The 88,159-nt window shown below is 61.3% G+C and carries 71 protein-coding genes, 3 tRNA genes, 1 rRNA gene, 1 pseudogene and 1 riboswitch (1 of these 77 running past the window's edge); of the genes and pseudogenes, 70 read left to right on the top strand and 6 right to left on the bottom strand.

Going from position 1 to position 88,159, the window contains the following annotated elements:
• The first annotated feature begins 63 nt into the window (after positions 1-63).
• From rrf to MITSMUL_RS03995, 8 genes are all read left to right on the top strand, one after another.
• A 5S ribosomal RNA gene (rrf, locus tag MITSMUL_RS04030) occupies positions 64-180 on the top strand.
• A 118-nt stretch (positions 181-298) separates the two neighbouring features.
• Positions 299-1,840: a hypothetical protein gene (locus MITSMUL_RS04025; protein ID WP_005840211.1), complete on the top strand. Its 1,542-nt coding sequence runs from the start codon at positions 299-301 to the stop codon at positions 1,838-1,840.
• 182 nt (positions 1,841-2,022) lie between these two features.
• Positions 2,023-2,382 (top strand): hypothetical protein, encoded by a 360-nt coding sequence (locus MITSMUL_RS04020; RefSeq protein WP_005840207.1) that lies wholly within the window; start codon positions 2,023-2,025, stop codon positions 2,380-2,382.
• 218 nt (positions 2,383-2,600) lie between these two features.
• Positions 2,601-3,500, top strand: coding sequence for a L(+)-tartrate dehydratase subunit alpha (gene ttdA / locus MITSMUL_RS04015; protein WP_005840203.1), 900 nt, complete (start codon positions 2,601-2,603; stop codon positions 3,498-3,500).
• Positions 3,500-4,111, top strand: a complete 612-nt coding sequence (gene ttdB / locus MITSMUL_RS04010; protein WP_005840201.1) for a L(+)-tartrate dehydratase subunit beta — start codon at positions 3,500-3,502, stop codon at positions 4,109-4,111. The genes ttdA and ttdB overlap by 1 nt, the downstream gene beginning before the upstream one ends.
• 122 nt (positions 4,112-4,233) lie before the next feature.
• On the top strand, positions 4,234-5,556 hold the full coding sequence (locus MITSMUL_RS04005) for a M18 family aminopeptidase (RefSeq protein ID WP_005840199.1): 1,323 nt from the start codon (positions 4,234-4,236) through the stop codon (positions 5,554-5,556).
• Between the two features lie 128 nt (positions 5,557-5,684).
• Positions 5,685-6,434, top strand: a complete 750-nt coding sequence (locus MITSMUL_RS04000; protein ID WP_005840197.1) for an esterase family protein — start codon at positions 5,685-5,687, stop codon at positions 6,432-6,434.
• 58 nt (positions 6,435-6,492) lie between these two features.
• On the top strand, positions 6,493-7,683 hold the full coding sequence (locus MITSMUL_RS03995) for an ATP-grasp domain-containing protein (RefSeq protein ID WP_005840195.1): 1,191 nt from the start codon (positions 6,493-6,495) through the stop codon (positions 7,681-7,683).
• Positions 7,684-7,751: 68 nt separating this feature from the next.
• Here MITSMUL_RS03995 and MITSMUL_RS03990 read toward each other — a convergent pair whose 3' ends face one another.
• The 3 genes from MITSMUL_RS03990 to MITSMUL_RS03980 all read right to left on the bottom strand — a co-directional run bounded on the left by MITSMUL_RS03990 (position 7,752) and on the right by MITSMUL_RS03980 (position 11,719).
• On the bottom strand, positions 7,752-8,909 hold the full coding sequence (locus MITSMUL_RS03990; protein ID WP_040635435.1) for a glycerate kinase family protein: 1,158 nt from the start codon (positions 8,907-8,909) through the stop codon (positions 7,752-7,754).
• A 55-nt stretch (positions 8,910-8,964) separates the two neighbouring features.
• Positions 8,965-10,350 (bottom strand): GntP family permease, encoded by a 1,386-nt coding sequence (locus tag MITSMUL_RS03985; protein WP_005840191.1) that lies wholly within the window; start codon positions 10,348-10,350, stop codon positions 8,965-8,967.
• A 229-nt stretch (positions 10,351-10,579) separates the two neighbouring features.
• Positions 10,580-11,719 carry a CdaR family transcriptional regulator gene (locus MITSMUL_RS03980; RefSeq protein WP_005840187.1) on the bottom strand — a complete coding sequence of 380 codons (1,140 nt, stop codon included), beginning with the start codon at positions 11,717-11,719 and terminating at the stop codon, positions 10,580-10,582.
• A 268-nt stretch (positions 11,720-11,987) separates the two neighbouring features.
• Between MITSMUL_RS03980 and pstB the strand changes: the two genes are divergently transcribed.
• The 6 genes from pstB (at position 11,988) to MITSMUL_RS12075 (ending at position 20,008) form a co-directional block, all read left to right on the top strand.
• Entirely contained in the window at positions 11,988-12,737 is a 750-nt protein-coding gene (pstB, locus tag MITSMUL_RS03975; RefSeq protein ID WP_040635433.1) for a phosphate ABC transporter ATP-binding protein PstB, read from the top strand.
• A 1-nt stretch (position 12,738) separates the two neighbouring features.
• On the top strand, positions 12,739-13,416 hold the full coding sequence (gene phoU, locus MITSMUL_RS03970; RefSeq protein WP_005840184.1) for a phosphate signaling complex protein PhoU: 678 nt from the start codon (positions 12,739-12,741) through the stop codon (positions 13,414-13,416).
• 157 nt (positions 13,417-13,573) lie between these two features.
• Positions 13,574-14,167, top strand: a complete 594-nt coding sequence (locus tag MITSMUL_RS03965; protein WP_040635431.1) for a nitroreductase — start codon at positions 13,574-13,576, stop codon at positions 14,165-14,167.
• 19 nt (positions 14,168-14,186) lie between these two features.
• Positions 14,187-14,789 carry a histidine phosphatase family protein gene (locus MITSMUL_RS03960; protein ID WP_005840180.1) on the top strand — a complete coding sequence of 201 codons (603 nt, stop codon included), beginning with the start codon at positions 14,187-14,189 and terminating at the stop codon, positions 14,787-14,789.
• Positions 14,790-15,002: 213 nt separating this feature from the next.
• Positions 15,003-15,242: a DUF1653 domain-containing protein gene (locus tag MITSMUL_RS03955; protein ID WP_005840178.1), complete on the top strand. Its 240-nt coding sequence runs from the start codon at positions 15,003-15,005 to the stop codon at positions 15,240-15,242.
• An 83-nt stretch (positions 15,243-15,325) separates the two neighbouring features.
• Positions 15,326-20,008 (top strand): EAL domain-containing protein, encoded by a 4,683-nt coding sequence (locus tag MITSMUL_RS12075; RefSeq protein WP_050751633.1) that lies wholly within the window; start codon positions 15,326-15,328, stop codon positions 20,006-20,008.
• 90 nt (positions 20,009-20,098) lie between these two features.
• Here the strand turns inward: MITSMUL_RS12075 and MITSMUL_RS03945 are convergent, their stop codons facing one another.
• Complete coding sequence (locus MITSMUL_RS03945) at positions 20,099-21,280, bottom strand: MFS transporter (RefSeq protein ID WP_005840174.1); 1,182 nt, start codon at positions 21,278-21,280, stop codon at positions 20,099-20,101.
• Between the two features lie 327 nt (positions 21,281-21,607).
• Between MITSMUL_RS03945 and MITSMUL_RS03940 the strand changes: the two genes are divergently transcribed.
• The 50 genes from MITSMUL_RS03940 to MITSMUL_RS03700 all read left to right on the top strand — a co-directional run bounded on the left by MITSMUL_RS03940 (position 21,608) and on the right by MITSMUL_RS03700 (position 74,476).
• Complete coding sequence (locus tag MITSMUL_RS03940) at positions 21,608-22,303, top strand: DUF554 domain-containing protein (RefSeq protein WP_272869387.1); 696 nt, start codon at positions 21,608-21,610, stop codon at positions 22,301-22,303.
• A 179-nt stretch (positions 22,304-22,482) separates the two neighbouring features.
• Positions 22,483-23,355: a phosphate ABC transporter substrate-binding protein gene (locus tag MITSMUL_RS03935; protein ID WP_040635429.1), complete on the top strand. Its 873-nt coding sequence runs from the start codon at positions 22,483-22,485 to the stop codon at positions 23,353-23,355.
• 84 nt (positions 23,356-23,439) lie between these two features.
• A complete protein-coding gene (gene pstC / locus MITSMUL_RS03930; RefSeq protein ID WP_040635428.1) occupies positions 23,440-24,357 on the top strand; it encodes a phosphate ABC transporter permease subunit PstC in 918 nt (305 codons plus the stop codon).
• 1 nt (position 24,358) lies between these two features.
• On the top strand, positions 24,359-25,210 hold the full coding sequence (gene pstA, locus MITSMUL_RS03925) for a phosphate ABC transporter permease PstA (protein WP_005840165.1): 852 nt from the start codon (positions 24,359-24,361) through the stop codon (positions 25,208-25,210).
• A 225-nt stretch (positions 25,211-25,435) separates the two neighbouring features.
• A complete protein-coding gene (nhaA, locus tag MITSMUL_RS03920; protein ID WP_005840163.1) occupies positions 25,436-26,635 on the top strand; it encodes a Na+/H+ antiporter NhaA in 1,200 nt (399 codons plus the stop codon).
• A 95-nt stretch (positions 26,636-26,730) separates the two neighbouring features.
• Positions 26,731-26,806 (top strand) — tRNA-Lys (locus tag MITSMUL_RS03915).
• 1 nt (position 26,807) lies between these two features.
• Positions 26,808-26,883: transfer RNA gene (locus MITSMUL_RS03910), tRNA-Lys, on the top strand.
• A 91-nt stretch (positions 26,884-26,974) separates the two neighbouring features.
• Positions 26,975-27,754, top strand: a complete 780-nt coding sequence (surE, locus tag MITSMUL_RS03905) for a 5'/3'-nucleotidase SurE (RefSeq protein ID WP_005840162.1) — start codon at positions 26,975-26,977, stop codon at positions 27,752-27,754.
• Positions 27,755-27,825: 71 nt separating this feature from the next.
• Entirely contained in the window at positions 27,826-29,067 is a 1,242-nt protein-coding gene (locus MITSMUL_RS03900) for an adenosylhomocysteinase (protein ID WP_005840161.1), read from the top strand.
• An 11-nt stretch (positions 29,068-29,078) separates the two neighbouring features.
• Positions 29,079-30,359 carry an amidohydrolase gene (locus MITSMUL_RS03895; protein WP_005840160.1) on the top strand — a complete coding sequence of 427 codons (1,281 nt, stop codon included), beginning with the start codon at positions 29,079-29,081 and terminating at the stop codon, positions 30,357-30,359.
• Between the two features lie 122 nt (positions 30,360-30,481).
• Positions 30,482-33,256: an FtsK/SpoIIIE family DNA translocase gene (locus tag MITSMUL_RS03890; RefSeq protein WP_005840159.1), complete on the top strand. Its 2,775-nt coding sequence runs from the start codon at positions 30,482-30,484 to the stop codon at positions 33,254-33,256.
• Positions 33,257-33,447: 191 nt separating this feature from the next.
• Positions 33,448-36,063 carry an alanine--tRNA ligase gene (gene alaS / locus MITSMUL_RS03885; protein WP_005840158.1) on the top strand — a complete coding sequence of 872 codons (2,616 nt, stop codon included), beginning with the start codon at positions 33,448-33,450 and terminating at the stop codon, positions 36,061-36,063.
• 99 nt (positions 36,064-36,162) lie between these two features.
• Positions 36,163-37,449 (top strand): HlyD family secretion protein, encoded by a 1,287-nt coding sequence (locus MITSMUL_RS03880; protein ID WP_005840157.1) that lies wholly within the window; start codon positions 36,163-36,165, stop codon positions 37,447-37,449.
• A 239-nt stretch (positions 37,450-37,688) separates the two neighbouring features.
• Positions 37,689-38,078 (top strand): His-Xaa-Ser system protein HxsD, encoded by a 390-nt coding sequence (gene hxsD / locus MITSMUL_RS03875; RefSeq protein WP_040635424.1) that lies wholly within the window; start codon positions 37,689-37,691, stop codon positions 38,076-38,078.
• Complete coding sequence (locus MITSMUL_RS03870) at positions 38,068-38,301, top strand: HxsD-like protein (RefSeq protein ID WP_005840155.1); 234 nt, start codon at positions 38,068-38,070, stop codon at positions 38,299-38,301. The genes hxsD and MITSMUL_RS03870 overlap by 11 nt, the downstream gene beginning before the upstream one ends.
• Positions 38,298-39,371, top strand: a complete 1,074-nt coding sequence (locus tag MITSMUL_RS03865; RefSeq protein ID WP_005840154.1) for a hypothetical protein — start codon at positions 38,298-38,300, stop codon at positions 39,369-39,371. The genes MITSMUL_RS03870 and MITSMUL_RS03865 overlap by 4 nt, the downstream gene beginning before the upstream one ends.
• On the top strand, positions 39,368-40,561 hold the full coding sequence (gene hxsC / locus MITSMUL_RS03860) for a His-Xaa-Ser system radical SAM maturase HxsC (protein ID WP_005840153.1): 1,194 nt from the start codon (positions 39,368-39,370) through the stop codon (positions 40,559-40,561). The genes MITSMUL_RS03865 and hxsC overlap by 4 nt, the downstream gene beginning before the upstream one ends.
• Before the next feature lie 2 nt (positions 40,562-40,563).
• On the top strand, positions 40,564-41,979 hold the full coding sequence (hxsB, locus tag MITSMUL_RS03855; RefSeq protein ID WP_040635423.1) for a His-Xaa-Ser system radical SAM maturase HxsB: 1,416 nt from the start codon (positions 40,564-40,566) through the stop codon (positions 41,977-41,979).
• A complete protein-coding gene (locus MITSMUL_RS03850; protein ID WP_169627133.1) occupies positions 41,963-42,850 on the top strand; it encodes an MORN repeat-containing protein in 888 nt (295 codons plus the stop codon). The genes hxsB and MITSMUL_RS03850 overlap by 17 nt, the downstream gene beginning before the upstream one ends.
• A gap of 14 nt (positions 42,851-42,864) precedes the next feature.
• Positions 42,865-43,344 carry a His-Xaa-Ser repeat protein HxsA3 gene (hxsA3, locus tag MITSMUL_RS03845; RefSeq protein ID WP_005840150.1) on the top strand — a complete coding sequence of 160 codons (480 nt, stop codon included), beginning with the start codon at positions 42,865-42,867 and terminating at the stop codon, positions 43,342-43,344.
• An 18-nt stretch (positions 43,345-43,362) separates the two neighbouring features.
• Positions 43,363-44,130 carry a hypothetical protein gene (locus tag MITSMUL_RS03840; protein ID WP_005840148.1) on the top strand — a complete coding sequence of 256 codons (768 nt, stop codon included), beginning with the start codon at positions 43,363-43,365 and terminating at the stop codon, positions 44,128-44,130.
• Positions 44,131-44,136: 6 nt separating this feature from the next.
• On the top strand, positions 44,137-45,246 hold the full coding sequence (locus MITSMUL_RS03835; protein ID WP_005840147.1) for a hypothetical protein: 1,110 nt from the start codon (positions 44,137-44,139) through the stop codon (positions 45,244-45,246).
• Positions 45,247-47,052, top strand: coding sequence for a protein kinase domain-containing protein (locus tag MITSMUL_RS03830; RefSeq protein WP_005840145.1), 1,806 nt, complete (start codon positions 45,247-45,249; stop codon positions 47,050-47,052).
• Positions 47,049-48,377, top strand: coding sequence for a hypothetical protein (locus MITSMUL_RS12070; protein ID WP_005840144.1), 1,329 nt, complete (start codon positions 47,049-47,051; stop codon positions 48,375-48,377). Before MITSMUL_RS03830 ends, MITSMUL_RS12070 begins: the two co-directional genes overlap by 4 nt.
• Positions 48,374-49,003, top strand: a complete 630-nt coding sequence (locus MITSMUL_RS03820) for an FHA domain-containing protein (protein ID WP_005840142.1) — start codon at positions 48,374-48,376, stop codon at positions 49,001-49,003. Before MITSMUL_RS12070 ends, MITSMUL_RS03820 begins: the two co-directional genes overlap by 4 nt.
• Entirely contained in the window at positions 49,000-49,641 is a 642-nt protein-coding gene (locus MITSMUL_RS03815; RefSeq protein WP_005840140.1) for a 4Fe-4S single cluster domain-containing protein, read from the top strand. Before MITSMUL_RS03820 ends, MITSMUL_RS03815 begins: the two co-directional genes overlap by 4 nt.
• Positions 49,628-51,550, top strand: a complete 1,923-nt coding sequence (locus MITSMUL_RS13105; RefSeq protein WP_005840139.1) for an AAA family ATPase — start codon at positions 49,628-49,630, stop codon at positions 51,548-51,550. The genes MITSMUL_RS03815 and MITSMUL_RS13105 overlap by 14 nt, the downstream gene beginning before the upstream one ends.
• Before the next feature lie 3 nt (positions 51,551-51,553).
• Positions 51,554-52,285: a PP2C family protein-serine/threonine phosphatase gene (locus MITSMUL_RS03805; RefSeq protein ID WP_005840137.1), complete on the top strand. Its 732-nt coding sequence runs from the start codon at positions 51,554-51,556 to the stop codon at positions 52,283-52,285.
• 63 nt (positions 52,286-52,348) lie between these two features.
• Positions 52,349-53,191 carry a DUF4236 domain-containing protein gene (locus MITSMUL_RS12065; protein WP_005840135.1) on the top strand — a complete coding sequence of 281 codons (843 nt, stop codon included), beginning with the start codon at positions 52,349-52,351 and terminating at the stop codon, positions 53,189-53,191.
• 192 nt (positions 53,192-53,383) lie between these two features.
• On the top strand, positions 53,384-53,701 hold the full coding sequence (locus MITSMUL_RS03795) for a YerC/YecD family TrpR-related protein (protein ID WP_040635419.1): 318 nt from the start codon (positions 53,384-53,386) through the stop codon (positions 53,699-53,701).
• Between the two features lie 65 nt (positions 53,702-53,766).
• Entirely contained in the window at positions 53,767-54,951 is a 1,185-nt protein-coding gene (hisZ, locus tag MITSMUL_RS03790; protein ID WP_005840131.1) for an ATP phosphoribosyltransferase regulatory subunit, read from the top strand.
• Positions 54,948-55,469, top strand: a complete 522-nt coding sequence (locus MITSMUL_RS03785) for an HDIG domain-containing metalloprotein (RefSeq protein WP_005840129.1) — start codon at positions 54,948-54,950, stop codon at positions 55,467-55,469. Before hisZ ends, MITSMUL_RS03785 begins: the two co-directional genes overlap by 4 nt.
• 165 nt (positions 55,470-55,634) lie before the next feature.
• Entirely contained in the window at positions 55,635-56,309 is a 675-nt protein-coding gene (hisG, locus tag MITSMUL_RS03780; protein ID WP_005840127.1) for an ATP phosphoribosyltransferase, read from the top strand.
• 47 nt (positions 56,310-56,356) lie between these two features.
• Positions 56,357-57,700: a histidinol dehydrogenase gene (hisD, locus tag MITSMUL_RS03775; protein ID WP_005840125.1), complete on the top strand. Its 1,344-nt coding sequence runs from the start codon at positions 56,357-56,359 to the stop codon at positions 57,698-57,700.
• Positions 57,701-57,748: 48 nt separating this feature from the next.
• Positions 57,749-58,816: a histidinol-phosphate transaminase gene (gene hisC / locus MITSMUL_RS03770; protein WP_005840123.1), complete on the top strand. Its 1,068-nt coding sequence runs from the start codon at positions 57,749-57,751 to the stop codon at positions 58,814-58,816.
• A complete protein-coding gene (gene hisB / locus MITSMUL_RS03765; protein ID WP_005840121.1) occupies positions 58,813-59,403 on the top strand; it encodes an imidazoleglycerol-phosphate dehydratase HisB in 591 nt (196 codons plus the stop codon). Before hisC ends, hisB begins: the two co-directional genes overlap by 4 nt.
• A 31-nt stretch (positions 59,404-59,434) precedes the next feature.
• Entirely contained in the window at positions 59,435-60,046 is a 612-nt protein-coding gene (gene hisH, locus MITSMUL_RS03760; RefSeq protein WP_005840120.1) for an imidazole glycerol phosphate synthase subunit HisH, read from the top strand.
• A gap of 15 nt (positions 60,047-60,061) precedes the next feature.
• Positions 60,062-60,793 (top strand): 1-(5-phosphoribosyl)-5-[(5-phosphoribosylamino)methylideneamino]imidazole-4-carboxamide isomerase, encoded by a 732-nt coding sequence (gene hisA / locus MITSMUL_RS03755; protein ID WP_005840118.1) that lies wholly within the window; start codon positions 60,062-60,064, stop codon positions 60,791-60,793.
• A gap of 5 nt (positions 60,794-60,798) precedes the next feature.
• Positions 60,799-61,557: an imidazole glycerol phosphate synthase subunit HisF gene (gene hisF, locus MITSMUL_RS03750; RefSeq protein ID WP_005840116.1), complete on the top strand. Its 759-nt coding sequence runs from the start codon at positions 60,799-60,801 to the stop codon at positions 61,555-61,557.
• Positions 61,557-62,282 carry a bifunctional phosphoribosyl-AMP cyclohydrolase/phosphoribosyl-ATP diphosphatase HisIE gene (gene hisIE, locus MITSMUL_RS03745; RefSeq protein ID WP_005840115.1) on the top strand — a complete coding sequence of 242 codons (726 nt, stop codon included), beginning with the start codon at positions 61,557-61,559 and terminating at the stop codon, positions 62,280-62,282. Before hisF ends, hisIE begins: the two co-directional genes overlap by 1 nt.
• 118 nt (positions 62,283-62,400) lie before the next feature.
• The gene (locus tag MITSMUL_RS03740) at positions 62,401-62,829 is read left to right on the top strand and encodes a hypothetical protein (RefSeq protein ID WP_005840113.1); all 429 of its coding nucleotides are present in this window, start codon (positions 62,401-62,403) and stop codon (positions 62,827-62,829) included.
• Between the two features lie 76 nt (positions 62,830-62,905).
• Positions 62,906-62,988: riboswitch (ZMP/ZTP riboswitch) on the top strand.
• A gap of 63 nt (positions 62,989-63,051) precedes the next feature.
• Positions 63,052-63,894: an MFS transporter gene (locus MITSMUL_RS03735; protein WP_244944623.1), complete on the top strand. Its 843-nt coding sequence runs from the start codon at positions 63,052-63,054 to the stop codon at positions 63,892-63,894.
• Positions 63,776-64,189 (top strand): MFS transporter, encoded by a 414-nt coding sequence (locus MITSMUL_RS13045; RefSeq protein ID WP_244944631.1) that lies wholly within the window; start codon positions 63,776-63,778, stop codon positions 64,187-64,189. Before MITSMUL_RS03735 ends, MITSMUL_RS13045 begins: the two co-directional genes overlap by 119 nt.
• A gap of 191 nt (positions 64,190-64,380) precedes the next feature.
• Positions 64,381-64,779: a methylglyoxal synthase gene (locus MITSMUL_RS03730; protein WP_005840107.1), complete on the top strand. Its 399-nt coding sequence runs from the start codon at positions 64,381-64,383 to the stop codon at positions 64,777-64,779.
• Positions 64,780-64,974: 195 nt separating this feature from the next.
• Positions 64,975-66,429, top strand: a complete 1,455-nt coding sequence (locus MITSMUL_RS03725) for an alanine/glycine:cation symporter family protein (RefSeq protein ID WP_040635417.1) — start codon at positions 64,975-64,977, stop codon at positions 66,427-66,429.
• A gap of 134 nt (positions 66,430-66,563) precedes the next feature.
• Complete coding sequence (locus MITSMUL_RS03720; RefSeq protein ID WP_005840103.1) at positions 66,564-67,634, top strand: ABC transporter ATP-binding protein; 1,071 nt, start codon at positions 66,564-66,566, stop codon at positions 67,632-67,634.
• Positions 67,624-68,478 carry an ABC transporter permease gene (locus tag MITSMUL_RS03715; RefSeq protein ID WP_005840101.1) on the top strand — a complete coding sequence of 285 codons (855 nt, stop codon included), beginning with the start codon at positions 67,624-67,626 and terminating at the stop codon, positions 68,476-68,478. Before MITSMUL_RS03720 ends, MITSMUL_RS03715 begins: the two co-directional genes overlap by 11 nt.
• Positions 68,478-69,272, top strand: a complete 795-nt coding sequence (locus MITSMUL_RS03710) for an ABC transporter permease (protein WP_005840100.1) — start codon at positions 68,478-68,480, stop codon at positions 69,270-69,272. Before MITSMUL_RS03715 ends, MITSMUL_RS03710 begins: the two co-directional genes overlap by 1 nt.
• Positions 69,269-70,357: an ABC transporter substrate-binding protein gene (locus MITSMUL_RS03705; RefSeq protein ID WP_005840098.1), complete on the top strand. Its 1,089-nt coding sequence runs from the start codon at positions 69,269-69,271 to the stop codon at positions 70,355-70,357. The genes MITSMUL_RS03710 and MITSMUL_RS03705 overlap by 4 nt, the downstream gene beginning before the upstream one ends.
• A gap of 129 nt (positions 70,358-70,486) precedes the next feature.
• Entirely contained in the window at positions 70,487-74,476 is a 3,990-nt protein-coding gene (locus tag MITSMUL_RS03700; protein WP_005840095.1) for a PolC-type DNA polymerase III, read from the top strand.
• A 55-nt stretch (positions 74,477-74,531) separates the two neighbouring features.
• Here MITSMUL_RS03700 and MITSMUL_RS03695 read toward each other — a convergent pair whose 3' ends face one another.
• On the bottom strand, positions 74,532-75,695 hold the full coding sequence (locus tag MITSMUL_RS03695) for an FprA family A-type flavoprotein (protein WP_005840093.1): 1,164 nt from the start codon (positions 75,693-75,695) through the stop codon (positions 74,532-74,534).
• Between the two features lie 218 nt (positions 75,696-75,913).
• On the opposite strand from MITSMUL_RS03695, the gene MITSMUL_RS03690 reads away from it, so the two are divergent.
• From MITSMUL_RS03690 to MITSMUL_RS03665, 6 genes are all read left to right on the top strand, one after another.
• On the top strand, positions 75,914-77,206 hold the full coding sequence (locus MITSMUL_RS03690) for an efflux RND transporter periplasmic adaptor subunit (RefSeq protein WP_005840089.1): 1,293 nt from the start codon (positions 75,914-75,916) through the stop codon (positions 77,204-77,206).
• Positions 77,203-80,292, top strand: a complete 3,090-nt coding sequence (locus tag MITSMUL_RS03685) for an efflux RND transporter permease subunit (protein ID WP_005840088.1) — start codon at positions 77,203-77,205, stop codon at positions 80,290-80,292. The genes MITSMUL_RS03690 and MITSMUL_RS03685 overlap by 4 nt, the downstream gene beginning before the upstream one ends.
• Before the next feature lie 482 nt (positions 80,293-80,774).
• A tRNA-Pro gene (locus MITSMUL_RS03680) sits at positions 80,775-80,851 on the top strand.
• Between the two features lie 126 nt (positions 80,852-80,977).
• Positions 80,978-82,366 (top strand): amino acid permease, encoded by a 1,389-nt coding sequence (locus tag MITSMUL_RS03675; protein WP_005840085.1) that lies wholly within the window; start codon positions 80,978-80,980, stop codon positions 82,364-82,366.
• Positions 82,367-82,574: 208 nt separating this feature from the next.
• Positions 82,575-86,099, top strand: coding sequence for a pyruvate:ferredoxin (flavodoxin) oxidoreductase (nifJ, locus tag MITSMUL_RS03670; protein ID WP_005840083.1), 3,525 nt, complete (start codon positions 82,575-82,577; stop codon positions 86,097-86,099).
• A gap of 131 nt (positions 86,100-86,230) precedes the next feature.
• Positions 86,231-86,776 (top strand): AAA family ATPase, encoded by a 546-nt coding sequence (locus tag MITSMUL_RS03665; RefSeq protein WP_244944622.1) that lies wholly within the window; start codon positions 86,231-86,233, stop codon positions 86,774-86,776.
• A 313-nt stretch (positions 86,777-87,089) separates the two neighbouring features.
• Here MITSMUL_RS03665 and MITSMUL_RS03660 read toward each other — a convergent pair.
• A pseudogene (locus MITSMUL_RS03660) lies at positions 87,090-88,159 on the bottom strand (class I SAM-dependent methyltransferase) (it continues 88 nt past the right edge of the window).

Here is an 88,159-nt window from a genome sequence, read left to right as displayed (position 1 = left end):
TGAAATGTTCGCAAAGTAGTTTCTTCTGTATAGTTTTGAATGTGCAAGCATTCAAATAGAATATCCGGTGATGATGCCTGAATGGTTCCACCTGTTCCCATACCGAACACAGTAGTTAAGCATTCAGAGGCCGAAAGTACTTGTCTGGAGACGGACTGGGAGGATAGGAAGTTGCCGGTTAAGCAAGAGCTCCGCTGAGGCGGAGCTTTTTTTGTGCTCAGAAATCGAATGTGGTATAATGAGAAAGTCATTACGAAAGAACGAAGAACGATTGAAAGAAGATTGAGGGACGACCGTCATGAACAATGTCTATGCACTCGTAGAGCACTTCTATGAAAACAACGTCGATGCAGAACCGATACTTGCCCAGGACTTCTTGGAGAAGTACCTGCGCAAGCACGCTTGGCAGGGTGCAGATGATCGGGCGCTCCAGAGAATCTGGGCAGCTGTCCGCATGCTCATCACGTACATCGAGCAGATGCATCTCTATTCCTTCTCCTCGCTGACGGTCTACGACTATCAGGAAATCCTCTACCGTCTGGCGCAATCGGATGCGGATTTTGAGCTCAGCGAAGCAGACGTCAACTCATTTTTCGATATCGTGGCGGACTTCTATGATTACTACCACACGAAGTACGAGGATGAGGATGAGCTCGTCTATCTGCAGGATGCTCGCGCCTCTGTCTACGAAAATGGCAAGTTCACCATGCCGCCGCGCCGCTCGCAGGATGAGTTCTACAGCTCGCTGAATCATCAAGAGAACGTCACGGAAGAGGATGTCGACAAGCTCAATGCGATGCTCGATGACCTTCTGCATCGCGTCGGCACGTATTTCCACGGCAAGGCGTTCCTGCGCGATATGAACCGCGCGTTGCTGCTCTATTCGGGCCCGGAGTATGTGAATGTTCCTGAGGAAGGGAGCCTGACGGCAGAGCAGGAGGCGTACTGGCTGAGTTTTTGGGATTACTTCCTGTTCGATTACCACATGATTGAGACGGACGAGATTCCCCTGCGCTACTTCTTCCAACACGAGAAGGCAAGGCTGACAATCACGGAGCAGGACATCATCCGCGACCTGCTGCAGGCGAAATTCACCGTCTTCTATGTCGAGGGTGTCCAGGATGACTTTGTGACCTGCTGCAACCTCTTCACGGATGAGCGCATCGACCTGCCGGACCCGGATTGGATGTTCCCCGATGCCGAGCACATGATCTTCTTCGGCCATCTTCATGCGCGCGGTGTCATGATGCTCAACTATGTGACGTCGCTGCCGGCCAGCGACAAGCTGCGCCGCCGCATGAAAGACATCATCCTGCGCCAGCTCGATTTCTTCCGCTGTCAGAAGCCCGATGCGACACTCGATGACTTTTTCCAGCGCGATGCCGTGGCCGTTCGCCACACGCTCAACATCATGGCGAACTTTGCGCAGCTCAACGTCGTGCCGTTGCGCAAGGCACCGAAGCCCCTGCCGGTCAACCTCGACATCCGCAGGAGCTTCGAGGCAGAAGAACAGGTCCTGCGTGAAGTCGCGCTCAAGATGGGCTTCAGCGTCTTCTCGACCCAGCTCATCTGCAAGCTTTTCGAGGACTACATATCCGTGGCCGATCCCGCTTCGTACCCGGAGGAGATGCCAGCCATCGTGACGGCCTGCCTGCTCTGCTACGGCACAATCAACGGCCTCGACTTCGAGAACATCCCTGAGCTCTACGATATCTTCGGTGCCGACCACGAAGATATCCGCCGCCACATCGCAGCTCTGCGCCAGCGTCTCCACTGCACGCGCTTCGACCCGCGCTATCTCACGGAAGAGGGTACCGTCTCCTCACTCTATCTGAGCTGATGAGGAGGGAATCTGTATGGTTTTAGCGAATTTTTTATATATCGTTTATATCGCATCTATATAGCATCGGGGCAGGGGGAATCGTTCCGGGAATGACAGGAAAATGACAGGAAACAGACATGCCGTTGTAGACCGGCGAGATAAATCGATGACACAAGAATATGTAGAGAAAGAGGTGCATTATGCAGGAACGTGAGAATCAGACAGGTGAGTCAGCAGAAGAACCGCGCGTGCGGGTGATGTCGGAGGATGAAGCGCGGGATTATCAGGGTGTGACAATCGAGGAGCGTAAGGATAGCGGCGAGCAGCACGTTGAGGAGCCGCATGACCGCTATGGCCGTGACGATGACTTGCGCGGCAGCGGCATCCGCATTCACACATTCAGCACCGCGGGCTCTATGAGTTGGTTGACAAAGGCAGCGCTCGTCGTCGGCGGCGCAGCCGTCGTGGCCTTCCTGATTTTCGTGGCAGTACCGGTCCTCTTCGTGGCCGCAGGCATCGGCGTGGCGGCCTGGCTCCTGCTGCGCTTTATCAGAGGATGACAAGGCTCGTGATACCCTGTTCCATGATGGACAGGGTATTTTTTATCGCAATATAGTATCGCAATATATAGGATATAGCCTATGTTATATATAGTGATATTGGTATTAGACCTATAGAGATGAGACGGCTATAATAAAGATTAAGAAGGCAAGGACAACGAATGCCGTCACTCTGGCGGAAGTTGTTGAAAAACGGTTGAAAGATTGGAGCGGTGACGATGCAAAGAGAAGAAGCCGTAAGGCACATGACGGACATCATGGCAAAATTCGTGGCTTTTACGGGCAAGCGGCTGCCGGATGATGTACGCGCAAAGATTGAGGAGCTCGCCAAACAGGAAGAGGAACCTTTGGCGAAGGCCATCTACCAGACGATGGAGCGCAACCAGGAGCTCGCATTGAAGCTTAACCGTCCGAGCTGCCAGGACACGGGTGCGCTGCAGTTCTTCATCAAGTGCGGCACGGCATTCCCGTACATGGCGGAGCTGCCGGACCTGCTGCGCGAGGCTGTCGTGCAGGCGACAAAGGACGCACCGCTGCGCCACAATGCTGTCGAGACGTTCGACGAGTACAACACGGGCAAGAACGTGGCCAAGGGCATCCCGTCCATCTTCTGGGACATCGCACCGGGCCGCGATGACTGCGAGATTTACACCTACATGGCAGGCGGCGGCTGCTCGCTGCCGGGCCATGCGAAGGTCCTGATGCCGGGCGAGGGCTATGAAGGCGTGACGAAATTCGTGCTCGACGTCATGACGAGCTACGGCCTCAATGCCTGCCCGCCGTTGCTCGTCGGTGTCGGCATCGGCACGTCGGTCGAGGTCGCGGCATTGCAGTCGAAGAAAGCGCTTATGCGCCGCATTGGCTCGCACAACCCCAACCCGAAGGCGGCGAAAATGGAACAGCTCTTAGAGGACGGCATCAACGCCATCGGCCTTGGTCCACAGGGCCTGCGCGGCAAGAACTCCGTGCTCGGCGTCAATATCGAGAACAGCGCGCGCCATCCGTCGGTCATCGGCGTCGCGGTCAATGTCGGCTGCTGGTCGCACCGCCGCGGGCACATCGTCTTTGACAAGGAACTCAACTACACGATCGATTCGCATTCGGAGGTGGATTTCTGATGGCTAAGAAAGTACTCACGACGCCAATCAGCGCAGCAGATCTCGAGGACATCCATGTTGGCGATGTCATTTACTTGACGGGCGAGCTCACGACTTGCCGCGATGTCGCGCATCGCCGCGTCATCGAAGAAGGCAGGAAGCTCCCCGTCGACATCCGCGACGGCGCCATCCTGCACGCTGGCCCGATCATCCGCCCGCGCGGCGAGGATGACTACGAGATGGTCACGGTCGGTCCGACGACTTCGATGCGCATGGAGAAGTTCGAAGAGGCCTTCATCAAGGAGACGGGCGTCCGCCTGATTATCGGTAAAGGCGGCATGGGCGCTGGCACGATGCGCGGCTGCCGCGACAACAAGGCCCTGCACTGCGTCTTCCCAGCTGGCTGTGCTGTCGTAGCGGCCACCTGTGTCGAGAAGATCCTCTCGGCCAACTGGAAGGACCTCGGTATGCCGGAGACGCTCTGGACCTGCAAGGTCAAGGAATTCGGCCCGCTGATTGTCTCGATCGACACGCATGGCCACAACCTCTTCGAGGAGAACAAGGTCATCTTCAACGAGCGCAAGGACAAGGTCTACGAGGAGATCGCCAAGCAGGTCGGCTTCATCAAATAAAGCAGAATAGAATCGGCAAATAATGCTTTGCGGAGCAGCTTCCCAGCCCCCCTTATCGTATCGGGCATCGGGCAGCTGCTCTTTTTGCTGCCTTGATGCCGACAAATGGCAGGGGTGCTATAATGGAGAAGAATATCCATGAAAGAAGAGGAGTGATTATCTTGGATTTTCTTTCATTTTTGCAGCGGGCGGTCTCACCGTTCCATGCGGTGCAGGCAGGCGCGGAGCTGCTGCACGAGGCGGGCTTTGTGGAGCTCGACCCGCGGGAGGCCTGGCATCTGCAGCCGGGCAAATCGTATCTCGTGCGCGTCTTTGACTCGACGCTCGTGGCCTTCCGCATCGGAGAGGACCCGCGCGCGCACCTGCACATCGCGACGGCGCACACGGACTTCCCGTGCCTGCGTGTCAAGCCATCAGCGGTCATCGCAGCGAAGGGCTATGGCACGCTCAACGTCGAGGTCTACGGCGGCATGATAAGGAGTTCGTGGCTCGACCGGCCGCTGTCGCTTGCGGGCAAGGTCGTGCTCGCGGGCGCAGACCCGTACACGCCGGAGGTGCACCTCGTCGACATCGGCAGGCCGCTTCTGACGATACCGCATCTTGCCATCCACATGAACCGCAAGGTCAACGAAGGGGAGACGCTCAACCCACAGAAGGACATGCTGCCGCTCTTCACGATGCTCGGCATGTCTGGCTCGGATGACAGCAAGAGCGCGCACGATGCGGTCCTCGATTTCCTCGCGGACGAATGCCATCTCGAACGCGGGCGCATCCTCTCGTACGAGCTCACGGCCTATCCGACGGATGCGCCGTGCCGCTTCGGCGCAAAGAACGAATTCCTCTCGGCCTCGCGGCTCGACAACATGACCTCGGTCTACGCCTGCCTCGAGGGCCTGCTGCATGGCGAAAGCCAGAACGGCATCCAGTGCATCGCGCTGTTCGACAACGAGGAAGTCGGCAGCTGCACGAAGCAGGGCGCGGATTCCTTCGCGCTGCCGAACATCCTCATGCGGCTCTACAGCTCGCTCGGCTACGGGCAGGATGCGTACTTTGCAGACCTTGCGCATGGCTTCCTGCTCTCGCTCGATGTCGCGCACGCGCTGCATCCCAATGCGCCCGAGAAGGCGGACCCAACGAATGCGCCGCGGCTCGGCGGCGGCGTGACGATCAAGGCGGCCTGCAGCCAGGCGTACGCGGGCGATGCGGAGGCCATCGCGGTGACGAAGGCGCTCTGCAAGGCGCACGCGATCCCATACCAGATGTTCCTCAACCGCTCGGACATCCGCGGCGGCTCGACACTCGGCTCGATGCTCACGGCCAACATGCCGATGCGCGCGATGGACGTCGGCGCGGCCATCCTCGCGATGCACTCGGCGCGCGAGACGATGGGGGCAGCCGACCAGAAAGCACTCGAGCGCCTCGTCACCGTCTTCTTCAGCCGCTGAGGTGTACTGAATATTCGTAGAAGGAGTACCGTCCCTTGTGGACGGACTTTTTCTAAGGTTGACTTTTTTATGTAATGTTGTTAAACTAAGAAACTATAAATGTGAAATGAAAATAGGACGTGATACTTATGAAGCGAGAATATAGATCCTGGTACAGCGATCGCTTGCAGCGCGAGATGAACATCCGCGTCTATGGCCACGCGGGCACGCCGCTTCTCATCCTGCCGACGCAGGATTCGATGTGCGACAACTTCGAGAACTTCGGCATGATTGACACGGTGGCGCCGGAGATCGAGGCGGGCAAGATCCAGCTCTTCGCCGTCGACACGGTGGACCGTGAGACCTGGTCGAACGTCTGGGGCGACAAGGGCTGGCGCGCCGCGCGTCAGGAGGATTACTACAATTACCTCATCGAGGAAGTCCTGCCGTTCATCCGCACGGAGAATGGCACGGGCCGTCTGCCCATTGCCATCGGCTGCAGCCTCGGCGGCCTGCACGCGGCCATCGTATTCTTCCGCCGCCCGGATCTCTTTGGGGGCATGATGTCCCTCTCGGGCGTCTACGATGCGAAGTTCTTCTTCGACGGCTGGGAGGACGGGACGCTCTACCAGAACTCGCCCGTCGACTTCCTCGCGAACCTGCCGGAGGACCATCCGTACATCTCCCTCTACAACCAGAAGAAGATCGTGCTCTGCGTCGGCCAGGGCCGCTGGGAGGACGAGGGGCGCCGCACGACGGCCATCATGCGCGACATCTTCGCGGGCAAGGGCATTCATGCCTGGGTGGACTTCTGGGGCTACGATGTCGACCACGACTGGTGCTGGTGGAAGAAGCAGCTGCGCTATTTCCTGCCGTACGTCCTCGGTGAGCAGGGCTGATGGCAGTAGAGGTATAGAATAATCTTGAACCTGTGAAAGAGAAAGGAATCTTGTAGGAATGAACTTTATCTTTATCTCGCCGCATTTCCCGAAACATTACTGGAATTTCTGTGACCGCCTCAAGAAGAACGGCGTCAATGTACTCGGCATTGGCGACAGCCCCTACGATGCGCTCTCAGACGAACTCAAGAATGCGCTGACGGAGTACTACTACCTGCCGCATCTCGACGACTACGAGCAGATGGTGCGGGCTGTGGGCTTCTTCACGTTCAAATACGGCAAGATTGACTGGATTGAGTCGAACAACGAATTCTGGCTCGAGCAGGACGCGCGCCTGCGCACGGATTTCCACGTGACGACGGGCGAGCAGTACGACCACATTGACCGCATCAAGAACAAGTCGGCCATGAAGGCGTACTACGCCAAGGCGGGGGTGCCGACGGCGCGCCTGCACAAGGTCACGACGTTTGAGGCAGGCCGTGACTTCGCGCACATGGTCGGCTACCCGGTCATCGTCAAGCCGGACAACGGCGTCGGCGCCTGCGATACCTACAAGCTTCACAGCGACGATGAGCTCGCGTACTTCTACGCGACGAAGCCGCAGTCTGTGCCGTACGTCATGGAGGAATTCATCAACGGCCAGATCTTCTCCTACGATGCGATCCTCGATTCGCACTCTGAGCCGCTCTTCGAGTCGACGACGGCCTGGCCGCCATCCATCATGGACATTGTGCTCAAGCAGCTCGATCTCGCCTACTACACGGCCGCTGACGTACCAGAGGCGCTTCGCCGCGCTGGTCGTGCGACGGTCAAGGCGTTTGGCGTGCGCAGCCGCTTCGTGCATCTCGAGTTCTTCTGCCTCGCCGAGGACAAGGAAGGCCTTGGCAAGAAGGGCGATTTCGTCGGCCTTGAGGTCAACATGCGCCCAGCGGGCGGCTACACGCCGGACATGATGAACTACGCGCACTCGACGGATGTCTACCAGATTTGGGCCGACATGGTCACGACGGACCGCCGCATCCTGCCGGACTCCGGCCAGCACTGCTACTGCGTCTACGCCGGCCGCCGCGACTGCTACCGCTACGTGCACAGCCATGAAGAGGTCATGCAGCGCTATGGCAAGGACATGGTCATGTGCGAGCGCATGCCGGAGATGATGGTCCCACAGATGGGCAACCAGATGTACACGGTCAAGCTGCCGAGCCAGCAGGCGACGGAAGAATTCATCCACTTCGTCCAGGACCGCTGAGCAACGAGAAAACTCCCGTCCGCAAGAACGTCTTGCGGGCGGGAGCTTTTTTGGTTTATAGTGGTTCGTCAGGCTGAAATCCCTGCGGCCTTGTGGATCAGGTGCATGACCTGCTGGATGGTCTGGCGGAGATTCCGCTCGGCAGTCGCGCGGTCCATGGCCTCAGAGAGGGTCATGGGCGCATGCAGGATGGGGAAGTACGCGTCGATGCCGTGCGCATTGACGCGTTCTGCTTCAGGCGTGGCTGAGCCGCAGAGCGCCAACGTCAGGCAGTGCGGCTGGCATGCCTTAGCAAGCTGTGCCACACCGGCCGGCGCTTTGCCCATGGCGGTCTGCTGATCCATGCGTCCCTCACCCGTGACCAGCACGTCAGCCTTGGCCAAGGACTTATCGATGCCGATGGCAGAGAGGATGAGGTCGATGCCGGGGGTCAGCCTGCCGTTCAGGAAGACGTGGAAGGCAAAGCCGAGACCGCCTGCGGCACCGGCACCTGGCATGTCTTGGCCTGCCGTGCCGCAGGCTTCTTCGGCCAACGCAGCAAAGTGATGGATGTCGCCATCCATGCGCGCGACAATCGCTTCCGTCGCGCCCTTCTGGGGGCCGAAGACGCGCGAGCATCCCGCAGGCCCGCAGAGCGGATTCGTGACGTCGCAGGCAATCTCGAAGGTGCAGTCTGCGAGACGAGTGTCGGCAGCTGTGCCATCGATTGCCGCGACGGCGGCAAGACTTCCGCCCAAGATGCCTGCCGGGCTTCCATCTGCCTTCTGGAAGCGGAACCCGAGCGCCGTGAGCATGCCGAGGCCGCAGTCATTCGTCGCACTGCCGCCGATGCCGATGATGAAGCGGCGGCAGCCGTCATCGAGGGCCGCGCGGATGAGTTCACCGAGTCCGTACGTCGTGGTGTGGAGTGGATTGCGCTTCTCCGGTGGCACGAGTGTGAGCCCCGAGGCATCCGCCATCTCGATGACCGCCGTCTTTGTATCGGGCAGCAGGCCATAGCGGCTCTCAATCTTGGTGCCCAGCGGTCCCGTCACAGTGACGGGGACGATGCGGCCGTGCAGGCCCTGCACCATGGCATCCACCGTTCCTTCGCCACCATCGGCCAGGGGGAATACCGCGACATCATCCTCTGGATAGACATCCAGGATGGTCTTCCGCAGAAGCCTGCCGGAATCCATGGAGGAGATGCATCCTTTGAATGAGTCGATTGCAATGACGATGTTCATATCGATCCTTCTTTCGGGTAAATTTTTCTGGAGCTTGCGTGTCATGTGCAGGAGATCAGAGCAGTACGAGCGAGGCCAGGAAGATAGCTGCCATCGAGACGATGCCGACGATGAACGTCATCATGGTCTGCGTGCGGTAGCCGTCCTGCGGGTCCATGCCTGTGAAGTTCGTGACAACCCAGAAATAGCTGTCGTTGGCATGCGATACCGTCATAGCACCAGCACCGATGGCCATGACGGTCAGCAGAGCGGCCATTTCCGTATTGAGACCCAGTGCGGTCATCATGGAGGCTGAATCCGAGAACATGCCCATGATGCCGGCAGTCGTCGTGATCGCGACAGTCGAGGAGCCCTGTGCCGTCTTGAGGATGGCTGAAATCAGGAAGGGGAAGAAGATGCCGACGCTGGCGAGAAAGTCGGCATTGGCTTTCATGAATTCCACGAAGCCTGCGGCCGTGATGACCTTGCCGAGCACGCCGCCGGCTGCCGTGATGAAGAGGATTGGGCCGACGGTCTTCATGGTCTGGTCTGTGACATCGTAGAAATCTTTCATCTTGCCCGTGGAGGCCAACAGGTAGACTGCCAGGATGAGGCCGACGGTCAGAGCGATGATCGGAGTGCCGAGAAATTTGATGCCAGTTGCCATGACGCCCTGCATCCCAGCCATCGTGACGATGGAACCCAAGGCCATGAGGAGAATCGGGATGACGATGGGGGCGAAGGATGCGGCCGCACCTGGCAGCTGGCCGAAGCTTCTGACGAGCTCATCGTAGTCCTTTTCGGCAAGGGCATTCTCTTCGTTCGTCTCCTTGACGGAGATGTTCTTCTTGGCGATGTGGAGCGAGAAGAGATAGGCAGCCAAGAGTGCTGGGATTGAAGCGCAGATACCGACGAGAATGACGGCGGCGAGATTGTCGGCGACGCCGAGCGAGCCCGCTGCTGCAATTGGCCCTGGCGTCGGCGGGATGAAGACGTGCGACGTGTAGAGGCCGCCAGAGAGCGCGACGGCCATACCTACAGGACTGATTCCCTTGATCTTCTTGCAGATGGCCTTGCGGATTGGATTCAGGATGACGAAACCGCTGTCGCAGAAGACCGGGATGGAGACAATCCATCCCATGAGCATCATGGCGAGCTGTGGATGCTTCTCGCCGACACAACGGATGACGACATCGGCCAAGCGGATGGCGGCCCCCGTGTGTTCCAGGATCAGGCCAATCAGGGCGCCGAGGATGATGACGATGCCGATGCTGGCAAACGTGCCAGAGAAGCCAGCCCCGATGATGCCCGGGATTTTGGCAAGTGGCAGACCGACGACGATGGCCAGCAGGAGGGAGGTGCCCATCAATGAGAGAAAGGGATGAATCTTCCATTTAGAGATCGCGACGATCATGAGCACGATGGCCAGGAAAAATGTGATGAGAAGTGGGATGCCTGTCATGATAAAACCTCCTTCGATGATAGATGAGAATGGACTTCTTTGACATCTGTGATATATATTTCACATGATTCGATAGGATCCTCTTATAGTATATCATTGGCGAGAGCGGGAAATATATGGTATGCAGAACATATATTTCTTTATATTTATAGTTTACGTACTATTGCAAGACGATATATTCCGAATAGTCAAATGATATAAAACCTTGCATCCATACCGGCACATGCTTTCATGTTGGAAAACCTGCCAGATGGATGTCCTGATAGAAGTAGAGCACGACGTAGAAGACGGCACTGGAGCGCAGCGAACGCGGGTCGTATCCGGTGCGCGCAGCAATCTTTCTCAGATGTTGCTGCAGCGTGTTCTTATGGATGTAGAGCGCGTCGGCTGTGCGGATGATGGACCCATCGTGCTCGAAGAAGCATTCCAAGGTGTGTACGGCATCGGCGAGCTCCAGTGGGGTGTAGCCGTGAAAAATCTTTTTGACATACTCGCGCTTTGCTGTGAGTGGGATCAAGTCGGCAAAGAGCTCCATGTTGATCTCATCGTAGCCCTTGATGTGCACGGTCCCCTTGCGATGGCAGGAGTAGAGCGCTTTGCGTGCCTGCTCGAAGGCCTGGCGGAGCCTCGTGTTGTCGGGAGCGGGGGAGTCGAGGCCGAGGCAGAGCCCTATCCCGTGGCTCTTGGCGTACACGAAAAGCTTCTCGGCGAAGGAGCGGAGCTGTTCTTGCGGGCGGATGTCGGTCAGGAAGACAATCATCTGATTGGTGGAGATGGCGCGGCAGGCTGCATCGATGCGCTGCGCTTCCATCTCGAGCTGCGAGAACACCTCGTTGTGGCGTTCGGGTGAGACGGGGCTGTCGAGATCTGCTACGACGATGCGGCGCGGCACGCTGAGGTCGATATCGAGCAGGCGCGCGCGCTCAATCTGCTCTTTCGAGAGAAAGGTCTCGCTGTGCTCCAGGAGTTCCTGCAGGAAGAGGTGGCGCTGGTACTGCAGGTGTGTCTGCATCCGCTGGTATTCCTGTTCGTGGACGAGCAGCTCCGTCATCTTGCGGATGACATTGGCAATCGGCAGGATGCTCTCATATGAGCCCGTGATGCCCAGAACGCCAATGGGGACGCCCTCTACCTGCAGCATGAAATTCGTGCCCGGCCGTGTGCCGGGGTACTCGTTTTCCCGATAGATGCGCAGCTCGTCGAGGTTTTCCCGTATGACGCGAGCTGCTCCACCGTGGAAGGTATGGATTCTCTCTGGGTCTGTGCTGGCGATGATGATGCCATCTTTATTCATCAGATTGATCTTTTGCGGCAGGACCGTATTGATTTCATGGACGATCGCCCTGGCTTGCTGTACGCGAAGTTCCATCAATTATATGCTCCTTTCTAGGATGGATGAGAAGGTCTGGAAGAGAAGGTGGGGCAGGCAGCCCGCATACCCTCTTGATTGTACCGCGGGATTCCCCGTTCATGCAAGTGATGAGGAGGCGGCGGCCCTAGAGCGTCAGAACATCTTTTTACATAGAATTTACATAGCCACAACAAAGCCGCTCTGGGGAACAGGTACAATGATATTGTTCAGAAATGAAATATCAGGCAGCCCGCAGGGATGCTTTTGTTTTGGGAGGAACTCGCATATGAAAATGCAGGCACAGCACCTCAATCTCTATTACGGGACGCATCAGGCCCTGTTTGATGTCTCGCTTGAGGTGCCGGAAAATAAGGTCGTCGCACTCATCGGCCCCTCGGGCTGTGGCAAGTCCACGTTCTTGCGCACGCTCAACCGCATGAATGATCTCATCGACGGCGTTCAGATCGACGGCAAGATCACGCTCGATGACCGGGACATCTACGACAAGGACGTGGACCTCGTCAACCTGCGCAAGCGCGTGGGCATGGTCTTCCAGCGTCCAAACCCGTTCCCGATGTCCATCTACGACAATGTCGCCTATGGCTGCCGTGTGCATGGGCTGACGGACAAGAAGCGCCTCGACGAGATTGTCGAGAAGAGCCTGCGCGGTGCCGCACTCTGGGATGAGGTCAAGGACCGCCTCGACGCCTCGGCAATGGGCATGTCGGGCGGCCAGCAGCAGCGCCTCTGCATCGCGCGCGTCATGGCCGTCGAGCCGGAAGTCGTCCTGATGGACGAGCCGTGCTCCGCACTCGACCCGATCTCGACGATGAAGATCGAGGAGCTCGTGCAGGAGATCAAGAAGGAGTACACGATCGTCATGGTCACGCACAACATGCAGCAGGCCGCGCGTGTCTCCGACTACACGGCCTTCTTCCTCAACGGCAAGCTCATCGAGCACGACACGACGGACGTCATCTTCACGAAGCCGCACGATAAGAAGACGGAAGATTACATCACAGGGAGGTTCGGCTGATATGGAACGCCAGACAAGACAGGAATACATCCACGACCTCGAGGTCGTGCAGGAGCTCGTCGCCACGATGGGCGACAAGGCCCTTACAAACGTCGAACAGTCGATGAAGGCGCTTCTCGAGGACGATGCCGTCCTTGCGAAGAAGGTCATGAAGGCCGACGACGCCATCGACGACATGATCATCGACGTCGAGGACAAGTGCATCCTCCTGATTGCCAAGCAGCAGCCAATCGCGCATGACCTGCGCGTCATCGCGACTGGCTTCAAGATCTCGACGGATATCGAGCGCATCGGCGATCACGCCTTCGATATCGCGAAGACAGCCGCTTCTGTCAAGGAGCCGCTCAATCCGGACTGCAAGCGCTGGATCGAGGAGCTCGGCAATTGCGCCGCCTCCATGGTGCGCCGCGCGGTCAAGGCCTATCGCGACAGGAGCGTGCAGGAGGCCGATGAGGTCCGCAAGATGGACAAGCAGATGGACGATGTGTTTGAGCACACGTTTTACGCGCTGTCGGACTTCGTCACGAAAGAGGGCGCGCGCCAGAAGGGTGCGACGCAGCTGCTCTTCATCGCACGCTTCCTCGAGCGCATCGGCGACCACGCCGTCAACATCGCCGAGTGGGTCATCTACCTCGAGACGGCCGAGCGCATCCATCAGAAGAAGAACCGCCTGATCTGATCGGGCTTTCAGGGCCTCCGTGCTTTCGAGCATGGAGGCCTTTTGCGTGCGCGGAGAAGAAAGCAGGGATAAGCAGGGATTCCGATGCCCTTTGTCGAAAATTACCATGATATGAGTGAGATACCTGTTTTTTGAGATAGAAAAGGAGTGCAACACCATGGATGTTTTTTCTTGCATTGCCACGCGCCACAGCACGCGCAAATTCAAAGAGGAGCCTGTGCCGCAGGAGCTGCTCGATAAGGTCATCGAGGCGGGCCGCCAGGCCCCGAGCGGCAAGCACAAGAACCAGAACCACTTCCTCGTGATCCGCAAGCAGGAAACCATGCAGGAGCTCGCCGCGCTCGTGCAGCAGGAGTTCGCGAAGATGGAGGTCACGCCTGAGAACGACGACAACTTCGGCGGTGCCATCCGCGCCTCGAAGAAGGGCAGCTACACCTTCCTATACAATCCCGCCGCCTTCATCATCGTGGCCAACAAGAAGGACTACGGCAACAACTTTGCGGACGCGTCGTGCGCCATGCAGAACATGATGCTCGCGGCCAACGCTCTGGGCCTCGGCTCGTGCTGGATCAACCAGCTGCGCTGGCTGCAGGGCAATCCCGTCCTCACGGCGTACCTGCAGGAGCTCGGCATGAAGGAGGACGAGGCCGTCTATGCCTCGCTGAGCCTCGGCTATCCTGACACCCAAGATGGCCTGCCGAACCGCCGCATCGTGCCGGTCACGGGCAATCCGGTCACCTATGTCGATTGAGTACAGCAGGGGATAAGAAATGCATACGAAGTTCAAAATGCTCCTGCTCGTGCGCCACGGGCAGAGCACGGGCAATGTCGACCTGCCGACGCAGGACCATGCGAGTATCCCGCTGACGGCGCTCGGGGAGGAGCAGGCAAAAAGGCTCAGCACGCGCATCGATGCGCGGCCCGACCTCATCGTCACGTCCTCCTTCCGCCGCGCCCAGCAGACGGCCGAGCCGCTCCGTGAGCGGTTCCCCGATGTGCCCGTCGAGGTCTGGCCGGAGACGGCGGAGTTCACCTATCTCTCGCCGGAGCGCTGCCGCGGCACGCGGCGCACTGAGCGTTTGCCCTGGGTCAGGGCTTACTGGCAGAGGCAGGACCCGGATTACTGCGACGGCGCGGGTGCCGAATCGTTCCATGCGCTCGTCGCGCGCGCAAGACTCGTCCTGCAGCGCATCGAAGAGCGGCCGGAGGAGACGATCGTGCTCTTCTCGCACGGCCAGTTCATCAGCTGCCTCTTGGACATCGCGCGCCATTCCTATGCCACAGATGACGAGCGCATGGCCATCTTCCGCAGCCTGCCCGAGCTCGACAACACGGGGCTCATCTACCTGCTTCTGCCGGAGCGGGACGGATAGAAAGGCGGGCATAATATATTTGAAAGAAATTGAACAGATTCTGATTGCAAAATGTTTTTCTTTTCGGTATAATGAAGAAAAATTCAAGAGGCAGTGAAGTCCTGCTTGCAAGATGTGCAAGACGTTCGAAACGGTGGAAGCAAGAGTGCCGGGCCTTTGGGCCCGGCATTTTTGCTGCCATGTGGGCGGCACTGCCCCGAGTGAGGAGATAGCATGACAAGAGAACTTCCGAAACATGGCGAGATCTGGCGGCACTTCAAGAACCATCTCTACGAGATCATCGAGTGCCCCGTCATCCACACCGAGACGAATGAGCGCATGGTCTGTTATCGCGCGCTTTACGGCGATTACATGGTCTACGTGCGGCCGCTCCTGATGTTCATGAGTGAGGTCGACCGTCAGAAGTACCCCGATGCCACGCAGACGTACCGGTTCGAGCGGGTCGAGCGCTGAAGGGGCAGCGAGCGATGGGCGGCCGGGATGATGGCGATAGATGACAGAGATAAGTACATAGATAGGGATTTGGGGGAGTGGCTATGAAGTGTGACGATGATACCTGCTGCTATGAAGAGGTGCCTGGTGCAGTATGCCTGATGCGGGCGGATGGCTCGGAGCATATCGTGCAGTACAACAGCATGATGCTCTCCCTGTTCCAGTGCGAGACGCGCGAAGACTTCATTCACCTGACGGGCGGAATCTTGCGCGGCATGGTGCTGGCAGACCATTATCCCGCAGTGTCGGAGCAGCTGGCGCGCTGGCAGAAGGAGCGCGCGAGAGGCCTGCACTACCTGACCTTCGAGATCCTCACGGGCAAATCCCATGTGCGCCGCATCGATGCCAACATCCGCCTCATCGAGCGGGAGGGAGAGCTCTACTGGTCCTGCTACCTCGCTGACGCTGGCCTGCGCCGTCTGACACTTGACGAGGACAAGGTGGGACTCCTGACGCGCGAGGGCTTTTTCAAAGAGGCGCTGAACCAGGCAAAGCACGACAAGGAGCAGAAGCGCTTCGGCACGCACTGCCCCGTCTACTTCAACATCACGAACTTCAAGCTCTACAATGCCAATCGTGGCTATGCGGCAGGCGATGATCTGCTCAGGCACATGGCCTTCGTGCTGCGTGAGTCCCTGCCCGGGGCCATCCTCGCGCATCTGTCGGCGGACTCTTTTTTGGCACTGGCTCCCGTCGAGCGCCTCACGGTGCGCGTCGAACAGGTCTGCCGCCAGATGAACCGCTTCATCGCGATGCCGGGCGTCACGGTCAAGGCGGGCCTGCGCTTTTACCGCCCAAAGGACAAGTCGCCTGTCACAGCGGCGTTCGACCAGGCGAAGATGGCCTGCGACGAGGCCAAGAAGGACGCGAAGCGCAGCTGGGTCATCTACCGCGAGGAGATGGGCGAGCGGCTGCAGATGCGCAACTACGTCCTGACGCATTTCGCCGAGGCCATGCGGAAGGGGCATATCAAGGTCTACCTGCAACCCTGCATGCGCCTGCTGACGGGCAAGCTCTGCAACGTCGAAGCGCTGATGCGCTGGGAGGACCCGCAGCACGGCATGATCTCGCCCGCCATCGTCATCCCCGTACTCGAGGAGTCGGGGCTCATCCACGAGCTCGACGCCTTCATGATCCGCAGCGTAGTGCGGCTGCTCCACTACCAGCAGGAGAACGGCCTGCCGCTCGTGCCGGTCTCTGTCAACCTGTCGTCGCTCGACTTCGTCAAGATGGACCCGTTCGCCATCGCCGAGGAGGTGACGGAGCGCTACGGTATTGCGCATGATTACCTCCACTTTGAGCTGACGGAGACGTCCGTCGTGCGCGATGAGGGCATCCTCTTCCAAGCAATCCAGAAGTTCCACCGTGCGGGCTACCATGTCTGGCTCGACGATTTCGGCAGCGGCTACTCGTCGCTCAACGTGCTCAAGGATTACCCGTTCGACCTGCTGAAGATCGACATGGCCTTCCTGAAGACCTTCAACAAGAAGAGCCGGGACATCATTCTCTCAATCGTCCGCATGGCCAAGAAGATCGGCATCCACACCTTAGCTGAGGGCGTCGAGACGGAGGAGCAGATGCGCTTCCTGCGCGCCATCGGCTGTGAGCGCATCCAGGGCTATTACTATGGCCGGCCGATGCAGCCGGAGAAGCTGCACGATGCATTGGAGAAGCAGCAGTATCAGCGTGAGACGCGCGCCGAAGCGCAGCTCTACAACACGATTGGGCTCACGGACATCCCTGCGCACGCATCCATCGCGCTGTTTACCTTTGATGGGGAAAATCCCGCGCTCTTGATGGGCAACAGCCGCTTCTGGACGCACTCATCCGAGATCGGCATCCGCGACCAGGAGCAGGTCAATCACTGCCTGCGCGTGCCCAATCACCCGTTCCGCGTGCGCTTCCTGAATCTCATGAAGCGGGTGGACATGACGCATGGCGAGCAGTCCATGACCTTCTCGGAGCAGGGGCACTATGTGCGCGTCATGATGAGCAGGCTGGGCGCGAGCCGGAAGCTCGTCATCTATCAGGCGCAGTTCGATGACATCACGATGGAGCGGGCGTACGATGAGAGAGAGCATCGCTTTGACCAGATCATGCGCAACCTCTGTCTGCTCTACCAGCATGTCTTTTTCTTGCATGCGCAGCAGGACACGTGTGAAGTGCTCGTCGGCACGCATAGCTGGCCCGGCAGTGATGCGGCGGGGAGCGGGAACATCGGCGATTTCTTCAAGGATTATGCTGAGGCGATGGTCTATCCGGCCGACAGGGCCCGCTTTCTCGCCTACATCGACATGCACGCCATCCGCGCGGCGCTGCTCGAGAGCGGGCAGATGACCTTCTCGAACTGCTTCCGCATCCGCCAGGCGGAAGGCAGCTACGCCTGGATGCGCTTCGATGTGGTACCGCTCTACCTGCGCGATCCGGGGGAATACCTCGTCTGCGTCCAGCCGCTCATCATCGAGACACAGCCGGGAGCGCGGGACTGCATCAAAGCGGTGGCCGATGCCTACGGTCTCTTTGCGGCACCGGACCTGTCGGCGAAGATGGAGCGCGACGCGCTGCTCTGGCGCAGCTTCATCGCCTATGACAAGGCCTGTGTTTTCTGGAAGGACCGCGAGCAGCGCTTCCTCGGTGCCAACGAGGCGTTCCTTGACTTCTTCGGCTTCCACGATGAAGCCGACATCGTCGGCCGGACGGACCACGAACTCGGCCTGCACATCGTCGACCCAGCCGTTCGGCAGGCAGGAGAGCGACTGCTTCAGGACGGCCGGCCGCAGTACCGGGACTTCGGCGAGTGCATCGCGCAGGGCGGCCCGCGCGCCATCTATTCCAATCGCTTCCCACTCTATCGCGCGGGAAAGGTGGAGGGAATCATCGGCCGCTTCTGGGAGTTCGGACACGACCTTGACGATTACCGCGACGCCGTCATCGACAAGGAGACGGGCTACACCAATTACCGCGGCATGCTCATGGCGGGCATCGAGTTCATGGACAATTACCTGAAGAACGGCGAGGATTTCACGGCCGTCTACTTCTATGTGCCAGCCCTCGAGTCGGCCGCGCGCTCGTACGGCGAGGCGTTCCGCCGCGAGTTGCTGCAGCGCCTGGCCGAGGAGGTCCACGCCGCCATCGTGCCAGGCAGCGTCCTCGCACACATCGGCTCAGGCCGTTTCCTCTGCTTCCACAAGCTCATCCATGAGCAGCGGCTGCGCGACCGGCTGCTGCGCCTCGCGAATGCCATCCACAACATCCACAGCGTGCGCGGCTGTCCCTGCACGCTCTACCTGCAGTACGCCGTGGGCTACGGCTCGGAGACGAAGAGCATCGAAGGCCTTTTGCAGCTGCTTGTCGAGCGCGGCGAGGCCGCGCGCAAGGACCATCTTGGCGAGTCCATCTACATCGGTGATCGCATTGCCTTTGACCGCGAGAAGTTCGACCACATGAACGAGCGTGTCTACATGTGCGACCCGGAGACGTACGACCTCGTCTACATCAATCAGGCTATCTACCGCGACTTTCACCTGCCGGAGGACTTCTCATGTGCGGGCAAGAAGTGCTATGAAGTCATCGTCGGCGGTAAGGAGCCATGCGAGTTCTGCACGAACCACCTGTTGCGCCGCGACAAGTTCTACATGTGGACCTACCACAACGCGCTCTCGGGCCTCGACTATTTGCTGCGCGACACGCTCGTGCCCTGGCGCGGCAAGAATTACCGCTTCTCGATGTCCATCAATCTCAGCGAATACCTCGACCGCGACATCGAGCGCAATGAGCTCATCTACCGCGAAGCATCCATCAACGATGCGCTGGCCATCGCCCTGCGCGAGGAAGACCCGTCGAAGAGCATCCAGAAGATGCTCTGGAAGATCGGTTCGGAGCTCAATGCCGACCGCATCTCCATCTTCGAGCGCGGTGAGGAGCAGGGGACGGTCAGCAACACCTACGAATGGTGCCGCAACGGCGTCGAGCCGATGAGGGCGAAGATGCAGCGCGTGCCGCTCACCCCGTGCTTTCTCTACGATACGTTCCGCGAGCAGCACATCGTGCGGATTCCCGACTACGAGGCGTATCTCGCTGCGAACCCGCATCTCGAGCACTATCTGCCAGACATCCGACGCTTCATCGCCGTGCCGCTCAAGATCTCCGACAAGATCATCGGGCACGTCCAGATCGTCAACCCGAAGGAGCAGGTCTTCCAGGCCTCGAGCTATCTCATGATGACGCTGAGCCGCTTTATCGCCATCATGATTCGCAACCGCGATGCCGCGCGAGAACTCGAGCGCATGAGCCAGCGCGACCAGATGACGGGGCTGTTGAACCGTCGCGGCCTCAGCAATTACTTCATGGACCTGCCAAAGGGCATCCCGTGTGCCTTCTTCTTCGGCGACGTCAACGGCCTCAAGCGCATGAACGACGAGCACGGCCACAAAGCGGGCGATGCCCTCATCAAGACGGTGGCAGACATCATGCTGCAGGCACAGCGCCAGGCTGGCAAGGGCCATGTCTTCCGCATGGGCGGCGACGAATTCCTCATGATTGTCGAGCAGCTTGACGAGACACATGTCGAGGAAGTCCAGCAGTCCCTGCGCGAGGCCTTCCACACGCATCACGTCAGCGTCGCGCTCGGCGCCCTCGTCAGCATGACGCCGATACCCGACATGGATGCCATCATCACCAAGGTCGACCGAGAGATGTACAAGGACAAGGGAAAGAAAAAGCGCTGAAAAAACGCCTGCCCGTCATGGCATGATTACAGGACTGCATGACGAGCAGGCGTTTTCGTTTTATCTTTTGGTTGCCGTTGGGCGGAGAGGTCAGCGGCTGGCCATCTTCTGGATGGCCGGCAGATAGAAGGCGAACAGGTAGAGGACGGCAAACGAGGCGATGGCTGCGCCGAAGAAGCCGATGTTCGGGAGCGCGCCGTCAGCCGCGAGATAGCCGCTGAGGAAGGTGCCGCTGCCGATGCCGACGTTGAAGATGCCCGAGAAGATCGACATGGCGACTGGCGCGTCCGTGCGCGAGCAGCCGCGGATGAGCTCTGCCTGCATCGCGACGTTGAACATCGTCGAGATCGTGCCGAGCAGCATGCAGCAGGCCAGTATCGTCGGCGTGAAGGCGGCCGCGGGCAGGAAGACAAGCAGGGCGATGAAGAGCCCGATGACGCCGCTGCGCAGCACGAGGCAGCGGTGCAGGCCGTAGAGGCGCGAGAACAGCACGCTGCCGAGGAAGCCGCAGAGCCCGAGCACCATGAGCGTCCAGGTGATGGACATCGGCGCGAAGCCAGCGACCGTCGCGAGGAACGGCTCGATGAAACTGTACGTCGTGAAGTACGCCGTCGCGAAGAGCAGCGACAGGATGAAGATGCCGCGCGTCAGAGGATTGTGGAAGAGCGTGGGCAGCTCGCGCAGCGAGAACGGTTCCTGCTTTGAGAGTGGCGGGAAGACGCGCCAGAGGAAGACGAGCGCGAGGAAGGCGATGACGGCGAGCGAGAGGAACGTCATGCGCCAACCGAGCGCCAGGCCGACGACGCGCCCGAGCGGCAGGCCGAAGATCATGGCAATCGAGGAGCCCGTCGCGATCATCGAGAGAGCGAACGGCTGGCGCACCTGCGTGACGAGGCGCGTGGCGAGCGGCCCCGCAATCGACCAGAAGATGGAGTGGGCGCAGGCGACCGCGATGCGCGCACCCATGAGCATCGGGAAGTTCACCGCGAAGGCAGAGCCGAGCTGCCCGAGCATGAAGAGGCCGATCGTCAGGAGCAGCAGGCGGCGCAGCTCCATGCGGCAGGCCACCAGCATCAACGGCAGCGAGAGCAAGCCGACCATCCAGGCATAGACCGTGATCATGATGCCCGTCTGCGCAGGCGTCATCGCAAAAGAAGCGGCGATGTCCGAGAGCAGGCCAATCGGCATGAACTCAGACGTATTGAATACAAAAGCGGACGTAGCCAGGCCGAAGAGCGGCAGGGCGTACTTCCACGGGATAGGTGGCAGCATGACAGCATCCTTTCTTGATTTGCTTGATTCATAGATGTATAGATTGATGATGGTTCGCAATCATAAGAACGACAATTCCTTATCCTAGAGTATCGCCTTCCCCTTGTCAAGCCACAGCAGGCGCAGAATTTGTTTTTTCAGGAAAGTGTCATCTGTACCGCGCAGAAACTGAGATGCGGATGAATCTTTGATGAAGTAAAAGTAAAAGAGCGAGGCGGGTTTCATGAAGCATTGCTGTCGTATGCTATAATGAATCTGTTCTTGATTTCATTTTTTGTTTTGTTCGTTCAGAAGGGCGGGGATTTCTTGTTTCCAGGAATCGGTATCTTGGCAAATGTGTTGGGGATTGTCGGCGGCGGCCTCTTGGGGCTCGGCTGCGGGCGGCTGATATCGGAGCGATTCCAGAAGACGCTCATGATGGCCTGTGCCGTGGCCGTCATGTTCCTCGGCCTGACGGGGACGGTCAAGGAGATGCTGGAGGTCGGTGCTGACGGGAAGGTCCTGCTCGTCGGCACGAACTGCATGCTCGCGAGCCTCATCGGCGGCGCGCTGCTCGGCGAGGCCATCGACCTCGAGGATAAGATGGAGCGCTTCGGCATCTGGCTGCGGCGCAGGACGGGCAGCAGCGGCGACACGCGTTTCGTCGACGGCTTCGTCACCGCGTCCCTGACGGTCTGCATCGGCGCGATGGCCGTCATCGGCTCCATCAACGACCGCCTGCTCAGCGACCCGTCCGTCCTGTTTGCCAAGACCGTGCTCGACGCCGTCATCGTCATGATCATGACCTCGACGCTCGGCAAGGGCTGCATCTTCTCCGCGCTCTCCGTCGGCATCTTCCAGGGGACCATCTTCCTGCTGGCCGGCTTCCTCGAGCCCGTCATGACGCCCGCCGCCCTCAAGAGCCTCAGCGCCGTCGGCAACATCCTGATCTTCTGCGTCGGCACAAACCTCTTCGGCCTGCCGCACGTGCGCGTCGCCAATCTCCTGCCCGCACTCGTCATCGCCGTCATTTGGGTGCTCTGACAACCATCAAGCCGCCTCCGGGCGGCTTTTTTGTTGCGCAGATGGCATTTGGATTTAACAAAAGCGTAACATGGAGACAACAAACGGCCGCCGGTTCTTTGCTACGATATAGGAGAACGATGAAGGGAGCCGAAGGGCTCCAAGGTTCCAATCAGCAAATGATTTGGGGAGGAAATAATATGTTCAACAAGATGAAGAAACTTCTTTCCGTCGGCGCTGTAGTCGCGAGTGCGGCAGTCCTGCTGACGGGGTGCGGCGGCAGCCAGCAGGCAGCCAGCTCTTCTGGGAGCGCTGCACAGGAAATCTCCGGCAAGATCTCGGCTTCGGGCTCGACGGCCCTGCTGCCGCTCTTGAAGCCGGCTCAGGAAGCATTCCAAGATAAGTACGAGAAGGTCACGGTCAATGTTGCAGGCGGCGGCTCCTTCACGGGCATGAACCAGGTCGCTGAGGGTTCCGTCCAGATCGGTAACTCGGATGTCAACCTGCCGGACGAGTACAAGGACAAAGGACTCGTTGACCACAAGGTTGTCGTTGAGCCGTTCGTCTTCATCGTCGACAAGGCCAACAAGGTCGACAACCTCACGAAGCAGCAGGTCATCGACATCCTGACGGGCAAGATCACGAGCTGGAAGGAAGTCGGCGGCGATGACCAGCCGATCACGCTGATCCACCGTGCAAAGTCCTCGGGTTCGCGCGCTACGATTGCGGATGTTGTCCTCAAGGGCGCTTCCTTCACGGATAACGCCGTCATCCAGGATTCCAACGGTGCGGTCCGTGCCGCTATCGCCAGCACGCCGGGTTCCATCGGCTATGTCGATGCACCGTATGCCGATGACTCTGTCAAGGTCCTGAAGTTCGACGGTGTCGAGTATTCCCCGCAGAACATCATCGATGGCAAGTATCCGATCTACGGCTACGGCCACATGTACACGAAGGGCGAGCCGACGGGTGCTGTCAAGGCCTTCATCGACTACATCCTCAGCGATGAGTTCCAGAACACGCAGGTAGAGAAACTCGGCTTCATCCCGGTCAACAAGATGCCGCAGAAGTAATCAGAAGCAATAACGGAACAAACAGTAAAAGGGTAGGATGATGCAGGACGGATGTCCTGCATCACGTTTATACAGGAGGTTTTTATGGAACGGGCAGCAACAATCGGCCGCCTCGATGGCAAACAGTCGGGCGGCGGTCATGAGCGCAGGCTATTCTACGACAAGTGCGGGCGGTATCTCTTCATTGCGGCTGCCTTTCTCATGACGATCATCATCTTCTCGATCATCTTCTTTGTCGGCAAGCAGGGCCTCATGACTTTCGCGGAGGTCAGCCCGCTGGAGTTCTTCTTCAGCGCGAGCTGGGATCCTTCGCTCGGTAAGTTTGGTGCACTCTCATTCATCGTCGGCTCGCTGGTGACGACAATCCTCTCCGTTCTCATCGGCGCGCCGCTCGGCCTGCTCGGCGCCATCTTCCTCGCGAAGGTCGCACCGAGCTGGCTCAAGAACATCATGCGTCCGGCGACGGACCTCTACGTCGCCATCCCGTCGGTCGTCTATGGCTACATCGGCCTGACGCTGCTCGTGCCGTACCTGCGCGATGCGCTCGGCGCGACGACGGGCTTCGGCGTGCTCGCGGCTTCGCTCGTGCTCGCCATCATGATCATGCCGACGATCCTCTCCATCAGCACGGATGCGCTCAATGCCGTGCCGAAGCCGCTGGAGGAGGCGAGCCTCGCGCTCGGCGCAACGTGGTGGCAGACGATGGTCCACGTCATCGTGCCAGCCGCAGCGCCTGGCATCCTGACGGCTGTCGTGCTCGCGATGGCGCGCGCGATCGGCGAGACGATGGCGGTGCAGATGCTCATCGGCAACACGCCGCAGATCGTCACGTCGCTGCTCTCACCGACCGCAACGCTGACGAGTAACATTGTCGTCGAGATGGGCAATACGCCGTTCGGCTCGGTCTGGGGCAACGCACTGTTCCTCATGGCCTTCGTACTGCTCTTGATCTCGCTCGCCATGATCCTGGTCATCCGCCGCTTCGGCACGAGGAGGGTATAATATGAACACGAAAGTACAGAATCAACTTGCGAGGACATGCCTCTGGCTCGTGGGATTCTTCATCCTCGGCCTGCTCGCTGCCTTCCTCGGCTATCTTCTCTACAAGGGCCTGCCGGTCCTCTCGCCGCACTTCATCCTCGGCAAGTCGAGCGACATAATGGCGGGCGGTGGCGTCGGCTCGCAGCTCTTCAACTCGTTCTACATGCTCTTCCTCTCGATGGCTATCTCCATCCCTATCGCGCTCGGCGCTGGCATCTACCTCGCGGAGTACGCGCGGGAGAACAAGCTGACGAAGTGCATCCGCCTCTCGGTCGAGAGCCTCGCGACGGTGCCGTCCATCGTACTCGGCCTGTTCGGCATGATCATCTTCGTCAACATGATGAACATGGGCTTCTCCATCCTCGGCGGCTCCCTGACGCTCGTCCTCCTGAACCTGCCGATGCTCGTGCGCGTGACGGAGGAATCCATCCGCACGGTGCCGAAGTCGTATGAAGAGGCAAGCCTCGCACTCGGTGCGACGAAGCTCCAGACGATCTTCAAGGTCGTGCTGCCGAGCGCCATGCCGGGCATCATCACGGGCATCACGCTGACGGCGGGCCGCGCACTCGGCGAGACGGCCATCCTGATCTTCACGGCAGGCACGACGGTATCGCGCCACATGTTCGACACGGACGTCATGGCAGGCGGCGAGACGCTGGCTGTCCACCTCTGGTACCTCATGAGTACGGGCCTCGTGCCGGACCGCGATGCCATCGCCAATGGTATCGGCGCCCTGCTGATCCTCGTGATCCTCGTCTTCAACTTTGTCCTGCTGCTGCCGGTCAAGCTGCTCAGCCACAAAACGAAAGCATGATTCCAAAGCATCACGAACCTCTGCCTCCTGCCGGTCCGGCTTTTCCGGGCCGCGGGGAGCACCTTCGTGGTGCTTTTTGTGATACAGTTCCTTTTCTTTCTCAGATTTCTATGGTAGAGTAAGAATAAGGACTCTGCATGCTGTGGCAGAGCCCTGACATCATGCTACCAAAGAAATTGAAACAAGAAGCAAGAGAAATGAACAAGAAAAGGAAGTGATGGAATCATGAAAGAGACAATCAAATCCATGCAGGGGCTTGCGGAGCCTTTCCTCGCGTTCCTGCGCTGGGAAGCGAGCAGCGGCGTCATCCTGCTCGCCTGTGCCATCCTCGCACTCATCGTGGCGAATTCGCCGCTATCGGAATCGTACGAGCATCTGCTGCACTACCCGATTGCCGTCGGGGCAGGGGAGTACGTGCTCGAGATGGGGCTGCTGCACTGGATCAACGACGGTCTCATGGCCGTGTTCTTCTTCGTCATCGGCCTCGAGATCAAGCGCGAATTCCTCTACGGGGAGCTGCGCACGTATTCAGCGATGCTTCTGCCTGTCGGCGCGGCGCTCGGCGGCATGCTCGTGCCGGCCATCTTCTACGCGGCCATCAACTACGGCCAGCCGACGTTCGGCGGCTGGGGCATCCCGATGGCGACGGACATCGCCTTCGCGCTCGGCATTATGACCATCGCCGCGCGCCAGGCGCCGCTCGGTCTCGTCGTCTTCCTGACGGCGCTCGCCATCGTCGATGACCTCGGCGCCATCGTCGTCATCGCGCTGTTCTACAACACGGACCTCACGGTGTCGGCGCTCTTCCTAGGGCTCGCGGCAGTGGCGGCGGCCTTCGTGCTCGGCCGCTTCCGCGTGCGTTTCCTGCCGGCCTACATCGCGCTCGGCCTCGTCGCCTGGCTGGCCTTCCTGCAGGCGGGCATCCACCCGACGATTGCGGGCGTGCTGCTCGGCCTCTCCATCCCGGCGGCCGCGGACCCGGAGGCGTCGCTCTTGCATAAGCTCGAGCACGCGCTCGAGCCGTGGTCGGCCTACGCCATCATGCCGATCTTCGCGCTGGCGAATGCCGGTGTTGCCATCTCGCTCGCGACGCTTGACATGACGTCGCCGATTTTCCTCGGCATCCTCGCGGGTCTCTGCCTCGGCAAGCCCATCGGCATCTTCGGCGCGGTCTTCGTGCTCTGCAAGGTCTTCCGTCTGCAGCTGCCGGGCAATGCGACGAAGAGCCAGCTCGCAGCGACGGGCATGCTCGGCGGCATCGGCTTCACGATGTCCATCTTCATCGCCTCGCTGGCCTTCACGGACAGCGCGATGCTCGACCTCGCGAAGATCAGCATCCTCTCGGCGTCCATCCTCTCGGGTCTTTTCGGCACGGCGTTCTTCAAGCTGCAGGCGTGCTTCGGCGGGGCAGGCGAAAAAAAATAAAAAAAATAGCAAAAGGGTGTTGACAGAAATGGAGCTCCCGTCTATAATAATATTCGTTGGTTGCGACAGCGACTGACAGACAAAAGAAAGATGATGACTCACTAGCTCAACTGGCAGAGCAACTGACTCTTAATCAGTAGGTTCACGGTTCGATTCCGTGGTGGGTCACCATGACTCACTAGCTCAACTGGCAGAGCAACTGACTCTTAATCAGTAGGTTCACGGTTCGATTCCGTGGTGGGTCACCATTTTGAGATAACGGCTCCTTGCAAAGAGGAGCCTTTTTTGTATCTGCAATGGGAATGGAACAGAAATAGAGAAATAGAAAGGAATGACATCATGCGAATCCTGATCTCCAATGATGACGGCATCCAGGCCAAAGGCCTCGAGGCGCTCGTCAAAGCATTCTGTGCGCGCAAGCACACGGTCATCGTCTCGGCGCCGGCCCGCCAGCAGAGCGGCATGGCCCATGCCCTGAACGTCGGCCGGCCGCTCGAGCTCGTGCGCGGTGAGGAACTCGCCGCAAAGTACGGCATCGAGGCCTGGGCCGTCGACGGCACGCCGACGGACAGCGTCAAGCTCTATCTCGAGGCGTTGGCCGAGGAGAAGCCGGATGTCGTCGTCTCCGGCATCAACCACGGCGCGAACCTCGCGACGGACATCCTCTACTCGGGCACGGTCGGCGCGGCGATGGAGGGCATGCTGCACGACATCGCCTCGTTTGCCGTCTCGATGGATGTGGACAGCACCATCTCGTACGAGGAGGCGGCGGAGGAGTTCGCCACGATCTTGGAGCGCGTCATGACGGCACAAAAGGCCTCCGATGAGCCGCGGCCCGTCTTCTGGAACGTCAACTTCCCGCGCGCCTACACGCTCGGCGACGATGGCCGCCCGCAGGTCGTCTTCGGACGCCAGGGCAAGCGCGACTACCACAATGCCTTTCAGAAGCAGGAGCGCACGGATGGCCGCATCTTCTACACGGTCGCCGGCGAGATTTTCGACACGGACAAGAGCGAGCCGACGGACATCTACGCCGTCGAGCATGGCTACATCGCCGTGACGCCGCTGATGGTCGACCTCACGGACTACGTCGCCATCGAGAAGCTCTTGGACCGCTGAGCTCGTGTCCTTTTTTTCGCGAGATACTTGTGATAGAATAGAAGTTAGATTTGTTACGGGAGGCAATATTCATGGAATCAATGATTCGCGATATCAAGCTGGCTCCTTCGGGCCACGATAAGATCAACTGGGTCAAGAACTTCATGCCGGTCATGGCGGCCGTCGACAAGGAGTTCTCCGTCTCGAAGCCGTTTGCGGGCAAGAAGATGGTCATCACGCTGCATCTCGAGGCCAAGACGGCCTACATGGCGGAGATCTTCCACCATGCCGGCGCCGAAGTCGCCATCACGGGCAGCAACCCGCTGTCGACGCAGGACGATGTAGCCGCCGCGCTCGTCGAGGACGGCCTGCACGTCTTCGCTTGGCACGACTGCACGCCGGAGGAGTACGACACCTTCATCAACAAGGCACTCGACATCAAGCCGGACTTCGTCATCGACGACGGCGGCGACCTCGTGCACATGCTGCACACGAAGCGCCGCGAGCTGCTCTCGGGCATCGTCGGCGGTTCGGAGGAGACGACGACGGGCGTCCATCGCCTGCGCGCGCTCGCCAATGAGGGCAAGCTCGAGTTCCCGATGATTGCGGCCAATGACGCCTACTGCAAGTACCTCTTCGATAACCGCTACGGCACGGGCCAGTCGACCTGGGACGGCATCATGCGCACGACGAACGTCGTCATCGCCGGCAAGAACGTCGTCATCGCCGGCTACGGTTGGTGCGGTAAGGGCGGCGCGATGCGTGCGCGCGGCCTCGGCGCCAATGTCATCGTCACGGAAGTCGATCCGATCAAGGCCATCGAGGCCGTATTCGATGGCTTCCGCGTCATGCCGATGGATGAAGCCGCTAAGATCGGCGACATCTTCCTGACGCTGACGGGCGACAAGGACGTCATCCGCAAGCAGCACTTCGAAAACATGAAGGACGGCGCCATCCTCGCGAACTCCGGCCACTTCGACGTCGAGATCAACATCCCGGAGCTCGAGTCGCTCTCCGTCTCGCGCCGCACGGTCCGCAAGAACATCGAGGAGTTCAAGCAGAAGGACGGCCGCAAGATCTACCTGCTCGCGGAGGGCCGCCTCGTCAACCTCGCAGCTGGCGATGGCCATCCGGCCGAGATCATGGACCTCTCGTTCGGCGTGCAGTTCTTCTCGGCACTGCATCTCCTGCATCACGGCAAGGAGATGACGAAGGGCGTCCACCTCATGCCGGAGGAGATCAATACGAAGATCGCCGAGATCAAGCTCAAGGCATCGGGCATCGCCATCGATGCGCTGACGCCGGAGCAGAAGGCATACCTGAACATGGCCTGAGGGAGAAACACATGAAGACACTGATCAAGAATGTATACGCGCTGCTGCCCGACGGCACGACGCCGCTGACGAATATCATGATCGACCGCGACAAGATTGCATCCATCGGCGAGGTGCCGGAGGACTTTCGCGCGGCCAAGGTCATCGACGGCAAGGACAAGTTTGCCGTGCCGGGTTTTGTCAATGCCCACACGCACGCCTCGATGACGCTGTTCCGCAGCTATGCGGACGACATGAACCTCATGGACTGGCTCAACAACATGATCTGGCCGGCTGAGGCGAAGATGCAGGAAGAGGACATCTACTGGGGCGCGATGCTCGCGGCCGTCGAGATGATCGAGGGCGGTACGACGACGTTTGCCGACATGTACGGGCCGTACATGGAGAAGGTCGCGGAGGCCACGGCCGATGCCGGCCTGCGCGCCGTGCTCTCGCGCGGCATCATCGGTGTCGCGCCGGACGGCGATGCCAAGATCGAGGAGAATGTTTCCCTCTATAAGGACTTCCACGGCGCCGCCGATGGCCGCATCACGGTCATGTTCGGCCCGCACGCGCCTTACACCTGCCCGCCGGACTTCCTCAAGAAGGTCGCAAAGACGGCGCAGTCGCTCGGCGCGGAGGTCCACATTCACATGGCGGAGACGAAGGCCGAGATCGAGCAGATCACGAAAGCCTACGGCAAGCGCCCGTTCCGCTACGTCGAGGAGACGGGCCTCTTTGACGGCAAGGGCACGCTGGCCGCGCACTGCGTCCACCTCGACGAGGAGGACATCGCCATCATCAAGAAGCACGGCATCCGCGTCGCGCACAACCCGGGCAGCAACATGAAGCTCGCGAGCGGCGTCGCACCGGTGCCGCGCCTCCTCAAGGAAGGCGTCTGCGTCGCGCTCGGCACGGACGGCGCCTCGTCGAACAACAACCTCGACATGCTCGAGGAGATCAACCTCGCGGCGATGCTCCACAAGGTCAGCACGCTCGACCCGCTGGCCGTCCCGGCGCGCACGGCGCTCAAGATGGGCACGGAGTACGGCGCCAAGGCCGTCGGCCTCACGGGCGTCGGCAAGCTCGAAGCCGGCTGCAAGGCCGACATCACGCTGTTCGACATGAATAGCGCCGCCTGGTACCCGCGCAATGACCTCGCGTCGCTGCTCGTCTACTCGGCCCATGCGGACTCCGCCTCGACGGTGCTCGTCGACGGCAAGGTCCTCATGGAGGACAAGGAGCTCCTGACTCTCGACAAGGAGCGCATCTTCTACGAGGCACAGAAATGCGCGGAACGCCTGACCAAATAACTTCCATACGTTCCATCCGAACCATCCGAAACGATAGTGAATCTACAGCAGGGCTGCCGCTTCATGCGACAGCCTTGCTTTCGTAATCCTGATATCTCGTAATCGAAACAGGGGGGAGATCTTTGAAAAAGACTACGAGCCGCACGCGGGCGAAGCGCAAGCCGGTGCGCAAGGCGCAGAATACAGGCCACCGCGTGACGCGCGCGCATACAGGGCGGCGCTCCGAGCTCTTCGGGCTGGCGCTCTTAGCGGCCGGCCTCATCTCGATCTGCGGCATCTGCGGGCTCAATGTGGGCTTCGTCGGCGTCTACTTCGCGAAGTTCCTGCGCTACTTCTTCGGCGTGGGCTCCATTCTCGTCGCCGTCCTGATCCTCTTGATCGCCTGGACCTACATGACGAAGCACCATGCGCCGCGCTACTCGCCGCGCTTCTTCGGCCTGCTCGCGCTCTTCGTCTCCGTGCTCGCCATCTGGCATCACTTCAAGGTGCCCGTCGGCGAGGAGATCCTGCCGCAGAGCCTGCCGGCAGGCGGCGGCCTTCTGGGCGGCGGCCTCCTGCTCGGCCTGCGCAAGCTCTTCGGCGTCGACGGTTCCATCATCGTCCTCGGCGTCGGCACAGTCGGCTCCGTCTTGCTCTCGACGACGTGGTCGCTCGCGACGGGGCTCTTGAAGACGCAGGAAAAGGCGAAGCAGGGCGCCGCAGCCGCGGGCTCGGCCATCCAGACGACCTGCGGCAAAGTCACCGAAGTCGGCGGCCGCATCGAAGAGCACGTCGTCGAGGCCGTGCGCGAGAAGGTCAGCAGGGTCAGTGCCAGCAAGGCCAGCTTCTACAATCAGGAAGCGGACCAGCGCTTTGCCGATGCGCCAGAGACTCCGGAGAAACCGCAGGAAACGGCTGCATCAGAGTCCGTGTCGGAGTCGGAACAGACGGACCATGCCATGCCGGACTTCACGATCGAGTACGGCACGGCGCACGGAGAGGAGGCGGCGCCCGCTGCACCCGCTCAAGAAGAGCGCCCGATGGGCCTGCCCGACTCCATCGAGCCCCTCGGCATGGCCGCGCCGCCCGCGAGCCTGCGCGCCACAAGCCCCTTCGTCGAGGGGCCAATCGGCCGCGGCACAAGCCCTGCGCCTGCAGAAGAGCCTCCGGCATCGTTTGCGCCTATGCGTGAACCCGAGCCGGAGCCGTTCCCCGCGGCCAAGCATGAGGAACCAGCGGCACCGTTCACCGTGCCGAAGACGGAACCCGTCGTGCCGCCTTCGCCGAGCCCGATGAAGAAGAAGCCGACGGCCATGCCCTCGTACGAGGAGATCGCGCCGATCATGCCGGCCGCCGCTCTGCTCGACGGCTCAGCCAAGAGCATGGACAGCAGGCAGGGGGCCTCGCAGGGGCCCGCCGATGCCAGCTCGCCTGAGGCAAAGGCTCCGGCCGCACCGCCGCGCCCCTACATGCTGCCGCAGGTCACGGAGATCCTCTCGAAGCACGCGAAGAAGCACAACGCCGCGCTCGAGATGGAGATCGCCGACAAGGCCCACATCCTGCAGAAGACGCTCGAGGACTTCCACGTCAAGGCGAAAATCATCAACGCGTGCCACGGTCCGGCCGTCACGCGCTACGAGCTCGAGCCGGCGCCGGGCGTCAAGGTCAGCAAGATCACGAACCTCGCCGACGACCTCGCGCTGAGCCTCGCCGCGACCTCCGTGCGCATCGAGCCAATCCCCGGCAAGGCCGCCATCGGCATCGAAGTGCCGAACAAGGAGCTCGAGGGCGTGCAGCTGCGCGAAGTCCTCGAGAACGAGAAGTTCCTCAAGGCGAAGTCGAAGTTGACCGTCGGCCTCGGCATGGACATCGGCGGCCAGGCCATCTTCGCCGACCTCGCGAAGATGCCGCATCTGCTCGTCGCCGGCGCCACGGGTTCCGGTAAATCCGTCTGCATCAACACGCTCATAACGAGCATCCTCTTCAAGGCGAAGCCGGAGGAAGTCAAGTTCATCCTCGTCGACCCGAAGATGGTCGAGCTCTCCAACTACAACGGCATCCCGCACCTCATGGTGCCGGTCGTCACCGAGGCCAAGAAGGCCGCATCCGTGCTCAACTGGTCCGTGCAGGAGATGGAGAAGCGCTATGCGAAATTCGCTGAGCACAACGTCCGCAACATGGAGACCTACAACACGAAGTTCCCCGAGGACAAGATGCCGGCCATCGTCATCATCATCGACGAGCTCGCCGACCTCATGATGGTCGCGCCGCACGACGTCGAGGATGCCATCTGCCGCCTCGCGCAGAAGGCCCGCGCCGCCGGCATCCACATGGTGCTCGCGACGCAGCGCCCGTCCGTCGACGTCATCACGGGCATCATCAAGGCCAACATCCCGTCGCGCATCTCGTTCGCCGTCTCGAGCCAGATCGATTCGCGCACCATCCTCGACCGCAGCGGCGCCGAGAAGCTTTTGGGCCGTGGCGACATGCTCTTCTATCCCGTCGGCGCGGCCAAGCCCATGCGCGTGCAGGGTGCCTTCATCAGCGATGAAGAGGTCGAGCACCTCCTGGACTTCATCCGCAGCCAGGGGCAGGAGATGGAGGCCAACGAGGAGATCATCACCTTCACCGAGAACGCCATGAAGGAGGATGAGGAGAAGGAGGAGGGCAAGGGCCGCCGCGCCTCGAAGTACGACGAGCTCTTGCCCGACGCCGTCAACCTCGTCATGTCGACGGGGCAGGCCTCGGCCTCGTCCATCCAGCGCCGCTTCCGCGTCGGCTACACGCGCGCCGCGCGCCTCATCGACGAGATGGAGGACCTCAGCATCGTCGGCCCGAACATCGGCAGCAAGCCGCGCGAGATCCTCATGAACTCAGAGCAGGCCGCCGCCGCGCTCGCCGCCTGCAGCGATGAATGACGCAGACGGACGAAAACTTTCACAAAAATAGCCGATAAAATAGTCGATGGACTGGAAAAGCACAGGATGCTTGTGGTATACTTGAGAATGGTTATGTAATTTATGGTCATATAAGTTCCAGTAAATTCCATGAGCAATACCAGAGACAATCATCCGGATTTCTCTTATGGGGGTAGATTTTTTTGAAGTACATGAGTGGTAACGAACTGCGCGAAGCTTATCTGCAGTTCTTTTCGGAAAAGAAAGGCCATCTGCGCCTGCCGAGTTTCTCGCTGATCCCGCAGGACGACCCGACGCTCCTCTTGATCGGCGCCGGCATGGCTCCGCTGAAGCCGTTCTTCACGGGCAAGATGAAGCCGCCCCGCACGCGCGTGACGACGAGCCAGCGCTGCGTCCGCACGGGTGATATCGAGAACGTCGGCCGCACGGCGCGCCATCAGACGTTCTTCGAGATGCTCGGCAACTTCTCGTTCGGCGATTACTTCAAGGGCGAGGCCATTCCCTGGGCATGGGAGTTCCTGACGGAAGTCATCGAGCTGCCGAAGGACAAGCTCTGGGTCACGGTCTACCCGGACGACACGGAGGCCATCGAGATCTGGAAGTCCCAGCCGGGCTTCCCGCAGGATCACATCGTCAAGATGGAGGACAACTTCTGGGAGATTGGCCCTGGCCCGTGCGGCCCGGACTCCGAGATCTACATCGACCTCGGTGAAGAGCGCGGTTGCGGCTCGCCGACCTGCGCTGTCGGCTGCGACTGCGACCGCTACCTCGAGATCTGGAACCTCGTCTTCACGCAGTACGACCGCCAGGAAGACGGCTCCTACAAGAATCTCGCCCATAAGAACATCGATACGGGTTGCGGCCTCGAGCGCCTCGCGTCCGTCGTGCAGAACAAGAAGACGAACTTCGAGACGGATCTGCTCTACCCGATCATCGAGTACGCGGCCAAGGTCGCGGGCGTCGAGTACGGCAAGGACGAGAAGACGGACATCTCGCTGAAGGTCATCGCTGACCACGCGCGCTCCATGGCCGTCATGATCATGGACGGCATCCTGCCGTCGAATGAGGGCCGCGGCTACGTGCTGCGCCGCATCCTGCGCCGCGCCATCCGCCACGGCCGCATGCTCGGCATCAAGGGCAAGTTCCTCGAGGGCGCCGTTGACGCCGTCGTCGAGATCTACCGCGATGCCAGCGACTTCGGCGAGCTCATCGCCAAGCACGACTACATCAAGAAGGTCATCAGCATCGAGGAAGACCGCTTCGCCGCAACGCTCAACCAGGGCATGGAGCTGCTCGACGCAGAGATCAAGAGCCTCAAGGCTGACGGCAAGGACGAGCTGCCGGGTGAGGTCGGTTTCCGCCTCTACGACACGTTCGGCTTCCCGTGGGAGCTCACGGAAGAGATCCTGCACGAGAACGGCCTCGACCTCGACAAAGAGGGCTTTGACAAGGCCATGGACGAGCAGCGCGAACGTGCGCGCAGTGCCCGTGCCGAGAACCAGCGCGTCGCTGTGCCGGACCTCTCGGGCATCGACGTCTCGAAGCTCAAGGTAGACCCGGAGGCCAAAGAGGCCAAGGTCGTCGCCATCTGGAAGGACGGCAAGCTCGTCGACGAGATTACGGACGGCGAAGAGGCCGGCATCATCCTCGACAAGACCCCGTTCTACGCAGAGGGCGGCGGACAGGTCGGCGACGAGGGCCTGCTGCTCGGCGAGTTCGGCCGCATCAAGGCGACGAACGCCAAGAAGTTGCCGGACGGCACGGTCTACCACGTCTCGTACGTAGAGGAAGGCCAGCTCAAGGTCGGCGAGACGGTCAAGATTGAAGTCGACCAGGAAAAGAAGCTCGCCTCGGCGCGCAACCACACGGCGACGCATCTGCTGCAGGCTGCCCTCAAGAAGGTCGTCGGCGACCAGGTCAACCAGGCCGGCTCGTCCGTCACGCCGGACCGCCTGCGCTTCGACTTCACGAACTTCGAGCCGGTCACGGCGCAGCAGCTCGCTGACGTCGAGGCACTCGTCAACAAGGTCATCCTCAAGGGCCAGGACGTCGAGATCTCGCACATGAGCCTTGACGAGGCCAAGAAGGCCGGCGCGATGGCGCTCTTCTCCGAGAAATACGGCGACGTCGTGCGCGTCGTGCGCGTGCCGGGCTTCTCGATGGAGCTCTGCGCTGGCTCGCACGTCAAGAACGTCGGCCAGATCGGCATGTTCAAGATCGTCGGCGAGACGGGCATCGCCTCGGGCGTGCGCCGCATCGAGGCCATCACGGGCAAGGCTGCGCTCGACTATGCAAATGAGAAGCTCGCCACTCTGCAGAAGGCAGCTGCCCTGCTCAAGGCAAACGAGGACGACGTCCCGGCAGCCGTCGAGAAGCTGCAGGCCGAGGGCAAGGAGATGGCCGGCAAGCTCGCCGAAGTCGCAGCGATGCAGGAGAAGGCCGATGCCCAGCAGCTCATCGCTGGCGTCAAGGACATCAACGGCGTCTCCGTCATCACGGGCAAGGCTAACGTCGAGAACATGGACTCCCTGCGCGACGTCGCTGACCTCACGCTCGACAAGCTCGGCAGCGGTGTCGTCGTGCTCGGCTGCGCCAACGACGGCAAGGTCAACCTCGTCGTCAAGGCATCGAAGGACGCCGTCAAGCGCGGCATCCATGCCGGCAAGATCATCAAGGAAGCCGCAGCAGTCGTCGGTGGCGGCGGCGGCGGACGTCCGGACATGGCACAGGCTGGCGGCAAGAAGGCAGAAGCCCTGCCGCAGGCATTCGAGAAGGCAGCAGCCGTCATCGAAGCACAGCTTGGCTGAGTACTATAGATCATGTGAAACCTCCCTCTCTGCGAGGGAGGTTTCGTTGATATCTCGATAGCTTATAAACAGATGATAGATGATGGAGGGTCCTGAATCTTGGAAGTCGATATCACAAAGAAAGTACAGTATCTGATGAAATACGGCCTCGTCGGCCTGATCCTCATTGCCGTGCTCTGTGCGGGTGGCATCTACTACTACCAGCATCAACACAAGTACTTCAACGTCTACGACGCGCAGGTCACGAGCTCGCTCGTCGCGGCGAAGGTACACGGCAATGCGATGATCACCGAGAAGGTCGTCGCAGAAGGGGAGCATGTCGAGGCCGGCGATGTCATCGCCCACGTGCAGAGCACGGTGACGGACGAGCAGATCGCGAACCTCGAGCAGACCGTCGCGCTCTCGCAGCGCAACCTCGATGAGATCAAGAAGGGGCAGACCGTGACGGTCGCCGTGCCGAGCCCCGCCCCGGCACCGGCCGCGAGCGCGCCGCGCAGCAGCGGTTCCTCGCAGAGCGTCGCGAGCGCCGAGTCCCGCATGAACCGCATGAACGAGCTCTTCGAGATGGGCGCCATCAGCGCCGTGCAGCGCGATGCCGCCGTCTCGGCCTACCATGCAGCCGTGGCCGCCGCCTCGTCGTCGGCTCCTGCCGCATCCGCGCCGTCGTCTTCGCCGGCCGTCCGCTACCAGACGACGACCCAGCCGCCTGATCCGAAGGCCGTGCAGAACGCCGAGCTGCAGCTCAAGCAGGCACAGGCCGCGCTCGACAACGCCAAGCAGGATGCCGCTGAGACCGACATCGTCGCGCCGGTAGCCGGCACGGTCTACTACGCGCAGGGCATCGACGAGGGCTCGACCGTCAAGGCGGGCGAGACCGTTGCGAGCGTCGGCAATGCCGACGACATCTGGGTCGAGGCCAAGGTCAGCCCCGACAAGGCCGCGAAGATCCGCCTCGGCCAGTTCGTCTCCTACGAGATCGACGGCCACCAGCTCCAGGGCTCCGTCCAGGACATCCAGCAGCCGGCCAAGAAAGATGACCAGTCCGCCGACAGCAGCGCCAATGGTGCCGATGCAGTGGCCAACGGTGCCGCATCCAACGCCGGTGCTGCCCAGACTGACCCGAACAACCTGAACAATCCGAACGCCCAGGACGCCCAGAGTGCGCAGGGCGCGCAGGATGGCCAGCAGGGCGCAGAGGCCAGCACGGCTGATGCCGCCGGTGGCGCCGCCGCCGCAAGCAGCCAGCCCAAGACGACCGCCGAGGTCAACGACGCCGACGATGCCGATGAAGACGTCATGATCATCCGCATCTCCATCCCGTCCGGCCTTAACTTCACCCTCAAGCCGGGGATGAAAGCCGTCGTCAAATTCGCGATGAACGGCTGAGACCCGGCAATCGGTGCATCAGTGCAATGGTTTGATACAAAAATCTCCCAATCTCCTTGGGAGATTTTTTTGTGGAGTTTTTGAGCAGATGAAAAAATAGGGAGTCAAAACCCTTTTCCTGGCAGGAGAACACGTTCTTTTGACGAAGTATATATTAAATTATTCATATTCGTGTAATGAATCAGCAGAGTGACAGAGCAAAACATAAAACAGTAGACAGTAGAAGGAAGGTGTTTCGATTGGAGCGGACAGACCTTGTGGTCCCGAAGTCCATCTACACAGCCGATGTGTTGATAAAGGCGGCCTACATGTTCTTGCATCAGGCCTATCTCCATATCACCGAAGATGAGACCGCGTGGACCATTCATTTCTCAGCAAAGGAGGGGGGCGCACTGGCCGGCATCACCCAGCGCTTTGAAAATGAATTGCTGGCCCAGCAGGTCCGCAGACTCGTCTTCCAGCAAACGCATTCTTTGCGCGAGATTCTCATGGCGCGTGCCATGTCCTCTTCACTCGTCGATCAGGAGGACACTCTGGCGCGGCTCGAGAAGGAGCAGGGACAGCAGGCCCATGCGGCGGGGCAGTTCGATTCTATCATGAAAGACTGGTTTGAACGGAATGAGAAATGAAACAAGCAGGATTTATCCGCGCGCGCTCTATCCCGTGCAGGTGATACGGCGCGCCGCGGCGGATTATCGAGAGATCTGCCGCATCGCGGTCGATGAGCGGCCGGATGCGACAATCTGCAGCTTTGCGGACAGCAGGGCGCCTCTGCCCATCGTCATGGGGGAGTTTTCCAACTATCTGATCGAGCTGCTCCATGCCGGAGAGTCTCGGGGAGGGCGCCTATGATCCTCGAGGCCCTGCTGCTGACCACCCTGCTGCTCCTGCTCGGCAGCGCATCCTATACGGACTGCCGCGTCAGCCACATATGGAACCGCCATCTCGGCTATGCGGCTGTGCCGATTTTCCTGCTCGACTTTGCCTATTACAGTCCGCTCGTAGGAGATGGCCTCGCCTATTGGCAGCCCTTCCTGCTCAATGCCGTCTGCCTGGCGCTTACAGGCCTCCTGCTCTACGCCCTGCACATCTGGGCGGCCGGCGATACGAAGCTCCTGCTGCTCGTGGCCCTGGCCATACCGGGGCGCCTCTATGGCGGGCACCTGCCGTATGTGGGCAGCGGCATCTTGATCGTGGCGTTCGCCTTCCTGGCGGCATTTGCCTATGTGGTGCTGTGCGGCCTCGGGCAGCGGTGGCGCGCGTCGCGCCGGCTGCAGGGACTGCAGGGGGAAAACATCCGGACCGTCGTGAAGAAGCTCGACTGGCCGCGCATCGCGGCGTCCTATCTGCTCATGGTCACGCTGGTGCAGCTGATCATGGCCATCGGGCACGTGCTGCTGCCGACTGCGGCAGCGAAAAGCCCTCTCATCGATGTGGCCGCCTCCTGCGCGCTGATTCTCGCCATCCTCTCCCTCCGGAGCCGCATGACGACGAAGCAGATGGCAGGTGGCGCGGTGTTGAGCAGCACGGGCCTCTTGCTCGGCAGTGCTGCCCAGATGCTCTCCATCTCGTATGCGATGAGTGCCGCCATCCTCCTCTGGACGGCGGTGCTCATGTGCCTGCGCATGCTCGTGCAGGATTACAATTACAGGACGATACCGACAGAGGAAGTTCGTGAGGGGCAGATCCTCGCGGCGGGCACGGTCTGCCGCTTCGCGCGCTCCCGCGTGCGGAACCTTCCCACCGGTATGACAGAAGACCTGTCCTCGCGCCTGACGGTGGAAGAAGCGGCGAGCGTCCGGCGCTGGCAGCAGTCTCGGTACGGGGAGGACACGGTCGTCATCGTGCGGAAGATTCCGTTTGCCATCTTCATTACCGTCGGTACGATTGCGTTTCTCATCTTTGAGGTCGTTGGCTTATGAATCTCTACTTTCGCGATTATCATGCCGGTTCGCGCTTGGCGCTCGTGCGCCGCGTCGATGCACCGGCTTCCGGAAATCCTCCTGTCCTCCGCTCGGAGGAGGCAGGAGGATATGAGCAGCTCCGTCTCGCCCGCGATGCTGCCTGTTTTGCCTCGGACCATGCCGCGCTTGCGCCAGTCAATCGCGAGGTCTGGCAGCAGCTGGCCGATGGCGACATCATCACGGTGAATGAGGAAGGCCTTGTACACCGGCTGTTTTCTGGCCGGGAGCGCGCCGCGACTGTCTACCTCACGGGGCATTGCAATTCCAACTGCATCATGTGCCCCGTGTCCGATGAGGAGCGGCGTACGAGCGGCGGCCTGGCGGATGAGGCCATGATGGCGTACCTGCAGATGCTGCCGGCCGATGTCCGCCATATCACCGTGACGGGCGGCGAGCCGACGCTGCGCACCGCGCTGTTCCTCCGGACCATGCGCACGATAGCGGTGCGGTTCCGGCAGGCCGATGTCCTGCTGCTGACGAACGGGCGCTCCTTCTCGCTGCAAGGCTTCCTGCAGGAACTGCTGCATCTCTGCCCCGCGCACCTCTGCGTGGCTATCCCACTGCACGCGCCAGAGGCCGGGCTCCACGATGCCATCACGAGAGCGCCCGGCAGCTTTGTGCAGACGAATGAGGGCATCGGCAATCTCTTGGCACAGGGGATCGCCGTGGAGCTGCGCGTCGTCGTGAGCCGGAAGAACGCCGCGTACCTGCCGGAGCTGGCGGACTTCATCGTGGCGCACTATCCAGAGGTGCACGTCGTCAATTTCATCGGCCTGGAGACGCGGGGGAACTGTGCGCGCCATCTCCAAGCACTCTATCTTGATGCGCCCGCGGCCTTCCGGGCGGTGCAGCCCGCAGTCCTGAAGCTCATGGAGCATGGCATCGATGTGCAGCTCTACAATTTCCCGCTCTGTGCGGTGGCGCCGGGCTTCTGGGAAATCTGCCGCCGCAGCATCACGCCGGAAAAGATCCGCTATGCGCTAGCTTGCGGGGACTGCGCAGCACGGCCGTACTGCGGCGGCTTCTTCCAGACCACGCTCGCGATGACGAAGCCACACGTGCAGCCCATTCCCCGCACGGCGCTATTCATGGATAATCGGGACACTCAGGATGCACATGCATCTGAGAGATCGGGAAGGGAGGTTTGACCGTGCTGAATCACTTCAATTTCAGGGCGCTCGACGACGGCGATTTCCTGATCACGAATGATTATGGCCGGGCGCTGTTCGTATCGCCGGAGGAGTTCCAGCGCTTCCTGCGGCAGGACTTCGATGGGGCGGAGGCGCTGTACCAGCGGCTGCACCGTGCGCACTTCGTGCTGGACCCCATGGAGATATATGCGGACAGCATGACCGACGAGCTGCGCGAGATGAAGCAGTATCTTTGCTATGGCACGGCGCTGCACATCTTCGTCGTCACGAATCAGTGCAATCTCCGCTGTATCTACTGCCAGGCGCAGGACCACCAGCACTTCGAACGTGGGAGCATGTCCCCTGAGACGGGCAGGCGCGCCATCGACCTGGCACTGCAGTCGCCCAATCCGTCGCTCGCCTTTGAGTTCCAGGGCGGAGAGCCGCTGCTCGCGTTCCCCGTCATCCGCGAGATGGTGTGCTATGCAGAAGCGCAGCGCGGGAAGAAACAGGTCAGCTTCACCGTTGTCTCGAATCTCTCGCTGCTGACGGATGAGATGGCGGATTTCTTTCAGGAACACCGCGTTACTGTCTGCACTTCGCTCGACGGACCGGCCGCCATCCACGAGACGAACCGCCGCGCACAGGCCGTCGGCATGAGCAGCTACGAGAAGATGTGTGCGGGCCTGCAGAAACTGCACGAGAGGGGCATCTTTCCCGGCGCAGTCGAGACGACGACGCGCTACACCCTCGCGCATGCGCGCGAGTTGCTTGCGGAATACGTGCGCCAGGGCATGCAGACGATTTTCCTGCGGCCCCTGACGCCGCTCGGCTTTGCAAGGTCGGACTGGCAGGCGGTCGGCTATACGGTGGATGAGTTCCTGACCTTCTACCGGCAGGCACTAGACGAGATCTTCCGCCTGAACCGCGAGGGCGTCCGCCTGCGGGAACAGCATGCCGTGTTCTTCCTGCGCAAGATCTTGCAAGGCCGTGCCGACAACTACATGGAACTGCGCTCGCCGTGCGGCGCCGGCTTCGGCCAGCTGGCCTATTACTACAACGGCGATGTCTACACGTGTGACGAGGGGCGCATGGTGGCCGAGGCGGGCGACCCAGCGTTTCGCCTCGGCAATGTCTATCGCGATACGTATGCATCGCTGATGCGTTCGGATACCTGCCGGGCGACCTCTGTCGCCTCTGTCCTGGAATCCCTGCCGGGATGCTGTGACTGCGCGTATCAGCCGTACTGCGGCGTCTGTCCCGTCGTTCAATACGCGTCGAGCGGCAATATCTTCCCGCGGGAGGCCAATACATACCGCTGCCAGATCTACAAGGGGATTCTCGATACGCTCTTTGCCATCCTCAAGCATGGCTCGGAAGAAGAGCGGGAAATCTTGAAAGCATGGGTGAGGGATGATCATGAAGATAATCAGTAAAAATCCATTCCGCGATACGAAACTCAGCGGCTATCAGGGCTATTTCAAGAAGGCGTCCGTCGTCGTGCTGGCCATCGCGCTCTTCCTCGTCGTTTATTCCCTGCTGCTGAGCTTTGCTTCACCGAACCATTACGCGGCGGCGCACATCGGCGAGACGGAGGCCGTCGTCGAGAGCGCGGGCGGCACGTACATCGGTGCGGTGGCCGATGCGTATTACGAGGGAGAAGGCGAGTTCCGTCATCTCGACGGCTCCGTCTACGAGGGCAGCTTCTCCAAGTCCCAGCGCAGCGGCCAAGGGACGTTCCGCTTTGCCAATGGCGATGTCTATACGGGAAGCTGGGCGAATGACGAGATGGTCGAGGGGACGTACACCTTTGTCGATGGCCGCACGTATCAGGGAAAGTTCGAGGACGGCCGCTTCACCTCGGGCGTCTTCTCGCTCGGAAGCCAAGCAGCTGCGCTCGGCTTCCGGGAGTTCTCGGCCGACGTTGAGGACGGCGCGCTCTCAGCGCTGAATTTCACGCAGCAGGACGGCACGCATTACAACGGGGCGCTGTCCGGCTGGGCCGAGATAAAATACGCCGACGGCAACACATATGCCGGCAACGTGCAGCAGGGCGTGCGCAGCGGTCAGGGGACATTTCGCTGGCGTTCGGCTGATGGCACGGAGATTGCCTCTTATGTAGGGACCTGGCAAGATGATCAGATGAACGGCCTTGGAACATATCGATATACCAAAGATGTATATCCGTGTTTGACCGGCACATTCAAGCAGGGCGTGCCTGACGGTGAGATGAAATACGCCAAGAACAGCTCGAAGACGTTCAAGGCCATCTGGAAAGACGGCGCCTGCACGCAGGTCAAGGAATAAAGGAGGAAGACGGTATGGCGGAGCTATCATTCCCGCATGTGGAGCAGAAAATCGAGGATTTTCTCTATGATGAAGAAGGCAATATCCCAGTCGGCAAGGTCTTGATGATCGGGTCCATGATCCTGATCCTGGGGCTCCTGATGGCCGACGATGCCTTTGCGGCACATCGCTCGCATTCCTCCCATTCCTCCCATTCGTCTCATCAGAGCGGTTATTCGGGCGGCCACAGCTCGCATACATCGCATGCGTCGCATCAGAGCAGCTACTACGACGCGGCACCGGCTGCGCCGTCGTCCGGCGGCAGCTCTGCTGCTTCGGTGGCCTCGCATGCCTCGCACAGCAATGTGGCGCCGTCTGCCGCGGAAGTGCAGTCGCTGCACGCGGTCGGCAGTGGCGATACCGTTCATCTCGACGCTGCAGAGCAGGCCTTGCAGCCGGCTGCCGATGTGCCGGCTACGACATCCCTGCATGCGCCTGACGCGCAGGAACCGTGATGCCGGGAGGAGAAGAACATGAATGCACAAACGGTACAACTCTTGAGTATCCTGTCGGCCTGCCGGCCTGACGATGAGGAGCTGGCGCGGGAGAGCCGGATCGGCCGCATCATGCAGTCGGAGGACTATCAGGCTCTCATGCACCGCCAGGCCTTTGCCGGGCTCATGCAGGACCATTTCACGGAGGCGAAGCTGCGCACGTATACGGCTGAGCAGCTCGACCGCGTGGAGAAGGCGCTGCCGATCCTTTCGGATTGCCTGGACAATCTACTGTTCTCGCTGAAGAACGGCGATTGCCCGTCGCTGACGAGCGCAGACCGGCCGGATTTCACCGACCCCGAGCCGCTCGCCGCCCTTCGCGACCGCTTGGAAGAAGGCACCGGCAAGAATTATTGCAATATTCCCGACAAGGACTTCCTGCACATCTTCGACGATGCGACCGTCAAGTCCCTGCAGCCGTATTTCCTCGAGCTGCCGCAGCCTTGTGAGGACTACGATGCGGCCATCCGGGCGGTCCTTGCGGGGAAGCGCTACTGCATCCGCGCCTCTGAGGTCAAATCCCTCGAAGAGGCGTATCGCGGAGAGGCGGACGCCTGCCTGCGGCAGCTCGGGACGAAGCGCACGCAGCGCTTCAAGCTCCGCCTCGGCAAGGCGCTCATCGGCCTTTTTGCCGTCCTGCTGCCGCCTCTGGCGGCTTCGCTGACGGGGCTGCTTACGAGCTCCGCAACGCATGGCCTGATGGCCTTCCTGTTCCTCTGTGCGATTGTCTTTTGGCGGAAGGGGTGAGGCATCATGAACAAGAAAGAATATCTCGAATCCCTCCGCGCGCAGGTCGCAGATGACGCTTCGCGGCAGGGAGGCAGGAAGCTGCTGAAGAGCAGCGCGATGCTGCTGGCTGCGGCGCTGGCCGCAATCGGCATCGGCATGGGCATCTCGCATGCCCAGCGCAATAGCGCCTATGAGCATTACCAGCAGAGTGGCGAGCTCTCCTATGAGTATCTGGATGTCAAAGATGCGTTCGCGAGCTGGAACCAGAAGGACGTCGGCAACGATGTCGATGCCCTGCTGGCGGGCGGCAGGATCCTGCTGCGCGACAACCTGCGCGTGACAGGCGCGTCTGCTGTTCCCGCGGAGTCGGGCTTCCGGCAGATCCCCGATGCGTCATACCTGAATCTCGTCGGCAATGCGATCGTTTACCGCAGCGACAAGGACCGCCATATTTACGCGGCGGACCGCGACTCCCTGCAGAGCCACCTGCTCTACGATGGCAATGCCGGCGAGGTCTTCTGCGTCGGCACGCGCGTCTACTTCATCGACTACGATGCGGGCGGCGTAGTATCGTATCTTGATCTGGCGGCGCCGTCCGACAAGAAGGCGGTCACGGCGGAGGGCGTGAGCTCCTTTGCCGTATGCGGCGATGAAATCCTCTACCTGAACGCCGCGCACACGCTGCGCCACGCCGCCCTGTCCGCGGAAAACGGCGCGAAGATCCATCCCAGAGACCTGATGCAGCGGGTGGAGCGCTTCTACCTGTACGATGCGGGCATTGTCGCGGAGAGCAGGGACACCGTCGCCTCCTTCACGATGCAGGGCGACCGCGTGCAGCGGCGCTATCGTTCCACGGATGGCGATCTACAGGTGGCGGGCTTCCTGCCCGGGCAGCAGCTCCTGTTCATCCGGGAGAATGGCTCCTATGCAACCGTCCGCCTGGGGGCCGCGCAGGCTCAGCCGCTGCCATTTGACGGCGCAGACACGCGGACGCTCACCTCGCTGGTGCAGGATGAGGCGGGTGCGATTTACGGCGTCGCCTGCGCGAAGAAGGATACGTCATCAAGGGCTTCCGAGCTCGTCGTCTTCGGGACAGCCGGGACAGTCGGAACAGATGGAAAGGCGGGGAGATGAATGGCAGAGGAACGCGCATCGTCTACACAGATCAATACGCAGGTCAACACACAGGTCAATGCGGACGCCATGAATCCGCGCCCCGCGGCGACCTCGCTGAATCCCGGCCTGCGCGGCGCAGAGACCGAGATCAATCTGCCGTCGCAGGAACAGGGGGCGGCGGATTTCACCCAGATCAACGACCTCCTGCACCGCGCAGCGCAGGGAATACCGGCAGGCACCATGCTGCTCGATAAGTACCGAGTGGAACGCTTGCTGACGGCGGCCACGGGCGAGGCCACGCTCTACGTCTGCTCCTATGGTGGCAAAGAGTACGTCGCCAAGGTCTACCGCAGGGCGGCGGCCATCAAGGACTCCGTTGTCGCGGCACTGCGCAGCATCGACTCGCCGTATGTGGCGCGGCTGTTTGAGACGGGGACCTGGCAGGGTTTCCCGTTTGAGATCATCCCGTACTACGCGGCGGGCAGCCTGCAGGGGCGGCGGTTCTCGCTCTCCCAGCTGCAGCAGGAGATCATACCGGCCTTGAATGAGGGCCTCAAGGTTCTCCACGGTCACAACATCATCCACAAAGACCTCAAGCCATCGAACATCATGCTCTGCGATGACGGGCGCCATGTCGCCATCATCGACTTCGGCATCAGCTCGGTGCGCGAGCAGGGCCGCACCGTCCTCGTGACGCGGACGGGCATGACGCCGGACTACTCGGCCCCGGAGACCTACAACAACCTGTTCCTCGCAGAGTCGGATTACTATTCGCTGGGCATCACGATCTACGAGCTGTTCTGCGGCCATACGCCGTACGGCGATGTGGACCCCGAGACGCTCGAGCGCTATCTGGCCATCCAGCAGGTGCCGATGCCGGATTCCTTCCCGGCCCGCCTCAAGCAGCTGATCCTCGGGCTGACGTATCAGGACATCACGCACCGCAAGGAGAAGGGCAACCCGAACCGGCGCTGGACCTACGAGGAAGTCAAGCGCTGGTGTGCCGGCGAGGATGTGCCGGTGCCGGGGCAGGGGGCGGCGTCGACCCTACTCGGCTCCGATGCCATCCGCATCCCACCGGTCACCTTCATGTACAAGCGCTATACCGACCTCGGGAAGTACGTGCTGGCGCTGGCCAGCGACTGGAACAACGGCAAGAAACGCCTCTACCGCTCGAATCTCTCGACGTACTTCAACAAGTTCAATGCCGATTACGCCAACATCTGCCTCGATGCCGAAGAGGCCCTGCGCCACCGCCATGCGGACGAAGACGTGGAGTTCTTCCGCGTGATCTACCGCCTCTATCCAGGTTTCCAGCCGTTTATCTGGCAGTCGCATCAGTGGCCGGACATGAAGGCCTTGGGGATGGACCTGCTGCAGGCCCTGCAGGGCAGCCAGGACGAGCTGCCACAGGCCGCGCAGCCTTTCCTGGGGTTCGTCGCCAGACAGCTCTTTTCCGTGCGGGAACAGGTCGTCCACCGCGAGCAGCCCGACCGCATCCAGCAGATCAACGCACTCGAGACCCGCTGCAACAATGCCGCCGCGACCAAGGACTGGCCGACCGTCATCCGCGAGCTCTATCTCTTGGCCTATCTCTACGCAGAGGAGCGGGAGCTCGTCGTCCCGTTCGGGCGCTTTGCCGATATCGAGGCGTTTGTGGATTATTTCAAGGACAAGCTCAAGCGCGGCGAATCCATCGACGAGGAGGCGGCCTTCCTGATCCCCGCGCCCGGGGCAGGAGCCGGCAGCGTCCTTCCTGCCTTTGCCGCCTGGCTGATCACGCAGGGCAAGGGCGATTGCCTGGGAAAGGAGGCTTTTCGTTGAGTGGGCCGAAAGTATCCGTCTACACATTGACGGCAGAAGAGTTGGCAGCCCTGGCGGCAGAACTAGAACGCCAGTTGCAGGAAATGGAACGGCGCGAGGCGCTCCTGGAAAGGGCGCGCGTGTACGAGTCCGAGCTGACGGAGTATGAGAGAGCGCTGCCACTGCTGCAGCAGTCCCTGCAGCGGTCAGAGGGCTGGGTCGACACCAAAAGCTTTGCGGCCGGGATGAAGGCCGCAACAGAGAAGCTCGCCTCGTGCCGCAAGCTGCTTACATCCATCGTCCAGGCGCAGGACAATGCGCAGGCGGAGCGCAGGCTCTCCGAGCTCGCGGCCATCGTCCCGGAGCTCGAGGAGGTGTTCTCAGAGCAGCGCGAGCAGGGGCTGGCACTAGAGCAGCGGCTGGCTGATGCGCTGGACACGACGGTGGCGGGACTGTTCCGGCCGGATGCTGCGCCGCAAGAGACGAAGGAAGCGAAGGGAGCATCGGAGCAGAGCCTGCCGGCCTTCGTCCGGTCCGATGTCGAAACACTGCTGTCCCTGAAGGACAACCACTATCTGCCGCTTACCTACCGCCGGATTGTCGAGCAGGCCATCGCGCACATGCGGCAGGCGCAGCAGGAGCAGCGTCTGGTCTCCTTCTGCGAGGTCGAGCTTCCGGATGTGCTGGCGCAGTGCCGGGCGTTCCTGAGCCTCTGGCAGTCATCCGGCAACCGCTATCTGCAGCTGCTGCGGCGCTATGAGGCGCTCTGTCAGATGAACGGGAGCCAGCCCGAGCTCGTGCCCTTCGCCGAAGAGGCCGCCGGGCGGCTGTCCTCTCTCATCGCGGCAGAGGAAGCCTCTGCCAGAGCGGCGGCCGAGCAGGCCTATATCCGGCAGGCCATGGATGAAGTCATGGCAGAAATGGGCTACGACGTGCTGGGGGACCGCGAGGTCCGGAAGCGCGACGGCCGGCACTTCGCCAACGAGCTCTACCGCTGTGAAGGCGATACGGCCGTCAGCGTCACCTATGCAGACGATGGCCAGATCGCCATGGAATTCGGCAAGACGGATGACCGGGACCGCCTGCCGACGCAGGCAGAGAGCGCCGAGCTCGTGCGGCAGATGCATGCCTTCTGCCAAGACTTCGAGGAAATCGAGGCCCGGCTCGCTGCCCATGGTGTCTGCCTGGACAAGCGCATCGCCCTGACGCCGCCGTCGGCCGATTACGCGCAGATCATCAACCTCAGGGATTACGCGGCGGCCCCGCGCGCAGACGGCCGCGAGGCCGGCCGTGCCCGGCAGAAGAAGCAGCCAGCCACTGCAAGACAGGCAGGTGAACCCGAATGAAACGCTATAAGATATGCCCGGGCTGCGGCGAGCAGAATCCGCCGAGCGCCATGGAATGCGAGTACTGCGGCTACGACCTGATGAATACGCCGGCAGTCGACCCGGAATGCGCGCCTGCCGCGCCCGAACCGGCTGACCAGGCAGAGAGCGCGGGCAGCGCGCCCGTGGAGGCTCCGTCGACGCATCTCGTGCGCATCTGCTCCTGCGGTGCGGCCAATCCGCCGCAGGCCCGCAAATGCCAGCGCTGCGGCGAGGACATCTCCGACATCCTGCCCGTCGCAGAACCTGCTGAGGCGCCGAAGCGCTTTGCGCTCGAGGAGATCGGCACGGGCCGCTGTTTCCCCGTCCCTGCCGGCACGATCGTGATCGGCCGCGAGAACGCCATGCGCGAGATTCTCGCCGACAAGCCCTACGTGAGCCGCATCCACGCGAAACTGACGGTGGCGGACGGCAGGCTCTACATCGAGAACCTCAGCCATACGAATTACACCTACGTCAACAATGAGCGGATCCCGGCGGGCAGGATGGAGCTCAAGCCGTCCGATGAGATCGGCCTCGGCGGCCTTGCCATCGACGGCAGGCGGCAGGAGCAGGCGGCCTACTTCCTCGTGGAGAAGATGCCATGAGCTGCAGTCAGACCGTGAATATCGCGCGCATCCTCTATCCCGTGCGGGCGCTCGGGCCGGGAAATCGCCTGGGCATCTGGCTGGCCGGCTGCCCGCGCCGCTGCCCCGGTTGCAGCAATCCGGAGCTCTGGCAGGCGCAGGCGGGGCAGGCGCTCTCGCAAGAGCGCCTGCAGGAGCTCCTGCGGCCCTTCCTTTCGCGTGAGGATCTCGGCGGTGTCGTCGTGACGGGCGGCGACCCCTTCTTCCAGGCGGACGCGCTGCTGCCCCTGCTCGCATATCTCGACCGATCCGTGCCGGACATCCTGGTCTACACGGGCTACACGTACCAGCAGCTCTTGCACCTCGGCAAGAGTGCGCGCGCTTGCCTGCAGCACATCGGCGTCCTGATCGATGGCCCGTACCGGCAGGAGGAGAACGACGGTCATCCGCTGAAGGGATCAGCCAATCAGCAGATCTACTTCCTGCGGCCCGAGCTGCGGCCGCGCTACGAAGCGTACCTTGAAGGGCCGTCCCATCCAGTCCAGAATTTTACGATGAAGCACGGCATCATCTCGGTGGGCATCCACCGCCGCGATTTTGCCGATGCGGTTGCGCAGCAGGCGAAAAAGAAAGGAATAATCCTCCATGACAGACCGTAAAGCACAGGAGTACATACCAAAATGGCATCGGGAGCTCGATCTCTTCTCACAGATCAAGCCGCTGCTGATCCTCGATGGCAATGTGCTGGATGTCTACCAGTACCCCGTAGAGGGCAGCATCCCGAAGGGCTCGATCGTCCGCCTGACGGATTACCTCTATTATTTTTTCAAGGACCGCGGCTATGAAGCCATCGTGTTCTACGACAACCTGCGCGGCTTCTACAACACGTGTGAGCCAGAGCTCGTCAAGAAGTTCGGCGGCATGGTCCAGGCGGAGCCGTACAGCGGCACCATCCGGGTGGAGTTCCGCGGCGCGAAGGATACGGGCGCAGTCGCCATGGTCGGCAGGGCGCTGGCCCAGAACAAGGTCAGCACGGTCATCGTGATGAACATGGCCTCGCGCTACATCAGCTCGCCGGACAATCTGACGCAGGAAGAAGTCGATTCGTTCAGCGGCCTCGTGCGCGCCCTGCTCGAGGCGCGCGATACGATGGACAGCAAGCACGTGATGCGCAAGAACCTGCTGGTCGTCATCGCCAATAAGCTCAACGACCTGCCGCCGTGGTTCTACCTGCAGAACCCGAATGCCAAGAGCATCGCCATCAGCGAGCCATCGAAGGAGGAGCGCGAGCGCCTCGTGATGGGAGAAAATTTCTCCTCCTTCTTTGCGCGCGACATCTATGAGGCAGACCGGCCCGCCTACGAGAAGGACCCGGAGAGCCTGCACAAGGTTCAGGAACGCTTCGTGGCCCTGACCGAGGGCATGAGTTTCACGGAGCTCAACGGCCTGCGCAAGCTCTGCAAGAAGGAGCGCCTGCACATCCATGAGATGAGCACGGTCGTTGACCTCTACAAATACGGGATCCGCGAGAACCCCTGGAAGAATCTCGACCTCGAGGAAATCAAGCAGGCGGCCGTGCGGTTCGAGGAGCGCGTGAAGGGACAGCCGGCGGCGCAGAGCAAGACGCTCGATATCGTGAAGCGCGCGATTACGGGCCTCTCCGGCCTGCAGGGGTCCTCCCATGGGCGGCCCAAGGGCGTCCTGTTCTTTGCGGGGCCGACGGGCACTGGCAAGACGGAGACGGCCAAGACGCTCGCGGAGATCCTGTTCGGCAGCGAGGATGCCTGCATCCGCTTCGATATGAGCGAGTACAGCCAGCCGCACAGCGACCAGAAACTCCTCGGCGCGCCGCCGGGCTATGTCGGCTATGAGGCCGGCGGCCAGCTGACGAATGCCGTGCGCAACCGCCCGTTCTCCATCCTGCTCTTCGACGAGATCGAGAAGGCCCATCCGACCATCCTCGACAAGTTCCTGCAGATCCTCGAAGATGGCCGCATGACGGACGGGCAGGGACAGACGGTGTACTTTTCGGAGTGCATCATCATCTTCACGAGCAATCTGGGCATCTACACGCGCGATGCGCGCGGTGAGCGCCACCTGAACGTCACGATGGACATGACGTACGAAGACGTCGCCAAGCGCGTGCGCCGTGCCATCGAGGACTACTTCAAGCTGGAGCTCGGGCGGCCGGAGATCCTCAACCGCATCGGCGAGAACATCGTCGTCTTTGACTTCATCCGCCCGGACGTCGCCGAGCGTATTCTCGCGGCGCAGGTCAAGAAGATCGTCCGCTTCCTGCGGGAAGACAAAGAAATCGCGCTCACGCTGTCGGACAAGGCACAGGCAAAGCTCAGGGAGGCGGCACTTTGCAATCTGGCCAACGGCGGCCGCGGCATCGGCAACATCGTCGAGAGCCACCTGATCAACCCGTTGAGCCGCTTCCTCTTCGACCACGACCTCTACGAACGGACCTGCGTAGAGGTCCAGGATATCGACGCCTTCACCACGCCGGTGTCCCTGATCGCGGAAGCCCGACCGATGGATGAGCAGGCAGCAGAGGAGGGATGAGATATGGAAGTCTACATGCATACGGTGAGTGGCAGCCACAAGGCGCAGAATGAGGACCGCATCCTCGCCGGGCCGCAGGTCTATCAGGATGTGACGGCCGACATGGATTTCGCGGGCGGCTTCGTGGCCGTGGCGGACGGCGTGGGCGGCAATTACGGCGGCGCGGCAGCAGCGCAGTTCCTCTGCGAGCGGATTGCCGGCCTGCCGCGGCCGGAGCTCGAGTCACTGCGCGCCGTCAATGAAGCCCTGCTGGCCCATGGCCGCGGGACGCCAAATAGCGGGAAGATGGCCGCGACATTCTCGGGGCTCTTTTTCGGAGAGGGGCTGCCCGTGCTCGTCCACGCCGGCAACACGCGGGTCTATGCGATCCAGGCCGGCAAGTACCTGCGGCAGCTGACGCGGGATGACACCGTCGTGCAGTACCTCCTGGATACGGGGAAGCTGACGGAAGAAGAAGCGGAGTCGTATGCGGCGCGCAACGAAATCACTTCCTGCTTCGGCGGTGGCCGTCCGGACCTGCTGCGCCTGACGATCCGGCGCCTGCCGGATGATGCGCAGCAATACCTCCTGACGACGGATGGCATCCATGAGTACGCATCCACCGACGAGCTGGAGGACATCCTCGCCGCCGCGCAGGGGGACTGGCTGGCGGCCGTCAAGCAGATGGTCAAGCTCGCCAAAGACCACCGTTCCCCGGATGACTGCACGGCCGTGATCCTCGATGCGGCGGTCTGACCGCAGGCCATGGCCGTGAGACCATGAGGACAGGGTGATGGAGAATAGAAAGAGAGTGATGATATGAGCTGGCGTTTTCGCAAGAGCATCAAGATCGCACCGGGCGTGCGCATCAATTTTGGCAAGTCGAGCACGAGCCTGAGCATTGGCGGCAAGGGCTTTCATCGGACTTATAGCTCGACGGGGCGGGTGACCGACTCCATCGGCATCCCCGGCACGGGCATCTCGTACACGACGACGCACTCCAGCCGCAAGCGGGCCGCGCGCAGCGTACCGGCCCCCGCCGCATATGCCAGGCCGGTACCGGCCGTGCCGCAGGCGCCTGTCGTGGACATCGCGGCAATCCGCGCTCAGATTGCCAGCATCTACCGGACCGCGGACACGCCCATCGACTGGAAGAAGATGCTCGTGACGGATGACCCGCAATACCATTACTTCAAAGAGCGCGCCGAGGCCATCCTGAACGGGGACATCGACGCCTACTTTGAGGTCATCAACGGGCTCAATCCCCTGAACGACCTGATGGAATACGGCAGCGGCTTCGAATGTGGCACGGATGACCCGCGCCAGCTGTCCGTCCACTTCCACGTCAACAGCGACAAGGTCCTGCACGATGCGAGAGCGCTGCCCAAGGAGACGTACTACGATCTCCTGCAGGACTACGTGTGCGGCTGCGCCATCCGCATCGCGCGCGACATGTTCGCCATCCTGCCCATCCGCGGGATCATCGTCGATGCCTGGGACCACCGCGATGAGATCCTGTCGGTCGCGTTCAAGCGCCGCGCCTTCGCCGCGCTCGACTTCGCGCATCTCGACCCGTCCGATACCATCGAGCAGTTCGAGCACCGCATGGCCTTCCAGCCGGCGAAGGGCTTCGCGCCCATCGTGCCATTGGACGATTTTTGAAGTGTCTGGGGCAGAGACATTACATATACTGTGGCGAAAAAGTTACATCTTTGTTAAGGATGTAACTTTTTTTCGAGTGGCGTCTTTTCTTTTTGAGGATGCTGTGTTATAATGACAATAAATTTTCACTAACTAAAGGATTAAAGACGAAAAGCTTTGCTTTTCGGATTCGATATGGGGAGGGGAAAGGGTATGGTGAACCCAAAACTCAAGGATGAGCTCAATGACCAGCTCTGTGAGGCGATGCTGTCGCTGGAGACGGTGGACGAGTGCTACCAGTTCTTCGAGGATCTCTGCACGATCAGCGAGCTCAAGGCGATGAGCCAGCGCCTCGAAGTCGCGCGGATGCTGCGCGCGGGGCACACGTACGATGACATCGTCGCGCGCACGGGGGCGAGCACGGCGACGATCAGCCGCGTCAAGCGCTGCCTCAACTACGGCGCCGACGGCTACCGGATCGTCCTTGACCGGCTGGCACCGGGGGAAGAGAAGGAACCCTCGCACAAGTGAGTGGCTTCCTATTAATAGGAAGAAAATGGAAATAAGATAGAAGCAGGATAAAAGGAGACAGACACATGGACAAGGAAAGACTGACACTGGAGATCCCGTACGGCATGCGCGATTTCCTGCCGACAGAAGCAGCGGAGAAGCGCGCAATCGAGGCGGAGCTCGCCGCGCTGTTCGCGGAGTGGGGCTACGACGAGGTCGTCACGCCGACCATCGAGTACCTCGACAACCTGACGCTCGGCGCGAGCCGCGCGCTCGAGCCGCATCTCTTCAAGCTCTTCGACAAGGACAACCGCACGCTCGCGCTGCGCCATGAGATGACGACGCCGATCGCGCGCCTCGCCGCGAGCCGCCTGCGCGACTACCCGCAGCCCTTAAAGCTCTCCTATGTCAGCAGTGTCTTCCGCTACGAGCAGACGCAGGCCGGCCGCCAGTGCGAGTTCCATCAGGCTGGCGTCGAGCTCATGGGCTCAGCGACGGCCTTTGCCGATGCCGAGGTCATCGCGCTGGCCATCCAGGGCCTGCTGCGCGCCGGCCTCACGGACTTCACGATCTGCCTCGGCCAGGTCGAGTTCGTCTCGGGCATCATGAACCAGTACCAGCTTACAGATGAGACGAAGCAGACCCTGCAGACGGCGCTCGAGAAGCACGACCTCGTCTCCTTCGACCGCGCAATCGCCGCGCTCGACCTGCCCGAGAAGGCCAAGAAGACGCTCGGCTACCTGCCCGTGCTCAATGGCGGCGCGGAGATGCTCAAGAAGAGCTACACGCTCGCACTCAATGAGCAGAGCCGACGCGCGCTCGACAACCTCGCGGAGATTTACCGCCTGCTCCAGTCGTACGGCGTCGAGCAGTACGTGCGCTTCGACCTCGGCATCATCCGCGACTTCAGCTACTACACGGGCATGGTCTTCGAGGCGTACACGCCGGGCCTCGGCTTCCCACTCGCCGGCGGCGGCCGCTACGACCACCTGCTGTCTGACTTCGGCAGCGCCTGCCCAGCCACGGGCTTTGCCATCGGCATCGAGCGCATCCTGCTCGCGCTGACGCGCCAGGGCCTCGAGAAGCCGGACCAGCCGAAGGACATCTACCTCGGCTACGCGCCGGGCCGCGAGCACGACGCCATCCAGAAGGCGCAGGAGCTGCGCGCAGGCGGCAAGGTCGTCGAGCTCGCGCTGCTGTGCCAGACGGAGGACGATGCCCGCGCGATGCAGCAGACGAAGGGCTACGCGAGCCTCGTCTACCTCGCATGAGCATGCGGGGGCGCGTGCGCCAGTTCGTCCGCGCCGTCACCGAGCGCATGGACGAGGGAGACCGCGCCTTCGTCCGCGCGAACCTGCCCGCAAAGGCCCTGCCGCTCTTCGCGGCGATGCACCCGGCTGACCAGGTCCACGTGCGCAACGTCGCCTACACGGCTCTTGCGCTCGCAAAGGAGCATGGGCTGCCCGCGGAGCAGCGCGCCTTCCTCGTGCGCTGCGCGCTGCTGCACGATGTCGGCCGCCGCAAGGGTGACCTCGACATCCTCGGCAAGGTCTTCGCCGTCCTCATGATGCACTATCTGCCAAGCGCCTCAGAGCGTCTGATGGAGCGCCCGAGCCGCCTCGGCCACGCGCTCTACGTCTACCGCCACCATCCGGCCATCGGCGCCGCCCTGCTGCGCAAGATCGGCATGGAGGAGGAGGCCGCCGTCATCGAGCGCCACCACATGGCCGCCGCGCCGGGTGACAGCCTCGTGCTCGTGCTCCTGCGTGAGGCCGATGCTCGCAACTAACAGCTGGAGCTTTGTACGCAGAAAATGGACAAGCAAACAATTTACAAAGATTTCTTGACGAATCAGGATTTTGGTGTTAACATAAGGGACATCGAAATCCTTTAGCAAGATAAAGAGTGAAAATCACAGGAATCATATCCGGAACATACTATCAGGAGAGGGAATATGAAAAACACCATGGATTACCTGACCATCGCCCTGCCGAAAGGCAAGCTCTTCTCGCTCTCGGCCGACCTTCTGGCCAAGGCGGGCTACACGGCGGAAGGTCTCTCGGATAAGTCGCGCAAACTCGTCATCGCGAACGAGGAGAAGAAGATCCGCTTCATCGTCTCGAAGACGGCTGACGTGCCGACGTACGTCGAGTACGGTGCCGCCGACATCGGCGTCATCGGCAAGGACGTGCTCCTCGAGTCGGGCAAGGACGTCTACGAGCTCTTAGACCTCGGCTTTGGCCGCTGCCACCTCATGATGGCCGTGCCGAAGGCCGAGAAGCGCGCGAAGCTCGTCGACTACGATCACACGCGCGTCGCGACGAAGTTCCCGCACATCGCTGAGCAGTTCTTCAACAAGCACGGCATGCAGATGGAGTACATCAAGCTCAACGGCTCCATCGAGCTCGGCCCGATCGTCGGACTCTCGGAGAGCATCGTCGATATCGTCGAGACGGGCACGACGCTTCGCGAAAACGACCTCGAGGAGATCGCCTACATCCTCGATGCGACGGCGCGCCTCATCGTCAACCGCGTGAGCTTCAAGCTCAAGTTCGACCGCATCAACCAGCTCACCGAAGAGCTGCGCAAGATCCTCGAGCTCGAGCAGCAGGCAAAGGCCGGGGCCTGAGTACCTCGGTGCAGATGAGATAGACAGTGGAAAGCGAGGAAGTATAGATGAAAATCGTAAAAGCCAGTGAAGTCGGAGAATATGCCATTGAGAAGATGCTGACGAAGGCATCCTTTGATGAAGTCGAGCTCAGCCCGAAGATCCGCGAGGCCAACAAGAAGACGTTCGGCCGCGACATGACGGCCGCCGAGCTCGTGCGCCAGATTGTCGGCGATGTGCGCCGCGAGGGCGACGCCGCCGTCATCCGCTACACGCATCTCATCGACCGGGTCGACTACAAGCCGGAGGACTTCCTCGTGACGGAGGCCGAGTACGAAGCCGCCGAGAAAGCCGCTGACCCCGCCGTCGTCGAATCGCTGCGCAAGGCTGCTGAGAACGTGCGCCGCTACCATCAGGAGCAGAAGCCGAACTCGTGGATGACGTACCGCGAGAAGGGCTCCATCCTCGGCCAGTCCATCATCCCGCTCGACCGCGTCGGCATCTATGTGCCGGGCGGCACGGCTGCCTATCCGTCCTCCGTCATCATGAACGCCGTGCCGGCCTCCGTCGCCGGTGTCGGCGAGATCATCATGATGGTGCCGCCGAAGAACGGCAAGATCAACCCGTATGTGCTCATCGCCGCGCGCGCGGCCGGCGTCAAGAAGATCTACAAGATCGGCGGCGCCCAGGCCATCGCCGCGATGGCCTTCGGCACGGAGACCATCCCGCGCGTCGACAAGATCACGGGCCCGGGCAACATCTTCGTCACCTTGGCCAAGAAGGAAGTCTACGGCCACGTCGACATCGACATGCTCGCAGGGCCCAGTGAGATCCTCATCGTCGCCGACAAGACGGCCGACCCCGTCTACACGGCGGCTGACATGCTGAGCCAGGCCGAGCACGACCCGCTGGCCTCGAGCATCGTCATCACGGACGACGCGGAGCTCGCCGAGAAGGTCGCCAAAGAAGCCGAGAAGCAGCTCGCCGCCCTGCCGCGCCGCGAGATCGCGCAGGCCTCGATCGACCGCAATGGCCTGATTGTCGTCGCCGACGACATGATGCAGGCCATGCGCTTCGCCAATGTCTCGGCACCGGAGCACATGGAGCTCTTGACGGCCCAGCCGTTCCAGCTCTTGCCGTACGTGCGCCACGCCGGCGCCGTCTTCCTCGGCGCCTACTCGCCGGAGCCGCTCGGCGACTACTTTGCCGGCCCGAACCACGTGCTGCCGACGGGCGGCACGGCGCGCTACTACTCCGTGCTCAACGTCGAGACGTTCATGAAACGCACGAGCATCATCTCGTACACGCAGCCGGCGCTCTCAGACGTCAGCGAGGACATCATCCGCCTCGCCGAGACGGAGGGCCTGCAGGCACATGCTAACGCCATCCGCATCCGCCGCGAGCAGAAGTGATCGATAGTCAAGCCAACAGAGATTTCATATAGAAGGGGATAGGGGAATATGCTGAACTACCGCAACGGCCTTGCCGACATGCCATCGTACGACGTCGTCGAACGTCCGTGGGAAATCAAGATCAATGCCAATGAATGCAACATGAGCCTGCCGCCGCTCGTCGAAGAACGCGTCATGAACCGCCTCGGCACGGTCGCCTTCAACCGCTACCCGAACGAGCAGTACGACGACCTGCGCGACCAGATTGCGCGCAACTTCTCCATGCAGCGCGAGAACGTGCTGATCGGCAGCGGCTCGTCCGAGATCATCGAGAAGCTCTTCTACTGCTTCGGCGGCAGTCCGGAGGCCAAGATCGTCTACCCGCAGCCGTCGTTCTCGATGTACAAGATCTACGCCAAGGCCGCTGAGGCCACGGGCGTGCCGGTCGACCTCGACCCGGAGGACTACTCGCTCGACATCGACAAGTTCATCAAGACGGTCAACGACGAGAAGGCGACGCTCGCCGTCATCTGCAACCCGAACAACCCGACGGGCAACGCCTTCACGGTCGAGGAAATCGAGAAGATCGCAAAGAACATCGAATGCGCCTTCCTCGTCGACGAGGCCTATATGGAGTTCTACGGCCAGACGGCCGTGCGCCTGCTCGCGAAGTACCCGAACATGATCATCGCGCGCACGTTCTCGAAGGCCTACGGCCTCGCCTCGTGTCGCGTCGGCTACATGCTCGCCGATGCGAAGATTGTCGAGATGATCGACAAGTCCTACATGCCGTACCACATGAATGTGCTCTCGCTCGTCACGGCCGACATCTGCTACCAGATGCGCCAGGAGTTCGTGCCGCACATCCAGATCATGATCTCGGAGCGCAAGCGCATGCAGGAGGAGCTCAAGAAGCTGCCGGGCGTCAAGGTCTTCCCGTCGGAGACGAACTTCATCCTCGTCCACTACGATAAGGCGCAGGAGCTCAACGCGCTCTTCGAGTCGAAGGGCATCGGCGTGCGCCACTTCGGCGATGCGCCGGGCCTCAAGGACTGCCTGCGCATCTCGATGGGCCGCCGCGAGGAGAACGACATCTGGTACAGCTACTTCAAGGCATTCACGGAGGGGAGAGCATGAGCATCCGCACAGCGACCGTCGAGCGCAAGACGGCAGAAACGAGCGTCAAGCTCATCTTAAATCTCGATGGCAATGGCCACGGCGTCATCGACTCGGGCATCGGCTTTTTCGACCACATGCTCAACCTCATGACGGCCCACGGCCTCATGGACCTCACGCTGGCCTGTGACGGCGACATCGACGTCGACGGCCACCACTCCGTCGAGGACATCGGCATCACGCTCGGCCAGGCGTTCAAGCAGGCCATCGGCGACAAGAAGGGCATCCGCCGCTACGGCACGTTCTACCTGCCGATGGACGAGGCGCTGGCCTTCGTCTCACTTGACATCAGCGGCCGCCCGTTCCTCGTCTACGACGGCGGTGAGATGGCCCCGATGATCGGCGGCTACGACACGGAGCTCACGGAGGAATTCCTGCGCGCCTTCGCCGTCAACGCCGGCATCACCCTGCACGTCCGCGTGCTCTACGGCAAGAACTCGCACCACAAAGTCGAGGCCATCTTCAAGGCGCTCGGCCACGCCCTGCGCATCGCCGTCGAGAAGGACCCGCGCGTCGATGGCATCCCGTCGACGAAGGGCTCGCTCTGAGCCCGTGCCCGATAGTTAGGAGGAGTATCCCATGATTGCAATCATTGATTACGGCGTCGGCAATCTCTTCAGTGCCGAGAAGGCGTTCGTCGCGCTCGGCGCGGACGTCCGCGTGACGAGTGACGAAAGCGTGATCCGCGAGGCCGCGAAGATCGTGCTGCCGGGCGTCGGCGCCTTTGGCGACTGCATGAAGAACCTCGAAGAGAGCGGCCTGATTCCCGTGCTCAAGGAGTCGGTCGCCGCCGGCAAGCCGCTGCTCGGCATCTGCGTCGGCCTGCAGGTCCTCTTCGACGGCAGCGAGGAGAGCCCGGGGGCAAAAGGTCTCGGCCTCATCCACGGCATGGTGAAGAAGATCCAGGCGCCGGGCCTCAAGGTCCCGCACATGGGCTGGAACTCCATCAAGGTCCGCGAGCCGCGCGAGAAGCTCGACCTCTTCCAAGGTCTCTCAGAGAAGCCCTACGTCTACTTCGTGCACAGCTACCATGCCGTGCCGGAGGATGCGAGCGTCATCACAGCCACGACGGAGTACGGCGAGCAGCTGACGGCCGCCATCGCTTGCGGCAACATCCAGGCCACGCAGTTCCACCCGGAGAAGTCCGGTGACGTCGGCCTCGCCATCCTGAAGAATTTTGTTGAAGGTTAAGAAGAGGAGAATCCCATGATCATATTCCCAGCAATCGACATCCGCGGCGGCAAGTGCGTGCGCCTCTTGAAGGGCGACTTTGCCAAGGAGACGGTCTTCTCGGACAAGCCAGAGGAGATGGCGAAGAAGTGGCAGACGCAGGGCGCCCAGTTCCTGCACCTCGTCGACCTCGACGGCGCGCTGGCCGGCAGACCGCAGAACCTTGCGACGGTCAAGGCCATCCTTGCGGCCGTCGATATCCCTGTCGAGCTCGGCGGCGGCATCCGCACGCTGGAGAGCATCGACGAGGTCCTCGCGCTTGGCGTGCGCCGCGTCATCCTCGGCTCCGTCGCCGTGCGCGATCCCGAGCTCGTCAAGACGGCCTGCGCGAAGTACGGCGACCGCATCGTCGTCGGCATCGACGCCAAGGACGGCATCGTCGCCGTCGATGGCTGGGGCGTCTCGGGTGACGTCGAGGCCACGGCGCTCGCCAAGGAGATGAAGAAGGCCGGCGTCAAGACGATCATCTACACGGACATCTCGCGCGACGGCACGCTCGCAGGTGTCAACGTCGAGGCGACGGCCAAGCTCGCGCGCGAGAGCGGCGTCGCCGTCGTCGCCTCGGGCGGCGTCAAGTCCATCGCCGACATCGAGGCCCTGAAGCCCTACGAGAAGGCTGGCATCGAGGGCGTCATCGTCGGCAAGTCCATCTACATGGGGACTCTGGACCTCGCGGAGGCTATTGAAATCGCGGCGAAGGAGGGCTAAAATAGATGTATACGAAACGCATTATCCCTTGTCTTGATGTCAAGGACGGGCGCGTCGTCAAGGGCACGAACTTTGTCGGACTGCGCGACGCGGGCGATCCCGTCGAGCTCGCTGCCCGCTACGACGAGGAACGGGCGGATGAGCTCGTCTTCCTCGATATCACGGCCTCGAGCGACAACCGCGGCACGATGGTCAACGTCGCGCGCGACTGCGCCTCGAAGGTCTTCATCCCGTTCACGGTCGGCGGCGGCATCCGCACGGTCGAGGACATGCGCCGCATGCTCAAGGCCGGTGCCGATAAGACGTCGCTGAATACCGCAGCCGTCAAGAATCCGGGTCTCCTCAAGGAAGGCGCGGAGAAGTTCGGCCGCCAGTGCATGGTGCTCGCCGTCGATGCGCGCCGCGCGGGCAACCACCGCTGGGAGGTCTACGTCAACGGCGGCCGCACGCCGACGGGCCTCGACTGCCTCGAGTGGGTCAAGAAGGCCGTCGCGCTCGGCGCCGGTGAGATCCTCTTGACGAGTATGGACGCCGACGGCACGAAGGACGGCTACGACATTGAGCTGACGCGCGCCGTCTCCGACGCCGTCAACGTGCCGGTCATCGCCTCGGGCGGCGCCGGCAAGCTCGAGCACTTCTACGACGTGCTGACCCTCGGCCATGCCGACGCCGTGCTCGCAGCGTCCGTCTTCCACTACGGCCAGTTCACCGTGCGTCAGGTCAAGGAATACCTGCAATCCCGCGGAGTGGAGGTTCGATTCTAATGGCAAATACCGAAAATGCAAATGCGATTGACATCTCGATGGTCAAATTCGACGAGAAGGGCCTCGTGCCCGCCGTCGTGCAGGAGGAGAACGGCCAGGTCCTCATGCTGGCCTACATGAACGAGGAATCCCTCAAGAAGACGCTCGAGACGGGCTACACCTGGTTCTTCAGCCGCAGCCGCCAGAAGCTCTGGCAGAAGGGCGAGACATCCGGCAACGTCCAGAAGGTCAAGGAGATCTCCTACGACTGCGACGGCGACACCTTGCTCGTGCGCGTGCATCAGACGGGCGTCGCCTGCCACACGGGCACCTACACCTGCTTCAGCGGCCGCAAGCTCATGGGCGGGGAGGAGAAGGGCATCGCCGTCGTGCCGCCGGAGAAGAAGGCCGACCTCGCCGAAGTCCTCTACGACCTCTACAACGTCATCCAGGACCGTCGCCTCAACCCGGTCGAGGGCTCGTACACGAACTACCTCTTCGAGAAGGGCCAGGACAAGATCTTGAAGAAAGTCGGTGAGGAAGCCGTCGAGACGATCATCGCCTCGAAGAACAACGTCCGCAAGGATGTCGTCTACGAGATGGGCGACCTCTGGTACCACTGCCTCGTCTTGCTCGCCTACCACAACATCTCGCCAGAAGAGCTCTTCGCCGAGCTCATGGGCCGCCGGAAGGGCGCTGCTTACCACAAGTTCACCGGCAAGACCGGCGTGCGCCCAGACCTCTGATGCTGTCCGATTGCAGTGGCAGCTGCGCCTGTGGTATACTATACTCGTTTGCAAAGTCCCTCGGGTCACCGGGGGCTTTTTCATGGGTGGCAAGTGATAGACTGGAAAGGAAAGACGTATGACAAATGAGATGACACCGGAGCAGCGCCGGACGGGGCGCGCGCTCGCGCAGCTCCAGAAGCGCATCCAGAAGATGCACGCCCTGCGCGACAAGATGAACGCGGGCCTCGCGCGCGTGACGGAGGAGAACCTCGACCTCGCGCTGACGCAGAAGAAGAATCTGCGCGCGCTCTCGGCCGAGTATGACGAGCTCGCCAAGGAGGTCAGCTGCCTGCCGCCGCTCGATGCCGCCTCCGTGCTCGAGGAGGAGTACAACTACATCCTGACCATCGGCAACATCATTGAGACGACGCGCGAGCTCAAGAAGAAGTCCAAGATCGACAAGGACGTGCGCGAGAGCATCACGAGCGGCCTCGTGCAGTTCTACGAAGGCCTGCGCGCTGAGCTCGCCCGCACGGCTTACCAGAAGGAGCAGAAGCAGCCGTAACAGAAAATTTCTATTCTGTGAGATTTCTAACTTGACGCCGCCCCGCGGGGCTCTTATAATGAAAGTGAAAAAAGAAAGAGCCTTGCAGGGCTGACGGATGAGTGGAATTGACCACATGTCCTGCAATGTCATGATCAGCCGACCGTCTGGGCAGGGTATCTGTTCCGGACGGTCTTTTTGCTACCCCCGCAGATGCCCCGAGCATCTCTGGAGGTAGATCAAATGAGAAATCGCTGGCTTATCGCACTGAGCGCCGTCGGGATCCACATCTCGATCGGCAGCGTCTACGCATGGAGCGTGCTGACGCGCCCCATCATGAAGGAGATGGGCTTCTCGCTCGCCGAGACGACCTGGACCTTCTCGTTAGCCATCCTGTTCCTCGGCTTTTCCGCCGGCTTCCTCGGCAGCTTCGTCGAGAAGATTGGCCCGAAAAAGAGCGGCCTCATCGCCATGGCGTTCTTCGGCACGGGCATGCTCGGCACGGCCTACGCCATCGCGGCGCAGAGCCTGACGCTCCTGTATCTCTTCTACGGCGTCATCGGCGGCATCGGCCTCGGCGTCGGCTACATCACGCCGGTCTCGACGCTCGTCAAGTACTTCCCGGACCATCGCGGCTTTGCGACGAGGCTTGCCATCATGGGCTTTGGCTTCGCCGCACTCATTGCGGGCCCGGTCATGCAGTACCTGACGGCGACCGTCGGCCTCGTCAACAACTTCCTGATCCTCGGCTGCGTCTACATGCTCATCATGGGCGCGTCCTCTCTGTACCTCAAGCCGCCCGTCCTCAAGGACAGCACGGGCAAGGTCACGCACATCCAGCAGGGTGTGACGGCCAATGAGGCTCTCAAGACCTGGCAGTTCGCCTCGCTCTGGTGGATCTTCTTCGTCAACATCACCTGCGGCGTCGATGGTCGGCATCATCGGCGTCTTCAACGGCGGCGGGCGCATCGTCTGGTCGACGGTCTCCGACTACATCGGCCGCGGCCGCGTCTACATGCTCTTCTTCCTGCTCGAGGTCCTCGCGTTCTGGCAGCTCGGCCAGACGAGAGAAGCCTTCGTCTTTGAGCTGCTCGTGTTGCTGATCATCAGCTGCTACGGCGGTGGCTTCTCGTGCATGCCGGCCTATCTCTCCGATATCTTCGGCACGCGCCAGCTCAGCGCCATCCACGGCCGCATCCTGACGGCCTGGGGCCTCGCGGGCGTCGCCGGCCCGTCCATCGTCTCGTACTTCCATGCACAGACGGGCGGCTACACGGCCTCGCTCTACTTCTTCGCCGCCTGCTTCGTGCTCAACTTCATCATCGCCGCCGTGCTCAAGCAGTATGGCCAGCGCAAGAAGGAGACGCGCACGGCAATTTAATCTCTATATCGACAAACCCTTTGACTCCGGCTCTCTATGGTTGGCGCGTGGCGCTAGGCATAGCGTCACGCTTGGTTGGCGGCGCCGGGGTCAGCAAATCCTGCCGCATCTGGATTTCCAGATGCAGCAGGATTTTTGGCGTTCTAGGGCGAAATGATAGGGGAGAATGTTTCTAGAAAGGATGATTACCCATGAAAACGATTGCCCTGATTGCCCACGACAAGAAGAAGAGCGAGATGCTCGAGTTCGTCGGCCACCACAAGGACTTCCTCGCGAAGTTCCACCTGATCGCGACGCGCACGACCGGAACGCTGATCAACGACACCTTCGGCCTCGGCGTCGAGACGATGCTCTCTGGCCCGCTCGGCGGCGACCAGCAGATTGGCGCGCGCGTCGCCGTCGGTGAAGTCGACTACGTCGTCTTCCTGCGCGACCCGCTGACGTCCCAGCCGCACGAGCCGGACATCAATGCGCTCCTGCGCCTCTGCGACGTCCACGACGTGCCGCTCGCGACGAACCGCAAGAGCGCCCACATCCTGCTGGCCTACGCCGCCGCACACGAGGGTGATGAGCCAGCCGAGCAGGCATGATCCTGATATAGGTTGTGTACACTTGTGTATACATAATGGATAAAGATTGACAATAATCCCATTATAAATTATAATAATCCACAAAGCAATGTTGCTTGAGAAGTCCCCGCGGATGGGTCCGGCAACATTGCTTTTTCTTTTTAGGGAATCATCTTTACATCATTGATCTATCGGAACCAGAAAGGGATGGGTATCATGGATTTCTCGAAGCTGTTGGCGGAGGTCAACAATTTTGTCTGGGGCCCGGTTATGCTGGTGCTGCTCGTCGGCACGGGCATCTTCCTGACCGTGCGGCTGAAGTTCCTGCCGTGGCGCAACCTCGGCTACGCGATCCACATGGTCTTCTCGAAGCGCGACAAGCACGCGGGCGACATCTCGCCGTTCCAGTCGCTCATGACGGCGCTGTCGGCGACGATCGGCACGGGCAACATCGTCGGCGTTGCGACGGCCATGGTCTTAGGCGGCCCGGGCGCGCTCGTCTGGATGTGGATCAGCGCGGCGTTCGGCCTCTCGACGAAGTACGGTGAGTCGGTCCTGGCCGTCAAGTACCGCGAGACGAACAGCGTCGGCGAGATGGCCGGCGGCCCGATGTACGCGATGAAGAACGGCATCAAGAACAAGTACGTCGGCCGCACGCTCGCCTTCCTGTTCTCGCTCTTCGTCGTGCTCGCGTCGTTCGGCATCGGCAACATGACGCAGGCCAACTCCATTGCCGCCGCGCTCTCGAGCAGCTACGGCATCCCGACATGGCTCATTGGCGGCGTTATCGCCATCATGGCGCTCAGCGTCCTCGTGCGCGGCATCCGCAGCATCGGCTTCGTCTCGAGCATCATCGTGCCCGTCATGGCCGCATTCTACTTCCTCGTCTCGATCGTCGTCATCTGTGCCAACTTCGAGGCCGTGCCGGCAGGCATCGCGGAGATGTTCCGCATGGCGTTTTCCGTCGACTCCGTCGCGGGCGGTATCGGCGGCTCCATCGTCGCCTCGATGCTGACCTCCATGCGCTGGGGCGTCGCGCGCGGCGTCTTCTCGAATGAGGCAGGCCTTGGCTCCGCGCCGATTGCGGCCGCCGCGGCCCGCACGGACCACGCTTCGCGCCAGGGCTACGTCAACATGACGGGCACTTTCTTCGACACGATGATCATCTGCATGCTCACGGGCCTCGTCATCGCCTCGTCGGGCGTGCTCGGCACGGTCGACCCCGCGACGGGCAAGCTCGTCTCCGGCGTGCAGCTGACGATCCTCGCGTTCTCGACCGTCTTCGGCCCGTACGCGAAGCTCATCGTCTCCGTCTCGATTGCGCTCTTTGCCTTCTCGACCATCCTCGGCTGGGAGTACTACGGCGAGAAGGCTCTCGAGTACCTGATCGAGAAGCGCCCCGTCATCATGGCCTACCGCATCATTTTCTCGCTCGTGACCTTCGTCGGTGCGACGACGACGCTCGAAGTCGTCTGGAACTTCTCCGACACGATGAACGGCCTCATGATCATCCCGAACCTCATCTGTCTGCTCTGGCTCAACAAGGACATCGCCGAGGAGTGCTTCGACTACGAGGAGCACGTCGTCACCTTCGAGAAAAAGGGCGAGCAGATTGACTACCAGGGGGAGAGTGAAGCTGCCGAGGACGAGCTCGCCGGCCAGAAATCCTGAGCGGCGTTTGGGACACCATCCTTTACTGGAACTTAACAGCAATACGATTGAAACAAAGGGAACTGCTATGTTAAAATAGAAGGGCCCTTTTTGTGGGCATATTTTATGTTGGTTTTTAGATGGGGGAGTGAAAATTGGCGAAAGAATTGCTGAGACTCGAGCATATCGACAAGTTCTATGGCAGCCGTCAGATCCTCGAGGACCTGAACCTGACCATTCACGAAAATGAATTCCTGACGCTCTTGGGGCCGTCGGGCTGTGGCAAGACGACGACACTGCGCCTGATTGGCGGCTTTGAGCTGCCCGACAAGGGGCGCATCCTGTTCGACGGGCAGGACATCACGAAGCTGCCGCCGGAGAAGCGGCAGGTCAATACGGTGTTCCAGAAGTATTCCCTGTTCTCGAACATGGATGTCGCGGAGAACATCGCCTTCGGCCTCAAAATCAAGGGCAAGTCGGCCGCCTACATCCGCGATAAGATCAAGTACGCGCTGAAGCTCGTCAACCTCGACGGCTATGAGCACGCCGACGTCACGGCGCTCTCGGGCGGCCAGCAGCAGCGCATCGCCATCGCGCGCGCCGTCGTCAACGAGCCGAAGGTCCTGCTCCTCGACGAGCCGCTCTCGGCCCTCGACCTCAAGCTGCGCCAGAGCATGCAGCGCGAGCTCGTCAAGATCAAGCGCGAGCTCGGCATCACCTTCATCTTCGTCACGCACGACCAGGAGGAGGCGCTCTCGATGTCGGACACGGTCGTCGTCATGAACCAGGGCTGGATCCAGCAGATCGGCACGCCGGAGAGCGTCTATAACGAGCCGGAGAACGCCTTCGTCGCGGACTTCATTGGCGACAGCAACATCATTGACGGCATCATGGTGCGCGACAAGCTCGTCCACCTGCTCGGCAAAGACATCCCGTGCATCAACACGGGCTTCGGAGAAAACGTCCCCGTCGACGTCCAGATCCGCCCCGAGGACATCCAGATTTGTGCGCCGGAAGAAGGACAGTACCGCGGCATCATCCGCTCCGTCGTCTTCAAGGGCACGGTCTACGACATCACGATCGAGGCGGGCGGCTTCTCGTGGCTCGTCCAGACGATCACGGGCCACGAGCAGGGCAAGGAGGTCGGCATCCGCTTAGCGCCATCGAACATCCAGATCATGGCCAAGCCCGCCTCGGAAGATGAGGAGGCGGCGCATGATGCATGACAGCAAGGGCGTCGCGCGCCTTTTCGCCGCGCCGTTCGCCATCTGGGCGGCCATCTTCATCGTGCTGCCGCTCTTCTTCGTCTTCTACCACGGCCTGACGGACGGGCAAGGGGCCTTCACGCTCGCGAACCTCTGGGAGGCCGTGCAGCTCGAGTACCTGCAGGCCCTCGGCCTCTCGGTGGAGCTCGCGCTCATCAGCACCCTCATCTGCCTCGTGCTCGCATACCCGCTCTGCATGATCCTGCAGCAGATCAAGCGCGGCCGCATGTTGCTGATCTTCCTGCTGTTCCTCTTGCCGCTCTGGATGAACTCGCTCCTGACGACGATGGCCTGGCAGACCATTCTCGAGAAGAACGGCATTATCAACATGGTGCTGCACGCGCTCGCGCTGCCGGAGGTCACGCTGATCAACACGCCGCTGGCCATCGTCATCGGCATGGTCTACAACTTCCTGCCGTACATGGTGCTGCCGCTCTACGTCTCGCTCTCGCACATCGACAAGAGCATCATCGAGGCGGCGCACGACCTCGGCGCGGGCCACTGGCAGACCTTCCGCCGCATCGTCTTCCCGCTTTCTTTGCCCGGCGTCATCAGCGGCTGCACGATGGTCTTCATCCCCGCGCTGACGACCTTCGTCATCAGCGCGCTCTTAGGCGGCAACAAGATCCTCTTAATCGGCAACATCATCGAGCAGGAGTTCACGGCGGCCTATGACTGGCAGCTCGGCAGCGCCCTCTCGATGATCCTCATGGTCTTCATCATCCTCAACATCGTGCTCGAGGCCTTCTCGGGCCATGATGCAGAGGAGAAGGTCGAGCAGGCAGAACAGGGGGTGAAGTCCTGATGGCAAAGCTCAAGAAAGTGTATCTTGGCATTATCATCCTGTTCCTCTACGCGCCGATCCTCGTGCTGATCGCGCAGTCGTTCAATGCGAGCCGCTACCGCGGCCAGTGGACGGGCTTCACCTTGCAGTGGTATGAGAAGCTCTTCACGAGCGAGGACATCATCGAGGCCTTCCTCAACACATTGACGATTGGCCTGACGGCGGCGTTCTTCGCGACGCTTCTGGGCCTCGTCACGGCGCTCGCCATCCGCAATTTCTCGAAGAAGAGCCAGCTCGTCATCCGCGGCCTCGCGAATGTGCCGCTCCTCAATGCCGACATCGTCACGGGCATCGCCCTGATGCTCCTGTTCCTCGGCTTCGGCCTGCGCCTCGGCTACGACACGATCCTCATGGCGCACATCGTCATCAACCTGCCCTACGCGATGCTCTGCATCCTGCCGCAGGTCATGGGCCTCGACCGCGTCTGCTACGAGGCGGCACTCGACCTCGGCGCGACGCCCTTCCAGGCATTCCGCAAGGTCATCCTGCCGGAGCTCCGGCCCGGCATCGCCGCGGCCTTCCTGCTGTCGTTTGCCATGTCGGCCGACGACTTCATCGTGACCTACTTCACGAAGGGCGCGGGCATCGACACGCTGACGACGGCCATCTACGCGCAGCTCAAGCTCGGCATCCATCCCGAGATGTACGCGCTCTCCACGCTGTTCTTCCTCGGCGTCATCGTCTTCGTCGCCCTGCTGATGGTCAACTGGCGCCTGTTGAAGGGCCGCCAGGGAAAGGAGTGGGAAGAAGAATGAAGCGATTACCGATTTTTCTGTTGCTCCTGTGCTTTGTGACGGCTCTTTTCACGGCGGGCTGCGACAGCTTTGCCGAAGAAGAGGCGGAGGGCGAGGACACGCTCTACATCTACAGCTGGGGCGACTACCTCGACCCCGACGTCATCGCGCAGTTCGAGGAGGAGACGGGCATCCACGTCGTGCTCGACGAGTTCGACACGAATGAGAGCATGTACCCGCGCGTCAAAGAGGGCGCGACGAGCTACGACCTCATCTGCCCGTCGGACTACATGATCCAGAAGATGGCCGAGAACGATTTGCTGCAGCCGCTCGACTACAGTCAGCTGCCGAACGCCAAGAAATACATCGGCGAGGACTTCCTCAAGCAGGCCGAGTCGTATGACCCGGGCAACCGCTATTCCATCCCGTACTGCTGGGGCACGGTCGGCCTCATGTACAACAAGAAGCTTGTCCACGCGGAAGATGGTGCGATTGACAGCTGGTCCGTGCTGTTCGACCCCGCCTACAAGGACGAGATCCTCATGCAGGACTCCGCGCGCGATGCCTTCATGATCCCGCTGCGCCTCATGGGCGACTCGATGAACACGAAGGACCCCGCTGAGCTCGAGGCCGCGCGCGACATGCTGATTGCGCAGAAGCCGCTCGTCCAGGCCTACGGCGTCGACGACATCCGCGACAAGCTCGCCTCGGGCGAGGCCGCGCTCGGCGTCATCTACTCGGGCGAGGCCATCAACCTGCTCAAGGCCAACCCCGACCTCGCGTTCTGCCCCGCACCAAAAGAGGGCACGAACCTCTGGATGGACGGCTGGGTCATCCCCAAGCAGGCCAAGCACGTAGAGAACGCCCATAAGTTCATCGACTTCCTCTGCCGCCCGGACATCGCCGCCAAGAACTTCGAGGCCCTCGGCTACTCCACGCCGAACACTGCCGTGCAGTCCATCGTCGAGGAAGACATGGACGAGGAAGAGATCGAGATCGCCTTCCCCGACCCCTCCGTCTACCAAGGGCAGGAGACCTACCAGTACCTCGGCGAGGCCATCGACAAGCTCTACACCAAGCTTTGGCTGCAGGTCAAAGTCGAATGACGATGAACTGCCTCTTGCAGTCTCCTGTGTATTCCAATATAATAGAGTAGCAGAACCCAATGCCGGCACTTTGTGCCGGTTTTCTATATATCTATGTGAGATGCGAAAATTGCGAAAGGATGGCACTTGATGCAGAAATTCCGGATTGTCCCGAGTCAGAAGAATATGTTCTGGCAGCTCGTGCAGGGCATGCGGCTGGAAGAGGAGGAGAAGGCGCTCTTGCGGGCGGCCACGATCCGCCATGTCGAGGTCTGCACGCGCACGAACAGCTGGGAGATCGCGCTGAGCACGCAGACGCTGCTCTCTGAGAACCTGCTCGCGTCGGCCGCGGACCAGATCGCCGCGAAGTACCAGCTCGACTCCGTCATCTTCTATCAGGATGTCGTCAACATCGAGGACGCGCTCGCGAAGATCTGGCCGAAGCTCGTCTACGAGACGGCCGAGGGCAACCCGACCGTCTACGAGCTCCTCAAGCGCTCGAAGTACACCGTCGACGGCAGCCACATCCTCATCGACGTGCCCGGCGAGCTCGGCGGCGAGATCATGCGCGCCCATTCCGTCACGCAGACCATGAGCCAGCTCATCGAGAAGCGCGTCGGCTACCGCTGCCACGTCGAGTGCGAGGCCAGCGAGGAAGTTCTGCAGAACCTCGAGGTCGACGACAGCTTCCAGGACCCCGACTACCTCGAGGCCCTGCAGCATGAGAAGGTCCGTCGCGCCAAAGCCGAGCGCGCAGCTGCCGAGGCTGCCGAGCGCGCCGCTTTGGCAGACCAGGAAGAGGCGGGCGGCATCCCCGCACCGGCCTTTGCCCGCACGGCCGACGACACACTATCGGCATCCGCTTATCCAAGCTACGAGCCGGCCGCGTCCTCGTACAGCGCAGCGGACGAAGCCGCCGCAACGCCTGCCGCCAAGCCGGCTAAGCCTGCGAAAAAGCCGGTCAAGAAACATGAGGACGCGCACAAGCCCGTCGTTGTACAGTCGAGCGATAATCTCATCTTTGGTCGTGGCGTCTCGGGCGCGCTCCACAAGATCACAGAGCTTGTCGGCGAGATCAAGAGCGTCGTCGTCGAGGGCACGATTGGCGAGGGCCCGGGCTCGGGCATCCGCCTGCTCGAGTTCAAGTCGGGCACGAAGCTCTTGACCTTCTGCATCTCTGACGACACCGACGGCATCGCCTGCAAGAAGTTCTTCACGAAGGGACGCCGCCGCAAGAGCGGCGAGCCGGAGCCCGACTGCGATGAAGTCATGGCCGCGCTCAAAGAGGGCATGGCCGTGCGCGTGCAGGGTTCCGTGCGCTTCGACACCTTCATGAACGAGTACGTGCTCTTCGTCAACAGCCTCGCCAAGAAGGAGAAGAAGAGCCGCGAGGACCATGCCGAGGTCAAGCGCGTCGAGCTCCATGCGCACACGACGATGAGCAGCATGGACGCTGTTGTCTCCGTCAAGGACCTCATCAAGACGGCCGACCGCTGGGGCTGGCCCGCCGTCGCCGTCACCGACCACGGCGTCGTGCAGGCATTCCCGGACGCCGCCAAGGCCCTGAGCAGCTGCAAGAGCGACCTCAAGGTCATCTACGGCATGGAGGGCTACCTTGTCCAGAAGGACCACCTGCAGAAGCGCGCCAACCACATCATCATGCTCGCCAAGAACCCCAACGGCCTGCGCAACCTCTATCAGCTCGTCTCGCTCGCGCACCTGCGCTACTTCCACCGCCAGCCGCGCCTGCCGAAACACATCATCGAGGAGTACAGGAGCGGCCTGCTCATCGGCTCCGCCTGCGAGGCCGGCGAGCTCATCCGCGCCATCGAGGAGCAGCGCACGGACGAGGAGCTCATGGAGATTGCCTCGTTCTACGACTACCTCGAGATCCAGCCCATCCACAACAACGACTTCCTCAAGCGCAGCGACAAGTACCCGGATATCCAGACGGATGAAGACCTCATCCAGATCAACCTCAAGGTCGCCGAGATCGCCAAGAAGCTCGGCAAGCCGCTCGTCGCGACCTGCGACGTCCACTTCCTCAACCCTGAGGACAGCATCTACCGCGCCATCCTCATGAAGGGCAAGGGCTTCGACGACGCCGAGCTGCAGCCGCCGCTCTACCTGCGCACGACAGACGAGATGCTCAAGGAGTTCGAGTACCTCGGCGAGGAGGCGGCCTACGAGGCCGTTGTGACGAACCCGCGCAAGATCGCCGACCAGATCGAGCGCTTCAAGCCGATCCCGGACGACCTCTACTCGCCGCAGATCCCGGGCGCCGACGAGGAGATCCGCGAGATGTCCTACAAGAAGGCCCGCGCGCTCTACGGCGAGAACCTGCCGAAGATCGTCGAGGACCGCCTCAAGCAGGAGCTCAAGCCCATCATCGGCCACGGCTTCTCCGTCCTTTACCTCATCGCGCAGCGCCTCGTCAAGAAGTCGAACGACGACGGCTATCTCGTCGGCTCGCGTGGTTCCGTCGGCTCGTCCTTCATCGCCACGATGACGGGCATCACCGAGGTCAACCCGCTGCCGCCGCACTGGCGCTGCCCGCACTGCCAGTACAGCAAGTTCATCACCGACGGCTCCTACGGCTGCGGCTACGACCTTCCCGACAAAGTCTGCCCCGTCTGCGGCACGCCGCTCATCAAGGATGGCCACGACATCCCGTTTGCCGTCTTCCTCGGCTTCGACGGCGATAAGGTCCCGGATATCGACCTGAACTTCTCCGGTGCCTACCAGCCCGTTGCCCACAAGTACACGGAGATCCTCTTCGGCAAGGACAACGTCTACCGCGCCGGCTCCATCCAGACCGTCGCCGACAAGACGGCCTTCGGCTACGTCAAGAAGTTTTACGAGGAGAAAGGCGTCAAGAAGCACATCTCCTACATCGACAAGATGGCCCATGGCTGCATGGGCGTCAAGTCGACGACGGGCCAGCACCCGGCCGGCATCATGGTCGTGCCGCGCAACATGGACGTCCACTTCTTCACGCCGATCCAGCATCCGGCCAATGACATGAACTGCGGCACGATCACGACGCACTTCGATTACCACTCCATCAGCAGCCGACTCGTCAAGCTCGACATCCTCGGCCACGATGACCCGACCGTCATCAAGATGCTCGAAGACCTCACGCACCGCGACCCGAAGACCATCCCGTTCGACGACGCGGCGACCATGTCCATCTTCAACTCGACGACAGCCCTCGGCGTCACGCCCGAGGAGCTCGGCGCGACGAGCGGCACCTTCGGCATCCCCGAGTTCCGCACGCCGTTCACGCGCCAGATGATCGACGATACGCAGCCCGATGTCTTCTCCGACCTCGTGCGCATATCAGGCTTCTCCCACGGCACCGACGTCTGGCTCGGCAACGCCCAGGACCTCATAAGGAGCGGCCAGTGCACCATCAAGAACGCCATCTCCGCGCGCGACGACATCATGATGTACCTCATACACAACGGCATCGACCCCTTGCTCTCCTTCAAGACGATGGAGAAAGTCCGCAAGGGCAGGGGCATCGCCGACGACGTCGTCGAGATCCTCAGGAAGGGCGGCATCCCTGAGTGGTTCATCGAGTCGTGCCAGAAGATAAAATATCTCTTCCCGCGCGCCCATGCGACGGCCTACGTCATGATGGCCTACCGCATCGCCTACTGCAAGGTCCACTATCCGCTCGCGTACTACGCCGCCTATTTCTCCATCCGCGCCGCCGAATTCGACGCCAACGTCATCGCGCGCGGCAAGGACTATGTCGGCCAGCAGATTAAAGAGCTCGAGGCCATGGGCAAGGAGAAGAAGCTCGACGCCAAGCAGAACGCCACCCTCATCGTCCTCCAGCTTGCCTGGGAGATGTACCTGCGCGGCTACTCCTGCGAGCGCGTCGACCTCTACCGCTCCGGCGCCGACAAGTTCATCATCGACGGCAACGCACTCCTGCCGCCGATTGCCGCCCTCGCCGGCATGGGCCAGAAAGCCGCCCAGGGCATTGTCGAAGCCCGCAAAGAGGGCGCCTTTACGTCCATCGAAGACCTGCGCCGCCGCTCCGGCATCTCCAAGACCAACATCGAGATCCTGCGCAGCCACGGCTGCCTCGACGGCATGAGCGAGAGCGACCAAATCGCCCTGTTCAGCTGAGTGAAATAAAAAAACCGCCAAGATGGCGGTTTTTTTATGCAATCGTTTGCGATGCTCAGATGATCGTGTGAACTGCTTCGCGCAGGGCTTCGAGGGTGTTTTCATCTGGGGTATTGAGCAGGCGCTGTTTGTCGAGGACGATGTCGCAGCCGGCGGCTTTGAGTTCTTCTTCGACGAGGCCGATGCTCTGGCCGCCCCAGCCGTAGGAACCGAAGGCGAAGGCTTTGTGGCCCTTGGCGGTCAGGCCCTTGAGGTAGCAGAGGAAGGAGGCGATGGTCGGCATCATCTGGTTGTTGATGGTCGGGGAGCCGACGGCGAGGTATTCGCTCGTGAGGATGTCGGTCAGGATGTCGGAGAGCGGGTTTTCCTTGATGTCGTAGAAGGTTGCGGGGATGCCCTTCTCCTGGAAGGCCTCGGTGATGGTGCGGGCCATCTGCTCGGTGGAGTGCCACATGGTGTCGAAGACGACGACGGCGCGCTTCTCGAGGACGCCCGTCGACCACTTCTCGTAGAGGTCATGGATCTCTTTGACATGGGAGCGCCAGATGATGCCGTGGCCCGTCGCGATCATCTCGATGTCGAGACCTTGGAGCGCCTTGAGGGCGGCCTGTGCCTGACGGCCGTAGAGCGTGAGGATGTTGGCGTAGTACTTCTTGGCCTCGTAGTAGAGCACGGAGAGGTCGTTCTCGTCGTCGAAGCGGCTGCCGGAGGCGAGGTGCTGGCCGAAGGCGTCGTTCGAGAAGAGGATCTTCTCCTCGGGGCAGTAGGTGACCATGCTGTCGGGCCAGTGGAGCATCGGGGTCGGCACGAACTGCAGCGTGCGCTTGCCGAGGGAGAGCGTGTCGCCGGCTTTGACGCCCTCGTACGGCAGGTCGCCGTAGCGCGCCTTGAGTCCCTTGAGGCCGTTCGGTACACTCGTGATGACCTTGGCGTTCGGGCAGTGGGCCATCATGAAGGGCAGAGAGCCGGAGTGGTCGGGCTCGACGTGGTTGGAGATGATGTAGTCGATCTTGGCAGGGTCGATGACGGAAGCGACGCGTTCGAGGAGTTCTTCCTTGAACGGCTCTTTGACCGTGTCGATGAGGGTGATCTTCTCGTCGAGGATCAGGTAGGCGTTGTAGCTCGAGCCGCGGCTCGTCTCGTAGCCGTGGAAACTGCGCATGGACCAGTCGATGGCGCCGACCCAGTAGATATCTTTGCGGATTTCAACTGCTTTCATGATGTTACCTCTTTCTTTTGGGATTACAGGGCTTGCCTGAAATTTTCACATTATGCTTCCATTTTATATCGACTTCATCATCTTGTAAACAGCGATTGTCACAGTTGCCCCATACGCCAGCGTGCCATCGCTTTTATTATGAAAAATTTATTTGTCAGGTGCACGCAGATGCGGTAATCTAGAAGTAACGACCGAAACAGCAGGAGGGCAGAATATATATGCGGCATAGATTCACACAATTCAACCGTATCGATCGCAGGAAGGCTGTCGTTGCTAGCGTGGCGTGCCTCGCAGTGCTGGCACTCGCGCTCTACGGCTTTCTCGGCAAGAGTGCGAACCAGAAGGTCAAGACGGGTGGCGGCAAGCCGCTCGTCAAGGTGGTGACGGTCACGCGCGCGGACATGATGCGTCACATCGATCTCTCGGGCCAGACGGTGGCGGACGCGAATATCCCGCTCGCGCCGAAGTATACGGGCCGCGTCACGGAGGTCCGCGCGAAGCTCGGCGACGCGGTCGAGGCCGGCGATGTGCTCATGGTGCAGGACACGGGCGACCTCGACATCTCGATTGCGGAGAATGCAGCGGCGACGGGAGCGGCGCGGGCCGATGCGCGCGAGGCAAGGGCTTCGTACGACGCGAACTACATCAAGGCGCGCAATGACCTCGAGCTCGAGCAGAGCAAGTACGAGCGCAACCAGTATCTCTACTCGATTGGGGCGATCTCGCAGGACACGCTCGACTCAGTCAAGCAGGAGTACCTCGCCTCGAAGGCGGCCTTCGATGTGCTCGCGGACCAGGTCGAGGGCGGCAGTGCGGCGAGTGTCGAATCGAAGGCGTACACGGCGGAGAAGTCGGCGCACGCGACGGATGCTTTGCGCCGCCAGCGCGAGGACATGTACCTGCGCGCGCCGCGTGCAGGCGTCATCGGCTACCGCAATGTTGAGGCGGGCGAGATTGTCTCGGCGGGCACGAAGGTCTTCTCGCTCGTCGATAACAGCCACCTCAACGTCGACTGCACGCTCGCGGAGAGCGATGCGGCCATCCTCAAGCCAGGCATGGAGGTCGAGGTGACGATCGACGCGCTCGGCGCCGACTACCCGGGCAAGATCGTCTACGTGAGCCCGGCCATGGATGACACGAGCAAGACGTATCAGGTGCGCATCGAGCTCGAGACGGACTCGGATGAGATGAAGGCGGGACTCTTTGCCCACACGGCCATCGACATCCTGCAGCGCCGCGCGACGCTCTGCGTGCCGAAGGAAGCCGTGCTCTCGCGCAACGGCCGCCAGATGCTCTTTGTCGTGGACGCGGATGGCAAGGTAGAGTCGCGCGAAGTCAAGATTGGCCTGATGAATGACGCGGAGGTCGAGGTGCTCGATGGCATCGAGCCCGGCGATACGGTCGTCGTGACGAATCAGGATAAGCTGCAGGACGGCAAGAAGGTCGAGACGGAGCCGTACGAAGGCGATTCCAGTAACTCAGGCGATACGAGTGAGGCGGCTGCATCATGAACATGACACGCCTTTCCATCAAGCGGCCGGTCGGCATCTCGATGATCGTCGCGTTCTTTGTCGTGCTGGGATTATACAGCTATTACCGCATTGGCGTTGAGCTCTTACCGGCGCTCAACACGCCGTATGTGACGGTCTCGGTCAAGTACCCGGGCGCGAGCGCGGAGTCGGTGGAGCAGGAGGTCGTCAAGCCGGTCGAAGACGCGCTGGCCTCGGTGTCGGGCGTCAAGAAGATCACGTCGACGGCGAGCTACGAGAGAGCCCGCGTGACGCTCGAGCTCGACTTCTCGACGGATGCCGACACAGCGGCCATCGACGCGAGCAAGAAAGTCGAGGCCATCGCCAACAAGCTGCCCGATGAGGCCGACTCGCCAGTCGTCATCAAGCGCGATATGAACGCGAAGCCGGTCGTCGAGCTCGCCGTGCTCTCGAACCACAGCCTCGCCGACACCTACACGGCGACGGACAATGTCTTCACGGAGGTGTTGCAGCAGGCGGGCGGCGTCTCGGAGGTCGAGCTGCACGGCGGCCGCGACAAGGAAGTCGCCATCGACGTCGACCGCGAGAAGATGGCGGCCTACAAGCTGACGCTCGCAAAGATCGCTTCGGCCATCAAGAACGAGAACCAGCTCGTGCCGTCGGGCTCCGTCTTCACGGAGACGACGAAGTCGGACGTGCGCGTCGTCGCGCAGTTCCAGAAGCCGAGCGACATCGAGAAGATCCAGGTGCAGAACACGGCGGGCAAGATGATTCCGTTGACGGCCGTCGCACAGGTCCGCGAGCGCGAGGCCCGCACGGTGCGCTATGGCCGGCTCAACGGCGAGGACGCCATCAATGTCCTCATCTATAAGAACAGTGATGCCAACGTCGTCGAGACGGCCGACAATATCATGAAGAGCGTCGAGAAGCTGCGCAAAACGTATCCCGACTACCAGTTCGTCGTCGTCTCGAACGATGCCGATTACGTGCGGGACTCGCTGCACAGCACGATGAACACGCTCATAGAGGGCCTGATCACCACGGGCTTCGTGCTGTTCCTGTTCCTGCGCGGCTGGCGTTCGACGGCGGCCGTCATGATCGCGATCCCGACGTCGCTCATATCGACGTTCTTCGTCATGTACCTCGCGGGCTTCACCTTCAACATGATGTCCCTGATGGGCATGACGCTCTGCGTCGGCATCCTCGTCGACGACTCGATCGTCGTGCTCGAGAACATCGTGCGCCATCTCAAGATGGGGGAGGCGCCGGACACTGCGGCCGAAAAAGGCCGCACGGAGATTGGCATGGCGGCCATCGCCATCACGCTCTGCGATGCTGCCGTCTTCATGCCAATCGCCTTCATGCAGGGCATGACGGGGCAGTACTTCCGCCAGTTCGGCCTGACGATCGTCTTCGCGGGCCTGTTCTCGCTCTTCGTCTCGTTCACCCTGACGCCGATGCTCGCCTCGCGCTTCTTCCGCAAGGGCTATCATCCAGGGACGAACCGTGCGTTCGCCTTTATGGACCGCGTGGAGGAGCGGGCGCAGCGCCTCTACGTCGAAATCCTCAACTGGAGCCTGCGCCACACGAAGAAGCTGCTCGTCTCCATTCTCGCTGTATTTGTCGCGGTCGTCGCGCTTGTGCCGCTCGGCTTTGTCGGCATGGAGTACATGCCGCAGACTGACGAGTCGAGCTTCACCATCAACATCCAGGCGCCCGTCGGCTCCTCGCCGGAGGAGACGAACCGCGTCGCCGAGCGCATCGAAGGCAAACTCGCCGAGCTGCCCGAGGTCAAGTACTACATGACGCAGGCGGGCGGCAGCACGGCCTACGAGGGCCGCATCAAGGTCCAGCTTGTCGACCGGCGCGAGCGCAGCCGCACCGTCTGGCAGGTCGCCAATGACGTGCGCAAGTTCGCCGCCACCATCAAAACGGCCGACGTGCGCGTCTCCGAAACTCAGACAAACGTCGCCGGCATCGCGGGCGGCGGGAGAGCGAAGAACGGCGGCGGCGCCCTGCAGATCGAGCTGCGCAGCAACGACGGCGCCGCGCTCGACGACGCCGCCGAGAAGGCCATGAACACCCTCCGTGCCATCGACGGCGTCACCGACGTCAACTCGTCGTATGTCGAGGGCATGCCAGAGCTTCGCCTGACCGTTGACCGCCAGAAGCTCAAGGCCTACGGCACCTCCCTGCAGGACGTCGATACCGCCTTTGCGAGTGCTATTTCCGGCCTCTCCGCCGGCGAGCTCAAGAGCGACCCCAATAACGGCGGCCAAGACACCGACATAAAAGTCCGCTTCAAAGACGCCGACAGCTACAAGGCATCCGACGCCGCCCGCGTGCCGCTCTCCGCGTCCGGTAAGCTCATCTACCTCGGCGACGTCGCCACCATCCAGAACGGCAGAGGCCCCGTCACCATCCGTCGCGTCGACAAACAGCGCTCCGTCGCCATCGGCGCGAACCTCAGCGGCCGCCCCATGGGCGCCGTGACCAGTGACGTCAAGAAAGCCTTCGCCACCGCCGACCTCGGCCCGAACGTCACCTACCAGTTCAAAGGCCAGGCCACCCGCATGAACGAGACCTTCAGCGAACTCCTGTCCGCTCTGTTCCTCGCCCTCGTCCTCATCTACATGCTGCTCGCCGTCCTCTACGAGTCCACCATCACCCCGTTCATCCGCATGTTCTCCCTGCCGCTCGGCCTCATCGGTTCAATCTTGTTACTCTTCATCACGCATAACACCCTGAACCTATTCTCCATGATCGGCATCCTCGTCATGGACGGCATCGTCGCCAAGAACGGCACCCTGCTCATCGACTACACCCTGACGCTCATGGATAGGGGCCACAGCGCCCTAGAGGCCGTCATCGAAGCCGGCCGCGTCCGCCTCAAGCCGATCTTCATGACTACCATCACCATGATGGTCGGCATGACCCCGATGGCCCTCGCCATGACCCCCGGCTCCGAATCCCGCGTCTCCATGGCCTGGGTCATCATCGGCGGCCTCCTGACCTCCACGGTCTTCACCTTGATCGTCATCCCGATCATCTTCCTCTTCTTCGCCAATCATAAAAAGAAGAAAAAGCCGAGTAGGGGAGAGACGTAACGCAATCCAAGCCGCTGGGGCGCAGTGAAGCGCTCGCCCTCGTCAAGCAAATCTCAGGCAACCGAGGCAATCCGGGGCGCAGCGAAGCGTCCGCCCCCCATCCCGCAAACTTCCAGCAACCAAGCGAGCAGGGGGACGCAGCGCAGCGTCCGTCCCCCGACCGCGAGTCCCTGCCTCGGAGCGAACCGCGAAGAAGTAACTGAGGGACGGGGGACCTGTTCCGCCTGCAGGAGCGCAGTGACCGCCCGCAGGGCTGGCCCTCAAGTGACGATGGGCGAGAGAAGCCGATGAAACCCGCCGCGGCAGGCGGCGAACCTGCCTCCATGCGCACAGCCGAGTTGAGGGCCATTCCAACGGAGCGACGAAGCCGGAACAGGTCGCCCCGGCCCCCTTGCCAACACTCCCTCGTTTCCCCGAACAAAACTTTTTTCGCCACACCCCTTGCCAAATCCCGCAATATACGCTATACTAGTCTACGTTGTCGGGATGTGGCACAGTTTGGTAGCGCGCATCGTTCGGGACGATGAGGCCGCAGGTTCGAATCCTGTCATCCCGACCATTTATAAGAGATCAGAGACCAGTCCAATCGGGCTGGTCTTTTTTTTGTACGCCGCGCGCCTTGCTGTAATCCGATATTAATGATAGAATGTATACCTGTAAACGCAATAGAAGGAGTTGTTGAATCGTGAATATCTTCCGGACCAAGAGCATCGCCGCGTACAAGGCCGATGCCCACCAGTCCCACCTCAAGCGCGCCATGGGCTCCCTTGACGTCACCTTGCTCGGCATCGGCGTCATCGTCGGCACCGGCATCTTCGTCCTGACCGGTGTCGCCGCCGCCAAGTACGCCGGCCCCGCCCTCATGCTGTCCTTCCTGCTCGCCAGCATCGCCTGCGGCTTCGTCAGCATGGCCTACTCCGAGCTCGCCAGCATGGTCCCCGTCGCCGGCAGCGCCTACGCCTACGCCTATACCTCCGTCGGCGAATTCTTCGCCTGGCTCGTCGGCTGGAACCTCGTGCTCGAGTACTCCGTCGGCGCGAGCGCCGTCGCCGGCGGCTGGTCCGCCTACGTCGTCGGCCTCCTAAAGACCGCCGGCATCGAGCTGCCCGCCGCCTGGACGACCGTGCCCGCCGACGGCGGCATCGTCAACCTGCCCGCGGTGCTCATTACGCTCTTCCTGACCTGCCTGCTCGTGCGCGGCGTGCGCGAGAGCGTCACGGTCAACAAGGTCCTCGTCGGCGTCAAGCTCGCCGCCATCTTCCTGTTCCTGTTCCTCGCCGCGCCGTCCGTCGACCCGACGAACTGGGAGCCCTTCATGCCGTTCGGCTTCTCCGGCGTCTCCGCCGGCGCCGCCGTCATCGTCTTCGCCTACCTCGGCGTTGACTCCATCGCGACCGCGGCAGAGGAGACGAAGAACCCCGCGCACGACATGCCGACGGGCATCATCGCATCGCTGCTCATCTGCACCGTGCTCTACATCGCCGTGACGGCCGTCATGACGGGCAACGTGCCCTATACCGAGCTCGACAACGCCGAGCCGGTCGCCTTCGTGCTGCGCGAGCTCGGCTACCGCTTCGGCTCCGCGCTCGTCGGCACGGGCGCCATAGCAGGCCTGACGACCGTGCTGCTCGTCATGATGTACGCGCAGACGCGCGCCTTCTTCGCGATGAGCCGCGACGGCCTCATTCCGCAGTCCGTCTGCAAGATACACCCGCGCTTCGCGACGCCGCACCGCATCACGATCATCGTCGGCATCGCCGTCGCCATCATCAGCGGCTTCACGCCGATCAACGTCATCGCCGAGATGTGCAGCGTCGGCACGCTGTTTGCCTTCATCATCTCGTCCATCGGCGTCATGGTCATGCGCCGCAAGTATCCGGACCTGCCGCGCCCGTTCCGCTGCCCAGCCATCTACGTCGTCGGCACGCTCGCCATCGTGAGCTGCGGCTACATCATGTACAACCTCTCCTCGATGACCTGGGAGCGCTTCTGGGTCTGGAGTGCGCTCGGCATCCTCATCTACTTCCTCTACGGCTACCGCCACAGCCGCGAGAATAAAGAGGATGCGGCCTGATTTTCCCCGTTGTGCAGCCTGCCTGTACACTTGCTGACAGGGGAACAGGTGTGATGAATATATCTTTACATTTTTTTGCATAGCACGTATAATGAAACCTGATGGCATTGCAATCTTGCCATCAGGTTTTTCTATTTATCCTGACCATGTGATGGGGGCAGAGCCTCCATCTTGTCAAATCCAATATCAGAGGGGAGTAATCCAAAACATGAGCAAAAAGATGAAAACCATGGACGGCAACACAGCTGCCGCCTACATCTCCTATGCTTTCACCAACGTCGCCGCGATCTACCCGATCACGCCGTCCTCGCCGATGGCTGAGCATGTTGATGAAATGGCTGCCAAGGGCGTCAAGAACCTCTTTGGCCAGAAGGTCAAGGTCATCGAGCTGCAGTCCGAGGCAGGCGCCGCTGGCGCTGTGCACGGCTCGCTGCAGGCCGGTGCTCTGACGACGACGTACACGGCTTCGCAGGGCTTCTTGCTGATGATCCCGAATCTCTACAAGGTAGCCGGCGAGCTGCTGCCGGGCGTCTTCCACGTCTCCGCGCGCGCACTCGCTGCGAACTCCCTGAACATCTTCGGCGACCACCAGGATGTCATGGCCGCACGCCAGACGGGCTGCGCCATGCTCGCTGAGGCGAGCGTGCAGGAGGTCATGGACCTCTCGGCCGTCGCACATCTCGTCGCCATCAAGGGCCGCGTGCCGTTCATCAACTTCTTCGACGGCTTCCGCACGTCGCACGAGATCCAGAAGATCGAGATGGTCGACTACGAAGACCTCGGCAAGCTGCTCGACTGGGATGCCGTCAAGGCGTTCCGCCGCCGCGCGCTCAATCCGGACCATCCGGTCCTGCGCGGCTCCGCGACGAACCCGGACATCTACTTCCAGTCGCGTGAAGCGGCCAACAGTTTCTACGATGCGCTGCCGGAGCTCGTTGAAGAGGCCATGGCCGACGTCGCGAAGGTCACGGGCCGCGAGCATCATCTCTTTGACTACTACGGTGCGAAGGATGCCGACCGCGTCATCATCGCGATGGGCTCCGTCTGCCAGACGGTCCAGGAGACGGTCGATTACCTCAACGCGAAGGGGGAGAAGGTCGGCCTCTTGAACGTCCACCTCTACCGTCCGTTCTCCATCGAGCACTTCTTCAAGTTCCTGCCGAAGACGATCGAGAAAGTCGCCGTCCTCGACCATACGAAGGAACCGGGCTCCCTCGGCGAGCCGCTCTACCTCGATGTCAAGGCAGCGTTCTACCACTCCGACATGCATCCGACGATCGTCGGCGGTCGCTTCGGCCTCGGCGGCAAGGACACGACGCCGGACCAGATCTTCGCCGTCTTCGAGGAGCTCAAGAAGGACGCGCCGAAGGATGGCTTCACGATTGGCATCGACGACGATGTCACGCATACGAGCCTGACGCCGGCCCTGACGGATGTCGACCTCACGCCAGAGGGCACGACGGCCTGCAAGTTCTGGGGCCTCGGCTCGGACGGCACGGTCGGCGCAAACAAGAGCGCCATCAAGATCATCGGCGACAAGACGGACATGTACGCACAGGCGTACTTCGCCTATGACTCCAAGAAGTCGGGCGGCATCACGATGTCGCACCTGCGCTTCGGTAAGTCGCCGATCACGAGCCCGTACCTCATCAACAAAGCCGACTTCATCTCCTGCTCGCAGCAGTCCTACGTCTACAAGTACGACCTGCTCGCCGGCCTCAAGAAGGGCGGCACGTTCCTCCTCAACACGGTCTGGAGCGATGAGGAGCTCACGCAGCACCTGCCGGCAGCCATGAAGCGCTACATCGCGAAGAACGAGATTCAGTTCTACACGGTCAACGCTGTCTCCATCGCCAAAGGCCTCGGCCTCGGCGGCCGCTTCAACATGGTCATGCAGTCCGCGTTCTTCAAGCTCGCGAACATCATCCCGATCGAGACGGCTGTGGGCTACCTCAAGGAAGCCGTCGTCACGTCGTACGGCCGCAAGGGTCAGAACATCGTCGACATGAACAACGGCGCCATCGACCAGGGCATCGAGGCCTTGCACAAGGTCGAGGTCCCGAGCTCGTGGGCGGATGCGCAGGATGAGCCGCAGGAGAAGCGCGACCTGCCGGAGTTCATCACGGAGATCCAGGAAGTCATGAACCGCCAGGAAGGCGACAAGCTGCCGGTCTCGAAGTTCGCCGGCGACCGCGCCGACGGCACGTACCCGCTCGGCGGCGCCGCCTACGAGAAGCGCGGCACGGCCATCAACGTGCCGGTCTGGAACACCCAGAAGTGCATCGGCTGCAACAAGTGCTCCTACGTCTGCCCGCACGCTTCCATCCGCCCGGTCCTCACGACCGACGAAGAGCTCGCGGCAGCACCGGAGGGCTTCCCGTCCAAGGACGTCCGCGCCGTCAAGGACTACCACTTCACGGTGGCCGTCTCCACGATGGACTGCCTCGGCTGCGGCAACTGCGCGCAGGTCTGCCCGGTCAAGGCCCTCGACATGACGCCGCTTGACGACGAGCTCAAGGCAAAGCAGGCGTACTTCGACTACGGCGTCGACAAGACGAAAGTCGCGCCGAAGAAGAACCCGATGAAGAAAGAGACCGTCATTGGCAGCCAGTTCGAGCAGCCGCTCATCGAGTTCTCCGGCGCCTGCGCCGGCTGCGGCGAGACGCCGTACGCCAAGCTCGTCACGCAGCTCTTCGGCGACCGCATGATGATCGCCAACGCCACGGGCTGCACCTCCATCTGGGGCGGCAGCGCACCGGCCATGCCGTACACGACGAACGCCAAGGGCCACGGCCCGGCTTGGGATAACTCCCTGTTCGAGGACAACGCAGAGTTCGGCCTCGGCATGTTCCTCGGCACGCAGTCCGTCCGCAACGGCCTCGCCGATGACGCCAAGAAAGCCATCGAAGAAGGTCTCGGCAGCGAAGACCTCCAGGCAGTCCTCAAGGATTGGGTGGAGAACATCGACAACGGCAACGGCACGCGCGACCGCGCCGACCGCCTCGAAGCCCTGCTCGCAGCCGAGAAGGGTGAGGACGCACTGCTCAACAAGCTCTACGAGAACCGCGACTACTTCGTCAAGCGTTCCCAGTGGATCTTCGGCGGCGACGGCTGGGCCTACGACATCGGCTACGGCGGCGTCGACCACGTCCTCGCTTCCGGCGCCGACGTCAACGTCTTCGTCTTCGATACCGAGGTTTACTCCAACACGGGCGGCCAGGCCTCCAAGGCAACGCCGGCAGCAGCCATCGCGCAGTTTGCCGCAACGGGCAAGAAGACCCGCAAGAAGGACCTTGGCATGATGGCCAAGACCTACGGCTACGTCTACGTCGCACAGGTCGCCATGGGCGCCGACCAGAATCAGCTGCTCAAGGCCATCACCGAGGCCGAGGCTTATCCGGGCCCGTCCCTGATCATCGCCTACGCACCGTGCATCAACCACGGCATCCGCAAGGGCATGGGCTGCAGCCAGCTCGAAGAGAAACTCGCCGTTGAGTGCGGCTACTGGGCAAACTACCGCTACAACCCGCAGCTCATCGGCACCGACAAGAACCCGTTCAGCCTCGACTCCAAAGAGCCGGACTTCTCCAAGTTCCAGGACTTCCTCATGGGCGAGAACCGCTACATCAACCTCAAGCGTTCCTTCCCAGAAGCAGCCGAAGCCCTCTTCGAGAAGACCCAGCACGACGCCGAGATCCGCTACAACAACTACAAGGCACTCGCCGGCAAATAAGCCGTCCGCAGCCGCCTGACATACAGCGCTCTTGCGCAACGACAAAAAGCCTGTCCCGTTTCCGCGGGACAGGCTTTTTTGTCTGCCATTTTCCATTTTCTTTCCTGCCGGAACATGCTAGAATAGGGGTATTGCAGTCAAGAACAGGGGAGGAATCACCTTTGAAAGTCATCAACTTCTACGGCGGCGCCGCCATTGGCAAGAGCACCATTGCCGCCGACATGTACTCCAAACTCAAGCGCATGGGCTATCGCACCGAGCTCGTCGGCGAATTCGCCAAATGGCTCTGGTACCAGAACGCCACCGACATCGTCGAAGACCAGCTCTACCTCTTCGCCGAGCAGGCCCACCGCACCCGCACCCTCGAGAAATACAGTGTCGACTTTGCCATCTGCGACTCGCCCTTGCCCCTCAACATCATTTACAACCGCGAGCCCTCCGACGCCTTTAACACCCTCGTCATGCAGGAGTTCAACCGCTACGACAACCTGAACTACCTCCTGCGTCGCAACGACGAATTCCTAGCCGTAGACGGCCGCCCCGAAACCGACCTGCCACAAGCAAAAGAAAAAGACCAGCAGATCCTCGCCGTCCTCGAGAAATACAGCGTGCCATACACCGTCATATCCCCGTGGGAGACCGACAAAGTCCTGCTGGACTTGAAAATCAAAAGGTAATCCTGCAATGGGGCAGGGGCCCCGAGCTCTCTCGTACATCGAGCCCCAGACCAAGGTAATCCGCGCAATGGGGTAGGGGCCCCGAGCGCCCTCGCTTGGCAGAGCTGTTCTTCAGCGCAGGGATGGATTCCGCCTGCAGGAGTGCAGTGACCGCCCGCAGGGCTGGCCCTCAAGCCGCATATACAAAAGCAGTCGATGTCAGAACGCCGCGGCAGGCGGCGAATCTGCCTCCGTGCACACAAACGCCATGAGGGCCATTTCAACGGAGCGACGAAGCCGGAATCCATCCCTGCGCGCCACCGGAACCACCACCTCAGTACCAGCGCGTCATCGGCAGCTCATTGTTGTTGCCCTTCGTCATCAGCACCTGATGGATATCGATGTACCCGATGTAGAACGCCGCCGCGCACCCGGCGAGGTAGAGGTCCCACATGCGCACGAACTCCTCATTCTTTCAGCCCGCCACCTTCTCGTGGACCTTGAGGAAATTGTGGTACCAGCACATCAGCGTCCGATAGTAGTGGCGCCGCAGGCTCTCTACATCGAGCACGCGGAAGTCCGCATCGTAGGCGTGCGAGATCAGCTCGCGCAGCGACGGCAGCGTGCCGCCCGGGAAGATGTACTTGCGGATCCACGGCTCCGACACCACCTCATCGTGGCCCGTGATCGTGTGCAGTAGGAAGATGCCGCCATCCTTCAGCAGATGGTTCGCCGTCTCCATGTACGTCGCGTAGTTCGACCGGCCCACATGCTCCATCATGCCGACACTGACGATGCGGTCAAAGATCAGCCCCTTGTCCTCGAGGTCGCGGTAGTCGACGAGCTCGATCTGCACCTGGCCCTCGAGCCCTTCCGCCTTGATGCGCTCCTGACCCTTCTTCCACTGCTCCTTACTGAGCGTGCAGCCGTAGCCCTTGACGCCGTACTTCTTCGCCGCTTCAATCAGCAAGAAGCCCCAGCCGCAGCCGATGTCGAGGAGCGTCATGCCCTCCTTGAGGTAGAGCTTCTCGAGGATGTAGTCGACCTTGTTGCGCTGCGCCTGCTCGAGCGTGTCATCCTCGTGCTTGAAGTACGCGCACGAATAACTCATCGTCGGATCGAGCCAGAGTTTATAGAATTCATTGCCTAAATCATAATGGGACGAGACCTCTTTGGCCTGGTCCTTTTTCTTTTCCGACATGTAGAGGATGTTGCGCAGCCCCTTGCGGTCGAGCGAGAAGCGGTCCGCCTGCTCGAGGAACGTGCAGAGCATGTGGAAGAGGTCGCCCTGGATCTCGATGTCGCCGCGCATGTAGGCCTCACCGAGCGCCAGTTCGGTCGACTCCAAGAGCTCCGCCTTCGGGATGTCCTTGTGCACAATCACCGTGAACTCCGGCTCGCCCT

This window comes from Mitsuokella multacida DSM 20544 (assembly GCF_000155955.1).
Classification (GTDB): Bacteria; Bacillota; Negativicutes; order Selenomonadales; family Selenomonadaceae; genus Mitsuokella; species Mitsuokella multacida.
The sequence above is the reverse complement of the archived record's forward strand: the minus strand, read 5'-3'. Positions and strand labels throughout refer to the sequence as shown.

Bases quoted from the DNA above. Each gene is read 5' to 3' on its own strand.
- MITSMUL_RS04025 (WP_005840211.1), top strand. From the start codon at position 299: ATGAACAATGTCTATGCACTCGTAGAGCACTTCTATGAAAACAACGTC.
- MITSMUL_RS04020 (WP_005840207.1), top strand. From the start codon at position 2,023: ATGCAGGAACGTGAGAATCAGACAGGTGAGTCAGCAGAAGAACCGCGC.
- ttdA (WP_005840203.1), top strand. From the start codon at position 2,601: ATGCAAAGAGAAGAAGCCGTAAGGCACATGACGGACATCATGGCAAAA.
- ttdB (WP_005840201.1), top strand. From the start codon at position 3,500: ATGGCTAAGAAAGTACTCACGACGCCAATCAGCGCAGCAGATCTCGAG.
- MITSMUL_RS04005 (WP_005840199.1), top strand. From the start codon at position 4,234: ATGGAGAAGAATATCCATGAAAGAAGAGGAGTGATTATCTTGGATTTT.
- MITSMUL_RS04000 (WP_005840197.1), top strand. From the start codon at position 5,685: ATGAAGCGAGAATATAGATCCTGGTACAGCGATCGCTTGCAGCGCGAG.
- MITSMUL_RS03995 (WP_005840195.1), top strand. From the start codon at position 6,493: ATGAACTTTATCTTTATCTCGCCGCATTTCCCGAAACATTACTGGAAT.
- MITSMUL_RS03990 (WP_040635435.1), bottom strand. From the start codon at position 8,909: ATGAACATCGTCATTGCAATCGACTCATTCAAAGGATGCATCTCCTCC.
- MITSMUL_RS03985 (WP_005840191.1), bottom strand. From the start codon at position 10,350: ATGACAGGCATCCCACTTCTCATCACATTTTTCCTGGCCATCGTGCTC.
- MITSMUL_RS03980 (WP_005840187.1), bottom strand. From the start codon at position 11,719: ATGGAACTTCGCGTACAGCAAGCCAGGGCGATCGTCCATGAAATCAAT.
- pstB (WP_040635433.1), top strand. From the start codon at position 11,988: ATGAAAATGCAGGCACAGCACCTCAATCTCTATTACGGGACGCATCAG.
- phoU (WP_005840184.1), top strand. From the start codon at position 12,739: ATGGAACGCCAGACAAGACAGGAATACATCCACGACCTCGAGGTCGTG.
- MITSMUL_RS03965 (WP_040635431.1), top strand. From the start codon at position 13,574: ATGGATGTTTTTTCTTGCATTGCCACGCGCCACAGCACGCGCAAATTC.
- MITSMUL_RS03960 (WP_005840180.1), top strand. From the start codon at position 14,187: ATGCATACGAAGTTCAAAATGCTCCTGCTCGTGCGCCACGGGCAGAGC.
- MITSMUL_RS03955 (WP_005840178.1), top strand. From the start codon at position 15,003: ATGACAAGAGAACTTCCGAAACATGGCGAGATCTGGCGGCACTTCAAG.
- MITSMUL_RS12075 (WP_050751633.1), top strand. From the start codon at position 15,326: ATGAAGTGTGACGATGATACCTGCTGCTATGAAGAGGTGCCTGGTGCA.
- MITSMUL_RS03945 (WP_005840174.1), bottom strand. From the start codon at position 21,280: ATGCTGCCACCTATCCCGTGGAAGTACGCCCTGCCGCTCTTCGGCCTG.
- MITSMUL_RS03935 (WP_040635429.1), top strand. From the start codon at position 22,483: ATGTTCAACAAGATGAAGAAACTTCTTTCCGTCGGCGCTGTAGTCGCG.
- pstC (WP_040635428.1), top strand. From the start codon at position 23,440: ATGGAACGGGCAGCAACAATCGGCCGCCTCGATGGCAAACAGTCGGGC.
- pstA (WP_005840165.1), top strand. From the start codon at position 24,359: ATGAACACGAAAGTACAGAATCAACTTGCGAGGACATGCCTCTGGCTC.
- nhaA (WP_005840163.1), top strand. From the start codon at position 25,436: ATGAAAGAGACAATCAAATCCATGCAGGGGCTTGCGGAGCCTTTCCTC.
- surE (WP_005840162.1), top strand. From the start codon at position 26,975: ATGCGAATCCTGATCTCCAATGATGACGGCATCCAGGCCAAAGGCCTC.
- MITSMUL_RS03900 (WP_005840161.1), top strand. From the start codon at position 27,826: ATGGAATCAATGATTCGCGATATCAAGCTGGCTCCTTCGGGCCACGAT.
- MITSMUL_RS03895 (WP_005840160.1), top strand. From the start codon at position 29,079: ATGAAGACACTGATCAAGAATGTATACGCGCTGCTGCCCGACGGCACG.
- alaS (WP_005840158.1), top strand. From the start codon at position 33,448: ATGAGTGGTAACGAACTGCGCGAAGCTTATCTGCAGTTCTTTTCGGAA.
- MITSMUL_RS03870 (WP_005840155.1), top strand. From the start codon at position 38,068: ATGAGAAATGAAACAAGCAGGATTTATCCGCGCGCGCTCTATCCCGTG.
- MITSMUL_RS03865 (WP_005840154.1), top strand. From the start codon at position 38,298: ATGATCCTCGAGGCCCTGCTGCTGACCACCCTGCTGCTCCTGCTCGGC.
- hxsC (WP_005840153.1), top strand. From the start codon at position 39,368: ATGAATCTCTACTTTCGCGATTATCATGCCGGTTCGCGCTTGGCGCTC.
- MITSMUL_RS03850 (WP_169627133.1), top strand. From the start codon at position 41,963: ATGAAGATAATCAGTAAAAATCCATTCCGCGATACGAAACTCAGCGGC.
- hxsA3 (WP_005840150.1), top strand. From the start codon at position 42,865: ATGGCGGAGCTATCATTCCCGCATGTGGAGCAGAAAATCGAGGATTTT.
- MITSMUL_RS03840 (WP_005840148.1), top strand. From the start codon at position 43,363: ATGAATGCACAAACGGTACAACTCTTGAGTATCCTGTCGGCCTGCCGG.
- MITSMUL_RS03835 (WP_005840147.1), top strand. From the start codon at position 44,137: ATGAACAAGAAAGAATATCTCGAATCCCTCCGCGCGCAGGTCGCAGAT.
- MITSMUL_RS03830 (WP_005840145.1), top strand. From the start codon at position 45,247: ATGGCAGAGGAACGCGCATCGTCTACACAGATCAATACGCAGGTCAAC.
- MITSMUL_RS03820 (WP_005840142.1), top strand. From the start codon at position 48,374: ATGAAACGCTATAAGATATGCCCGGGCTGCGGCGAGCAGAATCCGCCG.
- MITSMUL_RS03815 (WP_005840140.1), top strand. From the start codon at position 49,000: ATGAGCTGCAGTCAGACCGTGAATATCGCGCGCATCCTCTATCCCGTG.
- MITSMUL_RS13105 (WP_005840139.1), top strand. From the start codon at position 49,628: ATGACAGACCGTAAAGCACAGGAGTACATACCAAAATGGCATCGGGAG.
- MITSMUL_RS03805 (WP_005840137.1), top strand. From the start codon at position 51,554: ATGGAAGTCTACATGCATACGGTGAGTGGCAGCCACAAGGCGCAGAAT.
- MITSMUL_RS12065 (WP_005840135.1), top strand. From the start codon at position 52,349: ATGAGCTGGCGTTTTCGCAAGAGCATCAAGATCGCACCGGGCGTGCGC.
- MITSMUL_RS03795 (WP_040635419.1), top strand. From the start codon at position 53,384: ATGGTGAACCCAAAACTCAAGGATGAGCTCAATGACCAGCTCTGTGAG.
- hisZ (WP_005840131.1), top strand. From the start codon at position 53,767: ATGGACAAGGAAAGACTGACACTGGAGATCCCGTACGGCATGCGCGAT.
- MITSMUL_RS03785 (WP_005840129.1), top strand. From the start codon at position 54,948: ATGAGCATGCGGGGGCGCGTGCGCCAGTTCGTCCGCGCCGTCACCGAG.
- hisG (WP_005840127.1), top strand. From the start codon at position 55,635: ATGAAAAACACCATGGATTACCTGACCATCGCCCTGCCGAAAGGCAAG.
- hisD (WP_005840125.1), top strand. From the start codon at position 56,357: ATGAAAATCGTAAAAGCCAGTGAAGTCGGAGAATATGCCATTGAGAAG.
- hisC (WP_005840123.1), top strand. From the start codon at position 57,749: ATGCTGAACTACCGCAACGGCCTTGCCGACATGCCATCGTACGACGTC.
- hisB (WP_005840121.1), top strand. From the start codon at position 58,813: ATGAGCATCCGCACAGCGACCGTCGAGCGCAAGACGGCAGAAACGAGC.
- hisH (WP_005840120.1), top strand. From the start codon at position 59,435: ATGATTGCAATCATTGATTACGGCGTCGGCAATCTCTTCAGTGCCGAG.
- hisA (WP_005840118.1), top strand. From the start codon at position 60,062: ATGATCATATTCCCAGCAATCGACATCCGCGGCGGCAAGTGCGTGCGC.
- hisF (WP_005840116.1), top strand. From the start codon at position 60,799: ATGTATACGAAACGCATTATCCCTTGTCTTGATGTCAAGGACGGGCGC.
- hisIE (WP_005840115.1), top strand. From the start codon at position 61,557: ATGGCAAATACCGAAAATGCAAATGCGATTGACATCTCGATGGTCAAA.
- MITSMUL_RS03740 (WP_005840113.1), top strand. From the start codon at position 62,401: ATGACAAATGAGATGACACCGGAGCAGCGCCGGACGGGGCGCGCGCTC.
- MITSMUL_RS03735 (WP_244944623.1), top strand. From the start codon at position 63,052: ATGAGAAATCGCTGGCTTATCGCACTGAGCGCCGTCGGGATCCACATC.
- MITSMUL_RS03730 (WP_005840107.1), top strand. From the start codon at position 64,381: ATGAAAACGATTGCCCTGATTGCCCACGACAAGAAGAAGAGCGAGATG.
- MITSMUL_RS03725 (WP_040635417.1), top strand. From the start codon at position 64,975: ATGGATTTCTCGAAGCTGTTGGCGGAGGTCAACAATTTTGTCTGGGGC.
- MITSMUL_RS03715 (WP_005840101.1), top strand. From the start codon at position 67,624: ATGATGCATGACAGCAAGGGCGTCGCGCGCCTTTTCGCCGCGCCGTTC.
- MITSMUL_RS03710 (WP_005840100.1), top strand. From the start codon at position 68,478: ATGGCAAAGCTCAAGAAAGTGTATCTTGGCATTATCATCCTGTTCCTC.
- MITSMUL_RS03705 (WP_005840098.1), top strand. From the start codon at position 69,269: ATGAAGCGATTACCGATTTTTCTGTTGCTCCTGTGCTTTGTGACGGCT.
- MITSMUL_RS03700 (WP_005840095.1), top strand. From the start codon at position 70,487: ATGCAGAAATTCCGGATTGTCCCGAGTCAGAAGAATATGTTCTGGCAG.
- MITSMUL_RS03695 (WP_005840093.1), bottom strand. From the start codon at position 75,695: ATGAAAGCAGTTGAAATCCGCAAAGATATCTACTGGGTCGGCGCCATC.
- MITSMUL_RS03690 (WP_005840089.1), top strand. From the start codon at position 75,914: ATGCGGCATAGATTCACACAATTCAACCGTATCGATCGCAGGAAGGCT.
- MITSMUL_RS03685 (WP_005840088.1), top strand. From the start codon at position 77,203: ATGAACATGACACGCCTTTCCATCAAGCGGCCGGTCGGCATCTCGATG.
- nifJ (WP_005840083.1), top strand. From the start codon at position 82,575: ATGAGCAAAAAGATGAAAACCATGGACGGCAACACAGCTGCCGCCTAC.